At 65.4% G+C, this 113088-nt stretch carries 105 protein-coding genes, 1 pseudogene and 1 riboswitch (2 of these 107 cut by a window edge); of the genes and pseudogenes, 49 read left to right on the top strand and 57 right to left on the bottom strand.

Annotation, left to right across the window (positions count from 1 at the left end; all coding sequences use genetic code 11):
* Nucleotides 1–820, top strand: partial view of an enoyl-CoA hydratase/isomerase family protein gene (locus GV068_RS12805; protein ID WP_159704984.1) — the 3' portion only. The gene continues 260 nt to the left of window position 1, outside the view; 820 of the gene's 1080 nt are visible here — the last part of the coding sequence; its start codon lies beyond the left edge, outside the window; its stop codon occupies nucleotides 818–820.
* A gap of 140 nt (nucleotides 821–960) precedes the next feature.
* On the opposite strand, the gene rapZ is transcribed toward GV068_RS12805, so the two are convergent.
* From rapZ to ilvA, 5 genes are all read right to left on the bottom strand, one after another.
* Nucleotides 961–1839, bottom strand: coding sequence for an RNase adapter RapZ (gene rapZ / locus GV068_RS12800; protein ID WP_159698122.1), 879 nt, complete (start codon nucleotides 1837–1839; stop codon nucleotides 961–963).
* Between the two features lie 37 nt (nucleotides 1840–1876).
* Nucleotides 1877–2812, bottom strand: coding sequence for an HPr(Ser) kinase/phosphatase (gene hprK, locus GV068_RS12795; RefSeq protein ID WP_159698119.1), 936 nt, complete (start codon nucleotides 2810–2812; stop codon nucleotides 1877–1879).
* A 42-nt stretch (nucleotides 2813–2854) separates the two neighbouring features.
* Nucleotides 2855–3337, bottom strand: a complete 483-nt coding sequence (locus GV068_RS12790) for a PTS sugar transporter subunit IIA (RefSeq protein ID WP_159698116.1) — start codon at nucleotides 3335–3337, stop codon at nucleotides 2855–2857.
* Nucleotides 3338–3688: 351 nt separating this feature from the next.
* The gene (queF, locus tag GV068_RS12785) at nucleotides 3689–4522 is read right to left on the bottom strand and encodes an NADPH-dependent 7-cyano-7-deazaguanine reductase QueF (RefSeq protein WP_159698113.1); all 834 of its coding nucleotides are present in this window, start codon (nucleotides 4520–4522) and stop codon (nucleotides 3689–3691) included.
* Nucleotides 4523–4687: 165 nt separating this feature from the next.
* On the bottom strand, nucleotides 4688–6226 hold the full coding sequence (ilvA, locus tag GV068_RS12780) for a threonine ammonia-lyase, biosynthetic (protein ID WP_159698110.1): 1539 nt from the start codon (nucleotides 6224–6226) through the stop codon (nucleotides 4688–4690).
* Nucleotides 6227–6426: 200 nt separating this feature from the next.
* Between ilvA and GV068_RS12775 the strand changes: the two genes are divergently transcribed.
* Nucleotides 6427–6930, top strand: a complete 504-nt coding sequence (locus GV068_RS12775) for a YqaA family protein (RefSeq protein ID WP_159698107.1) — start codon at nucleotides 6427–6429, stop codon at nucleotides 6928–6930.
* 6 nt (nucleotides 6931–6936) lie between these two features.
* Here the strand turns inward: GV068_RS12775 and GV068_RS12770 are convergent, their stop codons facing one another.
* Nucleotides 6937–7479 carry a DUF5625 family protein gene (locus GV068_RS12770; RefSeq protein WP_159698104.1) on the bottom strand — a complete coding sequence of 181 codons (543 nt, stop codon included), beginning with the start codon at nucleotides 7477–7479 and terminating at the stop codon, nucleotides 6937–6939.
* Between the two features lie 138 nt (nucleotides 7480–7617).
* Between GV068_RS12770 and GV068_RS12765 the strand changes: the two genes are divergently transcribed.
* Both GV068_RS12765 and GV068_RS12760 read left to right on the top strand, forming a co-directional pair.
* The gene (locus tag GV068_RS12765; RefSeq protein WP_159698101.1) at nucleotides 7618–8226 is read left to right on the top strand and encodes a transglutaminase family protein; all 609 of its coding nucleotides are present in this window, start codon (nucleotides 7618–7620) and stop codon (nucleotides 8224–8226) included.
* Nucleotides 8223–8534 carry a hypothetical protein gene (locus tag GV068_RS12760; protein ID WP_159698098.1) on the top strand — a complete coding sequence of 104 codons (312 nt, stop codon included), beginning with the start codon at nucleotides 8223–8225 and terminating at the stop codon, nucleotides 8532–8534. Before GV068_RS12765 ends, GV068_RS12760 begins: the two co-directional genes overlap by 4 nt.
* Before the next feature lie 3 nt (nucleotides 8535–8537).
* Here the strand turns inward: GV068_RS12760 and GV068_RS12755 are convergent, their stop codons facing one another.
* Nucleotides 8538–9080 (bottom strand): DinB family protein, encoded by a 543-nt coding sequence (locus GV068_RS12755; protein ID WP_201303288.1) that lies wholly within the window; start codon nucleotides 9078–9080, stop codon nucleotides 8538–8540.
* Between the two features lie 252 nt (nucleotides 9081–9332).
* On the opposite strand from GV068_RS12755, the gene GV068_RS12750 reads away from it, so the two are divergent.
* From GV068_RS12750 to GV068_RS12740, 3 genes are read left to right on the top strand one after another with little or no spacing between them, the layout of a single operon-like run.
* Complete coding sequence (locus GV068_RS12750; protein ID WP_159698092.1) at nucleotides 9333–13340, top strand: FAD/FMN-binding oxidoreductase; 4008 nt, start codon at nucleotides 9333–9335, stop codon at nucleotides 13338–13340.
* Nucleotides 13337–13774, top strand: coding sequence for an HIT family protein (locus tag GV068_RS12745; RefSeq protein ID WP_159698089.1), 438 nt, complete (start codon nucleotides 13337–13339; stop codon nucleotides 13772–13774). The genes GV068_RS12750 and GV068_RS12745 overlap by 4 nt, the downstream gene beginning before the upstream one ends.
* Before the next feature lie 11 nt (nucleotides 13775–13785).
* Entirely contained in the window at nucleotides 13786–14202 is a 417-nt protein-coding gene (locus tag GV068_RS12740; protein WP_159698086.1) for a gamma-butyrobetaine hydroxylase-like domain-containing protein, read from the top strand.
* Nucleotides 14203–14309: 107 nt separating this feature from the next.
* Here GV068_RS12740 and GV068_RS12735 read toward each other — a convergent pair whose 3' ends face one another.
* A complete protein-coding gene (locus tag GV068_RS12735) occupies nucleotides 14310–15254 on the bottom strand; it encodes a YafY family protein (RefSeq protein WP_159698083.1) in 945 nt (314 codons plus the stop codon).
* Between the two features lie 85 nt (nucleotides 15255–15339).
* Here GV068_RS12735 and GV068_RS12730 point away from each other — a divergent pair, with 85 nt between their 5' ends.
* The 7 genes and pseudogenes from GV068_RS12730 to GV068_RS12700 all read left to right on the top strand — a co-directional run bounded on the left by GV068_RS12730 (nucleotide 15340) and on the right by GV068_RS12700 (nucleotide 28315).
* Nucleotides 15340–15969, top strand: a complete 630-nt coding sequence (locus tag GV068_RS12730; protein WP_159698080.1) for a LysE family translocator — start codon at nucleotides 15340–15342, stop codon at nucleotides 15967–15969.
* 182 nt (nucleotides 15970–16151) lie between these two features.
* A pseudogene (locus GV068_RS12725) lies at nucleotides 16152–17237 on the top strand (efflux RND transporter periplasmic adaptor subunit); the annotation flags it as partial.
* A gap of 31 nt (nucleotides 17238–17268) precedes the next feature.
* Nucleotides 17269–20367 carry an efflux RND transporter permease subunit gene (locus tag GV068_RS12720; protein WP_159698077.1) on the top strand — a complete coding sequence of 1033 codons (3099 nt, stop codon included), beginning with the start codon at nucleotides 17269–17271 and terminating at the stop codon, nucleotides 20365–20367.
* A complete protein-coding gene (locus GV068_RS12715; protein WP_159698074.1) occupies nucleotides 20364–23678 on the top strand; it encodes an efflux RND transporter permease subunit in 3315 nt (1104 codons plus the stop codon). Before GV068_RS12720 ends, GV068_RS12715 begins: the two co-directional genes overlap by 4 nt.
* On the top strand, nucleotides 23678–25093 hold the full coding sequence (locus GV068_RS12710) for an efflux transporter outer membrane subunit (protein WP_373888441.1): 1416 nt from the start codon (nucleotides 23678–23680) through the stop codon (nucleotides 25091–25093). The genes GV068_RS12715 and GV068_RS12710 overlap by 1 nt, the downstream gene beginning before the upstream one ends.
* A 135-nt stretch (nucleotides 25094–25228) precedes the next feature.
* On the top strand, nucleotides 25229–26056 hold the full coding sequence (locus GV068_RS12705) for a PEP-CTERM sorting domain-containing protein (RefSeq protein WP_201303287.1): 828 nt from the start codon (nucleotides 25229–25231) through the stop codon (nucleotides 26054–26056).
* A 117-nt stretch (nucleotides 26057–26173) separates the two neighbouring features.
* Nucleotides 26174–28315, top strand: coding sequence for a S46 family peptidase (locus tag GV068_RS12700; RefSeq protein WP_159698068.1), 2142 nt, complete (start codon nucleotides 26174–26176; stop codon nucleotides 28313–28315).
* A 49-nt stretch (nucleotides 28316–28364) separates the two neighbouring features.
* Here the strand turns inward: GV068_RS12700 and GV068_RS12695 are convergent, their stop codons facing one another.
* The 6 genes from GV068_RS12695 to GV068_RS12670 are packed head-to-tail and all read right to left on the bottom strand — an operon-like array spanning nucleotide 28365 to nucleotide 35569.
* Nucleotides 28365–29750 carry a PAS domain-containing sensor histidine kinase gene (locus GV068_RS12695; RefSeq protein ID WP_159698065.1) on the bottom strand — a complete coding sequence of 462 codons (1386 nt, stop codon included), beginning with the start codon at nucleotides 29748–29750 and terminating at the stop codon, nucleotides 28365–28367.
* Nucleotides 29747–31141 (bottom strand): sigma-54 dependent transcriptional regulator, encoded by a 1395-nt coding sequence (locus GV068_RS12690; RefSeq protein ID WP_159698062.1) that lies wholly within the window; start codon nucleotides 31139–31141, stop codon nucleotides 29747–29749. The genes GV068_RS12695 and GV068_RS12690 overlap by 4 nt, the downstream gene beginning before the upstream one ends.
* A gap of 19 nt (nucleotides 31142–31160) precedes the next feature.
* Nucleotides 31161–32321 (bottom strand): ABC transporter permease, encoded by a 1161-nt coding sequence (locus GV068_RS12685; protein ID WP_229464149.1) that lies wholly within the window; start codon nucleotides 32319–32321, stop codon nucleotides 31161–31163.
* Between the two features lie 50 nt (nucleotides 32322–32371).
* Nucleotides 32372–33619 carry an ABC transporter permease gene (locus GV068_RS12680; RefSeq protein ID WP_159698056.1) on the bottom strand — a complete coding sequence of 416 codons (1248 nt, stop codon included), beginning with the start codon at nucleotides 33617–33619 and terminating at the stop codon, nucleotides 32372–32374.
* Between the two features lie 10 nt (nucleotides 33620–33629).
* A complete protein-coding gene (locus GV068_RS12675; RefSeq protein ID WP_159698053.1) occupies nucleotides 33630–34292 on the bottom strand; it encodes an ABC transporter ATP-binding protein in 663 nt (220 codons plus the stop codon).
* A 29-nt stretch (nucleotides 34293–34321) separates the two neighbouring features.
* Nucleotides 34322–35569 (bottom strand): efflux RND transporter periplasmic adaptor subunit, encoded by a 1248-nt coding sequence (locus GV068_RS12670; protein WP_159698050.1) that lies wholly within the window; start codon nucleotides 35567–35569, stop codon nucleotides 34322–34324.
* Between the two features lie 189 nt (nucleotides 35570–35758).
* On the opposite strand from GV068_RS12670, the gene pnuC reads away from it, so the two are divergent.
* From pnuC to GV068_RS12655, 3 genes are all read left to right on the top strand, one after another.
* Nucleotides 35759–36352 carry a nicotinamide riboside transporter PnuC gene (pnuC, locus tag GV068_RS12665; protein ID WP_159698047.1) on the top strand — a complete coding sequence of 198 codons (594 nt, stop codon included), beginning with the start codon at nucleotides 35759–35761 and terminating at the stop codon, nucleotides 36350–36352.
* Complete coding sequence (locus tag GV068_RS12660) at nucleotides 36349–36876, top strand: AAA family ATPase (protein WP_159698044.1); 528 nt, start codon at nucleotides 36349–36351, stop codon at nucleotides 36874–36876. The genes pnuC and GV068_RS12660 overlap by 4 nt, the downstream gene beginning before the upstream one ends.
* A gap of 116 nt (nucleotides 36877–36992) precedes the next feature.
* Nucleotides 36993–37955: an HDOD domain-containing protein gene (locus tag GV068_RS12655; RefSeq protein ID WP_159698041.1), complete on the top strand. Its 963-nt coding sequence runs from the start codon at nucleotides 36993–36995 to the stop codon at nucleotides 37953–37955.
* 154 nt (nucleotides 37956–38109) lie between these two features.
* Here GV068_RS12655 and GV068_RS12650 read toward each other — a convergent pair whose 3' ends face one another.
* Nucleotides 38110–40239, bottom strand: a complete 2130-nt coding sequence (locus tag GV068_RS12650) for a TonB-dependent siderophore receptor (RefSeq protein WP_159698038.1) — start codon at nucleotides 40237–40239, stop codon at nucleotides 38110–38112.
* Nucleotides 40240–40331: 92 nt separating this feature from the next.
* A riboswitch (TPP riboswitch) is annotated at nucleotides 40332–40441 on the bottom strand.
* Nucleotides 40442–40524: 83 nt separating this feature from the next.
* Entirely contained in the window at nucleotides 40525–41484 is a 960-nt protein-coding gene (locus GV068_RS12645; protein ID WP_159698035.1) for a DUF535 family protein, read from the bottom strand.
* Nucleotides 41485–41876: 392 nt separating this feature from the next.
* On the opposite strand from GV068_RS12645, the gene GV068_RS12640 reads away from it, so the two are divergent.
* Nucleotides 41877–42299, top strand: coding sequence for a recombinase family protein (locus tag GV068_RS12640; RefSeq protein ID WP_159698032.1), 423 nt, complete (start codon nucleotides 41877–41879; stop codon nucleotides 42297–42299).
* Between the two features lie 253 nt (nucleotides 42300–42552).
* Here GV068_RS12640 and GV068_RS12635 read toward each other — a convergent pair whose 3' ends face one another.
* A complete protein-coding gene (locus tag GV068_RS12635) occupies nucleotides 42553–43299 on the bottom strand; it encodes a DUF4145 domain-containing protein (RefSeq protein WP_159698029.1) in 747 nt (248 codons plus the stop codon).
* Nucleotides 43300–43550: 251 nt separating this feature from the next.
* On the opposite strand from GV068_RS12635, the gene GV068_RS12630 reads away from it, so the two are divergent.
* The 9 genes from GV068_RS12630 (at nucleotide 43551) to GV068_RS12590 (ending at nucleotide 50761) form a co-directional block, all read left to right on the top strand.
* The gene (locus tag GV068_RS12630) at nucleotides 43551–44546 is read left to right on the top strand and encodes a nucleotidyltransferase (protein ID WP_159698026.1); all 996 of its coding nucleotides are present in this window, start codon (nucleotides 43551–43553) and stop codon (nucleotides 44544–44546) included.
* 8 nt (nucleotides 44547–44554) lie between these two features.
* Nucleotides 44555–45499, top strand: a complete 945-nt coding sequence (locus GV068_RS12625; protein ID WP_159698023.1) for an S-4TM family putative pore-forming effector — start codon at nucleotides 44555–44557, stop codon at nucleotides 45497–45499.
* Nucleotides 45500–45603: 104 nt separating this feature from the next.
* Nucleotides 45604–46269 (top strand): recombinase family protein, encoded by a 666-nt coding sequence (locus GV068_RS12620; RefSeq protein ID WP_159698019.1) that lies wholly within the window; start codon nucleotides 45604–45606, stop codon nucleotides 46267–46269.
* Between the two features lie 351 nt (nucleotides 46270–46620).
* Complete coding sequence (locus GV068_RS12615; protein ID WP_159698016.1) at nucleotides 46621–46893, top strand: CRISPR-associated protein Cas2; 273 nt, start codon at nucleotides 46621–46623, stop codon at nucleotides 46891–46893.
* A 75-nt stretch (nucleotides 46894–46968) separates the two neighbouring features.
* The gene (locus GV068_RS12610) at nucleotides 46969–47505 is read left to right on the top strand and encodes a hypothetical protein (RefSeq protein ID WP_159698013.1); all 537 of its coding nucleotides are present in this window, start codon (nucleotides 46969–46971) and stop codon (nucleotides 47503–47505) included.
* Nucleotides 47506–47573: 68 nt separating this feature from the next.
* A complete protein-coding gene (locus GV068_RS12605) occupies nucleotides 47574–48236 on the top strand; it encodes a DUF4145 domain-containing protein (RefSeq protein WP_229464147.1) in 663 nt (220 codons plus the stop codon).
* A gap of 361 nt (nucleotides 48237–48597) precedes the next feature.
* Nucleotides 48598–49092 carry a type VI secretion system tube protein Hcp gene (locus GV068_RS12600; RefSeq protein WP_159698010.1) on the top strand — a complete coding sequence of 165 codons (495 nt, stop codon included), beginning with the start codon at nucleotides 48598–48600 and terminating at the stop codon, nucleotides 49090–49092.
* Between the two features lie 12 nt (nucleotides 49093–49104).
* Nucleotides 49105–49563 carry a penicillin-insensitive murein endopeptidase gene (locus GV068_RS12595; protein WP_159698007.1) on the top strand — a complete coding sequence of 153 codons (459 nt, stop codon included), beginning with the start codon at nucleotides 49105–49107 and terminating at the stop codon, nucleotides 49561–49563.
* Between the two features lie 484 nt (nucleotides 49564–50047).
* On the top strand, nucleotides 50048–50761 hold the full coding sequence (locus GV068_RS12590; protein WP_159698004.1) for a glutathione S-transferase: 714 nt from the start codon (nucleotides 50048–50050) through the stop codon (nucleotides 50759–50761).
* Here the strand turns inward: GV068_RS12590 and dkgB are convergent, their stop codons facing one another.
* Nucleotides 50762–51562 (bottom strand): 2,5-didehydrogluconate reductase DkgB, encoded by an 801-nt coding sequence (dkgB, locus tag GV068_RS12585; RefSeq protein WP_159698001.1) that lies wholly within the window; start codon nucleotides 51560–51562, stop codon nucleotides 50762–50764. It lies immediately after the preceding gene.
* A 20-nt stretch (nucleotides 51563–51582) separates the two neighbouring features.
* Nucleotides 51583–52788 carry an MFS transporter gene (locus GV068_RS12580; protein ID WP_159697998.1) on the bottom strand — a complete coding sequence of 402 codons (1206 nt, stop codon included), beginning with the start codon at nucleotides 52786–52788 and terminating at the stop codon, nucleotides 51583–51585.
* Nucleotides 52789–52894: 106 nt separating this feature from the next.
* Here GV068_RS12580 and GV068_RS12575 point away from each other — a divergent pair, with 106 nt between their 5' ends.
* The 4 genes from GV068_RS12575 to GV068_RS12560 all read left to right on the top strand — a co-directional run bounded on the left by GV068_RS12575 (nucleotide 52895) and on the right by GV068_RS12560 (nucleotide 58799).
* On the top strand, nucleotides 52895–53791 hold the full coding sequence (locus GV068_RS12575; protein WP_159697995.1) for a LysR family transcriptional regulator: 897 nt from the start codon (nucleotides 52895–52897) through the stop codon (nucleotides 53789–53791).
* 84 nt (nucleotides 53792–53875) lie between these two features.
* Nucleotides 53876–54724 carry a PhzF family phenazine biosynthesis protein gene (locus GV068_RS12570; protein ID WP_159697992.1) on the top strand — a complete coding sequence of 283 codons (849 nt, stop codon included), beginning with the start codon at nucleotides 53876–53878 and terminating at the stop codon, nucleotides 54722–54724.
* A gap of 239 nt (nucleotides 54725–54963) precedes the next feature.
* Nucleotides 54964–55752: a hypothetical protein gene (locus GV068_RS12565; protein WP_159697989.1), complete on the top strand. Its 789-nt coding sequence runs from the start codon at nucleotides 54964–54966 to the stop codon at nucleotides 55750–55752.
* A gap of 164 nt (nucleotides 55753–55916) precedes the next feature.
* Entirely contained in the window at nucleotides 55917–58799 is a 2883-nt protein-coding gene (locus GV068_RS12560; RefSeq protein ID WP_229464553.1) for a bifunctional diguanylate cyclase/phosphodiesterase, read from the top strand.
* A gap of 13 nt (nucleotides 58800–58812) precedes the next feature.
* Here the strand turns inward: GV068_RS12560 and GV068_RS12555 are convergent, their stop codons facing one another.
* The 3 genes from GV068_RS12555 to GV068_RS12545 form a co-directional block, all read right to left on the bottom strand.
* Nucleotides 58813–59193, bottom strand: a complete 381-nt coding sequence (locus GV068_RS12555) for a DUF4124 domain-containing protein (RefSeq protein WP_159697983.1) — start codon at nucleotides 59191–59193, stop codon at nucleotides 58813–58815.
* 95 nt (nucleotides 59194–59288) lie between these two features.
* The gene (locus tag GV068_RS12550) at nucleotides 59289–59663 is read right to left on the bottom strand and encodes a RidA family protein (RefSeq protein ID WP_159697980.1); all 375 of its coding nucleotides are present in this window, start codon (nucleotides 59661–59663) and stop codon (nucleotides 59289–59291) included.
* Complete coding sequence (locus GV068_RS12545; protein ID WP_159697977.1) at nucleotides 59663–60640, bottom strand: threo-3-hydroxy-L-aspartate ammonia-lyase; 978 nt, start codon at nucleotides 60638–60640, stop codon at nucleotides 59663–59665. The genes GV068_RS12550 and GV068_RS12545 overlap by 1 nt, the downstream gene beginning before the upstream one ends.
* A gap of 147 nt (nucleotides 60641–60787) precedes the next feature.
* Here GV068_RS12545 and GV068_RS12540 point away from each other — a divergent pair, with 147 nt between their 5' ends.
* From GV068_RS12540 to GV068_RS12530, 4 genes are read left to right on the top strand one after another with little or no spacing between them, the layout of a single operon-like run.
* The gene (locus tag GV068_RS12540; protein ID WP_159697974.1) at nucleotides 60788–61327 is read left to right on the top strand and encodes a GbsR/MarR family transcriptional regulator; all 540 of its coding nucleotides are present in this window, start codon (nucleotides 60788–60790) and stop codon (nucleotides 61325–61327) included.
* Nucleotides 61324–61737, top strand: coding sequence for a thiol-disulfide oxidoreductase DCC family protein (locus GV068_RS25225; protein WP_229464145.1), 414 nt, complete (start codon nucleotides 61324–61326; stop codon nucleotides 61735–61737). The genes GV068_RS12540 and GV068_RS25225 overlap by 4 nt, the downstream gene beginning before the upstream one ends.
* Before the next feature lie 8 nt (nucleotides 61738–61745).
* A complete protein-coding gene (locus GV068_RS25220; protein WP_229464143.1) occupies nucleotides 61746–62198 on the top strand; it encodes a cell division protein in 453 nt (150 codons plus the stop codon).
* Nucleotides 62195–63658, top strand: coding sequence for a TIGR01777 family oxidoreductase (locus GV068_RS12530; RefSeq protein ID WP_159697971.1), 1464 nt, complete (start codon nucleotides 62195–62197; stop codon nucleotides 63656–63658). The genes GV068_RS25220 and GV068_RS12530 overlap by 4 nt, the downstream gene beginning before the upstream one ends.
* Here GV068_RS12530 and GV068_RS12525 read toward each other — a convergent pair.
* From GV068_RS12525 to ompR, 3 genes are read right to left on the bottom strand one after another with little or no spacing between them, the layout of a single operon-like run.
* The gene (locus tag GV068_RS12525) at nucleotides 63655–64260 is read right to left on the bottom strand and encodes a class I SAM-dependent methyltransferase (RefSeq protein WP_159697968.1); all 606 of its coding nucleotides are present in this window, start codon (nucleotides 64258–64260) and stop codon (nucleotides 63655–63657) included. The two genes, GV068_RS12530 and GV068_RS12525, sit on opposite strands and share 4 nt — an antisense overlap.
* A 10-nt stretch (nucleotides 64261–64270) precedes the next feature.
* Nucleotides 64271–65638, bottom strand: a complete 1368-nt coding sequence (locus tag GV068_RS12520; protein ID WP_159697965.1) for an ATP-binding protein — start codon at nucleotides 65636–65638, stop codon at nucleotides 64271–64273.
* Nucleotides 65638–66339 carry a two-component system response regulator OmpR gene (gene ompR, locus GV068_RS12515; protein WP_051306146.1) on the bottom strand — a complete coding sequence of 234 codons (702 nt, stop codon included), beginning with the start codon at nucleotides 66337–66339 and terminating at the stop codon, nucleotides 65638–65640. The genes GV068_RS12520 and ompR overlap by 1 nt, the downstream gene beginning before the upstream one ends.
* Before the next feature lie 274 nt (nucleotides 66340–66613).
* On the opposite strand from ompR, the gene GV068_RS12510 reads away from it, so the two are divergent.
* Both GV068_RS12510 and GV068_RS12505 read left to right on the top strand, forming a co-directional pair.
* Entirely contained in the window at nucleotides 66614–67006 is a 393-nt protein-coding gene (locus GV068_RS12510) for a hypothetical protein (RefSeq protein ID WP_159697959.1), read from the top strand.
* A gap of 162 nt (nucleotides 67007–67168) precedes the next feature.
* Nucleotides 67169–69073: a flagellar assembly protein A gene (locus GV068_RS12505; RefSeq protein WP_159697956.1), complete on the top strand. Its 1905-nt coding sequence runs from the start codon at nucleotides 67169–67171 to the stop codon at nucleotides 69071–69073.
* A gap of 7 nt (nucleotides 69074–69080) precedes the next feature.
* Here GV068_RS12505 and GV068_RS12500 read toward each other — a convergent pair whose 3' ends face one another.
* On the bottom strand, nucleotides 69081–69584 hold the full coding sequence (locus GV068_RS12500) for a nuclear transport factor 2 family protein (protein ID WP_159697953.1): 504 nt from the start codon (nucleotides 69582–69584) through the stop codon (nucleotides 69081–69083).
* A gap of 146 nt (nucleotides 69585–69730) precedes the next feature.
* Between GV068_RS12500 and GV068_RS12495 the strand changes: the two genes are divergently transcribed.
* Nucleotides 69731–71542, top strand: a complete 1812-nt coding sequence (locus GV068_RS12495) for a tetratricopeptide repeat-containing diguanylate cyclase (protein ID WP_159697950.1) — start codon at nucleotides 69731–69733, stop codon at nucleotides 71540–71542.
* Nucleotides 71543–71593: 51 nt separating this feature from the next.
* Here GV068_RS12495 and GV068_RS12490 read toward each other — a convergent pair whose 3' ends face one another.
* Nucleotides 71594–72403, bottom strand: coding sequence for a DUF817 domain-containing protein (locus tag GV068_RS12490; protein WP_201303380.1), 810 nt, complete (start codon nucleotides 72401–72403; stop codon nucleotides 71594–71596).
* Nucleotides 72404–72602: 199 nt separating this feature from the next.
* On the opposite strand from GV068_RS12490, the gene GV068_RS12485 reads away from it, so the two are divergent.
* The 3 genes from GV068_RS12485 (at nucleotide 72603) to GV068_RS12475 (ending at nucleotide 74334) form a co-directional block, all read left to right on the top strand.
* Nucleotides 72603–73229, top strand: coding sequence for an NUDIX hydrolase (locus GV068_RS12485; RefSeq protein ID WP_159697944.1), 627 nt, complete (start codon nucleotides 72603–72605; stop codon nucleotides 73227–73229).
* Between the two features lie 104 nt (nucleotides 73230–73333).
* The gene (locus GV068_RS12480; RefSeq protein WP_159697941.1) at nucleotides 73334–73801 is read left to right on the top strand and encodes a hypothetical protein; all 468 of its coding nucleotides are present in this window, start codon (nucleotides 73334–73336) and stop codon (nucleotides 73799–73801) included.
* A gap of 68 nt (nucleotides 73802–73869) precedes the next feature.
* The gene (locus tag GV068_RS12475) at nucleotides 73870–74334 is read left to right on the top strand and encodes a chemotaxis protein CheW (protein WP_159697938.1); all 465 of its coding nucleotides are present in this window, start codon (nucleotides 73870–73872) and stop codon (nucleotides 74332–74334) included.
* Here GV068_RS12475 and GV068_RS12470 read toward each other — a convergent pair.
* The 17 genes from GV068_RS12470 to GV068_RS12390 form a co-directional block, all read right to left on the bottom strand.
* Nucleotides 74331–76310 carry an ATP-binding cassette domain-containing protein gene (locus GV068_RS12470; protein ID WP_159697935.1) on the bottom strand — a complete coding sequence of 660 codons (1980 nt, stop codon included), beginning with the start codon at nucleotides 76308–76310 and terminating at the stop codon, nucleotides 74331–74333. The genes GV068_RS12475 and GV068_RS12470 overlap by 4 nt on opposite strands.
* 125 nt (nucleotides 76311–76435) lie before the next feature.
* Entirely contained in the window at nucleotides 76436–77323 is an 888-nt protein-coding gene (gene prmB, locus GV068_RS12465; protein ID WP_159697932.1) for a 50S ribosomal protein L3 N(5)-glutamine methyltransferase, read from the bottom strand.
* Between the two features lie 22 nt (nucleotides 77324–77345).
* Nucleotides 77346–78482, bottom strand: coding sequence for a succinyl-diaminopimelate desuccinylase (gene dapE, locus GV068_RS12460; RefSeq protein WP_159697929.1), 1137 nt, complete (start codon nucleotides 78480–78482; stop codon nucleotides 77346–77348).
* Nucleotides 78479–78838, bottom strand: coding sequence for an ArsC family reductase (locus GV068_RS12455; protein ID WP_159697926.1), 360 nt, complete (start codon nucleotides 78836–78838; stop codon nucleotides 78479–78481). Before GV068_RS12455 ends, dapE begins: the two co-directional genes overlap by 4 nt.
* A gap of 160 nt (nucleotides 78839–78998) precedes the next feature.
* Entirely contained in the window at nucleotides 78999–79925 is a 927-nt protein-coding gene (locus GV068_RS12450) for a tripartite tricarboxylate transporter substrate binding protein (protein WP_159704975.1), read from the bottom strand.
* 128 nt (nucleotides 79926–80053) lie between these two features.
* Nucleotides 80054–81394, bottom strand: coding sequence for a glucarate dehydratase (gudD, locus tag GV068_RS12445; RefSeq protein ID WP_159697923.1), 1341 nt, complete (start codon nucleotides 81392–81394; stop codon nucleotides 80054–80056).
* A 31-nt stretch (nucleotides 81395–81425) separates the two neighbouring features.
* A complete protein-coding gene (locus GV068_RS12440) occupies nucleotides 81426–82769 on the bottom strand; it encodes an MFS transporter (protein WP_159704972.1) in 1344 nt (447 codons plus the stop codon).
* A 46-nt stretch (nucleotides 82770–82815) separates the two neighbouring features.
* Nucleotides 82816–83886, bottom strand: a complete 1071-nt coding sequence (locus tag GV068_RS12435) for a porin (RefSeq protein ID WP_229464141.1) — start codon at nucleotides 83884–83886, stop codon at nucleotides 82816–82818.
* A 135-nt stretch (nucleotides 83887–84021) separates the two neighbouring features.
* Nucleotides 84022–84906 (bottom strand): LysR family transcriptional regulator, encoded by an 885-nt coding sequence (locus GV068_RS12430; protein ID WP_159697920.1) that lies wholly within the window; start codon nucleotides 84904–84906, stop codon nucleotides 84022–84024.
* A 22-nt stretch (nucleotides 84907–84928) separates the two neighbouring features.
* A complete protein-coding gene (locus GV068_RS12425) occupies nucleotides 84929–86074 on the bottom strand; it encodes a PilT/PilU family type 4a pilus ATPase (protein WP_159697917.1) in 1146 nt (381 codons plus the stop codon).
* A gap of 48 nt (nucleotides 86075–86122) precedes the next feature.
* Nucleotides 86123–87043: a MerR family transcriptional regulator gene (locus tag GV068_RS12420; protein ID WP_159697914.1), complete on the bottom strand. Its 921-nt coding sequence runs from the start codon at nucleotides 87041–87043 to the stop codon at nucleotides 86123–86125.
* On the bottom strand, nucleotides 87040–88281 hold the full coding sequence (locus GV068_RS12415; protein WP_159697911.1) for an AMP-binding protein: 1242 nt from the start codon (nucleotides 88279–88281) through the stop codon (nucleotides 87040–87042). Before GV068_RS12415 ends, GV068_RS12420 begins: the two co-directional genes overlap by 4 nt.
* Nucleotides 88282–88285: 4 nt before the next feature.
* Nucleotides 88286–88678 carry a photoactive yellow protein gene (pyp, locus tag GV068_RS12410; RefSeq protein WP_159697908.1) on the bottom strand — a complete coding sequence of 131 codons (393 nt, stop codon included), beginning with the start codon at nucleotides 88676–88678 and terminating at the stop codon, nucleotides 88286–88288.
* Nucleotides 88679–88913: 235 nt separating this feature from the next.
* Nucleotides 88914–89741 (bottom strand): 2,3,4,5-tetrahydropyridine-2,6-dicarboxylate N-succinyltransferase, encoded by an 828-nt coding sequence (gene dapD / locus GV068_RS12405; protein WP_159697905.1) that lies wholly within the window; start codon nucleotides 89739–89741, stop codon nucleotides 88914–88916.
* 40 nt (nucleotides 89742–89781) lie between these two features.
* On the bottom strand, nucleotides 89782–90993 hold the full coding sequence (gene dapC / locus GV068_RS12400; RefSeq protein ID WP_159697902.1) for a succinyldiaminopimelate transaminase: 1212 nt from the start codon (nucleotides 90991–90993) through the stop codon (nucleotides 89782–89784).
* A 96-nt stretch (nucleotides 90994–91089) separates the two neighbouring features.
* On the bottom strand, nucleotides 91090–91287 hold the full coding sequence (locus GV068_RS12395; protein WP_159697899.1) for a hypothetical protein: 198 nt from the start codon (nucleotides 91285–91287) through the stop codon (nucleotides 91090–91092).
* A gap of 19 nt (nucleotides 91288–91306) precedes the next feature.
* Nucleotides 91307–92353: an AraC family transcriptional regulator gene (locus GV068_RS12390; protein ID WP_159697896.1), complete on the bottom strand. Its 1047-nt coding sequence runs from the start codon at nucleotides 92351–92353 to the stop codon at nucleotides 91307–91309.
* An 85-nt stretch (nucleotides 92354–92438) separates the two neighbouring features.
* Between GV068_RS12390 and GV068_RS12385 the strand changes: the two genes are divergently transcribed.
* The 3 genes from GV068_RS12385 to GV068_RS12375 are packed head-to-tail and all read left to right on the top strand — an operon-like array spanning nucleotide 92439 to nucleotide 97148.
* A complete protein-coding gene (locus GV068_RS12385; protein WP_159697893.1) occupies nucleotides 92439–94034 on the top strand; it encodes an FAD-binding oxidoreductase in 1596 nt (531 codons plus the stop codon).
* Complete coding sequence (locus tag GV068_RS12380; RefSeq protein ID WP_159697890.1) at nucleotides 94031–95593, top strand: glycerol-3-phosphate dehydrogenase/oxidase; 1563 nt, start codon at nucleotides 94031–94033, stop codon at nucleotides 95591–95593. The genes GV068_RS12385 and GV068_RS12380 overlap by 4 nt, the downstream gene beginning before the upstream one ends.
* On the top strand, nucleotides 95586–97148 hold the full coding sequence (locus tag GV068_RS12375; RefSeq protein ID WP_159697887.1) for an FGGY-family carbohydrate kinase: 1563 nt from the start codon (nucleotides 95586–95588) through the stop codon (nucleotides 97146–97148). Before GV068_RS12380 ends, GV068_RS12375 begins: the two co-directional genes overlap by 8 nt.
* Before the next feature lie 6 nt (nucleotides 97149–97154).
* On the opposite strand, the gene GV068_RS12370 is transcribed toward GV068_RS12375, so the two are convergent.
* From GV068_RS12370 to GV068_RS12355, 4 genes are all read right to left on the bottom strand, one after another.
* Nucleotides 97155–98510, bottom strand: a complete 1356-nt coding sequence (locus GV068_RS12370; protein WP_159697884.1) for a diguanylate cyclase — start codon at nucleotides 98508–98510, stop codon at nucleotides 97155–97157.
* 160 nt (nucleotides 98511–98670) lie between these two features.
* Nucleotides 98671–99864 carry a PLP-dependent aminotransferase family protein gene (locus tag GV068_RS12365; protein WP_159697881.1) on the bottom strand — a complete coding sequence of 398 codons (1194 nt, stop codon included), beginning with the start codon at nucleotides 99862–99864 and terminating at the stop codon, nucleotides 98671–98673.
* Nucleotides 99865–99996: 132 nt separating this feature from the next.
* Nucleotides 99997–100458, bottom strand: coding sequence for a RidA family protein (locus tag GV068_RS12360; protein WP_159697878.1), 462 nt, complete (start codon nucleotides 100456–100458; stop codon nucleotides 99997–99999).
* A 64-nt stretch (nucleotides 100459–100522) separates the two neighbouring features.
* Nucleotides 100523–101428 carry a DMT family transporter gene (locus tag GV068_RS12355; RefSeq protein WP_229464132.1) on the bottom strand — a complete coding sequence of 302 codons (906 nt, stop codon included), beginning with the start codon at nucleotides 101426–101428 and terminating at the stop codon, nucleotides 100523–100525.
* 114 nt (nucleotides 101429–101542) lie between these two features.
* On the opposite strand from GV068_RS12355, the gene GV068_RS12350 reads away from it, so the two are divergent.
* Nucleotides 101543–102958 (top strand): PLP-dependent aminotransferase family protein, encoded by a 1416-nt coding sequence (locus tag GV068_RS12350; protein ID WP_159697872.1) that lies wholly within the window; start codon nucleotides 101543–101545, stop codon nucleotides 102956–102958.
* 1 nt (nucleotide 102959) lies between these two features.
* On the opposite strand, the gene GV068_RS12345 is transcribed toward GV068_RS12350, so the two are convergent.
* Nucleotides 102960–103448, bottom strand: coding sequence for a VOC family protein (locus GV068_RS12345; RefSeq protein ID WP_159697869.1), 489 nt, complete (start codon nucleotides 103446–103448; stop codon nucleotides 102960–102962).
* 92 nt (nucleotides 103449–103540) lie between these two features.
* Complete coding sequence (locus tag GV068_RS12340) at nucleotides 103541–103942, bottom strand: ester cyclase (RefSeq protein ID WP_159697866.1); 402 nt, start codon at nucleotides 103940–103942, stop codon at nucleotides 103541–103543.
* 135 nt (nucleotides 103943–104077) lie between these two features.
* Here GV068_RS12340 and htpG point away from each other — a divergent pair, with 135 nt between their 5' ends.
* Nucleotides 104078–105997 (top strand): molecular chaperone HtpG, encoded by a 1920-nt coding sequence (gene htpG / locus GV068_RS12335; RefSeq protein WP_159697863.1) that lies wholly within the window; start codon nucleotides 104078–104080, stop codon nucleotides 105995–105997.
* A gap of 34 nt (nucleotides 105998–106031) precedes the next feature.
* Here htpG and GV068_RS12330 read toward each other — a convergent pair whose 3' ends face one another.
* The 7 genes from GV068_RS12330 to kynB are packed head-to-tail and all read right to left on the bottom strand — an operon-like array spanning nucleotide 106032 to nucleotide 111485.
* Entirely contained in the window at nucleotides 106032–106430 is a 399-nt protein-coding gene (locus GV068_RS12330) for a GFA family protein (RefSeq protein ID WP_159697860.1), read from the bottom strand.
* Nucleotides 106427–106954, bottom strand: coding sequence for a GNAT family N-acetyltransferase (locus tag GV068_RS12325; protein WP_159697857.1), 528 nt, complete (start codon nucleotides 106952–106954; stop codon nucleotides 106427–106429). The genes GV068_RS12330 and GV068_RS12325 overlap by 4 nt, the downstream gene beginning before the upstream one ends.
* Nucleotides 106951–107502, bottom strand: a complete 552-nt coding sequence (locus tag GV068_RS12320; RefSeq protein WP_159697854.1) for an alpha/beta hydrolase — start codon at nucleotides 107500–107502, stop codon at nucleotides 106951–106953. Before GV068_RS12320 ends, GV068_RS12325 begins: the two co-directional genes overlap by 4 nt.
* Nucleotides 107503–107561: 59 nt before the next feature.
* The gene (locus GV068_RS12315; protein ID WP_159697851.1) at nucleotides 107562–108677 is read right to left on the bottom strand and encodes an acyltransferase; all 1116 of its coding nucleotides are present in this window, start codon (nucleotides 108675–108677) and stop codon (nucleotides 107562–107564) included.
* 57 nt (nucleotides 108678–108734) lie between these two features.
* Nucleotides 108735–109571: a tryptophan 2,3-dioxygenase gene (gene kynA, locus GV068_RS12310; protein WP_159697848.1), complete on the bottom strand. Its 837-nt coding sequence runs from the start codon at nucleotides 109569–109571 to the stop codon at nucleotides 108735–108737.
* Between the two features lie 11 nt (nucleotides 109572–109582).
* On the bottom strand, nucleotides 109583–110839 hold the full coding sequence (kynU, locus tag GV068_RS12305; protein ID WP_159697845.1) for a kynureninase: 1257 nt from the start codon (nucleotides 110837–110839) through the stop codon (nucleotides 109583–109585).
* 10 nt (nucleotides 110840–110849) lie between these two features.
* The gene (gene kynB / locus GV068_RS12300; protein WP_159697842.1) at nucleotides 110850–111485 is read right to left on the bottom strand and encodes an arylformamidase; all 636 of its coding nucleotides are present in this window, start codon (nucleotides 111483–111485) and stop codon (nucleotides 110850–110852) included.
* 589 nt (nucleotides 111486–112074) lie between these two features.
* Between kynB and flhD the strand changes: the two genes are divergently transcribed.
* From flhD to GV068_RS12285, 3 genes are all read left to right on the top strand, one after another.
* Nucleotides 112075–112392 carry a flagellar transcriptional regulator FlhD gene (gene flhD / locus GV068_RS12295; protein ID WP_159697839.1) on the top strand — a complete coding sequence of 106 codons (318 nt, stop codon included), beginning with the start codon at nucleotides 112075–112077 and terminating at the stop codon, nucleotides 112390–112392.
* A gap of 63 nt (nucleotides 112393–112455) precedes the next feature.
* The gene (gene flhC / locus GV068_RS12290) at nucleotides 112456–113028 is read left to right on the top strand and encodes a flagellar transcriptional regulator FlhC (RefSeq protein WP_159697836.1); all 573 of its coding nucleotides are present in this window, start codon (nucleotides 112456–112458) and stop codon (nucleotides 113026–113028) included.
* Nucleotides 113025–113088: the beginning of a class I SAM-dependent methyltransferase gene (locus tag GV068_RS12285; RefSeq protein ID WP_229464130.1), read on the top strand. It continues 674 nt past the right edge of the window; the window shows 64 of its 738 coding nt (coding positions 1–64); the start codon lies at nucleotides 113025–113027; its stop codon lies off the right edge, out of view. Before flhC ends, GV068_RS12285 begins: the two co-directional genes overlap by 4 nt.

Raw genomic sequence — 113088 nt, 5'->3', positions numbered from 1 at the left:
CTTCTTCACCGAAGAATACGCACTCAACCACCTGATCCACTTCTACCCGAAGCCCTACATCGCCATCATGGACGGGGTGGTGATGGGCGGCGGCATGGGCATCGCCCAGGGTGGACCAAGCTGCGGCCTGCGCATCGTGACCGAGCGTACCAAGATGGCCATGCCCGAGGTGAACATCGGCCTGTTCCCGGACGTCGGCGGCAGCCACTTCCTGTCGCACGCGCCGGGTCAGCTGGGCCAGTACCTGGGCCTGAGCGGCCTGACCATCGGCGCGGCCGACGCGCTCTACGTGGGACTGGCGGACGTGTTCGTGCCGGGCGAGCATCTAGGCGAATTGAATGCGCTGGTCGAGTCGACGCCGGGCGCCGAACTGCCGGCGGCGATCCGCGCTTTCGCAGCGCAGTTCGATGCCGGGCCGAGCGAGCTGCAGGCGCAGCGCGGCGTGATCGATGCCCATTTCGGCGCCGCTTCGGTGAGCGCGATCATGGAATCGCTGGCGCGTGACGAGAATCCGTTTGCGCAAAAGGCCCTGAAGGCGATGCGCCAGCGTTCGCCCCTGATGATGTGCGTGACGCGCGAACTCCTGCAGCGCGGCGCCGCGCTGGACGTGGCCGACTGCCTGCGCATGGAGCGCAACCTGGTGCGCCGCAATTTCGAACACGGCGAAGTACTGGAAGGCGTGCGCGCGCTGGTGATCGACAAGGACAACCAGCCGAAGTGGAATCCGGCGACGCTGGAAGAGGTGACGCCGGAGATGGTGGCGAGGTTCTTTGAGCCGGTGTGGCCAGAGTATGCGCACCCGCTGCGGCACCTCACTTAACCACTAGCTGCAAAACCGTCGTCCCGGCGTAGGCCGGGACCCAAGTTCGTAGCGTAGCGCTGTCTTCAAGCGTAGCGACAGTGCACGCAAAATTGGGTTCCGGCCTTCGCCGGAACGACGGGCTTTAAGCTAACGATTCTTTAAACCGTCGCGTGCTTCGGCTGTTCGCGGTGCCGCACGATCACGCGCTCGGTCTGCCCGAAGTAAGCCCCCAGCCTTTCCGCCATGTACACCGAGCGGTGCTGTCCGCCGGTACAGCCCACCGCCACCGTCAGGTAGGAGCGGTTGTCCGTCTTGAACGAGGGCAGCCACTTGGCCACGAAGGCGCGGATATCTTCCAGCATCTCGGTGGCGCTCGGTTGCGCGTCGAGGAAGGCGATCACCGGCGCATCCTTGCCCGTGAGCGGGCGCAGCGCCAGGTCGTAATAGGGATTCGGGATCGCACGCACGTCGAACACGAAGTCGGCGTCCAGCGGCACGCCCACCTTGAAGGCGAAGGATTCGAAGAACAGGGTCAGCGGGGCCTGCTCGATGTCGGCCAGTTCCTTGACCCAGGCGCGCAGCTTGTTGGCCGACAGTTCCGAGGTGTCGATCACGTGGCCCAGGTTCTCGATCGCCGACAGGCGCTCGCGTTCTTCGGCGATGCATTCGATCAGGGTGCGGCGCGAAGCCGGATTCTCGCCCGGGCGCAGCTCGTGCGAGAGCGGATGGCTGCGGCGGGTTTCCGAGAAGCGCGCCACCAGCGAATGCGTGCTCGAGGTCAGGAACATCACCTTGACGTTGTGGCCTTCCTCTTTCAGGTGGCGCACGCTCACCGGCAGTTCCACCAGCGACTCGGCGCTGCGCGCATCGACGGCGACCGCGATCTTCTCGGTGCCTTTTTCGCTGACCGCATAGACCAGGGCCGGCAGCAGGGCCGGCGGCAGGTTGTCGACGCAGTAGTAGCCTGCGTCTTCGAGAACATTAAGGGCAACCGACTTGCCCGAGCCGGAAATACCGGTAATGAGGACGATGTGCATGGGCCGAATGATACCCCAAATGGGGAGTGTCTCGTCGCTAGTCGCCGCTCATGGCCTGGCGTTGGCGCTCCATGAATTCCTGCAGCGTATCGATGCCGCGCAGCTGCAGGATGGTGTTGCGTACGGCGGCCTCGAGCAGCACCGCGATGTTGCGGCCGGCCGCGACCGGGATCACCACCTTGCGGATCGGCAGGCCGAGCACGTCTTCGGTCGGGAAGTGGAAGGGCAGGCGCTCGACCTCTTCGTCCAGCGCGCCGCGCTTGACCAGGTGGACGATCAGCTTCAGGCGCATCTTGCGGCGCACCGCGGTCTCGCCGAAGATCGCCTTGATGTCCAGCAGGCCCAGGCCGCGCACTTCCAGCAGGTTCTGCAGCAGCGGCGGGCAGCGGCCCTCGATCATGTTGGGCGCGATGCGCGAGAACTCCACCGCGTCGTCGGCCACCAGGCCGTGCGAACGCGAGATCAGTTCCAGGCCCAGCTCGCTCTTGCCCAGGCCGGAATCGCCGGTAATCAGCACGCCCACGCCCAGCACGTCCATGAACACGCCGTGCATGATGACGCGCTGCGCCAGCTTCTTGGACAGGTACACGCGCAGGAAGTCGATCACCTGCGCTGCCGGCAGCGGCGTCGAGAACAGCGGGATGTTCTGCTCGTCGCAGATGGCCAGGATGTCGGGCGGCGTCTCCAGGCCCTGCGCGATGATCAGGGCCGGCGGGCCACCGCCGATCAGCTCGCCGATCACGTGGGTGCGCGAGCTCGATTTGAGGCGGTGGTAGTAGTTCAGTTCCTGGTGCCCGAAGACCTGGATGCGGCCCGGGTGGATCAGGTTGAGGTGGCCGACCTGGTCGGCGGCCGAAGCCGCGTCGCCCGCGATCTGCCGCTCGCCGCCGGGGAAGCCCGCGAACCAGCCCAGCTGGAGGCTGTCGCGGTTGTCATCGTACAGGCGCTGGATGGTCAGCGGGGTTTGCAGCATGGGCATGTCGTTGGGTACGCGGTGGATTGCCGCGTAGACAGTTTAGCCCAAAGCCTGCAGGCTAGGTTGCCAGTTGATGATGCGCTCGTGCACGGATTTCGGATCCGGATCGCTAGCCAGCGCACTGCGCACGGCTTCATCCGAGAACAGCTCGGCGATTTCCGACAGGATCTCCAGGTGTTGCTGGGTCACGTGGTCCGGAATTAGGAGGAAGAACAGCAGGCTGACCGGCTGGCCGTCCGGCGACTCGAAGGGAATCGGCTCCTTCAGGCGCACAAAAGCCGCGAGGGGCGACTTCAGGCTCTTCGAGCCCTTGATCCGTCCGTGCGGCACGGCGACACCATGGCCGAGGCCGGTCGAGCCGAGGCGCTCGCGTGCGAACAGGTTGTCTGACACGGTCGAACGTGCGATGCCGCAGTTGTTCTCGAAAATCAGGCCGGCCTGCTCGAATGCGCGTTTTTTGCTGGAGACTTCGAGGTCCAGCTGCACGTTTTCGAGCGAGAGGATTTTGCTAAGGTTCGTCATGACTAATGTGCGTGGCACAGGGTAGCTGCTTGCGAGGCGGAATTATAGGCCTGTTTCAGGGCGGTGACATTCGATTTCGCGTCTGTACAAGCATACAGTGGGTCAGACACGCCGCATGTGGCAAAAGCGTGTGGTTTTGTTACGAAATGTACGTATCTTTCATGCGCAATTTCCTAAACGAAATCACGGCAAAAAGGCTGCAATCGCGTGTGTAAACGCTCTTGGGCCATCTTTTGAACGCATACTGCCCATTTTTTGAGCAATGCGTTTCAATGCCCGATTTGCATGAAAACCCGTGGCCGACTGTGGCCGAAAACGCACAGCCGGCTTGCAACCGTGCGTCGTTTCGGCTTATTGGCGCGCGGTGCGCAGGTTGCCCGGCTTGCCGGTGCTGAAGTTGGCGCGCCAGGGATTGATGTCGAGGCCGCCGCGGCGGGTATAGCGGGCATAGACCGCCAGCTTGGTCGGCTTGCACTGGCGCAGCACGTCCATGAAGATACGCTCGACGCATTGCTCGTGGAATTCGTTGTGCTCGCGGAAGCCAATCAGGTACTTGAGCAGGCCTTCCTGGTCGATCTGCGGACCGACGTAGCGGATCTGCACGGTGCCCCAGTCCGGCTGGCCGGTGACCAGGCAGTTCGATTTCAATAAGTGCGAGACCAGGGTCTCGTCGACCGGGGCCTCGTCCGTGTTTGCCTTCAGCAGTTCCGGCGAGGGCAGGTACTGGTCGATCTCGACGTCGAGACGGTCCAGCAGGGTGCCGTCGAGCTCGCCCATCTTGAGGCTGCCGAAGGCATCCGGCGTGGTGATGCTGACGTGCACCGGGGCGCCGAAGGCCGCGGACAGGTCCTGGCGCAGCAATTCAACCAGGGCGTCGGTCCCGGCCAGGCGGGTCTGGTTGAAGGAATTCAGGTAGAGCTTGAAGGACTTCGATTCGACAATATTCGGCGAATCGGCGGGCGCCGTGATGGTGGCGATCGCCACCTGCGGCTTGCCGCGCATGTTCAGCCAGGACAGCTCGTAGGCGTTCCAGATATCGACGCCGAAGAAGGGCAGGCGGGTGCCAACGCCTAGGCCGATCTCTTCGCGTTTTTGCAGGCGCGGGATCGGGAACAGGAGTTCGGGAGCGTACTGGCTCTGGTAGGCGGAGGATTTGCCGAGTGGCGATTGATCAGGAGTATTCATAGTAAAACTGAACGCTTGTGACGTTCGTAGGGTGGGCGGCTACGCCGCCCACGCGTTCAACGGAAAGTTGCGGACTCGCAGTGGGGATAACACTGCGGTACGAAAATTGGGCACCGGCCTTCGCCTGTGCGACGTGCTAAGGCTAGTGCCCAGATCAGGCGGATCCTATGCACCCAGGAACAGCTTATAAACCGGATTGGCGCTCTCGTCCCAATAGCGGTAGCCAAGGGTGGCGAGGAATTGCCGGAACTCATCCATCTCCGCCGCCGGCACCTGGATGCCGACCAGGATGCGCCCGACGTCGCCGCCCTGGTTCCGATAGTGGAACAGCGAGATGTTCCAGTTCGGCGCCATGCTGTCGAGGAAGCGCATCAGCGCGCCCGGCCGTTCGGGAAACTCGAAACGATACAGCAATTCGTCCTGCGCCAGCGCGCTTTTTCCGCCGACCAGGTGGCGGATGTGCAGCTTGGCCATCTCGTCGTGCGTCAGGTCGAGGGTGCGGAAGTCGTGTTCCTCGAAGGTGCGCGCCAGCAGGCTCGATTCATTACGGCTGCCCACCTGCACGCCGACGAAGATGTGCGCCTCGCGCGCATCGCTGATGCGGTAGTTGAACTCGGTGACGCTGCGCGGGCCGACCAGCGCGCAGAAGCGGCGGAAGCTCCCGCGCTGCTCGGGGATGGTCACCGCGAACACGGCTTCGCGCGATTCGCCCAGCTCGGCGCGCTCGGCAACAAAGCGCAGGCGGTCAAAGTTCATGTTGGCGCCGCAGGCCACCGCCACCAGGGTCTCGGCCTTCACCGGATTGCGCGCCATCTGCGAGCGTTCCACGTAAGCCTTGGCGCCGGCCACCGCCAGCGCGCCGGCCGGTTCCAGGATGCTGCGGGTGTCCTGGAACACGTCCTGGATCGCGGCGCAGATCGCATCGGTGTCGACGATGATGATCTCGTCCACCACCTGTTGCGCCACGCGGAAGGTCTCTTCGCCCACCAGGCGCACCGCGGTGCCGTCCGAGAACAGGCCGACGTCGGTGAGCGTGACGCGCTGGCCGGCCTTCAGGCTCCGTGCCATCGCATCCGAATCGATGGTCTGCACGCCGATCACCTTGATGTCCGGCCGCACGGCCTTGACGTAGGCGCCCACGCCCGCAATCAGGCCGCCGCCGCCGATCGCGACAAAGATCGCGTGGATCGGGCCGGAGTGCTGGCGCAGGATCTCCATGCCGATGGTGCCCTGGCCGGCGATCACGTCCGGATCGTCGAAGGGGTGGACAAAAGTCAGGCGCTGCTCCTTCTCCAGCAGCAGCGCGTGGTTGTAGGCGTCGGTATAGGAGTCGCCGTGCAGCACCACTTCGACGCTGGCGCCGCCGCGCGCCTTGACGGCGTCGATCTTCACCTGTGGCGTCGTGGTGGGCATCACGATCAGTGCGCGGCAGCCCAGGCGCGCCGCCGACAGGGCCACGCCCTGGGCGTGGTTGCCGGCCGAGGCGCAGATCACGCCGCGCTTCAGCTGCTCGGGCGTGAGGTTAGCCATCTTGTTGTAGGCGCCGCGCAGCTTGAAGCTGAACACGCTCTGCATGTCTTCGCGCTTGAAGTAGATGCGGTTGTTCATACGCGTTGATAAGGTGGGCGCGTATTCGAGCGGGGTTTCTTCGGCCACGTCGTAGACGCGGGCGGTCAGGATTCTCTTGAGGTAGTCGGTAGTCATGGTCGGCAATCGGGATAGCAATACCGGCGGGAGTGGGCCGGCGGTTCCGGACGACGTCTACTATCTGGCTCGGAGGGTGACCGGGGCGCGTAGTGGCGATACGGCGCGCTGGTTGGCAGGCCCGGCGTATCGTGTCGTTACGAGGTGTGATCCTCATTATAATGGACACCTATCACCATTGCTCACCATCTCCCCATCCGATGATCGAATCCGCCGTTCTCTGGCTGCTGAAAGTCCTTGCCGCGCCGAGCGTCGGTCTGACCTCCATCTTCATCATCAGCTTCATCTCGGCCACCCTGCTGCCGCTCGGCTCGGAGCCGGCCGTGTTCGCGGTGGTCAAGGCCAATCCGGGCATGTTCTGGCCGGCCATCCTGGTCGGCACCGTGGGCAATACCCTGGGCGGGGCGGTGGATTACTTCGTCGGCTACCGCGCCAAGATCGCCTTTGCCAAGGAGCGCCAGAGCCGCTGGTTCGGCTGGCTGAAGAAGTACGGCGCCAAGACCATGCTGCTGTCCTGGGTGCCGGGCGTGGGCGACCCCCTGTGCACGCTGGCGGGCTGGCTGCACCTGCCGTTCTGGCCGAGCGTGATGTACATGGCGATCGGGAAGTTCGCGCGCTACGTGACCATGACGGCGATCCTGCTGTACATCCCGGACGGCTTCTGGAAGACCGTCGGCGACTTCTTCGAACGGCTGATCGGCTAGGCCGGCCTACTTCCCGTCGCCGGATACCAGCGACACCGTCGTCGTCACACCTGCCAGCCCAGGCTGGTCTTCCAGGCTGCGCACTTCCAGCGTGTACTTCCCGGCGCCGAGCGCGACGCGCGCCGCGGTCCTGGTCTTGGCGTAGCCGGAACCGCCCTGCGAGGTGATGCACAGCGTCTGGAACACCTGGTCCAGCACGACCGCCCCGGTCCGCCGTTCGCGCACCAGCACATGGATGGGAATCGGACGGCCCAGGTCCTGTCTCGGCACGGGAGGAATGTCGGCGTAGTCGCGTCCGCAGTAGGCGTTGTAGCTTGACCCGACCAGCTCGTCGGCGCGGATGGCGGCGGCCGACCGGAAGCGGAAATTCAGGTTCAGCGAATAGGTCTTGCCGACCGGCGCCTCGACGTCCTGCACCAGGCGGGCGCCAGCCTGTTGCAGCGCGAAGGGCGCTTCATCGAGCAGCGGCGGAAAAGCGCAGGCGCTGGCGACGAACAGCAGCATGCCGATGACCGGCTTGTGGCAGAGGGAGTAGGTGAGCGGATCCATGGCTGCATTCTGTCGCCGGTCTTCCGGCAGCGCCGGATTGGCGGCGAGGTTGCGCGTGCAGCGACCTGCCGTATCGGAAGGCGATACCCGCACGCCGCGCCGGGTAGAATGCCCGGCATCGCACACGGGAGAATCACCATGGAAGCAGGCCTGCAGCCTTACCTCGCCGCCAGCCGGTACATCGACGCCGCCGACCCGCAGGTAGCCGCCACCGCGCGCCGGCTGGCGCAGGGCGCGCAATCAAGGGAGGACGTGGTGCGCGCCTGCTTCGAGTACGTGCGCGACGAGATCGCGCACAGCGCCGATTTCCGCCGCAATCCGGTCACCTGCAGCGCCTCGAACGTGCTGCAGCACGGGACCGGCTTCTGCTACGCCAAGAGCCACCTGCTCGCGGCCCTGCTCAGGGCCAACGGGATCCCGGCCGGGCTGTGCTACCAGCGTCTCGCCACCGGCGATCAGGGAGCGCCGTACTGTCTGCATGGGCTGAACGCGGTCTGGCTGGAAGGACAGGGCTGGTACCGGCTCGACCCGCGCGGGAACAAGCCCGGCGTGGAAAGCCGCTTCGATCCGCCGCGCGAAGCGCTGCCCTTCACACCGGATGGCGCAGGGGAGGGCGACCTGCCGGGCGTCTGGGCCGAGCCGCTGCCGGTGGTGGTGGCCAGCCTGGAAGCCTGCAGCACCTATGAGGAAGTGCTGGCGGCGCTGCCCGACACCGCCATCGACGGCGCGGTATCATGGCGCCCATGAACAAAGCACCCAGCCCTCTCTGGCTCATCCTCATCCTTGCGCTGCTGGCCGTGTTCGGCTTCGTCGGCGCGCGCTACATGCTCAGCGCCCATTCGCAGTCCACGCAGGACCAGCTGGGCCTCGTCTGGCCGAACATCGCCACCATGCCGGAACAGGAACGCGGCTTCCTGGTCGAACTGGCCCACACCTGCAATCTCACCACCCGCGAGCCGGTGCGTGCGGAAGTCGTCGACTGCCTGCGCTCGGTGCCCATGAATGCGGACGCGAGTGCGCGCCTGGATCGCCTGCTGCGGCAGGCGCCGCACTGAGCTTCACGCCGCGGCGGGGTCGGGCAGCAGCACGAACAGGTCGGTGACGCCGATGTCGACGCCGGCCTGGCTCAGGAGGGTGCTGGCCTGCCCGCGGTGATGGGTCTGGTGGTTGAAGAAGTGCAGCAGCAGGCTGCCGAAGTGGCGCTGGAATTCCTTCCCGCTCAGGTTGCGGTAGACCAGGACCTGCTCCAGGTCGGCGTCGCGCATCTCGGCGGCCATCGCCGTGATCACGCCGTCCAGGCGCAGGCGGTGTTCGCGCAATTCCTCCTGGCTGGAACCGAAGGAGTGGGTCAGGCCGCTCGGCGTGGGCACGCTGCGCATCGGCTCCAGCGCAGGGAAGGCGGACGGGTGCAGCGCAAAGCGCGTGAGCCAGATCGTGTCGCCCGCGAGCAGGTGGTTCATGGTCCCCAGCAGCGAGCCGAAGAAGGCGCCGCGGTCCGCACTCACTTCGTCTGCGGGCAGCGTGGCGGCGGCCTCGTAGAGCTGGCGGTTCATGGTCGCGTTGTACTGTGCGAGCAGGACAATGTCTTCGCGCTTCGGCACGGGATTTCCTTTCAAATGGTTGCGGGGCATGATTACATCACATACGCCTTACGCAATATGCCATTCTTTCGGCGGATGCAAACGAAAAATGCATGAGGAGCCTTTCTTGCAAAGGAAATTTGCATAATGAGTCCAGGCTTGGCATTTCCTTGCGCCAATCCCTACCGTGTTTCGTCCGCTCCCCAGCGTGGTGCAGCGCAATAAGCTAGAATGAACGTCCTTCGGACTCGTCCGACCGACGCTACGCAATCCATGAACGCGCCCGCACACATCCATACCCTGCTCGCCGACAATGCCCCCGCGCGCCTGCGCGAGATCCCGTACAACTACACCTCGTTCTCCGATCGCGAAATCGTGATCCGCCTGCTGGGTGAGTCGTCGTGGCGCCTGCTCGACGAGCTGCGCGGCGCGCGCCAGACCGGCCGTTCGGCGCGCATGCTGTACGAAGTGCTGGGCGACATCTGGGTCGTACGCCGCAATCCCTACCTGCAGGACGACCTGCTGGACAACCCGAAGCGCCGCCAGAAGCTGATCGACGCGCTGCACCACCGCCTGGCCGAAGTCGACAAGCGCCGCCTGAGCGTCGATGCGAGCGAAGGCGACGCCGAGGTCTCGGCCTCGCGCAGCGCCGCCGTCGAACAGCTCCTTGGCGCGGCGCGCAAGGCGGTCGACGATTTTGCGCGCGAGTTCCGCGAGACCTATGACCTGCGCAAGCGCGCAAGGCAGGTGCTCGGCGCCTACACCGACAAGCGCAACATCCGCTTCGACGGCATGCACCGCGTCTCGCACGTCACCGACGCCACCGACTGGCGCGTCGAATATCCCTTCCTGGTGCTGCTGCCGGACAGCGAAGAGGAGATGGCGGGCCTGGTGAAGGGCTGCATCGAACTGGGCCTGACCATCATTCCGCGCGGCGGCGGCACCGGCTACACCGGCGGCGCCATTCCGCTCACGCCGATGTCGGCGGTGATCAATACCGAAAAGCTGATCGGCATCGGCGAAGTCGAAGCGACGCGCCTGCCGGGCGTGGACCGCGAATACGCCACCATCCACACTTATGCCGGCGTGGTGACCCAGCGCGTGTCGCAGGCCGCCGAAAAGGCAGGCTTCGTGTTCGCGGTGGACCCGACCTCGGCCCACGCCTCCTGCATCGGCGGCAACATCGCGATGAACGCGGGCGGCAAGAAGGCCGTCCTGTGGGGCACCGCGCTCGACAACCTGGCTTCCTGGCGCATGGTCGATCCGAACGGCGACTGGCTGGAAGTCACGCGCATGGACCACAACCTGTCCAAGATCCACGACGCGCCGGTGGCCACCTTCAAGCTGGAATGGTCGCATCCGACGCCGCGTGGCGCCGCGAAAGCGGAACCGTTCCGCGTCGAGACGCTCACGATCGAAGGCCGGCGCTTCCGCAAGGAAGGCCTGGGCAAGGACGTCACGGATAAATTCCTGGCCGGCCTGCCGGGCATCCAGAAAGAAGGCACCGACGGCTTGATCACCTCGGCGCGCTGGATCCTGCACAAGATGCCGAAGTTCACCCGCACCGTGGCGCTGGAATTCTTCGGCCAGGCACGTGATGCGATTCCCTCGATCGTCGAGATCAAGGACTACCTCGACAGCCTGCCGAAGAACGGCGACCCGGCCTTCGCCACCCTGCGCCTGGCCGGCCTGGAACACCTGGACGAGCGCTACCTGCGCGCGGTCGGCTATGCCACCAAATCGAAACGCGGCGTGCTGCCGAAGATGGCGCTGTTCGGCGACATCGTCGGCGACGACGAGAACGCGGTCGCGATCGCGGCCTCGGAAGTGGTGCGCCTGGCGAACACCCGCGTCGGCGAAGGCTTCGTTGCCGTCAGTCCGGAAGCGCGCAAGAAGTTCTGGCTCGACCGCGCCCGCACCGCGGCGATCGCGCGCCACACCAACGCCTTCAAGATCAATGAAGACGTGGTGATTCCGCTGAACCGCATGGGCGAGTACACCGACGGCATCGAGCGCATCAACGTCGAGCTGTCGATCAAGAACAAGCTGCAGCTTGCCGAGGCCCTGCACGCCTACCTGGGCAACGAACACCTGCCGATCGAGAAGAGCGACGACGCCACCGGCGACACCGTCGACCGCGCCGAGATCCTGGGCGACCGCCCGCAGCAGGCGCTGGCGCTGGTGGACCAGGTAGCCGCGCGCTGGAGCTTCATCCTGACCAACCTGGACCAGCCATTGCGCGACGTTCGCAGCAAACTCGATGAACTCGGTCTCGACCAGCTCAGCGCCACGCTCGACCAGCGCATCGGCGCCCAGCCGGACGCCCTGCTGTTCGACGTGGTGCAGGACCATACCATCCGCGCCTCCTGGAAGCAGGAACTGCGCGCGCCGCTGCGCCAGATCTTCAACGGCGCAGCGTACAAATGCATCCTCGACGAATGCACCGCGATCCACAAGCGCATTCTGCGCTCGCGCGTGTTCGTGGCCCTGCACATGCACGCCGGCGACGGCAACGTGCACACCAACCTGCCGGTCAATTCGGACGACTACGCGATGCTGCAGGACGCGCACAAGGCGGTCGAGCGCATCATGAAGCTGGCCCGTTCGCTGGACGGCGTGATCTCGGGTGAACACGGCATCGGCATCACCAAGCTCGAGTTCCTGACCGACGAAGAGATCCGCGAATTCCGCGACTACAAGACCCGTGTCGACCCGGAAGGGCGCTTCAACAAGGGCAAGCTGCTGAACACCACCGCGGTGTCGGCCGACCTGCGCAATGCCTACACGCCGTCCTTCGGCCTGATGGGCCACGAGTCGCTGATCATGCAGCAGAGCGACATCGGCGAGATCGCCAACAGCATCAAGGACTGCCTGCGCTGCGGTAAGTGCAAGCCGGTCTGCACGACCCACGTGCCGCAGGCTAACCTGCTGTACTCGCCGCGCGACAAGATCCTCGCGACCTCGGCCCTGATCGAAGCCTTCCTCTACGAAGAACAGACCAGGCGCGGTGTCTCGATCCGCCACTGGGAAGAATTCGAGGACGTGTCCGACCACTGCACCGTGTGCCACAAGTGCGTGACGCCGTGCCCGGTCAACATCGACTTCGGCGACGTCTCGATGAACATGCGTAACCTGCTGCGCAAGATGGACAAGCGCAGCTTCAAGCCGGCCCAGCGCGCCGGCATGTTCTTCCTGAACGCGACCGACCCGACCACCATCAACGCCACCCGCAAGGTGATGATTGACTGGGGCTACAAGGCCCAGCGCCTGGGCAACCAGCTGCTGCGCGGCCTGGCCAAGCCGCAGGTGGAAGCGCCGCCCCCGACCACCGGCAAGGCGCCGGTGCGCGAGCAGGTGATCCACTTCATCAACAAGAAAATGCCGGGCAACCTGCCGAAGAAGACGGCGCGTGCGCTGCTCGACATCGAGGACGACAAGGTCATCCCGATCATCCGCAACCCGAAGGCCACCAACGCCGACACCGAAGCCGTGTTCTACTTCCCGGGATGCGGCTCGGAGCGCCTGTTCTCGCAGGTGGGCCTGGCGACCCAGGCGATGCTGTGGGAAGTCGGTGTGCAGACCGTGCTGCCGCCGGGCTACCTGTGTTGCGGCTATCCCCAGCGCGGCGCCGGCCAGTACGACAAGGCCGACAAGATGGTTACGGACAACCGCGTGCTGTTCCACCGCATGGCCAACACGCTGAACTACCTCGACATCAAGACGGTCGTGGTGTCGTGCGGCACCTGTTACGACTCGCTGGCGAACTACGAGTTCGACAAGATCTTCCCGGGCTGCCGCCTCATCGACATCCACGAATACCTGATGGAGAAGGGCGTGAAGCTGGAAGGCGTCACCGGTACCCGCTACATGTACCACGATCCCTGCCACACGCCGATGAAGATGCAGGATTCGCTCAAGACCGTCAATGCCCTGGTCTCGACCGTCGACAACGTGAAGATCGAGAAGAACGACCGCTGCTGCGGCGAGTCGGGCACCTTCGCCGTGAGCCGTCCGGACATCGCGACCCAGGTCCGCTCGCGCAAGCAGGACGAGATGGAGAAGGGCGCCGGCAAGCTGCGCGACGACGGCTTCAAGGGCGACGTCAAGATCCTGACCAGCTGCCCGTCTTGCCTGCAGGGCCTGTCGCGCTACAACCACGATTCCGGCACCACCGCCGACTACATCGTGGTCGAGATGGCGCGCCACCTGCTGGGCGAGAACTGGATGCCGGACTACGTGGCCCGCGCCAACAACGGCGGCATCGAAAGGGTGCTGGTATGAAGGAAGTGCTGCGCCAGCCGGGTTGCGAACTGTGCGACCTGGCGGTCCCCGTCGTCTGGCAGGACGAGAAGCTGTCGGTCATCATCGTCGACGACGCCGCCTACCCGGGCTTTTGCCGCGTCATCTGGCGCGAGCACGTGCGCGAGATGAGCGACCTGCCGCGTGAAGACCGCCTGTTGCTGAACGAAGCGGTATATCTGGTCGAAGAAGCGGTGCGCGAAACCATGCAGCCGCTGAAGGTCAACGTGGCCAGCCTCGGCAACGTGGTGCCGCACCTGCACTGGCATATCATTCCACGCTACGCGGACGATGCGCACTTCCCGGCGCCGGTGTGGGCGCAGGCCGCGCGCCAGCTTGATGAAGCCAGCCTGGCCGCGCGCCGCGCGCTGCTGCCCGACCTGGCGGCCGCGATCGCCAAACGTTTCAACGAATAAGAGGAGTAGTCATGCCCAACCCACTTGATATTGCAGTCCGCCAGAAATCGCGCGTGCTGGAAATCGCCTACGACGACGGCAGCAGTTTTGCCATCCCGTTCGAACTGATGCGCGTGTATTCGCCCTCCGCCGAGGTGAAGGGCCACGGCCCGGGCCAGGAAGTGCTCCAGCTGGGCAAGCGCGAAGTCGGCATCACCGGCGTGGAGCCGGTCGGGAACTACGCCATCAAGCCCCTGTTCGACGATGGCCACGGCAGCGGCATCTTCACCTGGGACTACCTCTACAAACTGGGCAGCGAGGGGGCCTCGCTATGGCAGCAGTACCTCGACCGCCTGCACGCCGCCGGTTTCGCTGGCGACAGCGGCCGCGAGCCGGGCACCGAGCTGCCTGGCGCCGCGCCGAAATCGGGCTGCGGGCATCACCACTGACCGGTAGGGTGGGCGGCTTTGCCGCCCACGCGTTCAACCAGATCCAGATCTGCTGATGCGGCTGATCTTCTGCTGACTATCACCGCGTGGGCGGAAACCCGCCTACCCTACAACTGCGAAAGCAGGTTCTCCGCACACTTACGCACTTCCTCACGCAGTTCTGGCGGCCGCCGTATCTCGAACTCGAAGGACAGGCTCGCCAGCTGGCGCGCAAACCAGGCGATATCGTCCGACTGGTTGTGCATCAAGACACCGTCGGCCGTCTGCTCGAACACCCCCATCGTGTCGAAGAACTGCGCCTGAGCGCGCTCCAGGCTCGTCTTGAGCAGCACCTCGACCGTCCAGGCGCGCGACAGGGTGGCCACCGAGCGCACCAGGTAGCCCAGCGCATCGAACTCCGCGGGCCGTTCGAAACCTTCTTCCAGCGATTCCATCGCCTGGATGCGGTCGAGCCGGAACGAGCGCACGTCGCACCGCAGGTGGCACCAGCCCACCGCATACCAGCAGCCGTCGTGGAAGGCCAGGCCATAGGTATCGACCGCGCGTTCCGACGGCGTACCCGCCGCATCCACATAGCTCAGGCGCACGCGCCGGCCCGCGCGCGCCGCCACCGACAGCACGGCGAGCGCCGCGTGGCCCGTCGCGGTATTCGCGCGGCGCAGGCCGAGCTGCACGGTCTCGTCGATCGCACGCACGCGCTGGCGCAGCCTGGCCGGCATGGTGCGTTCCAGCTTGGACTGGGCCCCGGCAATGGCCGGCGCCGCCCGGTCCAGCCCCAGGCTGCGCGCGGCCAGCAAGCCGACCGACAGCGCCAGCGCCTCGTCGTCGCTGAACATCATCGGCGGCAGCTTGAAGCCGGCCACCAGCGCATAGCCGCCGGCGCGCCCGCGTTCCGCGGTGACCGGAATGCCCATCTCTTCCAGCGTGGCGACGTAGCGCCGCACGGTGCGCGTGTCGACCTCGAGCCGGGCAGCGATTTCCGCGCCGCTGACCTGGCCGTGCGCCTGCAGCAGTTCGAGCACGGCCAGCACCCGCGTCATCGGTTTGGTCATGTCAGTCCCTCGAAATAATCAGGGCCGATTATGTCCTGATTCGGCCGTATCGTGCACTCCTGTCATCGATACGAAAGGAAAAACAATGGCTGACTTTGCCAACCTGGGGCTGTTCTTCTTGGTGGTGTTCGGCGTGATCGCGCTGCCGGGCCTGGACATGGCCTTCGTCATGGCCAGCTCACTGCGCGGTGGGAACGGCGCGGGCCTGGCCGCCGTGAGCGGCATCATGCTGGGCGGCGTCTTCCATACCGTCATGGGCGTGCTCGGGGTGGCGGCGATCCTGGCCGTCTGGCCGCCGCTATTCAATGCACTGCTGCTGGCCGGAGCCGTGTACATCGCCTGGATCGGCTGGAACCTGTTGTGCACGCGCGAAGGCGTCTCCCTGCCGGCGGCGGGCGCGGCGCGGCGTGGACGCTCGGTGTTCTTGCAGGGGATGCTGACCTGCCTGCTGAACCCCAAGGCCTACGTATTCATGCTCGCGATCTTCCCGCAGTTCCTGCGTCCCGAGCGCGGCGGGCTGTGGGCGCAGGCGGCGGCGCTCGGTCTGATCATCGCCTTCACCCAGGCGGCCGTGTACGGCGCGGTGGCTCTTGGCGCGCTGGGTGCGCAGCGCTGGATGACCGGGAATCCGCAAGCCGGACTGGCGGCGGCGCGCGCGGTCGGCGCGCTGCTGGTGGGCGCGGCCCTGCTGACGGTGCTGCAGGGCTGGGCATAAAGGAAAGGCGCTGTCACCACTACGTGTAGAAATTGAACTGTTGAGCTGAGTGGATGTCCAACCTGGGTCAAACGACCAGGAGGGACGATGAAGTCCGAAGGCTTTCGCCGCTTGCTGCGCCAGGTCGCTTCGATACGAGATGAGCGCTAGTCTCGTGGGCTCGGATGTGTGTATAAGAGACAGCGACCACGGTCGGCGTCGCCACCGCCGAACAGATGAATATCCCGGTCAACATCGACGCCCTCGGCACGGTCACGGCGGCGGCGACCGCCACCGTGCGGCCCCAGGTCTCGGGCGTGCTGCAGAAGATCCTGTTCACCGAGGGCCAGCTGGTCAAGCAGGGCCAGGTGCTGGCAACCGTCGATGCGCGCCCCTTCGAGATGGCGCTGCTGCAGGCGCAGGGCCAGCGCCAGCGCGACCAGGCCCAGCTCGAGAACGCGCGCCTGCTGCTCGGCCGCTACCGTACCCTGCTGGAGCAGGAATCGATCGCGCGCCAGGACGTCGACACCCAGGCGGCGCTGGTCAAGCAGCTGGAGGGCACGGTGATGACCGACCGCGCCGCCGAGGGCATCGCCCGGCTGAACGTGGGATACGCCCAGGTGCGCGCGCCGATCTCCGGCCGCGTCGGCCTGCGCACGGTCGATATCGGCAACCTGGTGAGTACCGGCGACGCCAACGGTGTGGCGGTGATCACCCAGCTGTCGCCGATCGACGTCGAATTCACGGTACCGCAGGACCAGGTGCCGGCGCTGCAGCAGCGCATCGCGCAAGGCGCCAAGCTGCCGGCGACGGCGCTGGACCGCACCCGCACCGACACCCTCGCGCAAGGCAGCTTCATCGCGCTCGACAACCAGGTCGACGTCCAGACCGGCACCGTGCGCGCCAAGGCGCGCTTCACCAACCAGGACAACAAGCTGTTCCCGAGCCAGTTCGTCAACCTGCGCCTGGTGCTCAATACGATCGAGAACGCGGTGGTGGTGCCGGTGACGGCGCTGCGCCACGGCGCCAACGGCGACTTCGTGTACGTGCTCAATGCCAAGGACAAGACGGTGTCGCAGCGCGCCGTGACGCGCGGCCAGTCGACCGTGGACAAGGTGCAGATCGCCACCGGCCTGAAGGTGGGCGAACAGGTGATCACCGAAGGCGCGGACCGCCTTCGCGACGGCGCCAAGGTGACCTTGCCGGGCGACCGTCCGCAAGGCGCCGGCGGACAGCGCGGCGCAGGGCAGGGCGAAGGCCGCCGCCAGCGCCAGGGAGCGCAGCAATGAGTAGCGGTACCCACGCTCGCGGAGCCGGCTAATGAGTCCATCGGCGCCATTTATCAAGCGTCCGGTCGCCACGGCGCTGCTGATGCTGGCCATCGTGCTGGCCGGCCTGGTCGGCTACCGCTTTCTGCCGCTGTCGGCGCTGCCGCAGGTGGACTTCCCGACCATCCAGGTGCAGACCCTGTACCCGGGCGCCAGTCCGGAAGTCATGGCGCGCACCGTCACCGCACCGCTGGAGCGCCAGTTCGGCCAGATGTCGGGCCTGACCCGCATGAGTTCCACCAGTGCGGCCGGGGTCTCGGTGGTCACGCTGCAGTTCGGCCTCGGCCAAACGCTCGACGTCGCCGAGCAGGAAGTGCAGGCCGCGATCAACGCGGGCGGCTCGCTGCTGCCGACCGACCTGCCGGCGCCGCCGGTCTACGCCAAGGTGAACCCGGCCGACGCGCCGGTGCTGACCCTGGCGATCACCTCCGACACCTTGCCGCTCACCGAGGTGCAGAACCTGGTCAATACCCGCCTGGCGCTGAAGATCAGCCAGGTCTCGGGTGTGGGCCTGGTGAGCCTGTCCGGCGGCCAGCGCCCCGCGGTGCGCATCCAGGCCGATACCGAGGCACTGGCCTCCTACGGCCTGGGCCTGGACACCCTGCGCAGCGCGATCACCGCGGCCAACGCCAACAGCGCCAAGGGTAACTTCGACGGCCCGACCCGTTCGTACGCGATCAACGCCAACGACCAGCTGGTGACGGTCCCCGATTACAAGAACCTGATCGTCTCCTACCGCAATGGGGCGCCGGTGCGCCTCTCCGAGGTAGCCAAGGTGGTGGACAGCGCCGAGAACGTGCGCATCGGCGCCTGGGCCAACCTGAAACCGGCCATCATCCTGAATGTGCAGCGCCAGCCCGGCGCCAACGTGATCGCCACCGTGGACGCCATCAAGGAGCGCCTGCCCGAGCTGCAGGCCGGTTTGCCCAGCTCGGTGCGCATGGACGTGCTGAGCGACCGCACCGCCGGCATCCGCGCCTCGGTCCACCACGTGCAGATGGAACTGGTGCTGGCCGTGGTGCTGGTGGTGCTGGTGATCTTCGCCTTCCTGCACAGCCTGCGCGCCACCGTGATTGCCAGCCTGGCGGTGCCGATCTCGCTGATCGGCACCTTCGGCATCATGTACCTGATGGGCTACAGCCTGAACAACCTCTCGCTGATGGCCTTGACCATCGCCACCGGTTTCGTGGTGGACGATGCGATCGTTATGATCGAAAACATCGCGCGCTACATCGAAGAGGGCGAAAAGCCCATGGCGGCGGCGCTCAAGGGCGCGACCCAGATCGGCTTCACCATCATTTCGCTGACCGTCTCCCTGATCGCGGTCCTGATCCCGCTGCTGTTCATGGGCGACGTGGTGGGACGCCTGTTCCGCGAATTCGCGGTGACCCTCGCCGTGACCATCCTGATCTCGGGCGTGGTGTCCCTGACCCTGGTGCCGATGATGTCGGCGCGCTGGCTCAAGAGCCATGAAGAAGAACGTCCCAGCCGTTTCGCCCAAAAGACCCAGGCCTTTTTCGACCGCGTGATCCAGCGCTACGACGTGGCGCTGGGCTGGGTGCTGGCGCGCCAGGGCCTGACCCTGCTGGTGGCGCTCGGCACCCTCGTGCTGACGGCGCTGCTGTGGGTGATCATCCCGAAAGGCCTGTTCCCGACCCAGGACACCGGCCAGCTGCAGGCACGCCTGCAGACGCGCCAGTCGATCTCCTACGCCGACATGTCGCGGCTCCAGCAGGCTGCCGCCGCCGAAATCCTGAAAGACCCTGCTGTGGCCTCCTTGAGTTCCTACGTCGGCGTGGATGCGGCCAACAACACCATGCTCCATGCCGGCACCATGCTGATCAACCTGAAGCGGGAAGGGCGCGAGGACCAGGACGAGATCATGGCGCGCCTGCGCAACCGCGTGGCGAACGTGGCGGGCGTGACCATGTTCCTGCAGCCGACTCAGGATCTCACCATCGACGCCGAAAGCGGCCCGACCCAGTACCGGGTGTCGATCGAGGGCGCTGACAGCGCCACGGTGAACGAGTGGGCCAGGAAGCTGGTCGCCCAGATGGGCACCAAGAAAGAGCTGCGCACCGTCACCACGGATGCCGGCGCGGTCGGGGCCGCGGCCTACATCGACATCGACCGCGACACGGCTTCGCGCCTGAACATCACGGCCGCCTCGATCGACGACGCGCTCTACAGCGCCTTCGGCCAGCGCATCGTCTCGACCATCTTCACCGAGACCAACCAGTACCGCGTGATCCTGGAGGCCCAGCAGGACGAAGCGATGTCGCCGGCGACCCTGAACCGCCTGCAGCTGCGCACCGGTTCCGGCCAGCCGACGCCGCTGTCGGCGGTGGCCACCATCCGCGAAGCCGAGGCGCCGCTGCAGATCACCCACGTGGCCCAGTACCCGGCCACTACCATCGGCTTCGACACCGCCGACGGCGTCAAGCTCGGCACCGCGGTCGATGCGATCCGCGAGGCGGCCGAGGAAATCAAGCTGCCGAACGCGGTGACCATGACCTTCATCGGCGCTTCCGGCGCCTACCAGGCCTCGCTGTCGAACCAGCTGTGGCTGATCCTGGCGGCCGTGGTCTGCGTGTATATCGTGCTGGGCGTGCTGTACGAGAGCTACGTACATCCCTTGACCATCCTGTCTACGCTGCCTTCGGCCGGCGTCGGCGCGCTGCTGGCGCTGTGGGTGACCGGGCAAGGCCTGGGGGTGATCGGCATCATCGGCATCATCCTCCTGATCGGCATCGTCAAGAAGAACGCGATCATGATGATCGACTTCGCCATCGAGGCCGAGCGCGACGGGGGCAAGGAGCCGCTGGAGGCGATCCGCCAGGCAGCGCTGCTGCGCTTCCGCCCGATCCTGATGACGACGCTCGCCGCGCTGTTTGCCGCCGTTCCGCTGATGCTGGGCTGGGGCGAGGGCGCCGAACTGCGCCGCCCGCTGGGCCTGGCCATCTTCGGCGGCCTGATCGTCAGCCAGCTGCTGACCCTGTTCACCACGCCGGTGATCTACCTCGCCTTCGATCGCCTGGCGCGCCGCAGGACCGGTAAAGCGCCGAACAAGCCGGAGCGGGTGGGCGCATGAACCTGTCGCGTCCCTTCGTCGAACGCCCGATCGCGACCGTCCTCCTGACGCTGGGCCTGGCGCTGGCCGGCATCGCGGCCTTCTTCGTGCTGCCGGTGTCGCCGCTGCCGCAGGTGGACTATCCGACCATTTCGGTGTCGGCCTCGCTCCCCGGCGCCAGCCCGGAGACCATGGCTTCCAGCGTCGCCACGCCCTTGGAGCGGCGCCTGGGCGTGATCGCGGGCGTCAACGAGATGACGTCAAACAGCAGCAACGGCTCGACCCGGGTCAGCCTGCAGTTCGACCTGAACCGCAAGATCGACTCCGCCGCGCGCGAAGTGCAGGCGGCGATCAATGCCGCGCGCGCCGACCTGCCGGCCACCTTGCGCAGCAACCCGACCTACCGCAAGGCCAACCCGTCGGATGCGCCGGTGATCATCCTGGCGCTCACCTCCAGGACCCGCTCGCCCGGCCAGATCTACGAGTCGGTCTCGAACCTGGTCCAGCAGCGCCTGGCGCAGGTGAAGGGCGTGGGCGAGGTCGAGATCGGCGGCGGTTCGCTGCCGGCGGTGCGGGTCGAGCTGCTGCCCTATGCGCTGAACAAATACGGCCTGTCGAGCGAGGACGTGCGCGCCGCGATCCAGGCCACCAATGCGAACCGCCCGAAAGGCGCGATCGAAGGCGCCGGCAACCGCTTCCAGATCTACTCGCAGCCGACCACCGCCAAGGGCGAGGGCCGGCCGCAGGCCAGCGAATACCGCGACCTGGTGGTGGCCTGGCGCGACGGCGGGGCGATCCGCCTGCGCGACGTGGCCGACGTGATCGACGGCGTCGAGAACGTCAATACCCTGGGCTTGTTCAACGGCCAGCCGGCAGTGATCGTGCTGGTGACGCGCCAGCCGGACGCCAACGTCATCGAAACCGTGGATGGCGTGCGCGCGCTGCTGCCGTCGCTGCAGGCCCAGCTGCCGGGCGACGTTACCCTGCAGGTAGCGTCCGACCGCACCACCTCGATCCGCAGCTCGCTGCACGAGATCGAGTTCACCCTGGTGCTGTCGATCCTGCTGGTCGTGCTGGTGGTGAGCGTGTTCCTGCGCAGCCTGCGCGCGACCATCATCCCCGCGGCCGCAACGGTGGTGTCGCTGCTGGGTACTTTCGGCGTCATGTACCTGCTGGGCTTCAGCCTGAACAACCTGTCGCTGATGGCGCTCACGGTGGCCACCGGCTTCGTGGTGGACGACGCCATCGTGGTCCTGGAAAACACGGCGCGCCACATCGAATCGGGCATGGACCGCATGAAGGCGGCCCTGCTGGGCGCGCGCGAAGTCGGCTTCACCGTCCTGTCGATCTCGCTGTCGCTGGTGGCGGTGTTCATTCCGCTGCTGTTCATGGGCGGGCAGGTGGGCCGCCTGTTCCGCGAGTTCGCGGTGACGCTGTCGGCGGCCGTCATGATTTCGCTGGTGATCTCGCTCACCACCACGCCGATGATGTGCGCCTGGCTGCTGCGCCGGGAGGACAAGGAGAAGAAGCCGGGGCGCCTCGCACGCTGGTCCGAAAAGGGCTTCGGCAAGGTGCTGCGCGGCTACGAGCACTCGCTCGACTGGGCGCTCGACAGCAAGCTCTTGGTGATGCTCATCCTGGCGTTTGTCGTCGGCCTGAACGTCTACCTGTTCGCGGCCGCGCCGAAAGGCTTCTTCCCGCAGCAGGACACCGGCCAGCTCAATGGCGGCATCCGCGCCGACCAGAGCATCTCCTTCCAGGCCATGCAGGGCAAACTGCGCCAGCTGGTGAACATCATCAAGCGCGACCCGGCGGTCGACACGGTAGTCGCATTTACCGGCGGCGGACGGGCCGGCGGCGGCTTCATGTTCATCAACCTGAAACCGGTCAGCGAACGTGCCGAGGGCGATACCGGCCAGGCCGTGATCGCGCGCCTGCGTCCGCGGCTGGCGCGCGTGACCGGGGTGTCGATCTTCCTGAACCCGGTGCAGGACCTGCGCATGGGCGGACGCTCCAGCAACTCCACTTACCAGTACACCCTCAAGAGCGACAACGCGACCGACCTGAAGCAGTGGGCCACGCGCCTGTCGGAAGCCATGAAGCGCCAGCCGGCCCTGGTGGACGTCGATACCGACCAGGCCGAGAACGGCGTCGAAACCTTCGTCACCATCGACAAGGACACCGCCTCGCGCCTGGGCATCAGCACGCGCGACGTCGACAATGCCCTGTACAACAACTTCGGCCAGCGCCAGGTGGCGAACATCTACGATGAGCTGAACCAGTACCACGTGATCATGGGCGTGGCCCAGCGCTACGCACAGTCGCCGGAAGCCCTGCGCGACGTCTACGTGCCGGCGCGCGGGGGTGGCGGATCGGGCGCGTCGAGCAGCACGGGGACGGGCACGACGAGCGCCGGCGCTGGCGCTGGCACCACCACGCAGTCCGGTTCCACTACCCAGTCTGCGACCGGCACGCCATCCACGCCATCCAACCTGACGGCCGCGCGCGACCCGTCCAGCGGTTCGGCCCTGTCGTCCAGCGCCACCACGATGGTGCCGCTGATGGCCATCGCCAGCTTCGCGGAAAGCGCGACGCCGACCTCGGTCAACCACCAGGACGGCGAACTGGCGACCACGGTGTCCTTCAACCTGGCCGAGGGCTACAACCTGGAAGACGGCCAGAACGCGGTGAAGCAGGCCGAGGCCGAGATCGGCATGCCGACCAATGTGCGCGGCAGCTTCCAGGGCACGGCGCGCGCGGCGCAGGAGTCGAACAAGGAACAGCCGATGCTGATCCTTGCCGCCATCATCGTCATCTACATCGTGCTCGGCATCCTGTACGAAAGCCTGGTCCATCCGGTGACGGTATTGTCCACGCTGCCTTCGGCCGGCGTCGGCGCGGTGCTGGCGCTGCTGCTGTTCCGGATGGAGTTTTCCATCATTGCGCTGATCGGGGTCTTCCTGCTCATCGGTATCGTGAAGAAGAACGCGATCCTGATCATCGACTTCGCCCTCGAGGCCGAGCGCGCGCGCGGCCTGTCTGCGGTGGAAGCGGTACGCGAAGCCTGCATCCTGCGCTTCCGCCCGATCCTGATGACCACCCTGGCCGCCGCCCTCGGCGCGCTGCCGCTCGCGATCGGCTTCGGCGAAGGCTCGGAGCTGCGCCGTCCGCTCGGCATCGCCATCATCGGCGGCCTGATCGCCAGCCAGCTCCTGACCCTGCTCACCACGCCGGTGGTCTACGTCCTGCTCGACAAGCTGCGCACCAAGAAGGCCGACGAGCACGAGCTGACCCGCCACGCCGACCACGACGAACCGATTCCCGCAAAATGATGAAGCCCATGCGTACCCTGACCATCCATCGCCTGACCACCATCGCCCTTGCCGCCAGCCTGCTTGCGGGTTGCGCCGTCGGTCCCGCCTACCAGCGCCCGTCGACGCCCGAGCCCTTGGCCTTCAAGGAGGCGCAGGGCTGGGTGCCGGCGGCGCCCGCCGATGCCCTCGAGCGCGGGCCCTGGTGGCAGCTGTTCCAGGATCCGGTGCTGAACGATCTGGCGGCCAGTGTCGAGGTCTCGAACCAGAACGTGGCGGTGGCGGTCGCCAACTACGCGCAGGCGCGCGCCCTGGTCCAGCAGCAGCGCGCCGCGCTGTTCCCGACCGTGAACCTGAACCTGAGCGGCGACCGTTCCGGCGTGCGCGGCCAGGGCGCCGACAATGCCTACCGCCTCAACCTGGGCGGCAGCTGGGAGCCGGACGTGTGGGGCCGCCTGCGCGCCGGCGTCACCAGTGCCCAGGCCGGCCTTGAAGCCACCGCCGCCGACCTGGCCAGCGCGCGTCTGTCGGCCCAGGGCGAGCTCGCGGCCAACTACTTCACCATCCGCGCCCTCGACGCCCAGCGCGCGCTGCTGGATCGCACCATCACCGGCTACGAGCGCGAGCTGCAGATCACCCAGAACCGCTTCAACGTCGGCATCATCGCGCGCACCGACGTGCTGCAGTCCGAGACACAGCTGGCCAACGCCCGCAACGATGCCTTGTCCCTGGCGCGCCAGCGCGCCCAGTTCGAGCACGCCATCGCGGTCCTGGTCGGCAAGGCGCCGGCCGAATTCACGCTGGCGCCGCTATCCGACTGGCGCATGACGGTGCCGGCGGTGCCAGTGGGCGTGCCGTCCACGTTGCTGCAGCGCCGTCCGGACATCGCCGCGGCGGAACGCGACGTCGCCGCCGCCAACGCGGAAATCGGCATCGCACGCGCGGCCTACTTCCCGAACATCGGCCTCTCGGCCTCGCTGGGCACCGGCGGCAGCCGGGTAGGGGACCTGTTCTCGGCCTCGAACGCGACCTGGTCCTTCGGCCTGTCGGCGGCGCAGGCGATCTTCAATGCCGGCGCCACCCGCGCCAGCGTGGCCGGCGCCGAGGCCCGTCACCAGGCGGCGGTCGCGCGCTACCGCCAGACGGTACTGAGCGCTTTTGCCGACGTCGAAGACCAGCTGACCGCCGTGCGCGTGCTGGAGCAGCAACAGGAACTGCGCCGCGTGGCCTCCGAGGCCGCCGACCGGGTGGAACAGCAGATCCTGAACCGCTACCGCGCCGGCCAGGTCAGCTATTCGGAGGTGGTGCAGGCCCAGGCCACGGCGCTGAGCGCGCGCCGTTCGCTGGTGCAGGTGCAGGCGGATCGCCAGGCCGCGGCGGTGGCGCTGATCCAGTCGCTGGGCGGCGGCTGGCATGTCGGCCAGGAACAAGGATGAGCTGTCGGGAAATTTGACAGTCGGTCACTCGGATGTGACAACGAAGCAGCTAACTTATTGATTTTCCTCAATGCGCTTTTCCTGGCATCCATTTTGCATAGCCCATGGCGTTACAACTAAAACTAGGGGAATGCCATGAAATCGCTGCTTCGTTCCGCCGTCGTTCTCGCCCTGCTCGGCGCAGGCGCCGCCCAGGCTGCCACCGTCACCGTCACCAGCGTGTCGAACGCGCCGACCCTCAACAGTTGGTACCTGACCAACTATCGCGACGTCTCGACCGGCTACACCTCGACAACCTTCGCCGGCATCACCAGCGCCAACCCGCGCAGCGGCAATGGTTCGGTCGAAATGTCCTCCACCGACGCCAGCGGCAAGGCCGACTACGCCTACACCTGGGGTTTCGTGAACAACCGCACGCTGGGCAACGTCAATTCCATCGGCTTCGACTGGTTCCGCGCACCCGGCACCTCGGCTGAACACCTGGCGCCGGCCATGCGCCTGCTCTATGACGCCGACGGCAATGCCGCGACCACGGAAGACCGGGGCTACCTGATCTGGGAACAGGTCTACAACGGTACGACCCTGCAGAACCAGTGGGTGTCGAGCAGCCTGGAAAACCAGTACTTCTGGCAGCGCCAGTTCTCGCCGGGCTACACGGTCGAGGACTACGACATGACGCTGGCAAACTGGGCGTCGGGCATGGCGCCGAATGCGCAGAACGTGGCATCCTACGACCAGCTGAGCGCCTCCACCGCGATCCTGGGCATCGAGTTCGGCATCGGTTCCGGCTGGGCCGGCACCTTCCGTGGCTTCATCGACAACGCCCGCATCGGCTTCGCCGGCGAAGAAGCGACCACCTTCAACTTCGAGACCGCAGCAAGCCAGGTGCCGGAACCGGCCAGCCTGGCCCTGCTGGGCCTCGGCGCGCTCGGTTTCGCCGCGCGCCGCCGCAAGCAGAAGTAAGCGTCAAGGGCTGCCGTTCCGCAGGGCGCGGCAGCCCGTCATTACGCCAAAAAACGACCCCGACATACATATAACAATTTATACTCCCGGCTGCATTTTATTCACCTGGGGTCTACTTTGTTCAAATCGTTTGTTCTGCCTGTCGCCCTGATGGGCGTCGCGACATTCGCTGTCGCCGACGAAGGCCAATGGCAACCGCACCAGCTGCCGCAACTCAAATCCGAACTCAAACGCATCGGCATCACCATCCCGGCCGAGAAGCTGGCCGACCTGACCAAGCACCCGATGAGCGCGATCGTCTCGCTGGGCGGCTGCTCGGCGTCCTTCGTGTCCCCGAACGGCCTGATCGTCACCAACCACCACTGCGCCTACGGCGCGGTCCAGCGTAACGCGACCCCGGAAAAGAACTACATCGTCAACGGCTTCCTGGCCAAGACCCGCGCCGAGGAACTGCCGGGCGGTCCGAACACCCTGGTGTACGTGACCGAGAAGGTCGAGAACGTGACCGACCGCGTGCTCAAGGGCCTGAGCCCGAGCATGTCGGGCCGCGAACGCCACGAGCTGGTCGAGTCGCGCATCAAGGCCCTCGTGGCCGAATGCGAGCTTGATAAGTCCACGCGCTGCTCGGTGCCGGCCTTCCATCGCGGCCTCGAGTACTACCGCATCAAGCAGCTGATGATCCGCGACGTGCGCCTGGTGTACGCGCCGTCCGACCGTATCGGCAACTTCGGCGGCGACATCGACAACTACGAGTGGCCGCGCCAGACCGGCGACTTCTCCTTCCTGCGCGCCTACGTCGGTCCCGACGGCCGGCCGGCGGATCCGTCGCCGAACAACGTGCCGTACAAGTCGAAGGACTTCCTGGTGGTCTCCGCCGAAGGCCTGAAGAACGGCGATCCGATCCTGCTGGCCGGCTACCCGGGCCGCACCAGCCGCTACAAGCTGCCGTCGGAGATCCGCTTCGCGCGCGACGTCGACTTCCCGGCCAAGGTGGCGAGCATCACCGCCGACTTGTCGGTGATTTCGGCCGCCACCATGGGCAACCCGGCCTGGGACGTGCGCTACGCCAGCGTCGCCAAGAGCCTGAACAACGTGCTCAAGAAAACCCAGGGCCTGCTGGACGGCTTCGCGCGCAAGGACATCGCGGCGATCAAGGACGTGCAGGACGCCGAATTCCGCACCTGGCACAAGCAGCATGGCGGCAGCGGATCGAAGAACCTGCTGGCGGACCTGGACGGCGTGATCGCACAGGACATGGCCGCTTCGCGCCAGGAAGCCGCCTGGCTGGAAGCCACCCATAGCGACCTGCTGAAAAGCGCGCGCACCCTGTACCGCCTGGCGCTCGAGCGCCAGAAGCCGGACGCCCAGCGCGAAGCCGGCTACCAGGAACGCGACCTGTCCTTTATCAAGGCGCGCCTGACCCGCCTCGAACAGTCCTTCGTGCCGAACGTCGACGAAGCCCGCTGGGGCGCCGCACTGGCGCGCTACAGCCGCATCGACGCCAGGCTGCATCCGCAGGGCCTGGACGCGCTGCTGCCGGGGCCGAACGCGCTCAACGCCATGTACAAGTCGACCGAACTGGCCGACACCGCCAAGCGCCTGGCCTGGATCGGCAAGGATGTCGACGCCTTCCGCAAGTCGAACGACCCCTTCATCCAGCTGGCCGTGCGCCTGCACGAGACCGGGCTGGCGCTGGAGAACCGCCGCAACGAGATCGATGGCAACCTGGAACGCGTGATCCCGCAGTACATGTCCGCCGTCATCGCCTGGAAGAGGTCGCAGGGCAAGCCGGTCTACCCGGACGCCAACTCGACCCTGCGCGTGACCTACGGCACCGTGGCGCCGTATACGCCGCGCGACGGCCTGGTCAAGGGTCCGTTCACGACCGTGGAGGGCATCGTCGAGAAGGCCACCAGCAAGGATCCGTTCATCGCCCCGGCGCCGCTGCTCGAAGCGATCAAGGGCAAACGCTACGGCGTGTTCAAGGATCCGGTGCTGGGTACCGTGCCGGTGAACTTCCTGTCGAGCGCCGACACCACCGGTGGCAATTCGGGTTCGGCCGTCATGAACAAACGCGGCGAACTGGTGGGCCTGAACTTCGATTCGACCTATGAATCGATCACCAAGGACTGGTACTTCGACAGCGCCATCACGCGCGCGATCCACGTCGACATCCGCTACATGCTGTGGGTGATGAAGGAAGTCGACCGTGCCGACAACCTGCTCAAGGAAATGACGATCAAGTATCCTAAGAAGTAATCGAATGCTTGATCAAGAAGCCGCCGCCGGAGTGATCCCGCGGCGGTTTTTATTGGGCGGTTGGGAAGCGGATCTCGAAGCGCGTCTCGCCGTGGCCCGTGGAGCCGAGCGAATAACTGAAGCCGTGCCGCATCAGGACTTCGCGCACGAACATCAGGCCGATGCCCTGGCCGCCCTGCTTGGTGGTGAAGAAGGGCGTAAACAGCTGGCGCGGCGCGATTTCACCGAGCAGGTCGGCCGAATCGAGGACCGCCAGCACGGTTTCGCCATCTTGCCGTTCCAGCGTGAGCTCGACGTGGCCGCCCGCGACCCCCAGGGCCTGGCGGGCCAGCACCGCCTCGATCGCGTTCTTGACGATGTTCAGCAGCGCCGCCTCCATCAAGCCGGTGTCCAGCGGCTGCGCGGGGACCTCGTCGCAGCGGCGCCAACCGAGCCGGATGCCGGCGCGCGCGCACTGTTCGCGGTTAAGCCACAGGATGTCGTCGACGATGGCGCGCAAGTTGGCCGGGCGCAGTTCCGGCGCCGGCATCTTGACCACCCGCGTGAAGCGGTCGATGAATTCGCCCAGGCTGACGTTGCGGCGCTTGACCGCTTCGATGGCGGTGGTGAAGTCCTGGGCGTCGGCGTCCCGCAGCTGGCTGCGGTAATAGAGCAGGGAATCGAGCACCGAGCGCGTGGCTGCGACCGTGTTGTTGACCTCGTGCGCCAGCACCCGCACCAGCCGGGCGTAGGTGGCGCGCTCGGAATCCTCGAGTTCCGCCGTCAGCTCTTCCAGCATCAGGAAGTGGCGCGCGAAGCCGCGATCGAAGAACTGGCCGCGCTGGGCGCGGAAGCGCCGGCCATCGAGATCGGTCAGCATGCGGATGTCGCCGGGCGGCAGGGCGTCGAGCTGCGCGATCAGGTCGAGGCTGCGTTCGCGGCTGCGCGTGTCGAGTCCGGCGGCGAGGGGCGCGCTGCCTTCGAGCCAGGCCGCCAGCGGCTTGCCCTCGGGCTCGGCGAGGCCCAGCTGCGCCACCGCGCTGGCGTTGACCAGGCTGATGGCGCCGTCGAAATCGAAGACCAGCACCGCGTTCGGCGTCGCTTCGAGCAGGCGGTCGAGGAAGCCCTGCTGCTCGCCCACGGCCAGGCGCTCGCGGTGGAGGGCCGCCAGCATGGTGTTGAACATGCCGACCAGCTCTTCCAGTTCGGGCGAGCCGGGAGCGGCCAGGCGGTTGGCGTAGTTCTGGTCTTGCAGCAGGTCGTGGAAACGGCGCGTGTAGCCGAGCGGTTCCAGCGCGCGCCGCACCAGTGCGAAGCCGAGGACGAGGCTGGCCAGCAGCAGGGCTTCGGCGCCGACGAACAGCAGTGGCTGTTCGATCAGCAGGAAACCGGCGGCCACGAACAGCAGCAGGTGCAGGGCGAAGAGGTAGGCGCCTAGCCGCTGGCGTAGCGTCATTCCTCGGCCCCGGCGTCCGATTCCGCCAGGCCGTGCCGCTCCAGGCGGCGGTACAGCGCGGTGCGCGACAGACCGAGCGCCTTGGCCACGCGCGTGATGTTGCCGCCATGCTGGTCGAGCGCCTGTTCGATCATGCGCCGTTCGACCTGCTCCAGCGTCATCCCGTCCAGGCCGAGCTTCGGTGCGCCGCCGGCGTCGTCCAGGCTGCCGGCGGCGGCAAAGTCGTGCTGGGTGAGTTGGGACTTGCCGGCCAGGAGCAGGGTGCGTTCGAGGGTCTGCTTGAGCTGGCGGATGTTGCCCGGCCAGGGCTGCGCGCCCAGCCAGTCGAGCGCACCAGGGCTGAGCGTGACCTCGCCCAGGCCGTAGCTGTCGGCCACGCCGGCCGCGATATGGCGTGCCAGCAGGGGGATGTCGCTGCGCCGCTCGCGCAGCGGCGGCAGGCGGATCGTGATCAGGTTCAGGCGGTAGAACAGGTCTTCGCGGAAGTCGCCGCTGGCCACCAGTTCGGCCAGCTCGCGGTTGGTGGCGGACACCACGCGGATGTCGGCCTGCTCGCTGCGGCTGGCGCCGACCGGCTGGTAGCGCTGGTCCTGCAGCACGCGCAGCAGCTTGACCTGGTCGCCGCGATTGAGTTCGCCGATCTCGTCGAGGAACAGGGTGCCGCCGTCGGCGCAGGCGATGTGGCCCTTGCGGTCGCTGCGCGCGTCGGTGAAGGCGCCGCGCACGTGGCCGAACATCTCGCTCTCGAACAGGGTCGGCGTGACCGCGCCCATGTTGATCTTGACGATGGCCTGGTCCACGCGTGGGCTGTTGTGGTGGATGGCGTCGGCCACCAGCTCCTTGCCGGTGCCGCTCTCGCCCAGGATCAGCACGGGCGCCCGGGTGCGCGCCACCTGGCCGATGGTGGCCAGCACCCGCAGCAGCCTGGGATGTTCGCCGACGATTCCATGAAAGTCGAATTGACTATCGAGCGCTTTGCGGCCCGGGCCCGCGGCGTCAAGCGTGCCCAGCTCCAGCGTGGCCTGGATCAGGTCCACCAGCTGGGCGTTGTCCCAGGGCTTGGTGAAGAAGTTGGCGGCGCCGGCCTTGATGCCGGCGACCGCCAGCGCGATCGAACCCCAAGCCGTCATCAGGAGCACCGGCACGGTGGGGTACTGCTTGCGAATCTCGGCCAGCAGCGCCAGGCCTTCGGCGCCGCTGGTCTGCAGCGAGAAGTTCATGTCCTGCAGGACCAGGTCGACCGGCTCGCGGGCGAGCAGGTCGAGGGCGGCGGCGGGTCCGTCGCAGCACAGCGCGTCGAAACCGGATTGCTTGAGCAGCAGGGCCAACGAGACCTGGACCGCGCCGTCGTCGTCGACGACCAGGATGCGCGGAGGGCGGGATGCTTCCATTGTCGGTGTGTTCCTCGATCTATTCGTAATGCAGTGCGTCGCTCGGGCTCAGGCGGCTGGCGCGCCAGCCCGGATACAGGGCGCACAGCAAGGATAGCAGATAGATCGCCGCCATCGACAGGCCGGCGGCCGCCAGGAACACCATCCAGTTCAGGCTCTCTCCCAGCACCCCCGTGAGCGGCAGCTGCACCAGTAGGGCCAAGCCAAGGGCGATCGCGACGGAGCTGAGCAGGAACTGTTCTAGCACGATCTGGCGGTAGATCTGGGTCGCGCTGGCGCCGATCGCGCGGCGCAGGCCGATCTCGGGGATGCGCTGGGTGGTGTTCTGCCACAATGCGCCGAACAGGCCGAAGGCGACCATCACCAGCATGAAGGCGGCGATGATGCCAACCACCACCAGCGGCGTCACATAGCTCTTGAGCATGGTGCCGCGTTCGGCCGACAAGGGACTGATCCCGTAGGTCCAGTCGTTGTGGATCAGTTTCAGGCGGGCGTTCAGGCGCTTTTCGAAAGCGCGCTCCGTGCCGGGCGCCACCCGCAGTACGATGGTGCGGGCGTCGCGGTCGTTCTTGCCGGCCTCGAAACGGGTGAAGGCGAAGTTCACCGGCGACGACAGTTCACCCTTCGGCCGGTAGGCATCGACCACACCCACCACGCGGTAGCCGCGGGTGACGCCGGGGCCTTCGTTGGCCTCGATGCGCTGGCCGACCGCGCGCTCGCCGGGAAACATGGCCTCGGCCAGGCGGCGGTTGATGACGGCCGTGCGGTCCGCGTTGCCGTTGTCCAGCGCCGAGAACCAGCGCCCCTCGACCAACTTCAGTCCCAGCACGCGGGCGGCATCGTCGTCGGTGTCGAGCATCTCTGTTTTCACCGACTTGCCCTTGCTGCCGTCCTTGGCGGGGCGCCTCAGGTCGGTCGAGATGGTCGAGCTGGAATAGGGTCCAAAGCTGACGAAGGCCACGTCGCGCACTTCCGGCAGTTCGGCCAGGCCGCGGCGCAGGTTGTCGTACACGGCCTGCTCGAGACGGGTCTGCTGCTCGTCGCCCACGTTCAGCGTCACCGACCACAAGTCCGCGCTAGCGAAGCCGAGCGGCATCCGGTACAGCTGCGCATAGCGGATGCCAAAGGCCGCGACGCCGAACACGATCGCAAAGGCGATCAGGATCTCGAGGCTCAGCATCAGGTTCCTGGACTTGCGTCTCCAGGTCAATTTCAACAAATGGCGGAACATCAGGCAGCTCCCTTCAGGGCGTGGACGGGGTCGAGGCGCGACATCTTCCAGGCGGGCAGCACGCCGGAGACCAGGCCGAAGACGGCGGCGATCAGCATGCCCCAGCCGAATACGGCCAGGTTGATGTCGACCTCGAGGTAGGGGATCAGCTGGCTCTGTTCGAGCCAAGCCAGTACCAGGGCGGTGGCCCCCAGGGCCAGCAGGCCGCCGGCAAGGCACAGCAGCACGTTCTCGACCACCAGCTGCAGCGCCAGCTGGGCACTGGTGGCCCCGAACGCCTTGCGCACGCCGATCTCGGCGCGCCGCTCGAGGATGCGGCCGGTGTTCAGGTTGACCAGGTTCAGGGCCGGCAGCAGCATGAAGACCAGCATGGCGCTGCCGATGATGGCCAGCAGGACGCTGGCGCTCGAATCGGCGTGCTCGGTGCTGCCGATCGTCATGCGGGCGAACAGGTCCAGTTTGCTGTCGGCCCAGAAGCGGATCGTTTTCCACTGGGTCGGATCGTCGTGCACCACGCCGTTCGCGATCGTCTCGACCTGGCGCTGGATGCGCGGCAGGTCGCCTGCGCGATGGGCCAGGATCAGTGCGACAAAGGGCCCGGTCAGCTGATTGCGGTAATCCGACGAGGCCCAGGTGGTGATCGGCGCCCAGATGTCGGCGAAGGCGTTCAGGTGCATGGCGTCGCCCACCACGCCGACGATTTCGAAGGACTGGCCGCGCACGTCCAGGCGCTGGCCGATGGCAACCTGCGGCGTGCCCGGGAACAGGCGGCGCGCACTGCTCTCGTTCAGGACCGCGATGTGGCGCCCGGCCGCGTCGTCGGCGGCGGTCGGCAGGCGTCCCGCCAGGAGGCGGAAGTCGAGGATCTTCCAGTAGTCGGCGTCGGCGTGGCGCATTTGCAGCTCGCTCACGCTGTCGCCCTGGTAGACCGAAACCGCCTGCGGCATCGTGACCGCCGAAACGCGCTCGACGCCGGGCATGGGCTTGAGGTACTTGTCGATCAGCTTGTAGCCGAGCGGCGAGGTGCTGGTGCTGTCGCGCTTCGGGCTTTCCATGCGCATGGCAAAGACTTGCAGGAAGCGTTCGCTCTTGCCCTCGACGCCGGAGGGACGGAAGGCCGTCTCGAGCAGGGAGGCGACGACCATCAGCACCACCAGTGTCAGCACGATGCACAGCAGGTTAATCAGGGTGAACAGCTTGCGCCGCATGAAGACCTTCCATGCGGTCAGGAGGTAGTTACGTAGCATGGGACCCTCCTTATGCGACCAGCTGGCCGTCGAACACGCGCACGATGCGGTTGGTGCGGCGCGCTTCGCGTTCGTCGTGGGTGACCATCACCACCGTCGTGCCCTCAAGGTTCAACTTGAGCAGGATGTCCATCACTTCCTCGCCCATCTTGCTGTCCAGGTTACCGGTCGGTTCGTCGGCCAGCAGCACCTGCGGGCGGCCGACGATGGCGCGCGCAATCGCGACGCGCTGCTGCTGGCCGCCGGACAGCTGGTTGGGGTAGTGGTCCATGCGCGCGCCCAGGCCGACCTTTTCCAGCGCCTCGCGCGCCAGGCGCCGGCGCTCGCCCGCCCCCATGCTGCGGTACAGGAGCGGCAGCTCGACGTTGTCGATCACGCGCAGGTCGGGGATCAGGTGAAAGCTCTGGAAGATGAAGCCGAAGGTCTGGTTGCGCAGGCTTGCTACCTGCTTGTCGCGGTAGCGCGTGACGGGCACCCCTTCGACCTCGACGCTGCCCTGGCCGGGCCGGTCGAGCAGGCCGATGAGGTTCAGCAGGGTGCTCTTGCCGCAGCCGCTGGGCCCCATCATGGCGACGAATTCCCCCTTCTTGACGTGCAGGTCGACATCCTTCAGCGCCAGCGTCTCCACCTTGTCGGTGCGGTAGGTCTTGCTGACCTTGTTCAGTTTGATCATGACATTCCCCTTGGTTGTTCTTTCGTTCGTTAGTTCGTGATGCGGATGGTGTCCAGATTGGCGAAGGCCTTGGTGTCGGACACGATGAAGCGTTCGCCCGCACGCGCGCCCGACACGACTTCGACCAGCTTGCCATCGCTGCTGCCCAGCTGCAGGGTGGTGCGGCGCGCCACGCCGTCGGCCACCACGAAGGCGTCCTGGCGCCCGCTGCCGTTGAAGGCGGCGCCGCTGTCGAGCACCAGCGTGCCGCTCTTGTTCGCGGTGACGATGTTGACGTCGACCCGCATCTTGTTGCGCAGCAGCGGGTGGTGCGGCTCTTTCAGGTCTACCAGCAGCTTGACGGTGCCGTTCTGGATCTCGGGCAGGATGGTGTGTACGCGTCCCTCCAGGGTTTCGCCGTTCTGCTCGACCCGCACCGCCTGTCCCGGGCTAAGGGCGCGCGCGTGGAAGTCCGACAGCGTGGCTTCGACCCGGTAGTTGTTCATCTCCGAGACCCGCGCCAGCAGCTGGCCAGCGGCGACGCTGGCGCCTTCGTCCTGCACCAGCGATGTCAGCATGCCGGCGAAGGGGGCGCTCACGCGGGCCTGGGCCAGCATGCGTTCCTGCTGGGCGATCTGCTTTTGCAGGATGTCCTTCTGCAGGGTGGCCGCGGCAATGCTGGTGGCGGTCGTGCTGCGACTGTCGGCGATCAGTTCGCGCTGCTGGCGCAGCTGGATCTCGGCGCGCTTGACGGCCAGTTCTCCCGCCAGCAGGTTCTCGCCCGAGACCAGGCCACTCTGGCGCAGTTTCTGGTTACGCTCATTGAGGGCGCGGCTCGACAGCAGGTCGAGTTCCAGCAGCTCGATGCCGGCCAGGAGCTGCTTGTGCTTCTGAGCCAGTTCCAGCTTGAGGCTGACGATGCGGTTCTCCTGCTGCGCGAGCTGCTCGCGCAGCGCGTCGAGGGCGAGGCGGATGTCGCGGTCGTCCAGCTCCAGCAGAAGCTCGCCGGCCTTGACCTGCTGGCCCGGCTTCGCATGGACGCGGGCGACCCGGCTGACCACCGGGCTGGCGACGACTTCCTCGTGCACCGGGATCACCACGCCGCTGGCATTGATCGTGTTGGCGACGTCGCCGCGGCGCACCGCCGACACCACGATGTCGGACGCCGCCACGCTGGGACGCAGCGCGCGGTTGAGAAACCACGTGGCCAGCACGATCCCGGCCAGGAGCAGTACGCCGAAGAGGATGCGGGTGCGCTGGCGGCGCTGGGTGAATGCGGGGTCGAGAGCGCGGTCCATGATGCCTTGTGATGGTTGTTTCTCTTGCTATTGCAAGGGCCGTGCCAGCCCCGCTTGCCCCTGCAGTAGGGCATGGGAAGCGGGGGCGCCGCCCGGCTGCGGGCAATGGTGTCCGGATCCGGACGGTCCGGCTTGCGCATTCCGCCGCCAGTGGCCATAATCGCCTGCTGACCTTCCATCCCACCCCGCATGAACGAACCGCTCGCCGTCCTCGGTTTCAGCACCACGCCGCTCGAACTCATCTCCTTCCTGCTGGCGGTGACCACCGTGGCCTTGAACATCCGCCAGAAGCACTGGGCCTGGCTGTTCTCGATCGCTTCCTCGGCAACCTATGCCGCCGTGTTCTTCGAGGCCAGGCTGTACGGCGACATGGGCCTGCAGTTCGTGTTCATCGCGGCCTCGGTGTGGGGCTGGTACCAGTGGCTGCACGGCGCCGGCGAACAGGAGCTGGTCGTGACGCGCCTGAAGCGCGCGGCCTGGGGCTGGGCCATCGCCGGCTGGCTGCTGGGTTTCGTGCTGCTCTCGAGCTTCCTGGACCACCTCACCGACACCGACGTGCCGCACGCGGACGGCTTCCTGACCGCGGGCAGCCTGGTGGGCCAGCTTCTGCTGGGGCGAAAGAAGGTCGAGAACTGGCTGGTGTGGATCGTGGTGGACGTGCTGTACGTCGGCCTGTACGTCTACAAGGGCTTGACCCTGACCGCGATCCTGTATGCGGTGTTCGTGGTGCTGGCCTGGACCGGCTGGCGCGCCTGGTCGAACATCGCGCGGAGGGATGCATGAGCGCAGCTGTGCTGCGCGTCGCGATCCTCGGCGCCGAATCCTCCGGCAAGTCGACCCTGGCCGAAAGCCTGGCGGCGCATTACGGCACTGTGTGGGTGCCGGAATACCTGCGCGAATTCGTCGACACGCATGCCCGCGTGCCCTTCGAGAGCGACCAGTATCCAATCGCGCGCACCCAGCGCCAACGCGAGGACGCCGCCGCGGGGCGCGCGACGCGCTTCCTGTTCTGCGACACCACGCCCCTGATGACGGCGCTGTACAGCCGCCAGTATTGGGGGCGCGTGGACCCGCAGCTGGCGCGCCTGGATAGCAGCCACGACTACGCCTGGACCTTCGTCACCGCGCCCGACAGCCCCTGGGAACCGGACGGCCTGCAGCGCGAATCGGAAGAAGTGCGTCAGAAGGTGCACCGGATGCTGCTCGAGACCCTGGAGCAGCGTGCGATCCCCTATGTGCTGCTGGCGGGCCCGCTCGGGCAGCGGATGGCGCAGGTGGAAGCGCTGCTGGGCACCCCGGCGGCATAGCGGCATTAAGCCTCGCTATTGATCTAGATACAGGAAATACTTTTCTCAATTTACTATTTGTTGCCTATTAGTATTAAAATAGTTTTCTGTGTTTACAATAAAAATGGCGGTGCCCTGTGAAAAAATGGATTGGCCGCTTGCTCGGCGGAGCCGACAAGGAGACTGACGCTGTCATCGCTGCCGACCTGGCGGCGGTCAGCGAAGAAGACATGGCGGCGGACGTCGACTCCGCCTTTTACCGTTGGCTGGTCGCCTCGAGCGGCACCAACGCCAGCCCCGAAATGGAAGCCGAGATCCTTGCGGAAGTGCGCGCACTGGCGGACGATCCGGAGAGCGCGTCGGGACTGGTGCCGCGCGTGCCGGAACTGGTGACCCAGCTGCTGGGCGCACTCTCGGACGAGAACATCTCCACGGCGGCGCTGTCGGCCGAGGTGGGGCGCGACCTGGTGCTGGTGGCGGAAGTGATCCGCGAAGCGAACAGCGCCTACTATCGCCCGGCCACGCCGATCGAGACGCTGGACGGCGCAGTGACCATGCTGGGCCTGAACGGCCTGCGCATGCTGCTGGCGCGGATCGCGATCCGTCCGCTGATCCGGGTGAAGGTGCAGGGCGTGGCGCGCCAGGTGGCGCCGAACGTCTGGCGCCACTCCGAGCGCTGCGCGTTTGCGGCCAGCGTGATGGCGCCGGGGCTGTCCGCCGGCGTTTTCGAATCCTACCTGGCGGGCCTGATGCAGAACGTCGGCCTGCAGGTCGCATTCCAGGTGGCCGACCGCAAGTGCGAAGGCAAGGTACCGGGCTCCGGCACCTTCGGGCTCGAACTGTTCGCCGCCAGCCGCCATTTGTCCGCGGTGATCGCCAAGCACTGGGAGTTCCCGCCCGAGGTGGTCGAGGCGATCGCGCAGGCGGGCGAACGGGACGGGTCGAACACGGCGCAGGCGATGGCCCAGGGCGACCGCATTGCCAAGCTGCGCCTGCTGCTCGATGCCGCTGTGATCGAGCCCGAGGACAGCTTCGTCATGACGGGCCTGAACGGCTTCCAGCGGCGTTGCCTGGGCAAGCTGGCCGATCTGGCTGACTAAACACGGCGGGATTAGCGCTTCCCGTAGGGTGGGCGGGTCTCCCGCCCACGCGGTCAAATCCTGCCAGATCAGTCCGCGCGCGTATTCTCCTGGTAACGATCACAGCATGGGCGGAAACCCGCCCACCCTACGAAACCTAGGAACGCGGGATCGCTTAGAAGTCGAACTGCGCCGACAGGCGGAAGGTCCGCGGCGCGCCCGGCAGCAGGTAGCCGCCCAGCGACTGCGTCACGTCGCGCCAGTAGAACTTGTCGAACACGTTGTCGACGCGGGCGCGCAGAATGGTGCTCATGCCGCCCACGCGCAGCGCGTACGAGGCGCCCAGGCCGGCCACGTGATAGCTCGGAACGACCGCACGGTTGGCCGGATCGAAGGCCTTGCTGCCCGAGTACTGCCACAGCGCGTCCACCTTCAGGCCGGAGAGCGCCGGCACCGCATATTCCACCCAGGCCGTCGAACGGAATTCCGGCACGTTGGTCACGCGCTTGCCTTCGACGCCGGCGTCGCCGGTGCCGGTCTGCTTGGCATCGAGCGCCATCAGCGACAGGCTGTAGTTCAGGTCCGCATTCACCTTGCCCTGGGCCGTGAACTCGGCGCCCCGATGGCGCTGCTCGCCGGCGCGCACGAAGACGTTGGCGCCGTTGACGTACTCCAGTCCCTGCTTGATGTCGAACAGCGCGGCCGACAGCATCAGCGCATTGTTGACCACACCCTTGACGCCCACCTCCACCTGCTTCGAACGGCTCGGCGGCAGCACGCTGTCTTCATTGGCGGTGCCCATCTCGGCGATGCCGCCATGCTGCAGGCCGTGGCTCAGCGAGCCGTAGACGCTCCAGTCGCGCGCCGGCTTGTAGACCAGCGCCACGCTCGGCAGCACGAAGGAATCGTTCGCGTGCACCCAGCCCTGGTCGATCTCGGCCAGCTCGTCGCGCTTGAGCTTGACCCAGCGCAGGCCGGTGTGCAGCGTGAACTGCTCGGACAGCGTGGCCACGTCCTGCACGAACAGGGCGCTTTCGCGGTCGTTGCGGCGCTCCATCACCGGGCCGGTGCGCGGATTGCCCGGCGCCGGATCGACGATCTGATTCTTGTAGATGTTGCTGGAGCCGGCGTAGTCGTAGACGTATTCGCCGAAGCTGTCGTGGCGCTCCGACACGGCACCGCCGACGCTCAAGGTGTGGCGTACGGCACCTAGGGCAAAGCGGCCCTGCAGCAGCGCCTGCGCGCCCCACGGGCTCTTGCGCTCGCCGACGCTCTGGTAGTCGTAGACGTCGTAGTCGCCGTTCGAGCAGTAGCCCGGATAGAAGCCGTCGCCTTCATTGCTGCAGCCGTAGGGGAAGGCCGTGTAGTCGTCGCGCTTGAACCAGTGCTTGTTGGCGGTAAATCGCGCGGTCCAGTCAGGGCTGAGGCGGTATTCGAAGCGCAGGCCCAGGTTGCTGCTGTCGGTGTCCACCGGCTTGGTCCAGGGCTGGTCGTTCAGCAGGGTCTTGGCCGAGATCCCGGTGGGCAGCACCTCGTTGCGCAGCAGCTGGTAGCCGGGCGCGGTGATCTGCGACTTGTGCTGGTGGTCGAAGTCCAGCTGCAGCAGCGCGTCGGGGCTGATCTGCCAGTCGAAAGCGCCGGACACGAACTGGCGCTCGCCGTCGGCGCCGCGCACATAGGACTTCAGGTCTTCGGCAGCGGCATTGATGCGGTAGCCGAAGCGGCGGTCCTCGAAGCGGCCGCCCAGGTCGATCGATCCGTGCAGGGTGCCGCGCTCGCTCACTTCCACCAGGGCCGAGCGGAGCAGCGCGTTCGTCGGGCGCTTGGTGACGAAGTTGACCATGCCGCCCGGCGCGGCCACGCCCGCCTGCAGGCCGGCCAGGCCGCGCAGGACTTCGATGCGCTCCTTGTTCTCGAGCGGGATCTGGGTGTCCGCGGGAATAGCGATGCCGTCCTTGCGGTAGCTCGTGGCGTTGTCGAGGGCGAAGCCGCGGATCGAGAACTGCTCGGCGTAGCCGACCGCGTTGTAGGCGTCGCCGATGGAGGCGTCGAAGCGCGAGGCGTCAGTCACGTTACGGATCGACAGGTCCAGCATCTGGGTGCGGTTGATGGCAGTGATCGAGGCCGGGGTGTCGAGCAAGGGCGACTCTGAGAAGCCGCCGATGCTGGCGCGGTCGCTGGCGACCCAGCGGCTGCCGGTGACGACCACCGAGGTGACCTGGTCCGCCTGCTGGGCGGAGGCGGTGCTGGAGAAAGCCTGCAGGATGGCGCAGGCGAGGACGGAATACTTCAGGTTGAATGTCATGGTTTGCTCTCTTGGCGCGCCACGCATACGGCATGGCGCGCTGCTTTTCAATAAAAAGCCGGAGCCAACGTGGGGGAAGGGCAAACAAGAATGGGCACTGCGTTGCGCTTTCCTTCGCTGGCATTATCCAGATCAGGTACGAAGGGTATCTCTCACCCGGCAACGCGCTTTGACGCGCGCACCAGGACCCCTAGCGAGGCGGCAGTGTACCACGGACCCGGGCGGGCGTGGTGAATGTGTCAAGAATGCCTGGACTGCGGCAGCGCGCCGCTGACGGCGCCCGGATCAGGCTTCGGCCGTGGCCGGCGCCGACGTCGTGCGCGCCTGCATGCTCGCTGCCGGCACCAGGTGGCGCAGCATCGTGGTGCGGGTGGAGTCGCCGATCGCGCGCCAGAACTCGCGGCGCTGCGCGGCGCGCTTGCGGTGCTTGGACGGCATGTCGGCCAGTGGCTTGAGGTAGAAGGGCAGGCGGATCAGGTAGCTGCGGCCCGGCATCTCGACCCCGCCGAGGATGCGCCAGAAGCCGTCGTAGGCGTTCTCGAAGTGCTTCACGTCGCGCGGGTCGTAGGCGATGTGCGAGGTGCACTTGATGGCCACCACCTGGTCGATGCCCAGGGCCTGGGCCACGCCCTGCATCGCGGCGAAGCAGAAGAAGCTTGGCGAGTTGTTGGGGAAGGCTTCCTCGAAGGCGTCGAAGGCGGCGCCGGAATCGGTCCAGCGGCCCTGGTTGCGGGTGACGAAAGGCACGGTCGGTAGCTCGCTACCTGCCAGCTGGCCGTCCACCCAGGTATAGGACAGGCGGTGCAAATATTTACCGTCGGCGACCAGCGAGATGGTGAGGTCGCCCTCGGCATCGTGGCGTGGCGCCATCTCGAGGCGCAGGACGAAATGATGCTCGCCGTTGTCGTGCTGCCACAATGTGAGCCCACCGCCGCCGTAAACCGCCTGGTGGTAGGCGTTGCTGAAGGCGCTGTCCTCGAAGCGGTAATGCGACAGTACGCACTGCACCCGCTGGCGCGCGCTCAGGTCGGTCGACAGGTAGCTGCGGTGGCTCAGGTGGTGGAACAGGTCGTCATTGGGGGCGGCCGCGACGAAGCGCCGCACCAGGTCGAGGCGGCACAGGGCCTGGTGCTCGCGCCAGTAGCGCAGCACGCGCAGGCTGCGCACGATGCTGAGCATCCACGAAGCAGGCGTGTACTGGCTGCGCCGTGCGAGCCAGTGCTTGGTCAGGTGAGCGAAGATCATGTGAGCGCTCCAGTCGGCGTAAAGTTGCGGGCGCCGGGATGGCGCCACCTTCTTTATCTTCGATGCCCGCCGTTGTTGCGGGCTTGCACAGCAGAAATCACATTCTGCCATGCAATTGGGCCGGGAGGCTAACTACTGCCTGTGGAAAGCGGAAGGAGGGTGAATAGGTGAATGAAACCGCTGGGAAGGGTTGCGTTCATGTTGTCTCTCTCTCTTCGGTATCGGCTTTTCGCGATTTTGCGACTTTTTGTTTTCGCCAGGCAGGCAAACAAGATTACCATGTTTATGGGGCGACACGCTTCTGATTCATCATCGATAATTGCGCCAAACCGAAGCAGACCGGAGGTGCGAGATGGCGTATGAACTTTTTTACTGGTGTAAAATGTTGCACCATGAAACCAATCGCATACTCCTACAAGCGCTGGTCGTCAGCAATCCAGGGTAAGGGCCACACTGAAGCGCGCCAGACTGAGTTGGCAGAAGAGTATGCCGTCCGCGAAGGGCTCATCCTTGACACGAATCGAAAGATGAGTGACAGCGGCGTATCTGGATACTCGGGCAAGAACGTGAAGGATGGTGCGCTTGGGGCCTTCCTTAAAACCATCGACGAGGGCCAGATCGCTCCCGGTTCCTTTCTGTTGGTCGAAGACGTTGACCGCCTGTCTCGTCTTCCTATCATGGAAGCACTTGCAATCTTCCAACGGATCATTGGTGTAGGCATCACCATCGTCACACTTCGGGATGGTCAGAAATACAGCACGGAACAAATCAAAGGCGTGCGAAGCGAGGCTGTAGCATTCTGGGTTGTAAGTTAGCTCTTATCGCTGGGAACGGCTGTGCGAAAGCGAGGCCAGCATAGTGAAGGAGTAGTGAAAAATTAAGATCGGAAGAAGATATTTTCGACATCTTTAATTCTTTGAATCTTCTCAGTTAAGAGATATTCACTACCGATCTGGCTGTTGTCGAAAGCCTACTTCTGCCGTAGTTATCATAATACATGGCAAGGCCATGTTATGTGCCATCGGTTGCGCGGGGTTAAACCATCAGGAATACTTGCATAGGACCATGCTATTTCGGTCGGAATCCCTTCTGTTTGTTCACCTTTTCGACAAATTCCAAAACCGCAGTGTGGTCTGGAATCTTAGGGTAAAGCTGTTCAAGGCAGTAATTGACTACCGCGAACGCGGCTAGAAGTTCCCGGCGTTCGATGCCTATTGACCCGTGACTGCCATCATTGCCCATGTGCCGGATACTGGTCATTGCAGCCTTCACCTGGTCAAATTTTGGATCGGTTAACTTGCTGATGCGGCTACTAAGGTCTAACCGATCCCCTTTGCCGTTCTCGCGCACGACTCCCAAGTCGTCTAAGATGTACTCTAGTACGGTGCGCAGTCGATTTACGCTCGCATCAGCGTCGCACCAGAAGACCTGAAACGCCTTTTCCAAGAAAGCCATTACTTCATCGGGAACTTTCTCGTTGGTGTTTGGTGTGATGATCTTCAGGGTCGGATAGAAGAATTTCGGCGTGAGTACCGTATAGTATTTTCGTCCTTCCTCGTCATAATCCTCTTCGACGAAGCCATCCCCGCAGACTACAACATGTTCGCTACAGTTTGCACATTGAAGCAGCCCATTGAAGACATAGTGTGCATGCTCTGGCTCAAACCATTCTTCGCCCCAACTGCGCGCTGTGGCAGCGTCGTCCTTCACCACAAAATTCCCGACGAGCTTCAGCCGCCCATCGCAGCAATTAGGGCACTGCCAAGGTGGTACGTTGTCTGCTACGAAGCTCTGTGCTAGGTATTTTGGTTCCACGTTGATCCTCTAGGTTACGGTCTTGGGTAGTTTAAGGCTGTCATGAAAACTGTGGAATAGCAACTTTACAACTTGTGTCAAAAGCAGTCGGTTCCGGTGCTTCTGAAGAGAATTCTGGTGCAAGGTGCCAAGAGTGCCGACGACCTCTACCGCTAACAAACTTCGTTGTTGTTGAGAAAAAGGTAATGACTTCGTGTAACATACCCCTTTCAATCAATGGTTAAGAACAATCTTAGGAAGGGTGTGAGGTTATGGCAGTCACCGTGATCGAAGCGTTCGAAGAATTCTTGTCTCAGGCAGTTAACCTTGATTCAGAAGTCAGCAAGTCAGCGAAGCGTAGCCGCGATTGGCTAGTTGATCGTATCCACAGCTTTCCAGAAAACGATGAGTCATTTCCGCGCTTGTATAACGGGATGGACATTTTCTTCGGATCATTTGAGCGAAAGACGAAGAAGCGCGAACTCGATGACATTGATCTTATGATTTGCCTTAGCGCACAAGGCGTTACTTACTCCGAATGGGGCAAAAAAGTATATATCGGAAATACCAACGAAGGCTCGCCTTTGCACGAGCTAAGATTCGATGACGGTGTATTTTTAAATTCAAAACGTGTTATCAACAAGTTTGTGTCGGCTTTAGGGGGGATTCCACAATACGACAAGGCTGAGATGCATCGTCGCGGCGAAGCGGCTACTTTGAGTTTAAAATCTTACCAGTGGGTGTTCGATATTGTCCCATGTTTTATGACGACAGAAGAGTCGAACGGCAAGACGTATTATCTGATCCCGGATGGTGATGGACACTGGCAAAAGACTGATCCTCGAATCGACAGAGGTAGGGTAGAGCGCCTAGCTGCGCTTCGGGGTGCAAAAATGCTTGATGTAATTCGTCTGGTTAAATATTGGAACTGTCGCCCCACAATGCCAACAATGGGATCATATCTACTCGAAAACATGGTGCTGGACTACTATGAAACCAATGATTGCAGTCGTTTTCCAGACATTGAATTTATTAAGGTGGTAAAACATATCGAATATGCCATCCTTAAATCTGTGGATGATCCTAAGGGAATCCAAGGCGATTTGAATACAGTAGGTTGGTTCGACCGTTTCAAGATTTCGAGTAGATGCGATTCGGACTACAATAAATGTATGGAAGCGCGTGATTTGGAAAAACAAGGAGAGCAACGTAAGTCCATCGCAAAGTGGTGTGAAGTATTTGGCGACAGTTTCCCGACTTTCAGCTGAGCAGGCTAATGAACAATATTGTTGAACTCGAAAACAAACCAGCTGCCATCAAGCAGTTGGCCGCGCAAGCCGCGCTTTACTCTACTGCCAAAACTTTATTCTCTCTACAGCTTATTTTAAGCGTGCCTGTAGTTATTGGTGTCGCATTCCTGGCGCTAGCTCTAGATAAAGAATGGTTTTGCTTGCAAAAGCGTGACATATCTGCCTATGTCGGTGCTTTTGGTATGTGCCTCGCGCTGCTGGATACGCTCCTTTTGAACCCGCTAATCAGTTATCTCCGGGGAAAGGGGGCTACTATTCAACAATCCTTTGATTCGGCTGTCCTTGCATTAGCCTGGAATGACATCTCTTACGGTAAGCGGCCAGACCAGGAAGATATTGAATTTTGGGCAAAGCGGAATGAGAAATTAGTAGCTGCCGGAAAGTTTAGTAACTGGTATCGACCCGAAGTACGTGATCTGCCGGCTGACGCAGCACGCCTTGTGTGCCAGCGTGCGAACTGCTGGTGGGATATGCAGTTACGTCGCCGTTACAACATTTGTATCGGTATCGTTGGGGTTTTATTGTTTGCGTCCTTAATTGGTATATCACTCGCGCTGGATGTTACGACTACTACTTTCTTTAGCTTGGTAATTGCGCCATTTCTACCGTTTGTTGCCACTGCACCGAAACTCGTTCTAGACAACCGTGAGGCTATTTCACGGTTAGAAGCGATGAAAGCGGCTGTCGAAGATAGTTGGAGTCAAGCACTGCAGCACCCATACGACCCTGCTGTATTTGCTCCATCCTCGCAGTCGATTCAAGGCGGCATCTTCAACAACCGCAGCCAGAGCCCACTAATCTTCGACTGGCTGGCAGATTGGCTCAGGCCGCAAAATGAAGAGTTGCAGCGCCAGTCAACCGAACAGTACGTTGCGGATTTCAAGACGGCGCATCCACACCTATACCCTTGATGTATTGCCGTGAAAGGGGCAGTTAACTCCAAATTGATTTCTTGTTGCGACCACTAAACGGTCGTATAATGGTCTCAACGACAACTCGTTAGCATAAGATGACCATGAAGCAAGCCATCGGACTCACCCGCGTATCGACTTCGGAGCAAGGCAAATCCGGTCTCGGCCTGGCAGCACAAGAAGCCGCAATCCGCAGCTTTGCTCATGCCGACGGCTTCGATATCGTGGAAGTGGTTGAGGAAGTGGCAAGCGGTAAGCTTGGCTTGGCTGATCGTGAAGGGCTGCGCAACGCACTGGCGAAGGCAAAGAAGCTGCGATGCCCAGTTATCGTGTCCAAGCTCGACAGGCTTAGCCGCGACGTAGCGTTTATCTCAGGCTTTATGTCGAAGGGTGTGCCATTCATCGTGGCAGAGTTAGGGTCGGACGTTGATCCCTTCGTGCTGCACCTGTTCGCCGCCCTGAGCGAGAAAGAACGCAAGATGATCGGTTCCCGCACTAAAGCTGCATTGGCGTCGAAAGTGGGAACTGGCGTCTTGGGCAACAAAACTAATCTAAGCGAAGCCCAAGCCAAAGGGCAGGCTACGAACGCCGCAAAAGCTGCGGCCTTCGCCGCGAAGATGCTTCCGGAACTCAAGCGGTTGAAAGACCAGTGCATGACCCTTGATAAGATTGCCGCTGACCTGAACTCCCGTTTTGTCCCCACCTTCAATGGCAAGGAATGGCATAAGTCTACCGTATCTCGGTTGTTGAAAGCCGCTCAGGCCACGTAGGAAACTCGCCGCAGGTTCTTAAGCTTCATATTCCGCTAGCAGAGCAGGCCCGGCGCTCTCCTGGCAATCCTGTGTCGAATCGGGCGGCCGATCCGCTCATATTTTGGAACACGCAGCACGGCTTCGGTCTCTTCCCAATTCTGGGCTCAATAGCTTCCTCGCTCGCCAGCCATTTCAAGGCTTTCCTTCAGATAGTTTTGCAGATTCTGCGCCTGATACACGTAGGGTCAAGCTTGCAATGTTTTTAAATTTTTCGGTTGCCAAAGTGAGTTGACAGGATGTTATACTGTACATTCGCACAGTGTTTCGCTGTCTTTTTTCTGATCCTTAACCGGTAATGGAGGATGCATCTTGACGACTTACACCGTGAGTTACGACCTGAACAGAGAGAAAGACTACGCTCTGTTGCTGGACGAATTGCGCCGCCTGGACGGCGTTCGCACGCAAGCGTCATTTTGGCTGGTTGCTGTCAACAACACTGCTAAGGAACTTCACGACCACCTGAAAGGGTTTGTCGATAGCGACGACGCTCTCTGGGTATCGGAGGTGACAAGTAATAAGCATTACTCTAACGCGAAGAAGGGAACAAATAACTTCCTCGCGACGTATCCACCCCAACGTTAAGCACTGGGCCGTGGTTAAAGCGTCTGCTACCATCGACGGCGGACACGTTCTTGAACGCTTTCTCGACACCATCTGATGCCTACCAATCGGAACAATAGCACTGCCGAAGACCATGCGCGGATGCAGGTCGTCGTTCAAGAACTTAAAAACCAGTCAGATCGAGGCGTTGCCATCGTTGGAGGCGCATGGGTTGAGGAAGGTCTGCTCGGGATGTTGGAAGCTGCTTTTCAGCCTGATCCTACCGTATGGAAGCGCGCAATTGGGAACTACGGTCCGTTGTCTACGTTCGCCGCCAAGATCGACATGGCGCATCTCCTCCGCATGGTCAGTCCTCAGATTTACAGTGACCTAAACGCGATCCGAAGCATACGAAACGCCTTCGCTCATGACGTAGCCCATAAAAAGACGCAGGAGCAGCTTAGCTTTTCAGCGAACGATATAAAGGACAAGTGCTTGGCATTGCGCTGTGTTTCACACGAGAAGTGGCCGAACCCTCGACATGCGTTTATTCGTGCGTGCGCGATGCTGTGCGCTGATTTTGAAGCCATGCAAACCTTCGTCCAGATACCCCACCTCGGCACCGTGAACGCGTATGGCGAAGAGTGTGATTAGTAGTAGCTTCTTAAGAGATACAGCAAGATGCGTGTAGTATTGTGTTCCAGATCGCAAGGAGTGTTTAAGTGAAGTGCCCCCACTGCCACATCGAAATACATGAAGATTTCGACGAAAAGAATATTGCTCGCTTCAACAGCATTTTCATTGCAAAGGGAGCGGTCGGACCAGCCTCTTGGCGCTACTTTACAATGACGTGTCCAGCGTGCTCTAAAGGCATCATCAAGTTCGCGGAAAGAAATGCGTCGACCGATGCCATCGGTCCGGAAACGTACATTGTCCCACGGCACCCTAATAAGCCTTCTGCGCCGCCAGAGGTTCCGGCACATCTTGCTGAGGACTTCAATGAAGCTGCTGCGGTAATGGGTGACAGTCCAAAAGCGTCAGCGGCACTCAGCAGGCGTTGCTTGCAAGGGCTGTTGCGCGAACAAGGCTTTAACAACAAGGACTTGGCTCCTGCAATCGATGCCATCCTTGATGCGCGTGTTTTGCCTCCGGCGCTGGCGGAAAATCTTGACGCTATCCGGAACATTGGCAACTTCGCAGCGCACCCTATGAAGAATACCAATACAGGCGAAATCATCGCTGTCGAGCCTCATGAGGCCGATTGGAATTTGGAAGTGCTGGAAGGTCTGTTCAACTTTTTCTACGTGGCCCCAGCTATTGCGAAGCGAAAGCGTGACGCCCTGAACGCGAAATTAGGCGGCGTAAATAAGCCTCCGATGAAGTAATGCTTTCGTCGTAGGCTTACGGATAAGTAACGCGGCATGATTGCATGTCATGCCGCTTCCGTAGCATCCAGCCCAAGGGTTCGACTCAGCAAATCATTTACCGCCGCCAGATCACGCCTGTCCGTATCCTGCTCCTTGAACTTCTCACGCTGGTCTTCGGTTAGCGGGATGATGGTCGTCTCATCCTTGTTGTCGATCAGTTGAGGAAGGGGCTTCTCAGCGGTTCTAATCCAATATCTTGTCTTATCGCCAACAACATTCCCGTTGATCCTCGTCGCCCGTCTTCCTGTTTCAAGCCAAGTTCCGCCCGGTACGCCCAAGCAAGAATCACCACTTCCTTTAATTCACAACGGGGTGCGTGATGGCGATAGATGTCTACCTTCAGATCGACGGCGTAAAAGGAGAGAGTACGGACGCAGCCTACCCCGGATGGGTTGAAATTACGTCAGCACAGTGGGGCGTCGTACAACCAAGGAGTGCCACAGCTTCTACGGCAGGGGGACATACAGCCGAACGGTGCGAGCACAAGAGTATTGCGCTAACGAAGATTGCTGATCTAGCCTCGCCCATACTCATGCAGAACTGTTCGTCAGGGAAGACATTTCCGAAAGCGAAGTTGGTATTCATGCGTGCCGACGGTGATGGCAGCAGAATCAAGTATTACGAAGTCGAGCTTTCCAATGTCCTGATCGGTAGCATGGATCAGGTAGCCTATGAAGGTAGCGGCTTGCACGACTCGTTCACGCTGAAGTTTAGCAAAGTAAAGTGGACTTACACGCAACAGAAGATATCTGGCGGTTCAGGCGGGAACACATATGGCGGCTGGGACCTGTCCAACAACCGGATTTCTTGCTGATCGGGGGTCACGATGTCAGATGTCCCACCGCAAGATTCACGCGGCCTGTTCATGCTGCCGCAGGCCCCAGAGCAAGCAGGCTATTACGTCTATGGTACCCCGACACGCGGCAAGGCTCAATACGCGCATCCAAGCATGTTGACGTTGCTCCTTGCAGTAGAACGCGAATGGGCACTCACAGAAACCCGCAAATTCGGCGTAGGTAACATCAGCGTTGATGGGGGCGTATACTTCGGTCACAAGTCGCACCGCAAGGGGTTGGAAGTTGATTGCCGCCCTGTGCGAAAGGATGGACGGCATGTGCCAGTTGTCTACGACAGTCCCGACTACGATCTAGCCGCCACAACCAAATTGATCGGGCTGTTTCGTGCTTGTGCAGCCGCCCCACTGGTCATCTTCTTCAATGACGTACGAATCCCCGGCACTCGTCGGCTGGACAAACACGACGATCATTTTCATGTTCAATTCTGACAATTAACTATGAAGACAAGGAAACTGGCAATCGTCGCAGCAACGACTCTAGCCTCTTTGGCCGCTGTTGCTGCCCAGCAAGCCTGGGACGGCACCTACTCACCCTACACGGTGCATTACCTTATGTATTCCGGCACTCTTAGCGAGAAACAGGCTCCTACACGGACTGACAAGCGGCTTTCGTTTGCTGTTCAGGGACAGCTTGCAAAGGAAATGTTCGATGCTATCGGACCTGACTTAAAGCTAGGCTGTGGAACAACGCTGGGCATGCGTCAACGAGAACGGGGGGACGTGGCCTGTTCTTTTGATAAAGATGATGTGAAGTCCCCATACACCTGTCACTTCGGCATAGACCTCCGCAAGGGAAAGAGCATCGAGGGCGCTACTTGCTGACACCTTAACACTTGGCCCACAACCTTTCGTGCTTCTTGGATCGCCTGCAAGGTCTACTATGACAGCCTCATAAAGTTTACAGAGGACGATCATGGTGCATCCCTATGAACTATATTACTGGCCGAGTATCCAGGGACGCGGGGAATTCATCCGTCTTGCCCTAGAAGAAGCCGGGGCCGAGTATGTGGACGTGGCGCGCCGCGAAGGCGGCATGGACCTCCTGCTGTCGGCCCTGGAAACGGAAGCACGCCCCTCGTTCGCGCCGCCCTTCCTGCGCGCGGGTGAGCTGACGATCGGCCAGGTCGCCAACATCCTCCTGTACCTTGGCGAGCAGCACGCGCTGGCGCCGCGCACCGATCCGGGCCGCCTGTGGACCCACCAGCTGCAGTTGACCATCTCCGACCTGGTCGCCGAGATCCACGATACCCACCACCCGATCGCGACCTCGCTCTACTACGAAGACCAGAAGCCCGAAGCGCAGCGGCGCGCCGCCGACTTCATCGACACGCGCCTGCCCAAGTTCTTCGCCTACTTCTCGCGCCTGCTCACCAATCCCGAGCAGCGCGACTGGCTGGTGGGCGACAAGCCGACCTATGCCGACCTGTCGCTGTTCCAGGTGATCGAGGGCCTGCGCTACGCCTTCCCCAACGCGATGAAGCGGCTCGAGGGCGACTACCCGGCGCTCACCGCCTTGCGCGACCGCGTGGCGGCGCGGCCCAACATCGCGGCCTACCTGGCGTCGCCGCGGCGCATCCCGTTCAACCAGAACGGGATCTTCCGCTACTACCCGGAACTCGACGAATGATCAGTCCCACTCGGGCGCGAATTCGGGGCTGACCAGGCGCTCGCCACGGTCCAATGCATCGATGGCCGCCAGGTCTTGCGGCGCCAGCACGAGCGCGGTCGCATCCAGGTTGCTGGCCAGGTTGGCGCGCTTGGTCGACGATGGAATCACGGCATAGCCTTTGGCGAGCAGCCAGGCCAGCGTCATCTGCGCCGGCGTCGCCTGCAGGCGCGCGGCGATCGCGCCGATCACCTTGTCGTCCATGACTTTGCCGTAAGCGAGCGGCATGTAGGCGGTGACGTGGATGCCGGCATCGCGCGCGAACGCGGCCACGGTGCGGTTCTGCAGATAGGGATGCAGCTCGACCTGGTTGGTCGCGATGTTGTGCGCACCGACCGCGTCGATCGCTTCGCGCATGAGCGCCACCGGGAAGTTCGAGATGCCGATCGCCTTGGTGTGCCCGGCCTCGCGCGCCGCGAGCAGGGCCTGCATCGATTCCGCCACCGGCACCGCCTTGCCTGGCGAGGGCCAGTGGATCAGAGTCAGGTCGACCTGCTCGAGGCGCAGCTTGCGCAGGCTCTCCTTGAGGCTCGCAGCCAGGCGCTCGCTATCCAGGTTCTCGGTCCAGATCTTGGTGGTGACGAAGACCTCGCCGCGCGCCACTTTGGCGTTGGCCAGCGCGCGGCCGACTTCTTCTTCGTTGCCGTAGATCTGGGCGGTGTCAATGTGGCGGTAGCCCAGTTCCAGTCCGTTGCGGACCGAGTCGATGGCTTGCTGGCCCTGCAGGCGGAAAGTGCCAAGGCCGAGTTGTGGCATGTGCATGGTGATTCCTTTCATTGATATCAGTGGGTGGCGACGGCGGACTTCAGGACGGCTTTTGCCGGCAGGCCGTCGCGCCGGTCCAGGTAGCGGGCGAGGGTAGTGAGCGCCAGGGCACCGAGCACGATCAGTGCGCCGATCCAGGGTGTGGCCATCAGGCCGAAGTGCGCGACGATCAGGCCGCCGCCCCAGGCGCCCAGTGCGATGCCGACGTTAAAGGCGGCAATGTTCAGCCCGGAGGCCACGTCCACCGCATGCGGCGCGTCGCGCTCGGCGCGCTGCACCACGTAGACCTGCAGGCCCGGCACGTTGCCGAAGGCGACCGCGCCCCAGGCCAGTACGGTGGCCAGCACCAGCCATTTGTTCGGCGCGGTGAAGCTGAGCACGAGCAGCACCAGCGCCAGCAGCGCGAACACGATCTGCAGCGCCGGCAGCGGTCCCTTGCGGTCGGCCAGCTTGCCGCCCCAGATGTTCCCGGCCGCGACCGAGACGCCGTACACGAGCATCACCAGGCTCACGCTGGATGCTGCGAAGCCCGAGACTTCCTGCAGGATCGGCGCCAGGTAGGTAAAGGCGATGAAGGAGCCGCCGTAGCCCAGCGTGGTCATGGCGTAGACCAAGAGCAGGCGTGGTTTCCTGAGCACCGCGAGCTGGGTCAGCAGGCTCGATGGCTTGCTGCCGGCGATGTTCGACGGCACCAGGATCCAGCTGCCGATCATCGCCACCACGCCCAGCAGCGAGACCGCCAGGAAGGTCGCCTGCCAGCCGAAGTGCTGGCCGATGAAGGTCCCGAGCGGCACGCCGGTGACCAGGGCCACCGTCAGGCCGGTGAACATCAGCGCGATCGCGCTGGCGGCCTTTTCCTTCGACACCAGGCTGGTGGCGATGGTCGAGCCGATCGAGAAGAAGACGCCGTGCGCGAGGCCGGTCAGCACGCGCGCGGCCATCAGGGCCGTATAGCCGGGCGCCATCCAGGCCACCAGGTTACCGAGGGTGAACAGCGCCATCAGGCCGAGCAGCAGCTGCTTGCGCGGCACCCGGCCGGTGAGGGCGGTCAGCACCGGCGCGCCGACCGCGACGCCGAGCGCGTACAGGCTCACCAGCAGGCCGGCGGACGGCACCGACACGCCGAGGCTGGCGGCGATGGTGGGAATGAGGCCGACGATCACGAATTCGGTCGTGCCGATGGCGAAGGCGGACAGTGTCAGTGCCCAGAGTGCGAGTGGCATGGTGTTCTCCTTGGTATGCCGGATTGATCCAGGCCCGCAGTGTGCGGCTTTCGCGCGCATAGAAAAATGCCCTGGCGTACAATTAACTTTTGAAGTGGAGTCACAAATGATCGATGTGGATGCGTTGATTGCATTCGTCGCAGTCATAGATACGGGATCGTTCTCGAATGCGGCCGAGCGCCTGGGCCAGACGCCTTCGGGCGTGTCACGCACCATCTCGCGCCTCGAGGATCACCTGGGCATGACGCTGATGCACCGCACGACACGGCGCCTACAGCTGACGGAAGAGGGCAGCTGGCTGTTGAACCGTGCGCGCAGCCTGCTGGCCGACCTGGCGAATACGGAAGCCGAGGCCGCGTCGCGGCGCTCGCAGCCGTCTGGTCTGGTGCGGGTGAACGCGGCCACGCCCGCGCTCGATCATTTACTGGCTCCGCTAGTGCCGGACTTCCTCGATGCCTATCCGCTGGTGCAGCTGGAGCTGGTCAGCGGCGAAACCTATGTCGACCTGATCGAGGAGCGCGCCGACCTGGCGATCCGCATCGGCGCGCTGCCCGATTCGACCCTGAACGCGCGCCGCCTCGGTACGACGCGGCTGCGCGTGCTGGCCGCGCCCGCCTATCTCGACAAGCACGGCATCCCTGCCAGCGTGGAAGCGCTGAAGGCGCACCGCACCTTGGGCTTCACTGCGCCGGCGCTATTGAATACCTGGCCGCTGCGCCACGCGGGCGGCGAAGGCTGGACCGTGATGCCCTCGGTGGTCGCGTCGAGCGGCGAGACGGTGCGCCACCTGGCCCTGGCCGGCGCGGGCGTGGCCTCGCTCTCGCACTTCCTCACACGAGGCGACGTGGAGGCGGGGCGGCTGGTGCCGGTGCTGGAGGAAGCGAGCCTGCCCTGGACCCAGCCAGTATGGGCCGTGTTCTACAAGCAGGGCTCACTGGCGCCACGCGTCGCCGCGCTGGTGGACTTCCTGGCGCACCGCCTGCAGGAGGTGCTGGACCACTGAACGCGAGGCCGGCGTGGCCTAGCGCAGCAGAGGGCGCGCGGCCGGATTATGATGGCGGTCCTACAAGCAAATCGACGAACTGCCATGAACCCATCCGACATCTTGCGCATCGCCGCTTTCTCCGACGGCGACCAGGGCGGTAACCCGGCCGGCGTCTGGATCGGCGAGGCGCTGCCGCCCGCGGCCGAGATGCAGGCGCTGGCCCATGCCATCGGCTTTTCCGAGACCGCGTTCGCCGCGCCGCAGGGCGATGGCGACGGCCATGCCTGGCGCGTGCGCTACTTCTCGCCCGAATCCGAAGTGCCCTTCTGCGGCCACGCCACCATCGCATTGGGCGCGGCGCTGGCACGCCGCTTCGGCGACGGCCGCTACGCGCTGGCGCTAAACGCGGCCAGGATCTCGGTCGAGGGCAGGGTGGAGGGCGCGCGCGTGGCCGCCAGCCTGCAGTCGCCGCCGACCCGCAGCCAGCCGGCGCCTGCCGCCCTGGTGGATGCGGCCCTGGCGCTGTTCGGCTACACCCGCGCCGACCTCGACGAGCGCATCCCGCCGGCGCTGGCCCATGGTGGCGCCGACCACCTGGTGCTGGCCCTGAACAGCCGCGCGGCCCTTGCCGGCATGTCCTACGAGCTCGACGCCGGACGGCGCCTGATGAACGGACACGGCATCGTCACCGTCGTCCTGGCCTGGGCCGAGCAGCCGCAGCTGTTCCATACCCGTAATCCGTTTGCTTCCGGCGGCGTGCTGGAAGACCCGGCCACCGGCGCCGGCACCGCCGCACTGGCCGGCTACCTGCGCGATCTCGGCTGGCCGCACGGCGGACGGATCGAGGTCGTGCAGGGCGAGGACATGGGCATGCGTTCGCGCCTGAGCGCGGAGATCGGGCCGGAAGCAGGCGGTTCGATCCAGGTCTCCGGCACCGCCCGCATGATGTGAAAGCTGGTTACTGGTCCAGCCGGATCTTCTGGTTGGTATGACAGCTCGGTGACAGCGCTCGACCAGAATGTAAACAGATTGTTAAGCACGACCGTGCGGTGATGTAGGAATATTCTGGCAGGCGTTGTAGGAAAAAGAGAAGGGGAAAAGTACTTCAGCTCAGCAGTTAGATTATTGATGAGTGGATTGATAATTTGATTCAGGCAAGTTCTGTTTCATAATCCAATCCGGAGTTCATCATGTCGCTCTTCGACCCAGTCGTTTCCAGCCTCGCCAGCGATTCGGCCCGCGCCGAGCGCGAAGCGCGCGCCGCCGCCCGCGCCATCGAGCGCCTGCCTTTCACCATTCGCCGGGTGGAAACCGAGGCGGACCTGATGAAAGCAATCAAGATTCGCCACGCGGCCTATGCCCGCCATGTGCCGGAATTCGCCCGCTCGCTGGCCTTGCCCGAAGCGGCCGACTACGAGGACGACACCATCGTGCTGCTCGCCGAGTCCAAGCTCGACGGCACGCCGATCGGCAGCACCCGCATCCGCACCAACCTCTACCGTCCGCTGGGCGTCGAAGAGTCGGTCGTCCTGCCGGACTGGCTGCAGGGCCGCCGCCTGGTGGAAGCGACCCGTCTCGGCATCGACGAAGGCCGCGTCGGCCGCGTGGTCAAGCTGGCCTTGATCAAGGCCTGCTTCATGTACTGCGAAGACAATGCCATCGATTACTCGGTGGCCACGGGCCGGCCGCCGGTCGACCGCCAGTACGAGCAGCTGCTGTTTTCCGACGTGTTCCCGGAGCAGGGCGCGGTGCCGCTGCGCCACGTCGGCAACATCCCGCACCGCGTGATGGCCTTCGAGATCGCCAGCTTCGAGCAGCGCTACCGCGACGCGCGCCATCCGCTATTCAATTTCTTTTTCAATACGCAGCATCCGGACATCGACGTGGGCCCGGCCCGCCCGCCATTGCTGGCCAAACCGCTGCATGTCAAGCCACTGACGAATCTGACGTTGCAGGCACGCGAATTCGCCGCCGCCTGACTAGATATTGCATGACGGCATCACTTTAAAGCTGTATCCTTGCGCTTTGATGCCATTGCCGGCTTCGGCAATGGCTTTCGACCGCATCGATCCAGCTTATGCCCATCCCGACACCACAAAGCCGTTCTTCGCTTCCGGCCACCGCGCATGCGGTGGTGGAGCGGGTGTTGAAGTTGTTCTCGTATTACCTGATCCCGCTCGGGATCGGCCTGGTTTCCCTGATCGCATTGATTTTCTGGCACGACCAGTACCGCACGGTCGGCGACGTCCCGCTCTCGATGCACGTCACGGTCCAGCAGGAAGCCGACTTGAGCCCCGGCGCCGCGCTGGCGCGTGCGCGCGGCGCCAGCCTGGTCACCAGCCACGACACCCACCTGTCCGAAGCCCCGGTCTGGTTCGCCTTCGAACCGATGCCGCGCGCCGGCAGCCAGGTAGTCGAATTCCCCTCGCGCCACGCGATCGACCTCGCCTGCTGGGACGCCGGCAGCCTGGCGCCGCTGGGCTCCGCCACGCGTGGCGCCGGTACCGGCTCCATCGAAGGTTCGAAAGCCGGCTTCGCCCTGAAGATGGGGCCGCTCCCCTCGGAACTGCTGTGCCGCGCGCGCTTCGCCGGTCCGGCCCGCCTGTCTGTGCTGCAATGGCCGGCCGACCAGTACGCCCTGTCGGTCGAGCAGTACCACCGCAAGTCGGGCCTGCTCGACGGCGGCATGGTGGTGCTGGCCCTGTTCATCCTGATCACCGCCGCGATCAACCGCCAGCCGCGCTATGTGCTGTTCGCCGGCTGGCTGGTGCTGAACCTGCGCGTGGCCGCGCTGTCGGCCGGCTGGGACATCCAGTGGCTGGGCCAGACCATCCCGTCCGACTGGCTGCTGCTGAGCCGCTCGGTAGGCATCACCCTGTACGGCATCGCGACGCTCACCCTGTACCAGTCGCTGCTGAAGGAAAATATCGCGGCGCTGCGCTACGTCCTGCCTTTCCGCATCATGCAGTGGCTGTGCATGCCGATGCTGGCTGCCGCCATCCTGCTGCCTTATGGCGTCTACCTGCCGCTGCTGTGGGGCATTACCGTGTGCTGCTTCTCGGTGATGACGGTGGGCCTGTTCAAGATTATTGCGGAGTCACGCAACCGGGTCGCGTCCTGGTTCGCGGCTTCGTTCGCGGTCAGCTTCCTGGCCACCATTGCCGAAGTCGCCTCGGCCGCGCTGGGCATGCGCGAACTGCTGGGCGTGATCAACAGCGTCACCGCCGCGCTCGCATCGAGCCTGCTGGCGGCGCTGGCCGTGGCCGAGCAGATGCGGGTCGAGACCGTGCAGCGCGAGGAAGCCCAGCAGCAGCTGGAGCACGCTTACCAGGCGATGCCGGTGGGGCTGTTCACGCTCGACATGTACGGCCACTTCCTGAGCGTCAACCCGGCGCTGCAGAAGATGCTGGGCATCGTCAGCTTCGTGCCGGGCCGTACCGCCTGGCGCCAGTTCTTCACCGAGAGCACCTGGACCGCGCTGCACGAGCAGGTGCACGCCAAGGCCGAGGCCGAGATGGAACTCACCAGCCGCGACGGCACCCAGCGCTTCCTGGTCAGCGCCACGCTGGCGCGTTCGCGCATCGAAGGCGTGCTGCAGGACACCACCGAAAAGCACAAGGCCACCGAGCAGCTGCAGTTCATGGCCAACAACGACCCGCTGACCAAGGTCTTCAACCGCCGCGGCATCGAGCACGAGTTCGCGTTGGCCGCCGCCGGCCTGGCTGCGGGCAAGCCAATGGCGCTGGCTTACGTGGACCTCGACCGCTTCAAGCTGATCAACGACCTGTTCGGCCACGCCGCCGGCGACGAAGTGCTCAAGCAGGTGTGCGAACGGATGGCGACCATGCTGGCCGGCGGCCAGCAGATCGGCCGCGTGGGCGGCGATGAATTCGTGGTCCTGATGCCGGAGACGGCGATCCCGCTGGCCTCCATCATCTGCCGCGGCATCGTCGACCGCCTCGGCAACACGCCGTACCGGGTGGGCGACAAGGCCTTCCACGTGCGCGGCTCGGTCGGCCTGATCGAAGTGGCGCCGGGCATCGCCATGAAGGATGCGGTCTCGACCGCCGACCGCGCCTGCCGCGAAGCCAAGACGGGGCAGGGCGAAGGCCTGGTGGTGTACGAGCGCGGCGCCGAGGCCTTCCGCCAGCGCGCGGCCGAGCTGGACATGGTGGCGCGCCTGTCCAGTCCGAACGCCACCGAGTGCCTGCTGCTCGAGATGCAGCCGATCATGTCCCTGAGCAGCCCGCGCGAATCGCTGAACTTCGAAGTGCTGTTGCGCATGCGCGAGCCGGATGGCCGCATCGTGCCGGCCGGCGCCGTGATCGCCGCCGCCGAGAAAAGCGGCCGCGCGAGCGTGATCGACCGCTGGGTGATGAACACGACCCTGGCCTGGATCGCCGAGCACACTGAGCAGCTGTGCAATACCCGCTTCGTCTGCATGAACCTGTCAGGCGCCTCGCTCAACGACGAGCGCTTCGTGCAGGACACCTTCGACATCCTGGGCCGCTACGTGCACGTGGCGAGCCGCCTGTGCCTGGAGATCACCGAGAGCGTGGCCCTGCACGACCTCGACAACACACGCCGCTTCATCGACCAGGTGCGCAGCTTCGGTGTGAAGGTGGCGCTGGACGATTTCGGCGCGGGCTATACCTCGTTCTCCTACCTGAAGGAACTGCCGGCTGACGTGCTGAAGATCGACGGCAACTTCATCGTCAACATCAACGCGCACCCGGCCAACGTGGCCATCGTGGAAGCCATCGTCAGCCTGGCGGGCAACCTGGGCATGAAGACCATTGCGGAATGGGCGGAAGACGCCGCCACGGTGCAGACGCTGGCGGAGATCGGCGTGGATTACGTGCAGGGATGGGCGGTGGCGCGCTCGCAGCCGCCGGAGCGCCTGCTGCAGGCGCGCTCGGCAGCGGACTTCATCACGCACCCGGACGTGCTGGAAGTACTGCGCGAGCTGGAGTCGCCATCAAAGCGGCATCTGGCAAGCGTGACCAGGATGCACGACTTGCATTGAGCGCGGCAGGGTTTTAATCCAGCGTCGCCAGGGTAGTCTGTTTCGATCCGGCATCCAGCAACAGGAATTGCGCGCGCGCCGCCTTGAGCGTGGCGACGTCGCGCATCATCGGCTTGGCCTTGACGCGCGGCAGCAGGTGACGACGCTGTGCGGGAGCAGGCGGCAGCACGGCATGTTCGACGGCGAGCGGATACGGCTCGGCGCGGGTGATGCCTTCGTCCGCCGGGCTGCTCGCCAGGCGCACCGTGGCCGCGCCGCCGTCGCAGGGCTGGTCGGTCAGGGTGACACGGCCGGCGCCGTCGATGCATTTGACGATGTCCGAACCAGCGAAGGCAGAGGCGCTCGCTGCGGCCAATGCCGCCACAAGAATGCTGAGAGAGAGGTGACGCTTCATGGTCGACTCCTTTTCTGGAGCCTCCATTGTCCGTGTCGGTCTTACACGCTTCTGTTCGCTGCCTCACCTGTGCGCGGCCTGCGCACAGGAATCTCTCAGCTGTTAGGACGTTCCGCCACCAGCTGCACTTCCAGCAGGAAACCGTAGTGCAGGGCAGGCACCGGCACCACGGCGCGCGCCGGCCGGTGATCGCCGAACACGCCGGCGTAGAAGGTATTGAACCCAGGCCACAACTCAACGTTGGCAAGGTAGGCCGTGCATTGCACCACGTCATTCAAGCCGCAACCGGCCGCGCGCAGGATCTTCTCGCATTGCTCGAACACCGATGCGCACTGCGCGTCGAACGAGGCATCAGGCAGGTTGCGCGCCGGCAGCACGCCCGATACATAGACCAGGCCGCCGCGCGTGACGACGGCTTGCGAATAGTGCCCAGCGGGCGCCGGGAGTTCCGGTGACTGGATGAACTCCATCAAGCGTCCAGCGTCTGCATCAGTTCGGCGAAGCGCGACAGGTCGACGTTGCCGCCGCTGATCAGGATGCCCACGCGCTTAGCCCTAACGTCGACCACGCCGTGCAGCGCGGCCGCAGCGGCCAGGCAGCCGGTCGGCTCGACGATCATCTTCATGCGCTCGGCAAAGAAGGCCATGGTCTGCACCAGCTGGGCGTCGCTCACGGTAACGATGTCGTCGACGCTGCGGCGGATCACCTCGAAATTGTGCTCCCCGATGTGGGTCACCATGGCGCCGTCGGCGATGGTTTTCGGCACGGCGATGTGCACGATCTCGCCCTTGCGCAGCGACTGCTGGCCATCGTTGCCCGCTTCCGGCTCGACGCCGATCACCTTGCAATTCGGCGCCAGCGCACGCGCCGCCAGCGCGCAGCCGGCCAGCAGGCCGCCGCCGCCCAGGCACACCATCAGGATGTCGAGTTCGCCGACTTCCTCGAACAATTCCTTGGCCGAGGTGCCCTGGCCGGCGATCACGTCCGGGTGGTCATAGGGCGGAATCAGGGTCATGCCGCGCTCTTCCGACAGGCGGCGGGCGATCTCTTCGCGGTTTTCGGTGTAGCGGTCGTAGGTGATGACTTCGCCGCCGTATTCCTTGGTCGCCTTGACCTTCAGGGCCGGCGCATCCTGCGGCATGATGATGACCGACTTGATGCCGGCCAGCTTGGCTGACAGCGCGATCGCCTGCGCGTGGTTGCCCGACGAGAAGGTGAGTACACCGGCTGCGCGCTGGGCGTTGTCGAACTTTGCGATCGCGTTATAGGCGCCGCGGAACTTGAAGGCGCCCATGCGCTGGTAGTTCTCGCACTTGAAGAACAGCGTGCCGCCGGACAGTTTGTTGGCCGTGGTCGAGGTCAGCACCGGGGTGCGGTGCGCGGCCCCAAGCAGGCGCTCGGCGGCCAGTTCGACGTCACGGTAGGAGAGGGCGGCGGTGTCTGGCATGTCGGTCTCGTCTAAGTCGAAAATCAACAGTATAGCGAAGGCCGGGGCAGCGGGAGCAGCCACCCTCCGTGCATGGATACAAACGCGCGCTTGCTCTTTTCTTCATTTTGTTCTTTAATTTCTGTAATCACAGAAATAAAGGAATCCATGAGCCTCAGCCCGACCGCACAGAAATTCGTCCTCCATTGGGGCGAGATGGGAACCCGCTGGGGCGTCAACCGGACGGTGGCGCAGATCCATGCGCTGCTCTACCTGTCCGAGCGTCCCCTGACCGCCGACGACATCGTCGAGACCCTGGGCGTGGCGCGCTCGAACGTCAGCAACAGTCTCAAGGAGCTGCAGAGCTGGAAGCTGGTGCGCGTGACCCACGTACTGGGCGACCGGCGCGACCATTTCCAGGCCCTGCAGGATGTGTGGGAGATCTTCCGGGTCATCCTGGAAGAGCGCAAGCGCCGCGAGATCGACCCGACCCTGAGCGTGCTGCGCGAGTGCGCCATCGAAGGCGAAGAGGATACGGAGCTCGACGCCGCGACCCTGGCGCGCATGCAGACCGTGCTGGAGTTCCTCGAGATGCTGAGCACCACCTTCCAGGACTACCAGCACCTGCCGCCGCAGACCCTGCAGCGCATGCTCGCGATGGGCGGCAAGGTGGCGCGCTTCCTCCCGGCGGGCAAGGAGAAACCATGAGCGCACTGACCCTCCATTACGACGGGCGTTGCCCGTTCTGCGTCGCCAGCATGCGCCGTTTGCACGACTGGGATACGGCCAGGCAGCTGGCGTTCGTCGACATGCGGCAGCCCGGCTTCGATCCGGCGCCGCTGGGCGCCGACCTGGAGGCCCTCAACCGCGAGCTGCACGGCCTCACGGCAGAGGGCGAGGTCCTGGTCGGCATCGACTGCATGCTGCGCGCCTACACCCTGGCCAGACGCGGATGGATGGTGTGGCCGCTGCGGGTGCGTGCGCTGCGCCCGGCGCTCTCGCACGCCTACCGCTGGTTCGCGCGCCACCGCTACGCCATCTCGCGCCGCCTCGGCCTGCGCCTGCCGCTGCGCTGCGAGGACGGTGTCTGCAGCGTCGGCAATCCCTTCATGAAATAGGAGGCACTATGAGGAACGATGCGGCAAGAATCTGGACGATCCGCTGGCTGTACGCGGTCGCGGCGGGACACGTGCTGGTGGGGGCGCTGCTGCCCTGGTTCGCCGGCGATCCGGTCTTCGGCGCCTACCACGGCGGCATCGAGAGCGCCTTCTGGCAGGCGGGTGCCCCTTTACAAGCGCGCGGCCTGCAGGTCTGGTGGATTTCGCTGTTCGGACCCACCGTCCAGCTGATGGCGCTCTTCATGATCGCCCTGATCCACCTGGCGGACCGCCTGCGCCAGCCGCAGGTCTGGCTCTGGCTGGCGGCAGGGCTGCTGGTCTGGGGGCCGCAGGACATCCTGGTTTCGCTGCGCGCCCAGGTGTGGCCGCACGTGTGGATCGACCTGTTCGCGCTCTTGGTGCTGGTGCCGCCGTTCGTGTACCTCTGGCGCCGCGACAAGGCCGCCATGGAGGCGGCATGAACACGCACCTGGTGGCCTTGCAACTGATGGCGGCGCAGGGCTGCCTCGGCGCCTTCGACACCCTTTACCACCACGAGCTCACCGAAGCGCTGCCGCAGCGCGCCACCGCCCGCCGCGAACTGGCAATCCATGCGACTCGCGCCTCGATCTACGCGCTGCTGTTCATCGGGCTCGCGTGCTGGGAGTGGCACGGCGTGTTTGCGATTCTCCTGCTGGCCATCTTCGCGGTCGAGATCGTGCTGACCTTGTGGGACTTCGTCATCGAAGACCGCACCCGCCTGTTGCCGGCCACCGAGCGCGTCATCCATACGGTCCTGGCCATCAACGGCGGCGCCTTCATCATGCTGCTGGTGCTGCAGTTCCCCGACTGGTTTGCCCGGGCGACGAACATGGTGTGGAATCCGCAAGGCTGGCTCAGCGTGTTCCTGGTCGCGTGCGGTCTAGGGGTCGGGCTTTCCGGGCTGCGCGATGCGCTCGCCGCGCTGCGCCTCGGCCGCCACAAGAACGGCGATAGCGCACCGCCCCTGTCCTTCGACACCTGCAAACGCACCGTCCTCGTCACGGGCGCCACCGGCTTCATCGGCCAGAACCTGGTGCGCGCGCTGCTGCGCGACGGCCACGGGGTGATCGCCCTGAGCCGGCAGCCGAAGCAGGCCGCCTGGACCTTCGACGGCCAGGTGCGCTGCATCGACTCGATGGAGGCGCTGTCACCGGATACCCGGGTCGACGTGGTGGTCAACCTGGCGGGCGCGCGCATCCTCGGTCCGCGCTGGAGCGCGGCGCGCAAGGAAGCGCTGCGCCGTAGCCGCATCGGCCTGACGCGCCAGCTCACTAGCTGGATCGCGCAGGCGCGGCACAAGCCCTTCCTGCTGTTGAACGCCTCCGCGATCGGCTACTACGGCATCCAGCGCATCGGCGACGGGACGGCGCTCGACGAAGCCTCGCCGCCGCAGCCGATCTTCATGTCCGACCTGTGCCGCGAATGGGAAGAGACGGCGCGCGAGGCCGCGCAGTACGGCGTGCAGGTCGAATGCATGCGTTTCGGACTGGTGCTCGGGATGGGCGGCGCCTTGCCGATGATGCTGCTGCCGATCCTGCTGGGCGTGGGCGGTAGGCTGGGAAGCGGCAGGCAGTGGCTGTCCTGGATCCACGTCGACGACGTCGTGCGCGGCATGGCGCACCGCTGGCAGCAGGCGCTGGGCAGCGGCGCGCCGGGCACGGGCGCCACCAACTTCACGGCGCCCGAATGCGTGACGCAGTCCGAATTCAGCCGGGTCGCCGCGCGCACCTGGCGCCGCCCCAGCTTCATGCCGACACCTGGCTGGCCGATGCGCATCGCGCTGGGCGAGCAGGCCGACCTGCTGCTGGAGGGCCAGCGCGTGGCGCCACGGCGCCTGCAGCGGGAAGGTTTCGTGTTCCGCTACCCCACGCTGGCGCAGGCCCTGCAGAGCCTGCGCTAGCCTTCAGCGCGCTGGACGATGAGATATACGTGCTTCTGCGGGTACTGGTCGAATTCGAGGTGCCTGCACACGCAGCCGCCCTCGGCGACCAGCGCCAGCAGGGCGGGGATGCCCAGGGTGCTGTAATGGACCAGCGGGCCCATGGTGGCGTCGTCGTGCTCGTGCGGGGCATCCAGGCCGCCGGCGCTGAACACCATGACGCCGCCGGCATCCAGCATTCCCATGAGCTTGAGCATCAAGGGGCGCTGCTCTTCCAGGCGCACGTGCCACATGCTGTCCCAGGCCGTGATGAAGCGATAGCTGCGCGGCGGCTGCCAGGCGCAGATGTCGGCGTGGTGCAGAGTGACGCCAGGGTCGGCCGCCTGCGCCAGGGCCAGCATGCGGCTTGAAACGTCGATGCCTTCGATCTCCAGGCCATGTGCGCGCAGCAGCGGGTTGAAGCGCGTATTGCAGCCGCAGCCGACGTTCAGGGCCCAGCCACGCGCGCCGTCGCCAAGAAAGGCGAGGGCGCGTTCGTGCTGCTTGATGCCGTTGAGCGGGTCGAAGTCCGCATCCAGCCAGCGCTCGGCCAGCTGGTCGTAGGCGGCGGCCGTGTCGGTCATGGGAGCGGGATCAGCCGGCCAGCGGCAGCGCCAGCTGCAGCAGCAGGCCGCCGCCTTCGCGGTTGCTGACGGTGAGCTCGGCGTTGTGGCGGGTCAGCACGCGCTCGACGATCGCCAGGCCCAGGCCGGCGCCGTTGGCCTGGCCACGGGCGCTGTCCAGGCGCGTGAAGGGTTTGAGCAGCTGGTTGATCTGGTCTTCCGGCACGCCCACGCCGTGGTCGCAGATCTCGATGACGGCGCGGCGGCCGTGGCCGGTCGCTTTCACGCGCAGGACGATCGCAATCTCGGTGTAATCCTGGCCCGGCGTCTTGCCGTACTTGCGGGCGTTCTCGATGATGTTGTTGACCACGCGCCGCAGGTCGGTTGCGTTGCCCATCACGTGCACGCCCGGCATCAGGTCGACCTGCACGCGCAGGTCGCGGATGCGGCCCGCTTCGCGTCCGACCTCGGACAGCATCTCGGAAAGGTTCACCGCGATAAAGGTGGCGGCATCGGTCGGCTTGGCGTAGTCGAGGAACTGGCCGATGATCGCGTCCATCTGGTGGATGTCCGACTGCATGCCTTCGCGCGCGTCCTGCGCCAGGTTGGCCATCTCGATTTCGAGCTGCATGCGCGCCAGCGGCGTGCGCAGGTCGTGCGAGATGCCGGCCAGGAGCACGGCGCGGTCCTTCTCGACCTGGGCCAGGTCCTCGACCATCTGGTTGAAGCTGCGGTTCGCTTCAATTATCTCCTGCGAGCCCTTTTCCGGCAGAGGGGCCGGCCTCTCGCCCTTGGCGATGGCGCGCGCGGCGGCCGTCAGGCGCGCCAGCGGGCGGTTGACCAGCGAGGAAACGAAGGCCGCGCCGATCAGCGACAGCAGACCGACCAGCGTGGCCCAGCCAAGCCACTGCACCCCCGACGGCGACAAGCGCTCGCGCTCGAGCATCAGCCAGTATTCGTCTTCGTCGATGTTGAAGCTGATGTAAAAGCCCGGCACCCCGTTCACGCCGCTGGAGAAGCGGGTCTGCTTGCCGAGGCGCTCGCGCACGATCGCCGAGATTTCCGGCATCAGGGGATTGGTGGGCGGCTCGACCAGGTCGTCGTCGTTCTTCGTCAGGACCCGGATGCCTTCGTTGAGCACCAGTTCGAGCAGCAGTTCGCGCCGCTGCGCGGGCGCCGAGTGGATCAGGGCCGCCCGGGTAATGGTGACCGCCGATATCGCCAGCTGGGCGGTTTGCTCCACCTGCGGGCCGCGCTGGAAAGCGCTGATGATGCCGATCCACGAACCCATCGAGGCTGCCGTGAGCAGCGACATCAGCATGAAGGTGCGCCAGAACAGACCGCTGCGGTACCAGGCGAAACGGGCGGCGCGGCGCGCCGCCGAGAGCGGGGCGAACACTAGCGCGGCTGCCCTTCAGGGATGAACACGTAGCCGAGACCCCAGACGGTCTGGATGTACAGCGGGCTGGAAGGATCGGGCTCGATCAGCTTGCGCAGGCGCGAGATCTGCACGTCGAGCGAGCGGTCGAAGACTTCGTATTCGCGGCCGCGCGCGAGTTCCATCAGCTTCTCGCGCGACAGCGGCTGGCGCGCGTGGCGTGCGAATACCTTGAGCACCGAGAATTCGCCGGTGGTCAGGGGCACGGTCTCGCCGTTCTTCTTGAGGGTGCGGGTGCCGAGATCGAGCACGAAGTCGCCGAACTCGAAGGTCTGCGGGGTTTCGCTCGGCGCGCCCGGGATCTCGTCCGGGCCCTTGCGGCGCAGGACCGCGCCGATGCGGGCCACCAGTTCGCGCGGATTGAAGGGCTTGGGCAGGTAGTCGTCGGCGCCCATCTCGAGGCCGACGATGCGGTCCACGTCCTCGCCCTTGGCGGTCAGCATGATGATCGGGGTCTGGTCGCCGGCGCCGCGCAGGCGGCGGCAGATCGACAGGCCGTCCTCGCCCGGCAGCATCAGGTCCAGCACCAAGAGGTCGTAGCGCTCGCGCAGCCACAGCTTGTTCATGGCCGGCGCGCTTTCCGCGGTCACCACCTGGAAGCCCTGTTCGGTGAGATAGCGGCGCAGCAGGTCGCGCAGGCGCACGTCGTCATCCACCACCATGATCTTGGCGGTGTGGCCGCCCTGGGTACCCGGAGCGCCGTTGGTGGCAGTGGCTGTAGTGTTGGTCGCGTTCATATCGAATCCAGAATTGTCAGAATCATGTCGCTATGGTAACGTCTTATCGCTTGGTCATCGCGTTCGGATGGCTCAGCCATTACATTGTGTTACAAACTTTACCCAATCGGTCTTACTCCCCTCACGGTATGCACATACACTGGCTGCAAGTGGAAATCACAGCTTATCTGTTTATAGGGCATCACGGAAGAGGGACACCATGAACAACGTGCACACCAAAACCCAGGCAGTCAACGAACGGCTGGCGCGCTTCGTCAAGCATGGCGTCGTGGCTTGCATGCTGGCCTGCAGCGCCGCCGGCGCCATGGCGGCCGGACAGGATCGTGGCCCGCGCCGTGAAGACATGCAGCAGCAACAGCAGTCGATGCGCGAGCGTTTCGACACCCGGTCGCAAGACCAGCGCAACGACCGCGGCTACGAAATGCAGATGCGCGAAGAAGCCATGCGGCGCGAAGCCGAGCAGCAGGCCCGCGTCCAGCAACGCGACGATGCGCGCCGCGGCCGCACCATGACGCCCGACGAGCGCCGCGACCTGCGCCGCCAGATCAACGAAGCAGGCGTAGACTTGTATCCGAACGCACGCCGCCGCTGAGCCGGCCGGCATCCCATCGACGGCGCCTGCGGGCGCCGTCGTCGTTTTAGCGGATACTTCCCCCACAAATGGGGTTTCTTTTAAGAAATCTTGTTGCCATATGTTTATTTGCGTGACGCAACATGCTAGAGTGATGCGCAATGATTCAGTGGGGAGAGTGTCGTGTCCAACTCCGTAGTACCCAGTCCTGCGCCGGCCCGGCCTGCAGCTGCCGCGTCCGTTCCCCCGGGCCCGGAGTCCTGCATCGCGCGCGAAGCCGACGGCGTCTATTGCGACGTGGCCGCCCTCGGCCCCACGCTGCTGGCGGCGGTCGAGAGCATCCTGCTCAGGAACCAGTATTTCGTCGGCCTGGATTATCCGGTGCTGATCAAGGCCCTGTTCGGCCATGGCCCGGACCTGCCGCGCAGCAGCCGCGGCGAGACCCTGGTACGCCTGGCTGACGACATCCAGGCTTTCGAGCCAAAGCGCCGCGCTCTGTACCGCGCGGTCAAGATCGCCGACGGCCAGGCCGAGTATTACTTCGAACCCGTGTTCATGATCGATGCCGAGGGCGTCGAGCAGCCGACCCGGCTCGACATCGACGAGTTCATCGCCGACATGTGGATGAAGGGCATCCGCTTCGGCGTCGACGTCGCAGCCGTGACGGACGCCATCAGTTCCGGCGCCACCGGCCGCATCGTGGTGGCGCGTCGCCTGGCGCCGAAACCCGGCCAGGATGCCAGCGTGGTCGAGGTCTCGAACGAACTGCATCGCAGCGACGCCCCGCGCCAGCTCGCCAACGGCAAGCTCGACCTGATGAGCTTCCAGAACCGTTTCCCGCAGGTGCAGCGCGGCGTGCGCCTGCTGCGCAAGCTCCCGCGCGTGCAGGGCGAGCCCGGTTTCGACCTGTCCGGCATCGCGCTGGCGCCGGAGATCCCGGCCGACCTTGAACTGAACGAATGGAGCGGCCCGGGGACGGTTGTCGACCGCATCGCCGAGGGCGAGTTCGTGGTGGCGATCCAGGACGGCTTCCTGAACGTCGAGGGCAACCGCCTCTCGGTGGGCGACAAGATCGTCAGCCACGACGGCGTCAGCGCGAAAACCACCGGCAACCTGCACCTGGAAGGCGACTACGAGGAGTTCGGCGAAGTCCAGGAAAACCGCGTGGTCGAAGGCGAGAGCATCACGGTGCACGCCGACGTGTTCGGCAACGTCGTCTCGCGCGGCGGCGTGGTACGCCTGAACCGCAACCTGATGGGCGGCAGCGCGCGCAACGCCGACGGGCCGATCATCGTGGCGGGCGTTGCCTCGGGCGCCACCATCCAGAGCGCGAACGGCGAAGTGAACCTGCAGCGCGCCGAGAACTGCACCATCTCCGGGACCCGGGTCACGGTGGTGGAAGCGCTCAACTGCGACATCATCGCCGACGTGGTCGAGGTCACCCAGGCCGAGGGCTGCGCCATCGCCGCCAAGCGAATCGCCATCGAGTGCGCCGCACCGCGCGGACACAGCGAGATGCGGGTCTTCGTACTGCGTCCCGACTGCACCCGCGTCGATGCGGCGATCGGCATGATCGGCGAGCGCATCGCCCAGTTCGGCCAGCTGATCGAGCAGCGCCGCGGCGCGATGGCGGCGGTCGCCGCCCAGCCGGAAGTGGCCAGCTACGTCAAGCTGGCCGGGCGCGTGCGCAAGGGCGAGCTGGTACTCACGCCGGAACAGCAGACCGCCTTCAAGAAGCTGTCAGCCGGCGCCGCGCCGGCGCTCAAGCAGATGTCCACCTTGTCGCAGGAAATCAAGAATATCGAGGCCGAGCAGCAGTCCGGCACGGCGCTGCTGGCGCGCCTGCAGGCGCAGCGCGCCGAGCACAGCGGCGCGGTCAGCGTGGCAATCGGCCAGGTCAGCGGCGACGTCACGGTACGCGCGCTGAACGTCGAGCCGGATACCGCCGCGGCCGAGCGCAGCAGCGTACACAACCTGGCGCCGCGCGAGATCAAGGCGCGCCTGCGCGACGCCAGCGGCGCCGAGCTGCTGTTCGCCGGCAGCAGCGGCACCTTCAACTGGAGCACGGCCGAAGCCGAGGCCTCGTGAATCGCGCCTAGTCGCAGGGACAGTCGTCCTGCGCCGGCCTGATGGCGGTGGTCTGGTGGAAGGTATTCTTCCAGCCTTCCGACTGGCGTACCCACACGTGCACGTAACGCCCGCGGAAGGGCTTGGCGGAGGCGCCCGCCTGGAGCGAGCGGAACACGCCGGTCGACAGGGCGGTGCTGCCGCCGCTCAATATCTGCACCTCGTTCGACTCGATTTCATACACGCGGAAGCGGAAATCATCGCGATCGAGCGCGCTCAGGATTTCGGTCTTGCTGCGCACCCGGCCACGGCTGTCGATATGGTAGTACTGGCGGTCCATCAGGTGGCGCAGCGCGGCGATATCGCGTTTCAGGACGGCCTGGGCGCGCTGGCGCTCCAGCCCGGCAAGCATTGCCTCGAGATCGACTTCGCCGGCGGCAATGGCGCGCTCGCTCTGGAAGCCGGTTGCAAGGATCGGAGCCGGCAGCATCAGGGCCGCGAACAGGGCGGCAAGGCGGAGCGGCGCTGACATACGAATTCCTCCAGAACGGACACAGGCGTGCAGCCACATCATACTCCCGGGGGCGCTGAACAGGAAAACCACAGGCGGGCACGGCAGTCGTGAATATTGCTTTATGTTCATGTATATTGCATATGCTCAGCTTATTTTGTAAGTACATGCCTACTCTCCGACGCCTCTTCGCGGCAGCCTGCCTCATGGCCAGTTGTCACGCCCAAGCCGACATCCGGTCCCGCATCGCCGAGGCCGAGCGCGTCGCCAATACCGATTCGCAGCGCGGCCTGTCGCTGCTGGACGCTCTGGCGCGGGACGTCGCGCAGGGGCCCCTGGCCGAGCGCCAGGCGGTGCGCGAAAGCACTTGCTGGCTGCTTGGCCAGAGTGCGCCGGCGCAGGCGCTCGAGCTGGTGCGCAAGGCGGAGGGCGAAGCGACCGCCATGCTGCGCCTGTGCGGCGGCTACGCCCTGGAGCAGCTCGACCGGCGCGAGGAAGCCCTGGCCGAGTACGAGGCCGGCGTGCTGGCCGGGCGCCGCGCAGGCAACGACAGCGTGCTGGCGCGCGCATTGGCGCTGCGCGGCGAGCAGCGCTACGTGCGCGGCCTGTATGCCGGCGCCATCGAAGACCTGAAGGCCGCGCACGCGCTCCAGGCGCGCCTGGACGAACCAGGCCAGCGCCGCTATGTGCTCAATGCACTCGCCAATCTGTACGCCGACCGCAACGTGGGGGACTACGACGCCGCCCTCGCCAGCTACCGCGACTTGCTGGTCGAGCATGAAAAATCGGGCAACCGGCAAAACATCGCCACCGCGCACTTCAACATTGCCAGCACGTACGAGAAAAAAGGGAACCTGGGCGCCGCCCGTCCGCATTTCGAGCAAGCCCTGGCGATCGATCGCGCGCGCGGCGCCGCCGCCGATATCGCCACCGACCAGCGCGCCTATGCCGTCCTGTTGTCGAAGCTGGGCGAGGACGCGCAAGCGCTGCGGCTGCTTGACCAGGCGCTGGCGCTGGCGGCCGGCGACGAGACGCTCGTCTCCGCTATCCGCCTGTCGCGCGGGGCCGCATTCCGGCGCGCCCGAATGCCGGTCCAGGCGCTGGCGGAGTTCAGCGCGGTGCGCCGCTTTTATGAAGCGCCGCGCAACGAACGCTTCCTGCAAAAGCTGTTCGAAGAGGAGAGCCTGGCGCGCGCCGCGATGGGCGACTGGAAGGGGGCTTATGCCGCCCAGGGACGGATGATGGCGGCGCAGGAGGTCCTGAACCAACAGATGCTGGACGAGCGCACCACGCGCTTGCGGGTACAGTTCCAGTCGGAGCAGGCGCGCGCGCGGAACACCGAACTGCAGTACCAGAACAGCGTCCAGCGGCTGGAACTGGACAAGGGACGCGATGTTCGCCGCTGGCAGCTGGCGGCGCTCGCCGCGAGCGCCGGCGTGATCCTGCTGCTGGCGGCATTTGCCATGCACCAGCGCCGCCTCGGCTCGCGCATGCGCGACCTCGCGCTGACCGACGAACTCACGCGCCTGCCGAACCGGCGCCACCTGATGGCGCTGGGCTTGCGCGTGTTTTCGGACGCGGCGCCGCTATCGGTGGCAGCGCTCGACATCGATCACTTCAAGCGCATCAACGACCGCTTCGGCCACGCTATCGGCGACCTGGTCCTGCAGCGCGTCGCCCATGCCTTGCAGGCGGCGCTGCGCGAGGGCGACGTGGCGGGACGGACAGGCGGCGAGGAATTCGTCGCGCTGCTGCACGGCGCCGGCGAGCTCGATGCCATGCGCGCCGCCGAGCGCCTGCGCAGCGCTGTCGAACGCATGGATTGCAGCGGCCTGCCGGCGGGACTGGCGCCGAGCATCAGCATCGGCGTGGCGCAGCGCACGCCTGGCGAATCGCTGGACGCACTGCTGCAGCGCGCCGACCAGGCGCTTTATGCAGCCAAGGAAGCAGGGCGCAACCGCGTGTCCATGGCCGCCTGACCCGGGGGCGCGGATCGCCCCGGAGTCCTCAGCCCTGTCGACAAGCGGGCGCTAGGCGCGTGCGACGTGGATCTTCTGTTTGATGTGCTTGAGGTTGGCGACGATGGTGAAGGTCATGATCACCAGCAGCGACCATGAGCTCCACTTGCTCACGTGGACCACCGACCAGGCGCCCAGCTGGTTCGGGTAGCGCCACACGCCCCAGAAGGTACCGATGTTCTCGGCCAGCCAGATGAAGAAACCGATCAGCACGAAGGAGAGCAGCAGCGGCATCTTGCGGTCGCGGTCGAGCGGACGGAACACCACGGTGGTGCGCGAATACAGGCCGAGCGCGCATGCGGCCAAATACCAGCGGTAGTCGCCGATGTAGTGGTGGGTGAAGAAGTTCAGGTAGATCAGGATCGCAATGGTCCACGCCATCCAGTGCGGCGGATGGTGGCGGATGCGCAGGTCGAACAGGCGCCAGGCCTGCACGATGTAGCTGCCGATGGCCGCGTACATGAAGCCCGAGAACAGCGGCACGTCCAGCAGCTTGGTGTACGCAAAATCGGGGTAGGCCCAGGACTGGATCGCGCCCGACACCTTGAAGGCCTCGAGCGCGAAGCCGATCGCGTGGAACAGGCAGATCGCCTTCAGCTCGTCCATCGTCTCGAGGCCGGAGCGAACCATCCACAGCTGGATCGCCAGCGCCACCAGCAGCAGCACGTCGTAGCGCGGCACCCCGAACACGCCGGCGCGCGGGGTCAGCATCATGGCCGCGAAGAACAGGCCGACGAACAGGCAGGCACGCGCATTCTTGAAACCGAACCAGAGGAACTCGACGCCGCCGCGGCGCCAGCCCAGAAGCTGGCGCGGCCGCATGTCGAGCAGGACGTTGTCGAGGGCGAGGGTGATGGGAGCGGAGCCGGGCGTCTTGTTCATTGTTGTCGGTCGCGGTGGCGGGTCGAATCGGGTCAGCCGATGTTGGCACAGATGGGATGCCGAGGCAATGCTTCGGTGCGCCGGTGTTGCAGCACGTTTGCGGCATTAGAATGGTGCATCACCGACTTCAGCGCCACGTATGCATACGATCCACCCGAAAGCCGACGAATGGGGAAAGCCGGTCGCGATCACCGCACCGACCTCGCCGAGCTCCCTGGACGCGTGGCGCGACCCGCAGCAGATTGCCACCGTCATCCCCGGCGGCGCGCTGCCGCCGCAGCTGAACGGCATCGGCTTCACGCCCTGGCGCGACGCCCCGCACGACGATGCCGGCTGGACCGCGCTGGCGGGTCTGGACGAGGATTTCGAAGAGCCGCTTTTCGAAGCTGCGCCCGGCAAGCGGGTGGCGGCGGGCGTGGTCGTCCTGGAAGACGACGGGCGGGTCTGGGTGGTGCATCCGTCCAACGCCTTCGGCGGCTATCCGGCCACCTTCCCGAAAGGAACCGTGGATACCGGCGTGGGGCTGCGCGCCGCGGCGATCCGCGAAGCCTGGGAGGAGAGCGGCCTGCGCGTCGCCTTGAGCGGCTTCCTGCTGGACGTGACGCGCAGCCGCAGCCGCACGCGCTACTACCTGGGCCGGCGCCTGGGCGGCTGCCCGTCCGACATGGGTTGGGAGAGCCAGGCGGTGTCGCTGGTGCCGCGCGCGCTTCTGGCCAAAGTGCTGGTCAATCCGAATGATGCGCCGCTGGTGGCGCTGCTGGGATGAAGTGCAATACTTCGAATCCTTTGGAAGGATGCTCCCAAAAAACGGAAACATCGGCGTTGCGACCTGGCGTACAGTCGAGCCGTGTTCATCCCTGAGAGAAGCCCATGCACATCGAGCGGATACGGTTTGACGAGGTGTTCGACGTCCAGGCGGCGCGTGGCGACTTCAGTTTCCGCTCGCGTGGCCGGCCGCACTATGGCGTCAATCTCGGCAATCGCGTGATCCCTGGCGCAGGAACGACCTATGCGGTGGCATTCGACAAGCCGGGCGACTGGAGCACCGTACTGGCTTGCCGTGACCTGGCATCGTCGATCGTCACCCTGCGTCAGCCGGCCTGGCCCGCGCTGCTGGCCCAGACCGGCGACTTCCTGATCTTCGGCCCGCTGTTCATCGTCGGCGGCCTGCTGCTGGGCGGCGCCTGGCCCGGACTGGTGGTGGCCGCGCTTCTGCTGCTGGCCATGGGCTACGCCTTCTGGCGCGCCGTGCGCGAGAACCGTGCCGTCACACGGGCGCTGCGCGCAGTCGACGGGCGGGACAATGATGGTGCAGCGCGCCCGCAGGCGGTGCAATAGTTGACCACAGTCAACAATTCAGGAGGGGCTCGCCCTTAGGATAGATGGTGCCGATGAAAGGAACCACCATGTCCAAGCAGATCCTCTCCGCACCCCAGCAGTTCCTGTGCTTCACCCTGGGCGGGCTTGAATACGGGCTCGATTACGCCGCGGTGAAAGAGCTCAAGGTTTTCCGTGCGCTCGAGCGCTTCTCCAGCGATGACGGCGAGATCATCGGCGGGGTGGCGCTCTCGCGCGGGGTGATCATGCCGGTGATGGATTTGCGGGCGGCCTTCGCGCCCGGCTTCTCGTCGCCTGAGCCGGACACCGACGTGATCATCGTGCGGGCGTCAAGCGGGGTGGTGGGGGTGGTGGTGGAGCGCGTCACCGGCGTGCTGCGCCTGCACCCGGAACAGGTGGCGCCGCTGCCGGGCGCTGCTACCCAAGCCGACTACCTGATCGGCCTCGGCATGGCGAAAGGAAGGCGCCTGATCCTGCTCGACATCGAACGCCTGATGTCGATGGCGCCGGCCCAGCCACGACAAGTCGCTTAAGCTGCGAGCCCTTCGAGCTGCTCCTGCAGCTCGAGCCATTCCGCCTCCAGCTGTTCCAGGTCGCGCGCGGCAAAGGCCTGGTCGGCCACCAGGGTCTTGAGCTTGTCCTTGTTCTCCGCCTCGTAGATGCTCGGCTCCAGCAGCTGGGCGTCGATCTCGGCCTTCTTCGCATTCAGCTTGGCCATCTGCTCTTCCAGGCGCTTGACGCGGTTCTCGAGCGGCTTGCGCTGCGCGGCCAGGCGCTGGCGCGCTTCCGCTTCCTGCTTCTTCTGCTCCTTGCGGTCGACCGGTGCGGCGAGCGGCGCCTCGGCTTTGCTCTCCTTTGCAGGCGCCGGCGCCGGCAGGGTGGCGGTGCCTTTGCCGAGCTTGGTCTGGAACAGCCATTCCTTGTAGTCGTCCAGGTCGCCGTCGAAGGGCTGCAGCTTGCCGTCGGCGACGATGATGAATTCATCGGTGGTGGCGCGCAGCAGGTGGCGGTCGTGGGATACCAGCACCACGGTGCCTTCGAACTGCGCCAGCGCCATGGTCAGCGCTTCGCGCGTCTCGAGGTCCAGGTGGTTGGTCGGTTCGTCCAGCAGCAGCAGGTTCGGGCGCTGCCACACGATCAGGGCCAGCGCCAGGCGTGCTTTTTCGCCGCCCGAGAAGGGCGCGATCGGGCTGGTCACCATATCGCCCGGGAAGTTGAAGCCGCCGAGGAAGTTGCGCAGCTCCTGCTCGCGCACGTTCGGCGCGATCTTCAACAGGTGCCACAGCGGCGACTCGTCGTGGCGCAGCATCTCGACCTGGTGCTGGGCAAAGTAGCCGATCGACAGGCCCTTGCCCAGGGTCGCCGTGCCCTCCAGCGGCATCAGTTCGCCGGCGACGGTCTTGATCAGGGTGGATTTACCGGCGCCGTTCACACCCAGCAGGCCGATACGCTGGCCGATCTGCAGCGAAAAGTTGACGCGTTTGACGATGGTCTTGCCGCCGACCTTGTCGCCATGCGCGTCCAGCAGCGGGTAGCCGGCGTCGACGTCTTCCAGGACCAGCAGCGGGTTAGGGGCGGACAGCGGCTCGCGGAACTCGAAGGAAAATTCGGCGGCCGCGCGCAGCGGCGCCAGTTCTTCCATCTTGGCCAGCGCCTTCATGCGGCTCTGCGCCTGGCGCGCCTTGGTGGCCTTGGCCTTGAAGCGGTCGACAAACGACTGCAGGTGGGCGCGGGTACGCTGCTGCTTCTCGAAAGCGGCGGCGGCCAGCACCAAGTGCGCGGCGCGCTGGCGCTCGAAGGCGCTGTAGTTGCCCGAGTAGCGCTTCAGCTTGCGTTCGTCGATGTGCACGACGACGTTGACGATCTCGTCGAGGAAATCGCGGTCGTGCGAAATGATGATCAGGGTGCCAGGATAGCGTTTCAGCCAGTCTTCCAGCCAGATGATCGCGTCCAGGTCCAGGTGGTTGGTCGGTTCGTCCAGCAGCAGCAGGTCGGAAGGGCACATCAGTGCCTGCGCCAGGTTCAGGCGCATGCGCCAGCCGCCCGAGAAGCTGGCCACCGGCTGCTGCATCTGCTCCAGCGAGAAGCCCAGGCCCAGCAGCAGCTGCTCGCCGCGCGACTGCACCGTGTAGGCATCCGCGTCGGCCAGCAGGCTGTGAAGTTCGCCCAGGCGCATGCCGTGGTCGTCCGCATCCGGATGCGCTTCCAGTTCGTCCAGCTCGGCCTGCAGGCGGCGCAGATTGACGTCGCCGTCGATCGCGTAGTCCAGCGCCGGTCGGTCCAGGGCCGGCGTCTCCTGCGCCACGTAAGCCATGCGCCACTTGGCGGGGAAGTCGATCGCGCCCTGGTCCGGGTGCAGTTCGTTCCGCAGCATGGCGAACAGGCTCGATTTGCCGGCGCCGTTGGCGCCGATCAAGCCGATCTTGTCGCCCGGGTTGAGGGTCAGGTCAGCGTCTTCGAGCAGCGGCTTGGTGCCGCGCATCAGGCTGACGTTCTGGAAACGGATCATTGCAGGTTCTGGTGTTAGGTAGGGTGGGCGGGTTTCCCGCCCACGCGGTGGTAGTTAGCAGCGAGATCATTCGGCGCGATAACGGAGTCGTTCCGTATCACCGCGTGGGCGGCAAGCCGCCCACCCTACGCTTGCAGTTGTTCCGCGGTGAGCAGGAACACGGCGTCGTCGCCGGCGCTGGTGCTGAGCCAGGTCAGGCCGAGGTGGCCGAAGGCCGCTTCGGCGAAATCGCGCTCGTTGCCGATCTCGACCACCAGGATGCCTTCCGGGCTCAATCGTTCGGCGGCGCCGGCCACGATCTTGCGCACCAGGTCCATGCCGTCCTCGCCGCCGGCCAGCGCGATCTGCGGCTCGCGCAGGTATTCCGGCGGCAGCTTGCCCATCGAGGTGCTGTTCACGTAGGGCGGGTTGGTGACGATCAGGTCATATTTCTTGAACGGCACGTTGGTGTAGAGGTCGGACTCGATCGGGTTGACGCGGCCTTCCAGCTTGTACTCGCGGATGTTGTGCTCGGCCACGGCCAGCGCATCCTTCGAGATGTCGACCGCATCGATCACGGCGTTCGGGAAGGCGTCGGCCATCATGATCGCCAGGCAGCCGCTGCCCGTGCACAGTTCCAGCACGTTTTCCACGCCCTCCGGATCCTGCACCCACGGCGAGAAGGTCTGCGGCACCAGTTCGGCGATGAAGGAACGCGGCACCAGCACGCGCTCGTCGACGTAGAAGCGGTAGTCGCCCAGCCAGGCTTCTTTCGTGATGTAGGCCGCCGGCACGCGCTCGCTGACGCGGCGCTCGATCACTTCCATCACCTGGATCACTTCGTCGGGCAGCAGGCGCGCGTCGAGGAAGGGCTCGAGCCGGTCCAGCGGCAGCTTGAGGGTGTGCAGGATCAGGTAGGCCGCTTCGTCGAAGGCCTCGGCGCTTCCGTGGCCGAAGAACAGGCGGGCAGAGTTGAAGCGGGTGATCGCATAGCGCAGCAGGTCGCGCGGCGTGCTGAAAGTGGTGTTGGTCATGGCCTTCTCCCGGTATGTCTTGTTACGCCGCCAGCAGCTGTTCCAGCGTGCGGCGGTAGATGTTCTTGAGGGGATCGATGTAGCGCAGCTCGATGTGTTCGTCGATTTTGTGGATGCTGGCGTTCGGAGGCCCGAATTCTATCACCTGCGGGCAGATGCGGGCGATGAAGCGGCCGTCCGAGGTGCCGCCCGTGGTCGACAGCTCGGTCTGCACGCCCAGTTCATCGAAGATCGCGCTGCACAGCGCGTCCGAGAGCGTGCCTTTCGGCGTCAGGAAGGGCTGGCCGGACAAGGTCCATTGCAGATCGTAGTCGAGCCCATGGCGGTCGAGGATGGCGTGCACGCGTGCTTCCAGGCCGTCGGCCGTGCTGGCGGTCGAGAAGCGGAAGTTGAAGTCCAGGCTCATGCTGCCCGGGATCACGTTGTTGGCGCCGGTGCCGGCCTGGATGTTCGAAACCTGCCAGCTGGTCGGTGCGTAGTATTCGTTGCCTTCGTCCCAGACTTCTGCCGCCAGCTCGGCCAGCGCCGGCGCGGCCTGGTGGATCGGGTTGCGCGCCAGGTGCGGGTAGGCGATGTGGCCCTGGATGCCCTTGATTACCAGGTGGCCCGAGAGCGAGCCGCGGCGGCCGTTTTTGATCATGTCGCCCAGCACGTGGCTGGAAGTCGGCTCGCCGACGACGCAGTAGTCGAGGGTCTCGCCGCGCTCCTCCAGGCGTTCGCACACGACGACCGTGCCGTCCACCGCCGGGCCTTCCTCGTCGCTGGTGATGAGGAAAGCGATCGAGCCTTTGTGCTCGGGATGCGCCGCGATGAACTCCTCGCAGGCGACCACCATGGCCGCGATCGAGGTCTTCATGTCGGAGGCGCCGCGGCCATACAGCTTGCCGTCGCGCCGGGTCGGGGTGAAGGGCGCGGATTGCCACTGCTGCTCGGGGCCGGAGGGCACCACGTCGGTGTGGCCGGCGAACACGAACACCGGAGAGGTGGTCCCCTTGCGCGCCCACAGGTTGGTGACGCCCTTCGATTCGATGGTCTCGCAGGAAAAGCCGAGCGGCGCGAGCAGCTCGATCAGGCGCTGCTGGCAGCCCTTGTCGTGCGGGGTGACGGAATCGAGGGCGATCAGCTCTTCGGTCAGCAAGAGGGTGCGCGAGGGTTTCATGCAGCGTCCTTGAATTTCGCGGCAAAGGCGTCCGGCGAGAAGCCGACCGAGACCGGGCCCACGCCTTGCAGCACCGGGCGCTTGATGACGGACGGGTTTTCCAGCATCAGCTCCAGTGCGCTAGTCTTGTCGACTACCTGCGCCTTGCGCTCGTCGCTCAGATTGCGCCAGGTTGTGCCTTTGCGATTGACCAGGGTCTCCCAGTCGAGCTGTTCGAGCCAGTCGGCGACCATTTCCCGGGTCAGGCCCTGCTTCTTAACATCGTGGAACGTGAAGTCGTGACCGTTGTCGGCCAGCCAGGTGCGGGCTTTCTTGACGGTGTCGCAGTTGGGGATGCCGTAGAGGGTCGTAGTCATGGAACGTAAGTCATTGCGTCCACGCCGGAGTGGACGACTATTGATTTAAAGAAACGCGCGAGGATAGCACAAGCCTGGCTAGCCAAGATTGTACCTAGAAGAGAAAAAGCGGGCCGCGTGGGCGGCCCGCTCGGTGAGCAGAAGAGAGCGTGGGGAATGTTCAGTCTGCGGTGATCTTGCCGACTTCGATGACATTTTTCCAGCGGGCCTGTTCGGCAAGCTGGAACTGTTGGAACTGCTCCGGCGTATTGCCCACGACCTCGAAGCCCTGGGCCGTCAGCCCGGTCTTGATTTGCGGATCGTTTAGTGCGGCGACAATGGCGCCGTGGAGCTTCGCCTTCACCTCCTTCGGCAAGCCCTTCGGTGCGGCAAACGCCTGCCACGAATAGATGTCGACACCCGGGACGCCCGCCTCGGTGAGGGTCGGTACCGCGGGCAGGACCGCCGCGCGCCGCTCGCCGGTCACGGCCAGCACCTTCAGCTTGCCGGCTTTGATGTAAGGCAGCGCGGTGTTGATGTTGACGAAGGAAACGTCGGTCTGTCCGCCCAGCAGATCCGTCATGGCCGGCGCGCCGCCCTTGTAGGGCACGTGCAGGCCGCTGGTGCCGCTCTTCTGCCAGAACAGCTCGGCCGTCAGATGGTCCGAGCTGCCGTTGCCTGACGATGCGAACGTGAGTTTGCCCGGTTGTTTCTTCAGGTACGCGATCAGTTCAGGCACCGTATTGACCGGCACATTCGGGTTAGCGACCAGCACGTTCGGTGCGCGCACCGCGACGGTCAGGAGGTCGAAATCCTTGGCCGGGTCGTAGCTGATCTTCTTGATGAGCCATTGGTTCATGGCGTAGACCGCGATCGAGGCCGCCATCACGGTATAGCCATCGGGGGCCGCGCGTTTGACCATCGAGGCCCCGATCGCGCCGGTGGCGCCGGGACGGTTGTCGATGATCCAGGGCTGGCCCAGGCGCGCGGTGATCTTGGGGCCGAGCGCACGTGCGATCGCATCGGTCGAGCCGCCCGGCGGGAAGGGCACGACGACGGTGACCGCCTTTTCCGGATAGGCGGCGTGTGCGCTGAGCAGCACCGACATGCCAAGGGACATACCCAACAATAATTTAGTAGCTTTCAACTTGGTCTCCTGTGTTTTAGTATCGATCGTCAAGTGAATCGCATTGCATGTCGCCAGGGCTTTGCCGGGCCCTGGCCGGTACTTCCGGCTCAGCGCACCAGGCAGGGACGCTTGCTGTCGAACTTCCAGCCCGGCACCAGGTATTGCATCGCCACCGCGTCGTCGCGCGCGCCCAGGCCCATGTTCTTGTAGGCCTGGTGGGCTTTCTCCAACTGGTCGAGATCGATCTCGATGCCCAGGCCCGGTTTCTCGGGCACGTGCACCATGCCGCCCTCGATCTTGAGCGGTTCCCTGGTGATGCGCTGGCCGTCCTGCCAGATCCAGTGGGTATCGATCGCGGTCACCTTGCCCGGGGCGGCGGCGCCGACGTGGGTGAACATGGCCAGCGAAATGTCGAAGTGGTTGTTCGAGTGCGAGCCCCAGGTCAGGCCGAACATCTGGCACAGCTGGGCCACGCGCACCGAGCCCTGCATGGTCCAGAAATGCGGGTCGGCCAGCGGGATGTCGACCGACTGCAGCTGGATCGAGTGCGCCATCTGGCGGAAATCGGTGGCGATCATGTTGGTGGCCGTCGGCAGGCCGGTGGCGCGGCGGAACTCGGCCATCACTTCGCGGCCCGAGAAGCCATCCTCCGGGCCGCAAGGGTCTTCGGCATAGGCCAGGATACCGTGCTTGTCGCGGCAGACGCGGATCGCATCCTTGAGCAGCCAGCCGCCGTTCGGGTCGAGCGTGCAGCGCGCTTCGGGGAAGCGTTCGTGCAGGGCGACGATGGCTTCCATCTCTTCGTCGGCGCTCAGCACGCCGCCCTTGAGCTTGAAGTCGTTGAAGCCATAGCGCTCGCGCGCCGCTTCGGCCAGGCGCACCACGGCTTCCGGCGTGAGGGCTTCCTCATTGCGCAGGCGGAACCAGGCATCGCCCGCATCCGGCTCCGAACGGTAGGCGAGGTCGGTCTTCTTGCGGTCGCCCACGTAGAACAGGTAGCCCAGCATCTCGACCGCGTCGCGCTGCTGGCCTTCGCCCAGCAGGGCGGCAACGGGCACGTTCATGAACTGGCCCAGCAGGTCGAGCAGGGCGGATTCGACCGCCGTGACCGCGTGGATGGTGGTGCGCAAGTCAAAAGTCTGCTGGCCGCGGCCCCCTAGATCGCGGTCGGCGAAGGCCTTGCGCATCGCATTGAGCACATTGTTGTACTCGCCCAAAGTCTTGCCGACGACGAGCGGGCGTGCGTCCTCGATGGTTTGGCGGATCTTCTCGCCGCCGGGCACTTCACCGAGGCCGGTATTACCCGCGCTGTCGGTGAGGATGACGATGTTGCGGGTGAACCAGGGACCGTGGGCGCCGCTCAGGTTGAGCAGCATGCTGTCCTGGCCGGCGACGGGCACGACACGCAGGTCGGTGATGACGGGAGCTCCGGATACGTTGGTCTTCATGGTCTGTCTTCTAGTAGGTGGAGATGAAAGCTTATTTGGCGCAGAGCGACTTGACCAGCTTGACGCGCTGGATGTCGCCGACGATGAACAGGTAGCAGGCGATCGCCACGGCGGCATTGGCGCCGACGAACACCAGGGCGCCCGAGAAGGAGCCGGTGTTCTGGACGATATAGCCGATCACGATCGGGGTGGTGATGCCGGCGGTGTTGCCGAAGGTGTTGAACAGGGCGCCGCTCAGGCCACCGGCCTCTTTCGGCGACGTGTCCGACACCACCGCCCAGCCGAGCGCGCCGATGCCCTTGCCGAAGAAGGCCAGCGACATGATGGCGACCACCAGCATGTCGGTCTCGATGTAGTTACAGGCGATCATGCTCATCGACAGCAGCATGCCCAGCACGATCGGCGCCTTGCGCGATACCGACAGCGAGTACCCGGCCTTGCTCAGGCGGTCCGACATCCAGCCGCCGGTAATCCCGCCGAGGAAGCCGGCGATGGCGGGGAGCGAAGCCACGAAGCCGGCCTTCAGGATGGTCATGCCGCGCTCCTGCACCAGGTAGACCGGAAACCAGGTGAGGAAGAAGTAGGTCAGCGTGGTGATGCAGTACTGGCCCAGGTAAATCCCGAACAGCATGCGGTTCGACAGCAGCTCCTTGATACAGGAAAGCGAATTCACCTGGCTGGGCTGGGCCACGCGCTTGTCGCTCTCCAGGTCGACCAGGGCGCCGCCTTGCTGGATGTACTGCAGCTCGGCGGGGTTGATGCCCGGGTGCTGCTTCGGCCCGTAGATGGTCTTGAGCCACACGAAGGACACCAGCACGCCGAGCGCGCCCATCACATAGAACACGCTGTGCCAGCCGTGGGCGTGCACCAGCCAGCCCATGAGGGGGGCGAACAGCACGGTGGCGAAGTACTGGGCCGAGTTGAAGATCGCGGCCGCGCGGCCCCGTTCGTGGGTCGGGAACCAGCTCGAGGCGATGCGGCTATTGCCGGGGAAGGAGGGCGCTTCCGCCGCCCCGACCAGCAGGCGTAGTGCGAACAGCAGGATCACCGCGGTGCCGCCGGCAAAGAAGCCGACCGCACCCGTGAAAAAGGTGAACAGCGACCACAGGAAGATGCTGAAGAAGTAGGTGATCTTCGATCCGAAGCGGTCCAGCAGCCAGCCGCCGGGCAGCTGGGCGACGACATAGGACCAGGCGAAGGCCGAGAATACGTAGCCCATCTGGACTGCGCTCAGGCCCAGTTCCTTCTTGATTTCGGGTCCGGCGATCGAGATCGTGGCGCGGTCGGCGTAGTTGACCGTGGTGACCGCGAACAGCATGGCGAGGATGAGCCAGCGTGTGCGTGTCTTGTTGTCGGCTGCGGCAGCCGTGATCATGGTTTGGGCTCGTTCCAAGCTTGTCTCCTGTTGTCGCTGATATGGTTCAGAAGCTGTGGCGCAGTCCGAGGTTATATCCAGTGTTGCCACTGCCGGCCTCGGTATTATTGTTCACGGTGTAGCCGGCGCCGTTGCGGTTGCTGACGTGCGCATACGCCGCATACACGCCGGTACGCTTCGACAGCGAGTACAGGTAGCCGATGCCCCAGCCGCTTGCGTCCTGGTTGAAGGCGCTGCGATCGTCCTTGTGCATGACGGACGCCATCAGCTTGCCCTGGCCCAGCGCTGCGCTCAGGCCGAGCAGCAGCTCGCGCCCGTCGGTCGAGGGGGTCGCGGGCACGCCGCCGTAGGGATTGTTCGGGTTGGCCAGCGGGGACGCTTCCGGGCCGCGATCGATGCCAAAGCCGGCGTGCAGGGTCAGCTTGCCGAGCTTGTACTGTGCGCCCAGCAGGGTGTTGCGGCTGCGGGCGAAGCGTGTCGCGGCGTCGCCGTTCTTGCTGTTGTAGGCCACGCGCAGGGTCAAGGGTCCGCTGGCGTAGCCGATGGCGCCGCCGAACTGGCGCCGGGCGGCCGAATCGCTTTGTTCACCGGCGCTGTAGGCCAGCTCCATGTCGACACCATGCATGTTCGGCGAGGCCCAGGTGATCGTATTGCTGGTGCGGATGTTGCTGCCGGAGTGGGGGAACAGGTTCTTGGCCGTACCCGCGTAGCCGGTGTTAAAAGGATCGACGACCTGCACCAGCATGTTGTGGTAGGGCGTGTACTGGCGCCCCAGCGCGACCGCGCCGAAACCGCCCTTCAGGCCGACCAGGGCCTGGCGGTTGAAGATGCTGCCGGCGACATCGGTTGCGCCGGTATCGAGCCGGATGCCGGTTTCGAGGGTGAAGAAGGCCGACAGGCCGCCGCCGAGGTCTTCGCTGCCCTTGAAGCCGATGCGGGAGGTGGCGCCGGCGCCGCCGGTCATCTTGGTGAGGGAGCCTTCCGCGCCGCCGCGTTCGCCGACGATGGCGGCATCGACGATGCCGTAGATCGTGATGTTGGTCTGGGCCTGTGCCAGGGTCGGAACCAGTCCTGCGCTGCCCGCCAGGACCAGCACCATGCGTGCCGTCTTGTTCATGCTGTCTCCATTGATCTTGTCATCCCGCTGTCGCGCAGCGTGGTCTTGTTTGAAACGATCATATGCCTTGATCGATTCATGACCAAATCAAAGAGTATTGTGATCAATTCACAGATTGAATTGATCGGTGGCGGCTCAGGAGCGGTCGAAACCGGGCAGGATCCGCTCCCGGAACAGGGACAGGACTGGGTTCTCGTTGTCGCGGCGGTAGGCGCACACCATGTCCACCGGCTCGGTATCGACCCTGCGCATCACAATGCCGTCGAACTTCAGGCGCGAGGCTCCTTCGGCGATCATTGCGGCGCCGACGCCGGCCCTGACCAGGGCCAGCATGGTATGCACCTGGCCGATGTGCTCGACCACGTCCGGCACCACGCCGGCGCGGGCAAAGCGCTCGGTCAGCATCAGGTAGAAGGGGCGGGCCTCGTAGGGCGAGTACATGACGAAGGGGCGGCCGTGCAGGCTGCCGAGGTTCGGTACCAGCGGCCACTGGTCGGCTTCGCTCTCGGGAATCGCCAGCATCAGCGATTCGCGCGCGATCAGCCGGCTTTCCAGCTCGCCGTTCATGGGGTGGGGACGCAGCAGGCCGAGGTCGAGCTCACCGGCGTTGAGGGCTTCCACCTGGGCCGTGCTGACCAGCTCCTTGAGCGTCAGCGACACTCCGGGCGCGTGTTCGCGCAGGCGGCGCACCACTTCGGGCAGCAGGCTGTAGCCCGAGGCCGAGGTAAAGCCAATCGCCAGGTTGCCCTGTTCGCCCTTGGCGGCGCGGCGTGCGCTGAAGGTCGCTTCTTCGGCGATGCGCAGGATGCGGGCGGCTTCGGGGAAGAAGGCTTTGCCGGCAGCGGTGAGGTGGACGCTGCGGCTGTTCCGTTCGAGCAGCCGGACGCCGACGTGGTGTTCGAGCAGCCGGATCTGGCGGCTCAGCGGCGGCTGGGTCATGTTCAGGCGCTCGGCGGCGCGGCCGAAGTGCAGTTCCTCGGCGACCGCCACGAAGCAGCGCAACTGGCTCAGTTCGAACATCGCCGCGCCTGTTCGCCCAGCGTCAGGAATTCAGGGTGAATTCGGTAAAGGAAGTGCCCGGCTGGTCCTTGGGCTTGTCCTGCTCTTCCGGCTGCTGCACCTGGCTGTCCGGCCCGTTGTTGAGCAGCCAGAGCAGGTTGGTGGCCGAGTCGGCGTTGGCCAGGGCTTCTTCCTGCGTCACCAGGCCGTCCTTGACCAGCTTGAGCAGCGCGGTCTCGAAGGACTGCGAACCCGGCGACAGGCTCTTGTCCATCGCGTCCTTGATCTGGCCGATCTCGCCCTTTTCGATCAGGTCGGCGATGTAGCGGGTGTTCAGCATCACCTCGACCGCGGCCTGGCGCTGGCCGCCGGCGCTGGATTTGATCAGGCGCTGCGAGACGATCGCCTTCACCGCCGACGAGAGATCCTGCAGCAGGGCGGCGCGGTTTTCGATCGGGTAGAAGCTGATGATGCGGTTCAGCGCGTTGTAGCTGTTGTTGGCGTGCAGGGTGGCCAGCACCAGGTGGCCCGATTGCGCATACGCGAGCGCGGCCGCCATGGTTTCCTTGTCGCGGATCTCGCCGATCAGGATGCAGTCCGGCGCCTGGCGCATCGAGTTGCGCAGCGCCGTGGCGAAGTTGGTGGCGTCGCTGCCGATCTCGCGCTGGTTGACGATCGACTTCTTGTTCTTGAAGAGGTATTCGATCGGGTCTTCCAGCGTCAGGATATGGCCGCTGCGCTGGTCGTTGCGATGGTCCAGCATCGAGGCGATGGTGGTCGACTTGCCGGAGCCGGTCGCGCCCACGATCAGCAGCAGGCCGCGCTTTTCCATGATCAGTTCGGACAGCACGGGCGGCAGGCCCAGTTCGCCGATCGGCGGGATGTTCGCCGGCACGAAGCGGAACACGGCCGAGATCGAGCCGCGCTGGCGGAAGGCCGACAGGCGGAAGCGTCCCAGGTTCGGCACCGACACGCCCATGTTGAGCTCGTTGTCCCGTTCCAGCTCGAGCATCTGCTCGGGCGACGCGATCTCGGACAGCAGCACGCGAATGTTCTCCGGCTCGAGCTTGTTCTGGTTGATCGGGATGAGGTTGCCGTTGATCTTGATGTGAACAGGCGAGTTCGCCGCGAAGAACATGTCGGAGGCGTTCTTTTCCTTCATTAATTGGAACAGCCGTTCCATCATCATGGTTCAGATCCTTTGCTTCGCGTAAATTCGTCGTGCAATGATTCTAACTCACGAAGGAAGCTTGGGGAAACGCCCGGCCGCCAGTGCGCGCCGGCCGTCGTCCAGCGTCGGCAGCAGGACGACGCCCTCGATGGCGGCGACGTCCGCCGCGCTGGCTCCGCCGGCCCAGAGGGCGACTGCGGGCGGCAGGAGCTGGCGCAGCTGCTGCAGGGCGGGGCCGATCTGGCGGCGCGGGTAGGCCGCCGAAAACGATAGCGCCACCACGTCCGCCGCGTGGATGCGTGCCGCGCGCACGATGCTCGATGGCGGCGTCTGCGTACCCAGCGCGATGCAGGTGGCGCCGTCCAGCGCCAGCAGTGCTTCCGCCATGACGAGGCCGAGTCCATGGGATTCGCCGGGCAAGGTGGTGAGCAGGACGCGCGCCTGCGCGCCAGGGGGCAGGGCGCCGATCGCCTGGCGCAGGATGCGCAGCGTGGTTTCGGTATAGAAGTGTTCGTCGAAGATGTCGAGCGTGCCGTCTTCCCAGCCGGCGCCGACGCGCGCCGTCAGTGGGGCCACGAGCTGCGTCACGAAGCGCTCCAGGCCGGCCCTCGCCAGCTGGTGCTGCATGGCGCCCTGCAAGCCCGCCGGGTCGCGCTTGAGCGTGTCCAGCAAGGCGGCGAGCGTTTCCTCTTCAAGCCCGGCGTGCAGCGCCGCGTGCGTGGCGGGGCGTTGCGCGAGCCTGGTCAGTTCGGCCAGCGACAGGCGCGCCAGCCGGCCCGGCCGTAGTCCCTGGTCCAGCAGGCGCCGCATCAGGTGCAGGCGCTCGACCTGCTCGACCGGGTAGCAGCGCTCGCCGTTGGCGTCCCGCTCCGGCGTGGGAAAGCCGTAGCGCTTTTCCCACGCACGCAGGGTGTCTTTCGACAGACGGGTTTCGCGTTCGACCGCGGCGATGGACAGGTTGGCAAGGCGGTCTGCTTCGTGCTTCATTCGATCGTCCAGTCGGCGGCTTTGCCCATGGCGGTGCTTGGCAGTGCGGCGCCGGTGCTCAGCGCCTTCGGACGCTCCGGCGCCGCCAGGCGGGCGTCGATCCAGGCGCGCAAGCGCGCAAGGAATGCAGCGTCGGCGACGCTTGCGGGATGCGGGACGACGAAGGCTTTCAAACGATTGCCTTCGTCCGGACGCATCAGGCGTACCGCGGCGTCCGCGACGTCGGGATGCGCCAGCAGGACGTCGCGCACCCGCGCGGGGAAGACGTTCACGCCACCGACCTGCACGGCGCCGTCGTGGCGCGCACCGACCACGAAGCTGCGCTCGTCCTGCCATTCCAGATGGTCCTGGGCGCGCAGGCGTTCGGTGCGCCCGTCGGGCAGGCTACGCTGCACGAGCGAGGATTCGCCGCTGTCCGCGCCGGTACGCGCGAGGTAGGGCAGCAGGCGATAAGGGTCGAGGTGCGAAGTGCGCCAGCCCAGTCCACCGGTCTCGGAAGAACCGTAGACCTGGATCAGCGCCGCCAGCCCGGCGTCGGCGCTTGCCGCGGCCACCGGATCGGGGCAGGGGGCGGTCGAGGTGACGCCCATGACGTCCTCTGCGAAGCCTGGCGCTGCCTGGACAGCGGCCTGCCAGAACTGCGGGTAGCCGACCACCAGGTCACCCGGCTGGGCCAGCTGGGCGAGCTGCGAAGGCAGGCGGGCGCGGATGCCGCATACCTGGTCCGGCGCCAGGCCCAGGTGGCGCGGCAGCAGCTGGGAAAACAGGAAGCCGTAGATGTGGTGGCTGGGAACCGCCACCAGCAGCCGGCGCCGTCCGGGGAACAGGGCGGCAAGCGTCGCCGCCTCCTGTTCGAGACGGTCGAGGGCATGCAGGCAGTGTTTCGGCTGGCCGGTGCTGCCCGAGGTACTGAAGCGCAGTTCGCTGTCGCGGTGCTGCAGGGCCGCAGCCGCGATGTCGACCCAGTCTCCCAGCGTGCGCCGGGCCAGCAGGTAGTCCTCGATGCCGCTGTGCTGCATTTGCAGCGCTCCGCTCAGGGCGCCGGCGATGTGCAGGAATTCGAGCGAGTCGAGCCCGAGTTCTTCCTCGAGCGACATCGTCTCCATCCAGGTCCCCGGCTGGACCAGGGGAGCGTGGCGCAATGCCGCCAGCTCGCCGGCAACCAGGTCGGCGACAAAGCGCAGCAGTGCGGCGCGTGCGGTCCACCATGGGTTCAGGCGCGGGGGCGTAATGTGCATGGGCTTACAGGCGCTTGACGAAGATCCAGTAGGTACCGTCGCTGATCGCCTTCTTCATGTGGATCTTGACCTTGGTCGGGTTCATTTTGTAGTCGAACACGTACTCGAACATGGTGTTGAGCGTGTTGGTGCGCACGCCGGCGTCGAAGATGCCCTTGAAGCGCGGCGTGTTGGTGCAGGGCGCGACGTCGCGGAAGAAATTGCTGCCGATAACGGCGCTGGCCTGGCGCCCCGTGATCTGGGCTTCCGCTTCGTTATAGCGCAGGATCTTTCCCTGCTCGTCGAGCTGGATGGCGCCGAAGGCCAGTTCATCGATCTGTTTCGCCGACATCGTGGTGAGTTTGTTCTCGATGTCATCCTTGCCGAAGGCAATCACGTTCAGGCTTCCAATGGTCATGTTCTTCCTTTGAGTTAGTCATTTTGTCTAGGACAAAACGGACTATACATTACCTTGTGGAAATAAACGGCGGGAATTGGCAATGTTTTGTCCAGGACGAAGCGATGAGCGGGTCAATACCGCGCCGTGGGGGCGAACAGAGGAACCTGGGGAAAGCGGAACCGGAAGTGGAACGGCAGGAAGGTGGGCCGGGCCACCGTGGGGGCCCGGCCGGGTGGCGCGCAGGCGCCTGGGATCAGTGGCCGCGCAGCAGCTCGTTGATGCCGGTCTTCGAACGCGTCTGCGCATCGACGCGCTTGACGATGACGGCGCAGTACAGGCTGTACTTGCCGTCGGCGGACGGCAGGCTGCCCGAGACCACCACCGAGCCGGAAGGAATGCGGCCGTAGCTGACCTCGCCGGTTTCGCGGTTGTAGATCTTGGTCGACTGGCCGATGTACACGCCCATCGAGATCACCGAGTTCTCTTCGACGATCACGCCTTCGACGATCTCCGAGCGGGCGCCGATGAAGCAGTTGTCTTCGATGATGGTCGGGTTGGCCTGCATCGGTTCCAGCACGCCGCCGATGCCGACGCCGCCCGACAGGTGCACGTTCTTGCCGATCTGGGCGCAGGAGCCGACGGTGGCCCAGGTGTCGACCATCGCGCCTTCATCGACATAGGCGCCGATGTTGACGTAGGACGGCATCAGGACCACGTTCTTGCCGATGAAGCTGCCGCGGCGCGCGACTGCCGGCGGCACCACGCGGAAGCCGCCCTTGGCGAAGTCTTCCGGGGTGTAGTCGGCGAACTTGGTCGGGACCTTGTCGTAGAACTGCATCCCGCCGCCGCCCGCGACCGGGACGTTGTTCTCGAGGCGGAAGGACAGCAGGACGGCCTTCTTGATCCACTGGTTCACGACCCAGCTGCCGCTGTCTTTCTGCGCCACGCGCAGGGTGCCGGCATCCAGGCCTGCGAGCACGTGGGCGACCGCGTCGCGCACCTCAGGGCTGGCGCTGGACGGGCTGATCTCCGCGCGCTGTTCCCACGCGGTGTCGATGATGTTCTGGAGTTGTTGGGTCATGATTGCTTCTATGGTTGAGTTGATTCGGTGGTGCTGCCGGTCACAGCGATTTGCAGAACTCGACGATACGGTTGGCCGCTTCGAGTCCTTCGTCGACGCTGGCAACCAGCGCCATGCGGATGCGGTCGCGGCCCGGATTGATGCCGTGCGCTTCGCGTGCAAGATAACTTCCCGGCAAAACCGTCACATTATATTCGGCGTAGAGGCGGCGTGCGAACTCGGTGTCGGCCAGGCCGGTGCGGCGCACGTCGGCCCACAGGTAGAAGCCGGCGTCGGGCAGCTCGACATCCATCACCTGCCTCAAGAGCGGGGTGATCAGCTGGAATTTCTCGCGGTAGAGCGCGCGGTTGTCCTGAACGTGGTGTTCGTCGTTCCAGGCCGCCACGGATGCTGCCTGGATCGGCGGCGACATCGCGCCGCCGCAGTAGGTACGGTAGAGCAGGAATTTCTTCAGCAGCTGCGGATCGCCCGCCACGAAGCCCGAGCGCATGCCCGGCACGTTGGAACGCTTCGACAGGCTGGAGAACACGACCAGCTTGGCGTAGGGACGCTCGCCGCTGCTCCGGCCCAGCTGGTGCGCCGCTTCGAGCGCACCCAGCGGCGGCGTGGCGCCGAAATAGATCTCGGAATAGCACTCATCGGAGGCGATCACGAAGCCGTGGCGGTCCGACAGTTCGAACAGCTGCCGCCAGTCTTCCTGGGTGAGCACGGCGCCGGTCGGGTTGCCTGGCGAGCAGACGAACAGCAGCTGCACGCGCGCCCACACTTCATCCGGCACGCTACCGAAGTCGGGCGCGAAGTTGCGGCCCGGTTCGGAGTTGACGTAATAGGGCGTCGCGCCGCTGAGGTAGGCCGCGCCTTCGTAGATCTGGTAGAAGGGGTTGGGGCTCATCACCAGCGCATCGCCGCTGCGCGCGTCGACCACGCACTGGGCAAAGGCGAACAGGGCCTCGCGCGAACCGTTCACCGGCAGCACCATGGTGGCCGGGTCGACTGCCGGGATGCCGTAGCGGCGCTCGAGCCAGCCGGCGATCGCCGTGCGCAGCGGCTCGCCGCCATGGGTGCTCGGGTAGACCGCCAGCCCGGTCATCGCATGCATCAGCGCTTTTTCGATGAAGGAGGGCGTGGGGTGCTTCGGTTCGCCGATGCCCAGGCTGATCGGGCTATGGGCCGGGTTCGGGGTGACGCCGCTGAACAGCTGGCGCAGTTGTTCGAAGGGGTAGGGGTGGAGCTGGTCGAGATGTGGGTTCACGTCGGTAGCCGGTATTGTCGCTTTCGAGATTCCGACAATTATAGCCCTTGCAGGCAAGAGCGATGGACGGCTGCCCAGCCCGGGTCGGGCGCCTGCTCAGGCCAGGGCTTCCTTCGCGGCTTCCTCGGGCGTGAGGCCGTCGTAGAACTGGTCGGTGAACCATTCGACCTGCTCTTCGATGTGGTCCTGCGCCTGCTTCACGGTGGCGCCACCTGCAACCAGGAAACCTTCTACCTCGATGCACCACTGGATGAACGCCAGGGTTTCCTCGTCGAGCTCTTCTTTCTTTGCCATGTCGTGTCACTTTCTTGATTCAGGATCCCGATTCTACAGCAGCGGCTTCGCGCCATGCACCGGGATTGATGCCCGCCCACTCGCGGAAGGCGTGCGTGAAGGCGCTCTGTTCCTGGTAACCCAGCAGGAAGGCGATATCGACCAGGCTCAGGTCGCGCTGGACCAGATATCCGCGCGCCAGCTCATAGCGGGCGCCGTCGAGCAGGTCCTGGAAGCTGGTGCCGGCATCGGCGAGCTTACGCTGCAGGGTGCGCGGTGACATGCCGAGATGCTCTGCGATGAGCGGCAGCCGCGCTCCGCCATGCGGGAGCTTCTGGATGAGCATGGCGCGCACCTGCGCCAGGATGCCGTCGCCGGCGGCGCTGCGTTCGCTCAGCAGGCGCTCGGCATGCTGGCGCAGCACCGGATACAGACTCGGGTCGGCGTTCGGCACCGGCATTCCCAGGAGCGCGGCGTCGAAGCGCGCGATGTGGGCGTTCGCGCCGAATTGCGGGACGATGCCGAGCACGCGCTCGTATTCGCTCAGTGGGGCGTCATTGGCGTGCGAGAAGCAGAGCTGGCGCGGGCCGAGCGGCCGTCCCGCCAACCAGCTGCCGAACACGCGGATGCCGGCGAAGACGCTCTCTACCAGGTGGCGCGAGGCGGCGGGGTAATGGCTGGTCCAGCCGTACAGCGCATCCGCTCCCTCCAGCGCCAGATGCGAGCGGCCCAGATCATGGGCAAGCTGTTCGTAGCGCAGCGTCTGTTCCAGGGCCTGGCCAAAGTCGCGGCAGGACATCAAGACCAGGCCGTAGACCGAATAGGTGCCGGGGCGCACCCGTTCGCCCACGTGCAGGCCGAAGTGCGGGTCGCCACTGAGGCGCGCGCCGGCTTCCAGCAGCGCGATGTAGTGGCGCGCGGCCAGCGAGTCGGCCCGCAGGATGCCGGCAGATAGGCCGGCGGCCTGCGCCAGCCGGGCGCCATCGACGCCGCGCGCGGCGGCCGTCTCGAGCACCGGCTGCAGGTAGGCGCCGGTCACGCGGCCGCCATCCGGACTGGATGACGCAATGGAGCAAGGCTCTGTCATGAAAGCGCAAGACGGGTTGGAAGAAGCTGCTTACTCTGCTTGAATAGACAAGCCAGTATATAAGCAAACCAAGAGGAAAAAGAAGATGCGGCGGTGGAATGGCTGGGGGGACGATTCGATCAACATGGAGTTGGGGCCGGAGGCGCGCGCCTTCCTCGGGCAGCAGCTGGGACAGGGCGTGCTGCCCAGCGACGCCAGCTTCGAGGCCGCGTGCGCGCAGCTTGCGCCGGGTCGCCTGCCGCCGCACCCGCTGGTCGACGCCAGCCCCGAGGCCAGGCTGCGCCACGCGCTGGGCCAGAGCCTGCCGGACTGGCTGAGGCTGCGCCACGGCCGCATCGGCGCCGCGCCCGACGCCGTAGCGTACCCGGAATGCTCGGAGCAGGTGCGTGAGCTGCTCGCCTATGCCGCGGCGCACGGCGCCGACGTGATTCCCTACGGCGGCGGCACCAGCGTCGCCGGCCACCTGGGTGTGCATGACGCTTCCCGCCCGGTCCTCACCATCGACATGGTCCGCATGCGGGCATTGGTTTCGCTCGACCGCGAGGCCCAGCTGGCCACCTTCTGCGCCGGCGTGGCGGGGCCCGACCTGGAAGCGCAGTTGCGCGCGCATGGCTACACGCTCGGCCACTTTCCGCAGTCCTTCGAGTATTCGACGCTGGGCGGCTGGGTGGTCACGCGCTCGTCCGGCCAGCAGTCGCTGCGCTACGGGCGCATCGAACAGCTGTTCGCCGGCGGCAGGGTCGAGACGCCGCAGGGCACGCTCGACATCCCGACCTTTCCAGCGTCCGCCGCCGGTGTCGACCTGCGCGAAATGGTGCTGGGCTCCGAAGGGCGGCTGGGCATCCTGACCCACGCCACGGTGCGCATCAGCCGCCTGCCGCAGCACGAAGCCTTCCACGCGGTGTTCTTCCCGGGTTGGGAACAGGCTATCCAGGCGGTGCGCGAACTGGCGCAGGCCAGGCTGCCGCTGTCGATGCTGCGCCTGTCGAACGCGGTCGAGACCACCACCATGCTGACGCTGGCCGGCCACGCCAGGCTGGTGCGCCTGTTGGAGGGCTGGCTATCCTTGCGCGGCTGCCGGGACGGCAAGTGCATGCTGATGATCGGCGTCAGCGGGGCGAAAGCGCAGGCCGTGCCGGCGCTGCGCGCTGCACTCCGGCTGGTGCGCCGGTATGGCGGCGTCCATGCCGGGCGCGGCCTGGGCGAACGCTGGCGCCGCAACCGCTTCCGCAGCGTCTATCTGCGCAATGCGGCCTGGGCGCACGGCTATGCGATCGACACCGTGGAAACGGCGGTCGACTGGCCGCGCGTGACGCAGGCGATGGAGGGCATCGAGCGCGCCGCCGCCGGCGCGCTGCAGGCCTGGGGCGAGCGGGTGCATGCCTACACCCATTTGTCGCACCTGTATCCGCAGGGCGCCAGCGTGTATTCGACCTTCGTGTTCCGCCTTGCCGGCGAATTCGAGGCCGACCTGGCGCGCTGGCGCCACTTGAAGGACCGGGTGTCCGAAGCGATCGTGGCGGCGGGCGGCACCATCAGTCACCAGCATGGCGTCGGCCTTGACCACGCGCCCTGGCTGGCGGCGGAGAAGGGCGAGCTGGGACTGGGCGCGATGGCGGCGCTGTTCCGCCACTTCGACCCGGACGGCCGCATGAACCCCGGCAAACTGCTCGCGCCATGAAGCACCAGGAACTGGACCTGCTGGTGATCGGCGGCGGCATCACCGGCGCCGGCATCCTGCTGGAAGCGGCGCGGCGCGGCCTCAAGGCCTTGCTGGTCGAGCAGCGCGACTTCGCCTGGGGCACCTCGAGCCGTTCGTCCAAGCTGGTGCATGGCGGCCTGCGCTACCTGGCCGAGGGACGCCTGCGCCTGACGCGCGAATCGGTGCGCGAGCGCGAGGCGCTGCTGCGCGACGCGCCCGGCCTGGTCGAGCCGCAAGGCTTCGCCTTTGCCGACTACGGCGGCAGCGCGCGCAAGCGGCGCAGCTTCCTGGCCGGTCTTGCTGTATATGACTTGATGGCCGGGCGGCGCGAACCACATTGGTTTGAGGCCGACGCCTTCCACATGCTGGCGCCGAACATCCGGCGCGAAGGCCTGGCGGGCGGCGTGCGCTATACGGATGCCAAGACCGACGACGCACGCCTGGTGCTGCGCGTGCTCGACGAGGCGCGCGGCCATGGCGCCGAGGCGCGCAACTATGTGGCGGTCGAGTCCTTGCTGCGCGAGGGCGAGCGCGTCACCGGCGCCTTGCTGCGCGACGCCCGCACCGGCGCCGTGGAAGAGGTGGCGGCGCGGGTCGTGGTGAACGCCACCGGCGCCTGGGCCTGCGGCATCGCCGGGCAGGGCGGCGCGCCGCGCCTGCGTCCGCTGCGCGGCAGCCACCTGGTGCTGCCGGCGTGGCGGCTGCCGCTGGCGCAGGCGGTCAGCCTGATGCATCCCGTCGACGGCCGGCCGGTATTCGCCTTTCCCTGGGAGGGTGTGACCCTGGTCGGCACCACCGACGTCGACCACGCGGATGGCCTGGCGCAGGAAGCGAAAGTGACACGCGTCGAATTCGATTACCTGATGGCGGCGCTGCGGGCGCAATTCCCGCAGCTGGGCCTGGAGGATGGCGACGTGCTCGCAACCTATGCCGGCGTGCGCCCGGTGCTCGACAGCGGCACCCGTGGCGCGCCGTCGAAGGAGACGCGCGAGCACCTGGTGTGGGACGAGCCGGGCCTGGTCGCCGTCACCGGCGGCAAGCTGACCACCTTCCGCGCCATCGCCCTCGACGCCCTGCGCCACGTCGCCAGGCAGATGCCCGACTGGCGCGCCGACCTGGCGCCACGGCCGGTGTTTGCGCTGCGCGCCCTCCCGCAGGGCCCGCGCGGCCTGCCGCCTGCCGTCCTGTGGCGCCTCGGCGGGCGCCACGGTCGCCATGCACAGGCCGTCGTCGATTGCGCGCGCGACGGTGAGCTGGACCTCATCCCCGGCACGCTGACGCCCTGGGCCGAGCTGCGCTGGGCCGCGCGCAGCGAAAGCGTCCACCGGCTGGAAGACCTGCTGCTGCGCCGCACGCGGCTGGGACTCCAGCTGCGCGAGGGCGGCCGCGCGCTGTTGCCGCGCATCCGCGCCATCTGCCAGCCGGAGCTCGGCTGGAGCGACGCGCACTGGGACGCCGAGCAGGCCGCCTACCTGGCGCTGTGGCAGGCGCATTACGGCCTGCCGGCCCTTGACAAGCACGAGTCCACCCATGAATGAGCCTCTGATCCTCGCCATCGACAACGGCACCCAGAGCGTGCGCGCCCTGCTGTTCGACCTGAAGGGCGACATCGTCGCCAAGTCGCAGGTGCCGCTGCTGGACTACACCAGTCTTCACCCCGGGTGGGCCGAGCACGACCCGGAGGGCTTCTGGCAGGCGCTGTGCCGCGCCTGCCGGCTGCTCTGGACGCAGCCCGGCGTGGACCGTTCGCGCACTGCCGGCGTGGCAGTGACCACCCAGCGCGGCACCGTCATCAATGTCGATCGCGAGGGCAGGGCGCTGCGCCCGGCCATCACCTGGCTCGACCAGCGCCGCACCGAGGTGGTGCCGCCGATCGGCCCCTTGTGGCGCACGGCCTTCAAGCTGGCGCGGGTCGACGGCACCATCGACTACTTCCGCGGCGAAGCCGAGATCAACTGGATCCGCGCGCACCAGCCTGAGGTCTGGCAGGCCACCCACAAGTTCCTGCTGCTGTCCGGCTACCTGAACTGGCGCCTGTGCGGGCGCTTCGCCGATTCCTCCGGCTCGCAGGTGGCCTACCTGCCCTTCGACTACCGGCGCCGCCGCTGGGCGGGCACGCGCGACTGGAAGTGGCAGGCGCTGGCGGTGGAGCCGCACATGCTGCCCGAGCTGCAGGAGCCGGGCACGCAGCTGGGCGCGATCAGCGAACAGGCGGCGCTTGATACCGGCATTCCGCAGGGCCTGCCGCTGCTGGCCGCGGCCGCCGACAAGGCCTGCGAGGTGATCGGCGCCGGCTGCAGCGCGCCGCACGTCGGCTGCCTGAGCTACGGCACCACGGCCACCATCAACACCACCAGCACGCGCTACCTCGAGGTGACGCCCTTCGTCCCGCCCTATCCGGCGGCTATTCCGGGCGCCTACAGCAACGAGGTGCAGGTATTCCGCGGCTACTGGATGGTCAACTGGTTCAAGGAGCAGTTCGGCCACCACGAACAGTCGCGCGCCCTGCTGGAAGACGTGGCGCCCGAGCGCTTGTTCGACGAGCTGGCGAACGCCGTGCCGCCTGGCTCGATGGGCCTGATGCTGCAGCCCTACTGGACGCCAGGCATCCGGGTGCCGGGGCGCGAGGCCAAGGGCGCCATCATCGGCTTCGGCGACGTCCACACCCGCGCCCACGTCTACCGCGCCATCCTGGAAGGCCTGGCGTATGCCCTGCGCGAGGGGAAAGAAAGGATCGAGCGGCGCGGCGGCGCGCGCATCACGGAACTGCGGGTCTCGGGCGGCGGCTCGCAGAGCGACGCGGCGATGCAGCTCACCGCCGACATCTTCGGCCTGCCGACCTCGCGCCCGCACGTGTACGAAACCTCGGGCCTGGGCGCGGCGATCGATGCCGCCGTCGGGCTGGGCCTGCACCCGGACTTCGATGCGGCGATCCGGACCATGACGCGGGTGGGCAGGGTGTTCGAACCGATCGCGGCGAACCAGGCCGTGTACGAGCGCCTGTACCGCGAGGTCTACCTCAAGATGTACCGCCAGCTGCAGCCGATGTACCGCGACATCGCGCGTATCACCGGGTATCCGCAGAAGGTATAAATGGCCTCAGCGTGCCAGCGCGCGGTGCATCGCGTCCCAGGCATAGCCGCCTTCCACCGCCAGCACCTGGTTGCGTCCGGCCGCCTTGGCGTCGTACATGGCGCGGTCGGCGGCCAGGAACAGCGAGCGGATGTCGTCGAACTGGGTCGGCACGAAGGTCGCCGCGCCCACGCTGACGGTGACGAAGTCGGAGGTGGTCGAGCGCGGGTTCGGCACGCGCAGGCGTTCGACGTCGGCGCGGATCGATTCGGCCAGCTTGGCGGCGCCGGCCTGCGGCGTGTCCGGCAGCAGCAGCACGAATTCCTCGCCGCCGTAGCGCGCCGCCAGGTCGGTGGCGCGCAGCGCATGCGCCTGCAGCGTGCCGGCCACCGCCTGCAGGCACTGGTCGCCGGCGGCGTGGCCGAGCAGGTCGTTGTACAGCTTGAAGTGGTCGACGTCGAGCACCAGCAGCGACAGCGGACGGGCGGTGCGGATCGCGCGCTGCCATTCGCGTTCGAGGCAGGTGTCGAACAGGCGGCGGTTGGCGATGCCGGTCAGCGGATCGGCCAGCGCGGCCCGCTGCAGCGCATTCTCGGACTGCTTGTGGTGGCTGATGTCGTGCAGCAGGGCGACGTAAAGCTGCTCGCCCGGGGCCATCGGCGACAGGTTCAGGTCCATCGGACGCAGGCTGCCGTCAGCCTGCTGCAGCAGTACTTCGCGCGTGCCCTGGCAACGTACCAGCACCGCATCGTCGCGGCGGTCGAAATAGGCCGCGTAGTCGTTCGCCGCCGGCTCGGCCAGCAGCGCCGCCAGCGGGCGTCCGGCCAGTTCGGATTCGCTATAGCCCAGGCAGCGCTCGCTGGCCGGGTTGGCGTACTGGATGCGGCCGTCCGCGCCGACCAGCATCAGGCCCTCGTCCATGCCTTCGACGATCATGCGCAGGCGCCGCGCCTGGCGTTTCTGGTGCTCGCTGCTGGACTGCATCTGCAACTGGGTGCGCACGCGCGCCCGCACTTCCGGCAGGCGCACCGGCTTGGAGATGTAGTCGACCGCGCCGTGGTCGAAGCCGAGCACCACGTCGTCGGTGCCCGTGCAGGCGCTGACGAAAATGACCGGGATTCCGGTGGTCTCCGGATGCCCCTTGAGGCGGCGGCAGGTCTCGAAGCCGTCCATGCCCGGCATCATGACGTCGAGCAGGATCAGGTCCGGCTGCACCCGCTGGGCCAGGTCGATGGCGCGCGGGCCGGAATTGGCGACGAAGGTCTGGTAACCCTCGCAGCGCAGCATTTCGTCGAGCAATTCAAGGCTGTCCGGTGCATCGTCGACGATGAGGATCGTCGCCTGGCGGCCAGGCGAATAGACTGCGGAAGAGGGGGAATTCATTCTGTCGCTTTTGTTGCCGAGAAGTAAGGCTGCGACGATGATACCCCATTTGGGAGAGTTGGGGACATTGTGTTGCCGAATATCCACCATTCGTGACAATGCTTCAACAAAAACAAAAACGCCGGACGAGCCGGCGTTTTCAAGAGGAAGCAGGGACGGCTTACAGCATGTCCTTGATCAGCTTGCCCAGGATGGCAATGCCTTCGCGGATGCGTTCCGGCGGCACGGTCACGAAGGACAGGCGCAGGGTGTTGGTGGCCAGTTCGTTGGCGTAGAACGGCGCGCCCGGCACGAAGGCCACGCGTGCGGCCAGCGACTGGTCCAGCAGTTTCATGGCGTCGATGCTCTTCGGCAGGGTGACCCAGATGAACATGCCGCCTTCCGGTTTGGTCCAGGTAACGCCTGCCGGGAAGTGCTCGGCCATCGCGTCGAGCATCACCTGGCACTGGTCGCCGTAGAGCTTGCGGATGGTCGGGATGTGCTGGTCGAGGAAGCCGTCCTTGACCACTTCGTGCACCACCATCTGGGTCAGCTGGGCGGTGTGCAGGTCGGCGGCTTGCTTGGCCAGCTCGAGGCGGCGCACCAGCGGCAGCGGGGCGCAGACGTAGCCGAGACGGATGCCCGGGGTCAGCACCTTCGAGAAGGAACCCATGTAGATAACGCCGTCCGGGTTCATCGCCACCATCTTCGGCATCGGCTCGCCCTTGTACGACAGGGTGCCGTAGGGATCGTCCTCGATCAGCGGCAGGCCGAGGCGGGCGCAGGTTTCCACCAACTCCTGGCGGCGCTCCACCGACAGCGAACGGCCAGTCGGGTTCTGGAAGTTCGGCAGCGCGTACAGCAGGCGCGCGCCCTGGGCGATGGCGTCGATCGAGGACGGCACCAGGCCGTGTTCGTCGGTATCGACGGACTTGAATTCGGGGCGGTAGACCGAGAAGGCCTGCAGGGCGCCGAGGTAGCTCGGGGTTTCGACCAGCACGCGGCTGCCTTCGTCGATCAGGACCTTGCCCAGCAGGTCGAGCGCCTGCTGCGAGCCCGAAGTCATGAGGATCTGTTCCGGCAGGATGCGGCTGCCTTCCGTCGAGAGCGAGTTCGCGATCCATTCCCGCAGCGGGCCGTAGCCGTCGGTCGGGCCGTACTGCAGCGCGACTTTACCGGTTTCGGAGAGCACCTTGTCGTAGGCCGCTTTCATGACCTCGACCGGGAAGGTGGCTGGCGAAGGCAGGCCGCCGGCGAAGGAGATGATCTCCGGACGCTGGGTGATCTTCAGGATTTCGCGAATGAACGAGCTTTGCAGCTGCTGCGCGCGCTCCGAAAACTGCCACTGGATGGGGTTTGGATTCTCGATTTTCATGATGTTCGTACACACTCACAGGAAGGGACCGCACGGGTGGTGCCGGGCCATTATAAAGCACGCCGGGTAGGCGGCCTTGGAAAGGCCGGGCCGGGTAGGCCCGGCCCGCAACGGTTACAACGCTAATATTCGTTACGCGACTTCGACGATCATTTCGATTTCGACGCAGGCGCCACGCGGCAGCGAAGCCACGCCGAAAGCCGAGCGGGCGTGCTTGCCGGCGTCGCCGAACACTTCGCCGATCAGTTCCGAGCAGCCGTTGGTGACCAGGTGCTGCTCGTTGTATTCCGGGGTCGAGGCCACCAGGCTCATCACCTTGACGATGCGCTTGACGCGGCTCAGGTCGCCGCCCACGGCTTCCTGCAGGGTGCCGATCAGGTCGATGGCCACGGCGCGTGCGGCGGCCTGGCCGTCCGCGGTGGTCTTGTCCTTGCCGAGGGTGCCGGTGTTCGGCGAGCCGTCGGCGTTCTTGGCGATGTGGCCCGAGATGAACACGAGGTTGCCGGTCTGCACGTACATGACATAGGCGGCGGCCGGGGTGGCCGGCGCGGCCAGGGTGATGTTCAGTTCTTTGAGTTTGTCGTAGACGGACATGATGTATGCAATGACGGTGAAAGAAGCCGGTATTGTAAGCCCAACCGGACGCTTTTCAGGTGTTTTACTGCTGGCGTACGGCCATCCGGCGCCCCGCGAACACGACGGCGGCCACCGCCAGCGCGAACACGCAGTTAACCAGGGTCAGCGCCTCGCCCAGCAGCAGCGCCGCCCCAATCAGGCTCAGGAAGGGTTGCAGCAGCTGCACCTGGCCCACCCGCGCCACGCCGCCCAGCGCCAGCCCGCGGTACCAGAAGAAGAAACCGACGAACATCGAGATCGCCGTAACGTAGGCAAACGACAACCAGGCGCCGACGCCAACCTGGCCGGCTGCCGGCCAGCCTTGCCAGAGCACGATGGGCAGGACCAGTGGCGCCGCCAGCAGCAGCGCCCAGCAGATGACTTCCGGCCCGCCCAGGCTGCGCGACAGGCGCCCGCCCTCGGCATAGCCGACCGCCGCCGAGCCTACGGCGGCGAAGATCAGGAGGTCGGCCAGGTGCAGGCTGCCGCCGCCCTGGACCAGCGCGAAGGCAATCACCAGGCTGGAGCCGAGCAGGGCCATGCCCCAGAAACCGGTCGACGGCCGTTCGAAGCCGCGCACGGCCGAATACAGGGCGGTCACCAGCGGCAGCACGCCGACCAGCAGGGCGCCATGCGACGCCGGCAGGGTGCGCAGGGCGATCGAGGTAAACAGCGGGAAACCGACGATGCAGCCTGCCGCCACCAGGCCGAGGGGGAGCAGGGACGTGCGCGGCGGCAGGGCGGCGCGCTTCCAGGCCAGCCAGGCCGCGGCCAGCAGGGCGGCGCCGAGCGCCCGCCCGAAGGTGACGAACAGGGGATCGAGTTCGGCGACCGCGATGCGGGTCAGCGGCATCGTCAGGCTGAACATCGCCACGCCAATCAGGCCGAGCAGCATGGCGCGCCCCGTGTGGCTGGGAGCGGCAGGGCGGGAGCAGAAAGCGGTACTCATGGACATCCTTCGACAGAGCGATTGCATTGGCGGTTCGACAGTTCTATGCTATCGATACTGACCAGTACAGTCCCAGTACACTTGCGCACTTAATTCATTCACTGTGATGGCGAAATGACCAATACACCTGCCTCGACGAGCCTGAGCCTCGTGCGCGATTCGAGCGAGCCCCTGGCCGACCAGATCGTGCGTGGCGTCGCCGGCCGCATCGAGGAGCGCCTGCTGCGTCCCGGTGCGCGCATGCCCTCGATCCGCCAGTTTGCGCAGGCACATGGCGTTTCGCCCTTCACCGTGGTGGCCAGCTACGACCGCCTGGTGGCCCAGGGCTACCTCGACTCGCGCCGCGGCGCCGGCTTTTTCGTGCGCGAACGCCCGCAGCCGGCCCGGAACTTGGCCGCTCCGAGCCCGAGCAGCGCGGCGACCCTGGATGTCGCCTGGCTGGTGCGCAACCTGTTTCGCCAGGCGCCGCTGCAGTTTTCGCCCGGCGCCGGCGTGCTCCCGGCCGACTGGCTCGACGGGGCGGCCGTTGCCAAGGCCTTGGCCAGTCTGAGCCGGCAGAACAGCGCCGGCCTGCTCGGCTACGGCGCGCCGCAGGGATTTCTGCCGCTACGCCAGCAGCTTCAGCGCAAGCTGCTCGAGGTCGAGATCGAAGCGGCGCCCGAGCACATCGTGACGACCCTGGGCGTGACCCAGGCGCTCGACCTGGTGGCGCGCGAGTTCTGCCGACCGGGCGACACCATCCTGGTCGACGATCCGGCCTGGTTCCTGATGTTCGGGTCGTTTGCCGCCCTGGGGCTGAACGTGGTGGGGGTGCGGCGCCTGGCCGACGGCCCGGACCTGGAGCAGCTGGCCGAGCTGGCCGCACGCCACCGGCCCAGCCTCTTCATCATCAACTCGGTGCTGCACAACCCGACTTCCAGCTCGCTGTCGGCTGCCAAGGCCTATGGCCTGCTGCGCCTGGCGGAACAGTTCGATTTCACCGTGGTCGAGGACGATATCTACGCCGACCTGCATCCGGGCGGGGCGACCCGGCTGGCCGCGCTGGACGGCCTCAAGCGCGTGATCTACTTGGGCGGCTTTTCCAAATCGATGGCGCCGAACCTGCGCGTCGGCTTCATCGCGACTTCGCATGAGCGGGCGCAGCGCCTGGCCGACCGCAAGATGCTGTCCACGCTCTCCACCTCGGACCTCGGCGAGCGCGTGGTGTACAAGATTTTGTCCGAAGGCCTGTACCGCAAGCACCTGGACCGGGTGCGCGCCCGCCTGGATGCGGCGCGCCCGCAGGCGCTGCGCCAGTTGGAAAGCCTGGGCCTGCGCCTGGATCCGGCTCCCAGCGCCGGGATGTTCGTCTGGGTCGATGCCGCGCGCGACACCAATGCGGTGGCCGCGCGCGCCATGCAGGATGAGCTGCTGCTGGCGCCCGGCAGCCTGTTCTCGCCCAAGCAGCTGGCCTCGACCCATATGCGCCTGAACGTGGCGGCGCTGCAGGATGCGGGCACGCTCCGTCTGCTGGAACGTGCCCTGGGCTAGATCAGCCTTGTTCGCCGCCGCAGCTGGGCGGCATCTCCTTGGCCATGGCGTCCTGGATCTCTTGCGGCGTCATGTCGCGCACGTGGGTGGCGACGGCCCAGCGGTGGCCGAAGGGGTCCATGAACTGGCCGTAGCGGTCGCCCCAGAAGGCGTCGCCCAGCGGCATCAGGGGCTTGGCGCCCGCGGCCATGGCGCGTTCCCAGACCGCGTCGGCATCGCGCACGTACAGGTGGATCACCACCGGCGAGCCCTTCAGCGCCAGCGGCCCCGGGCTGCCGTAGTCGGGAAAGTCGTCGCACAGCATGACGATGGAATCGCCGATGCGCATCTCGGCGTGCATCAGCCTGCCGTCCGGCCCGGGCATGCGCGACACCTCGACGGCGCCGAAGCACTCGCGGTAAAAGTCGAGCGCCTTGGCTGCGCCTTCGCAGACCAGGTGTGGGGTGATGCTGTGGAAGCCTTCGGGGATGGCGCGGGTTGCCGGTTTCATGCTGGTTCTCCTATTCGGTTGTAGGGGTGTTACTGCAAGCACGACGAAGGCGGCAAGCAGGAATCGACACGGCACGAAAAAAAACACCTGATTCAGGCAATGCCGAGCTGGCGCGCCTGCGACGCCGCGTCACGGGCGCCCCAGCGCCGCTTGATCCGGCCGTCCTCGATCTCGAACCATTCCATGGCCACCAGTTCGTAGGACTTGCCGGTCGGCTCCTTGCCGAAGGCAGGGTGGAGGAAGGTGCCGGTTTCGACGAAACGCGCGGCCACCGTATTGCCCTCGGCGATCAGGCCCACGACGCGCAGCTGCATGCCGTAGCCCTCGATCAGCTGGCGCCAGACCGGTGCGATCCGGTCGAACAGGCCCTGGCCCATGACGCCCTGGATTTCGGCGTCGTCGGCGAGCAGGACGCGCAGGCCATCCGGGTCGCCGCGGTTGAACGCGTCCACATAGCGGCGCACCACGTCCTTGGCCAGTTCTTCGTTCGACATAGTATCTCCTTGGCAATATTCACGCGATTGTAGTGCATGTCAGAAAGACCCCTTGAAATTGTTATTCGGATCCCAATATGGCTGCAATCCGCCTTTGGGCGGTCCCCATTCACTGAACCAAACACGAGGAACAAGATGGCAGTCGCCGAAAAAGAAACCCTTGGCTTCCAGGCAGAAGTAAAACAGCTGTTGCAACTCATGATTCACTCCTTGTATTCGAACAAGGAGATCTTCCTGCGCGAACTGATCTCGAACGCGTCCGATGCAGCCGACAAGCTGCGCTTCGAAGCGATCAATAACGACGCCCTGTACGGCAACGACCACGAGCTCAAAATCAAGGTCAGCTTCGACAAGGATGCGCGCACCATCACGATTTCGGACAACGGCATCGGCATGAGCCGCGACGAAGTCATCTCGCACCTGGGCACCATCGCCAAGTCGGGCACCAAGGAATTCTTCAGCAAGCTGTCGGGCGACCAGCAGCAGGACGCGGCCCTGATCGGTCAGTTCGGCGTCGGCTTCTACTCGGCCTTCATCGTGGCCGAGAAAGTCATCGTCAACACCCGCCGCGCCGGCGCCTTCGCTTCGGACGGCGTGCGCTGGGAATCGACCGGCGAGGGCGACTACAGCGTCGAGCAGATCGAGAAGCAGGGCCGCGGCACGGACGTGATCCTGCACCTGCGCGCCGGCGAGGAAGAGCTGCTGTCGTCGTGGAAGCTGAAGTCGATCATCCGCAAGTACTCGGACCACATCTCGCTGCCGATCGTGATGCAGAAGGAAGAGTGGATTGAGGAGAAGAAGCAGACCGTCCTGAAGGACGAATTCGAGACCGTCAACCAGGCCAGCGCGCTGTGGGCGCGCTCGAAGAGCGACATCACCGAAGAACAGTACAACGAGTTCTACAAGCACGTCTCGCACGACTTCCAGGACCCGCTGGCCTACACCCACAACCGCGTCGAAGGCCGCAGCGAATACACCCAGCTGCTGTACGTGCCGGCGCATGCGCCCTTCGACCTGTGGGACCGCAACAAGCGCGCCGGCATCAAGCTGTACGTGAAACGCGTCTTCATCATGGACGACGCCGAGCAGCTGATGCCGACCTACCTGCGCTTCATCAAGGGCGTGATCGACTCCAGCGACCTGCCGCTGAACGTCTCGCGCGAGATCCTGCAGGAGTCGCGCGACGTGCGCGTGATCCGCGAAGGCTCGACCAAGCGCGTGCTGGGCATGCTGGAAGAGATGGCCAACTCGGAAGAGCAGGCTGGCAAGGACAAGTACGTGACCTTCTGGAAGGAGTTCGGCCAGGTCCTGAAAGAGGGCATCGGCGAGGACGCCACCAACAAGGACCGCATCGCCAAGCTGCTGCGCTTCGCCTCGACCAGCACCGATTCCGACGAGCAGACCGTGTCCTTCGCCGACTACCTCGGCCGCATGAAGGAAGGCCAGGACAAGATCTATTACGTCACGGCCGACAGCTACACCGCCGCGAAGAACAGCCCGCACCTGGAGATCTTCCGCAAGAAGGGTGTCGAAGTGCTCCTGATGACGGACCGCGTCGACGAATGGATGCTGTCCTTCCTGAACGAATTCGACGGCAAGGAGCTGGTGTCGGTGGCCAAGGGCGGCCTGGACCTGGGCGCGCTGGAAGACGAGGCCGAGAAGAAGGAACACCAGGAAGTCGAAGCCGGCTACAAGGAGCTGGTCGAGAAGATGAAGGGCGCCCTGGGCGACAAGGCCAAGGACGTGCGCGTCACCTTCCGCCTGACCGATTCGCCGGCATGCCTGGTCGCGGACGAGAACGAGCTGTCGGGTAACCTGCTGCGCATGCTGAAGGCGGCCGGCCAGGATGCGCCGGAATCGAAGCCTATCCTCGAGATCAACCCGAACCATCCCTTGGTGACGCGCCTGAAGTACGAAGACGCCGAAGGTGCGCGCTTTGGCGACTGGTCGCACATCCTGTTCGATCAGGCGATGCTGGCCGAAGGCGGCAGCCTGAGCGATCCGGCTTCCTTCGTGAAGCGCCTGAACGAGATGCTGCTGGCGACTGCCAAGTAAGAACAGACCGGGGCCACGTGCCCCGGTTTTTCGTTTACAGGTGCCGGGTTTCGTGCGGCGGCGTGACCCAGTTGTCGTTGCGCCCGTCCAGGTAACGCACCGGCGCCGCCAGCAGTTCTTCCACCGGCAGGTCGTCCAGGCTGGCCAGCACCACCGCATGGAAGGGGCCGAGGGCCGGCGACTGGCCGGTCGAGAAGGTGTTGATGCCGCAGTCGCCGCAGAAGTAGTGGGCGTCGCGCCGCGTGAGGTAACGGTATTCGCGCAGGCGGTCCGCACCGCTGATCAAGCGGAAGGCGTTCGAGGGCACCTGGGCGGCCCAGAAGCGCATCTTGCTGCAGATGCTGCAATTGCACTTGATGGTGCCGGCGCTCAGGTCGATGTCGGCTTCGTACTGGACGCTGCCGCAGTGGCAGCTGCCGTGGTAGGTCTTCATCGCGAAACGGAAGCGAAGGCCGCCGCCCCGATGTCGTAGACCGCCACCGTCTGTCCGTGCCACACCTCGTCGCCGCGGTAGCGCATGCCCAGGCGCTGCATCACTTTCGCCGAATTGGCATTCTCAGGATGGCAGATCGCCGCCAGCGAAGGCGTCTTCAAGTCGTCGAAGGCGAAGGACGCCATGCGGCGCGCGGCCTCGCTCGCGTAGCCACGGCCCCAGCGGTCCGGACGCAGGCGCCAGCCGATCTCGTGTTCGTTGGCCGGGTCGTGGCCGAGGTGCTGGATGCAGCCGGCGCCGACCAGCTCTCCCGTGTCCTCCTCGATGAAGCTCCACCACGAGTAGCCGAACTGCTTCCAGCGTCCCTGCACGCGTTCGATCATGGCGCTCGTTTCCTCCGGCGTTTCGGGGCGGCCGCTGATGTAGCGCTGCACCACCGGGTCGGCGTTCAGCAGGCGCAGGCCGGCATAGTGATCGAGGCAGATCGGTTCCAGGCGCAGGCGCGCGGTATGCAGGATCGTCATGTCGTGTGTCCGAGCTGGTCGCAGAATTCCTGCAGCAGTTGTTCGCCTTCCGCCCAGGGGCCGTGGCCCGATGCGCCGTTGATATGCCCGGCGTCGCCGATCTTCACGACCCGGCTGCCCCAGGCCTGGGCAAAGGCGGCGGCGCGCTCGTTCGACACATACGGGTCGTCCGTGCTGGCGACCACCACGCTGGGGAAGGGCAGCGGTGCGAGCGGGATCGGGGCGAAGCCGTTGACCGGCGCCGGATAGCTGGACGCTTCGACGTCGCTCGGCGCCACCAGGAAGGCGCCGCTGACCTTCAGCGGCGAGCGGCTGGCCGCCCAGTGCGCCACCAGCATGCAGCCGAGGCTATGCGCGACCAGGATCGGCGCGCCCTTGCAAGCGGCGATGGCGGCGTCCAGTTCGGCCACCCATTCCTCGCGCTCCGGGCAATTCCAGTCGCGGTGTTCGGCCTTGGTCCATGCGGGATAGCGCGCCTGCCACTGGGTCTGCCAGTGTTCGGGGCCGGAATTCCACAAGCCTGCCAGGATCAGTACGTCGCACTTCATCGCGCCTCCACCGTTGGGAAAAGATCAAGGGCGATTGTACGTCGAAAGCGCAGGCGGCATCAGGCCGGGGTCTGGTCGCTCGCGACGGTGCGCGGCGCCAGTAGGCGCGCGAAGAAGGCGCGCCAGGCGGGACGGCGCTGTTCGGTCACGGCGCCGAGCAGCACCGTGGTGACGGCGATCGCGCCGCCCAGGGCGAGGATGTCGGTCATCGAATGCCGGTCATGCGGGTAGAACGCCATCCACAGCCCGATCACGACCGCATGCGACAGGTAGAGCGTGAAGGTGGTGGACGCCAGGGACCGCAGCAGCGGCGCGATGCGCAGCAGGCCCGTGAAGCCGGCGTCGCGCGCACAGGCGAAGTTGAGCAGCACGATGAGGCACAGCAGCCAGTCGCCGAGGAAGCGGTCGGCGCTGCCCAGGGGCAGTGAGCGGAAGGGCCACCAGGCATGGGCCAGCGCGCGCAGGTTTTCCTCGAGGTGCAGGCCGACCCAGGCGCCGAACAGCAGCATGCTGGCCAGCCAGCCGATGCGCGCCGCGCGCTGGCCCAGCCAGGGCGCGCGGTAGCTGCGGCACAGCCAGGCGCCGGCTAGCCAGACCGGCAGCAGCAGCCACAGTTTGTAGCCCATGAAGGCCAGCGCCAGCGCCAGCATCAGGACCCGTCGCCGGCCGCGCAGGTAGCAGGCGAGCCCGAACAGCAGGTAGTACCAGGCTTCGTAGCCGAGCGACCAGTAGGGCACCATATAGGGCGGGACTTCGGCCAGGGTCCAGTGCTCGCCCAGGAACAGCAGGTGGAGTGGTACGTACACGTACAGTTTGTCGAGCACGTAGGCGTTGGGCGGGACCGCGTCGGTGAAAGCGCGCACGGCCAGCGCAGCGGCCAGCGCCAGCAGCAGGCAGGGGAGCGCCACCGAATACACGCGCGACAGGCGCGCCACCGCGTACTCGCGCGCGGAAGGACGGCGCTGAGCCGTGGAGGAGGCGATCACGTAGCCCGACAGCACGAAGAACACCATCACCGCCTCGCGCCCCATGCCGGGCAGCGCGCCCCAGGCGCCCTCCGGGATGACGCCGAAGTAGCCGAAATGGGCGAACACGACCATGACCGCGGCGGCGAAGCGGGTCAGGTCGAGGTAGAGCGAGAAGGGTTGCCCCAGGGCGGGCGGTGCGGCTTGCATTGTTTCTTGAAGTCACAAAAGACAATGCGATCATACACTGTGCCCGCCGGCAATGGATCAGAGCGCGGTCCGGAGGGCAAACAATTCCGGGAACAGCACCACATCGAGCATCTTGCGCAGGTAGCTGGCGCCCGAGGTGCCGCCGGTGCCCTGCTTGAAGCCGATGATGCGCTCGACGGTGCTCACGTGGCGGAAGCGCCAGAAGCGGAAGGCGGTTTCCAGGTCGACCAGCTTCTCGGCCAGTTCGTACAGCGCCCAGTGGTGCTCGGTATCCTGGTAGACGCCCAGCCAGGCCGCCTTCACGCTCTCGTCCAGCTGGGTCGGGCGGGTCCAGTCGGCGGCCAGGCGTTCGGGCGCGATCGCGAAGCCGCTGCGCGCCAGCAGCATCACCGCCTCGTCGTAGACGGAAGGCGCGTGCAGCTCGCGGTCCAGGATGGCGTGCGCCTCCGGCGACTTCTCGTGCACGGCCAACAGGTTCGGGTTCTTGTTCCCCAGGATGAATTCGAGCTGGCGGTACTGGAAGGACTGGAAGCCGGAGGAAGCGCCCAGGTAGGGGCGGATCGCGGTGTACTCGGGCGGCGTCATGGTGGCCAGCACGTCCCAGGCGTGCACCAGCTGGTCCATGATGCGCGCCACCCGCGCCAGCATCTTGAAGGCCGGCGCCAGGTTACCTTCACGGAGGTTCTGGCGCACCGCCTGCATCTCGTGCAGCATCAGCTTGATCCACAGTTCGCTGGTCTGGTGCTGGATGATGAACAGCATCTCGTTGTGGTTCGGCGACAGCGGGTGCTGGGCCGACAGGATCTGGTCCAGGCCCAGGTAGTCGCCATAGCTCATCGACTCCTTGAAATCGAGCTGGGCGCCGTGCCACTCGGCCTTGGTTTGGTCGTTCATGCCGCTTCCTCTCAAGTCACTGCGCTGCGCTCGAGCGCCACGTCGTAGGCCTCGTTGTCGAGGATGTCCTTCAGGATCGCCACCGCGTCCCACACGTCGGCGAAGCTGGTGTAGAGCGGGGTGAAGCCGAAGCGCATGATTTCCGGCTCGCGGTAGTCGCCGATTACGCCGCGCGCGATCAGGGCCGCCATCACCGCATAGCCGTGTGGATGGGTGAAGCTGGCCTGGCTGCCGCGGCGCGCATGTTCGCGCGGGGTCACCAGGGCGAGCGGATGCCCGGCGCAGGTGGCTTCGACCAGTTCGATGAACAGGTCGGTGAGCGCCAGCGACTTTTCCCGGATCGCCGCCATCGAGGTCTCCTCGAACACCTCCAGTCCGCACTCGACCAGGGCCAGCGAGACCACCGGCTGGGTCCCGCACAGGGCGCGGCCGATGCCCTCGCAGGGCGCGAAGCCGTGCGCCATCGCGAACGGTTTGGCGTGGCTCCACCAGCCGGTGAGCGGATGGGCAAAAGCGGCCTGGTGGCGCTGCGGCACCCAGATGAAGGCCGGGGCGCCAGGGCCGCCATTCAGGTATTTATAGGTGCAGCCGACCGCGAAGTCGGCTTCCGCGGCATGCAGGTCGACCGGCACCGCGCCGGCCGAGTGGGCCAGGTCCCAGACCGCCAGCGCACCGTTCGCGTGCGCGTGGCGGGTCAGATGGGCCATGTCGTGCTGGTAGCCGCTGCGGTAGTTGACGTGGGTGAGCATCAGCACCGCGCAGTCGGCATCGACCGCGGCCGGGATTTCTTCCACCGAATCCACCAGGCGCACGCGGTAGCCGCGCTCCAGCCACTGGGCCAGGCCCTCCGCCATATAGATATCGGTCGGGAAGTTGCTGCGTTCGGTGACGATGGTGCGGCGAGCGGCGTTCGGGCCGGTCGCCTGGATCTGCAGCGCGGCGGCCAGCGCCTTGAACAGGTTGAGCGAGGTGGTGTCGGTGACGACCACTTCGCCTTCCTTCGCGCCGATCAGGGGCGCGAGGCGGTCGCCCAGGCGCTTGGGCAGGTCGAACCAGCCGGCCGTGTTCCAGCTCTTGATCAGGTCCTGGCCCCATTCGCGCGCCACCACGTCCTGGGCGCGCGCCAGGGCGGCCTTGGGGCGGGCGCCGAGCGAATTGCCGTCTAAATAGATGACGCCGGCGGGCAGCTCGAAGCGCTCGCGCAGCTGGCGCAGGGGATCCTGCTGGTCGCGCGCGACGCAATCGGCGCGGGTAATGGTGGTGCTCATCAAGCTTCCTTTATTGGGGCAGCGCGCGCAGGATGGCCCGGACCGGGCTGGCATCCATGCCGGCGAATTTCAGGGGCAGGGCGACCAGTTCGTAGTCGCCCTCGGGTATGTCGTCGAGCACGATGCCCTCCAGGATGGCCATGCCGCTGGCGCGCACGGCGTGGTGGGCGTCCAGGGTCTTGGAATCCTGCGGGTCGAGCGACGGGGCATCGGTGCCGACCAGGACCGCGCCGTGGCTGGCCAGGAGTTCGATGGCGGCCGGGCTGACGGCGGGGAAGGCCGGATCCCAGCGGTCTTGGGGCGCGTGGGCGTAAGTACGCAGCAGCACGCGCGGCGGGGCGCCTTCCAGCTTGCCCGCGAGGTGGTGCGGCTCGACAGCCGACACGCCGACGCAGTGGATCACGCGGCAGGGTCCTATATAAGGGAGCAGATCGACCTGGTCGATCGACTTGCCGGCCGGGTCGTAGTGGCTGGGCGCATCGGTGTGGGCGCCAAGGTGGGTCGTCATGCTCATGCGGCTGACGTGGACCGGGCAGCCGTCCTTGATTTCCCAGGTCGGGGCGGCCGCGAAGGGCGTGTCGCCCGGCCAGACCGGGATGCCGCTCGAGATCGTGGGACTGATGTCCCAGATGCGTAAAGATTCCATGCTTGGCTTGGATAGTTGAGGCTTGAAGCTTTTGTCAGTCTCGCAGTGTAACAAGTTCGGAGCCCTGCCGTCCTGTTTTGTTGGCTTGACGATAACATTCAGCGGCGCTCGAAAAATTTTTAAAATTTTTTCTCCAGAACCCTAAAGTTCCCTGAACCCCTGCCGTTACCCATTCCAGAAGCGCGGTAAAGGGTTTTGAAAAATATTTTCAAAAAACCCTCAAGTTCTTCCCAGGCGCTCCGTTAAAGGAGTGGAGAGGGCGGCAAAAGATTGAAAAATATTTTGCGAAAACCCTAAAGTTCTCCAAAAGCTTGACGTAAATCGTAGCAAGCGCACGACAGAGGCAGCGTCGAGCGTCCACAATTCGGCTGCGAATCTCAAGTTTGCAGCACCTCCCCCAGCCCCATTTTCATAGGGGCGCCAGAGTGATCCAACAGGGTTTGTCAGACAAACTCCTACGGGTCATGTCCGTCATTCGCGGACGAAAAATACAGACTTCGTCCAATTCCTCAAAAGTTGCCCCACAGTCAGAATCTATCTCATCGGCAACACGCAAGTCGCCGAACCCACGGAAAACCGGAGATAGAAAATGACGATGAACGACATGATGGCTGAAATCCGCGACGCGAACCTGAGCTACCTGATGCTGGCCCAGCAAATGATCCGCTCCGACAAAGTCACCGCTATCTTCCGTCTCGGCATCTCCACCGACATCGCCGACCTGATCGAAGGCATGAGCAACGCCCAGATCCTGAAGCTGGCAAGCGGCAACATGATGCTGGCCCGCTTCCGCTTCGACGACACCGCCATCCTGTCGATGCTGACCAGCCACACCAAGGAGCGTAGCCTGGCCCAGTCGCACGCCGCCATCCTGATGGCCGGCCAGCCTGTTGAAGAGATCGTATAAAATCCTGCCAGACGCGGTCCCGTCGGGATCGCACATCGTAAGCAATACAGGCGGGAGCAGCACATGAGCAAGAAAAGCGTCGTTTCGGAAGCCCAGGAAATCCAGCTTGCGATCGAACTGATCAACCTGGGGGCGCGCCTCCAGCTGCTCGAAACCGAAGTCTCGCTGTCGCGCGAGCGCCTGCTCAAGCTGTATAAAGAACTCAAGGGCGTCTCGCCGCCCAAAGGGATGTTGCCGTTCTCGACCGACTGGTTCCTGACCTGGCAGCCGAACATCCATTCCTCGCTCTTCATCAATATCCATAACTTCCTGGTCGAACATGCCGGCGCTACCGGCATCCAGGCGGTGATGAAGGCCTACAAGCTCTACCTCGAACAGATGCCGCCCGAGCCGGGCGAAGAGCCGCTGCTCTCGCTGACCCGCGCCTGGACCCTGGTGCGCTTCTTCCAGAGCAACATGCTGGTGCTGGCCCCGTGCCAGAAATGCCAGGGCAAGTTCATCGTCAACGCCCTCGACCTGAATGCGGATTACCTGTGCGGCCTGTGCCACATGCCTTCGCGCGCCGGCAAGACCCGCAAGGCCAAGGACGCCAAGGAAGCGGCGGCCAGCCAGAACGCCCAGCAGTCCGCCGAGTGAAACCCGCAGTCGCGGCCCTGCTGCTGCAGGCCGCCGCTTTTCCCCTGACCCTGGCTGCGA

This window comes from Massilia sp. 9I (assembly GCF_902506415.1).
In the GTDB taxonomy this organism is placed as follows: domain Bacteria; phylum Pseudomonadota; class Gammaproteobacteria; order Burkholderiales; family Burkholderiaceae_D; genus Telluria.
The sequence above is the reverse complement of the archived record's forward strand: the minus strand, read 5'-3'. Positions and strand labels throughout refer to the sequence as shown.

Coding starts and splice junctions, on each gene's coding strand:
- GV068_RS12315 (WP_159697851.1), bottom strand. CDS start 108,677: ATGCAAGCCGCACCGCCCGCCCTGGGGCAACCCTTCTCGCTCTACCTC.
- GV068_RS12390 (WP_159697896.1), bottom strand. CDS start 92,353: ATGACAGAGCCTTGCTCCATTGCGTCATCCAGTCCGGATGGCGGCCGC.
- rapZ (WP_159698122.1), bottom strand. CDS start 1,839: ATGCACATCGTCCTCATTACCGGTATTTCCGGCTCGGGCAAGTCGGTT.
- GV068_RS12570 (WP_159697992.1), top strand. CDS start 53,876: ATGAACCCATCCGACATCTTGCGCATCGCCGCTTTCTCCGACGGCGAC.
- GV068_RS12730 (WP_159698080.1), top strand. CDS start 15,340: ATGGCTGACTTTGCCAACCTGGGGCTGTTCTTCTTGGTGGTGTTCGGC.
- GV068_RS12495 (WP_159697950.1), top strand. CDS start 69,731: ATGCCTACTCTCCGACGCCTCTTCGCGGCAGCCTGCCTCATGGCCAGT.
- GV068_RS12455 (WP_159697926.1), bottom strand. CDS start 78,838: ATGACTACGACCCTCTACGGCATCCCCAACTGCGACACCGTCAAGAAA.
- GV068_RS25220 (WP_229464143.1), top strand. CDS start 61,746: ATGAGGAACGATGCGGCAAGAATCTGGACGATCCGCTGGCTGTACGCG.
- ilvA (WP_159698110.1), bottom strand. CDS start 6,226: ATGACTACCGACTACCTCAAGAGAATCCTGACCGCCCGCGTCTACGAC.
- GV068_RS12670 (WP_159698050.1), bottom strand. CDS start 35,569: ATGGACCGCGCTCTCGACCCCGCATTCACCCAGCGCCGCCAGCGCACC.
- GV068_RS12660 (WP_159698044.1), top strand. CDS start 36,349: ATGAGCGCAGCTGTGCTGCGCGTCGCGATCCTCGGCGCCGAATCCTCC.
- GV068_RS12530 (WP_159697971.1), top strand. CDS start 62,195: ATGAACACGCACCTGGTGGCCTTGCAACTGATGGCGGCGCAGGGCTGC.
- GV068_RS12750 (WP_159698092.1), top strand. CDS start 9,333: ATGAACGCGCCCGCACACATCCATACCCTGCTCGCCGACAATGCCCCC.
- GV068_RS12770 (WP_159698104.1), bottom strand. CDS start 7,479: ATGGATCCGCTCACCTACTCCCTCTGCCACAAGCCGGTCATCGGCATG.
- kynA (WP_159697848.1), bottom strand. CDS start 109,571: ATGAACGACCAAACCAAGGCCGAGTGGCACGGCGCCCAGCTCGATTTC.
- GV068_RS12440 (WP_159704972.1), bottom strand. CDS start 82,769: ATGATCACGGCTGCCGCAGCCGACAACAAGACACGCACACGCTGGCTC.
- GV068_RS12775 (WP_159698107.1), top strand. CDS start 6,427: ATGATCGAATCCGCCGTTCTCTGGCTGCTGAAAGTCCTTGCCGCGCCG.
- GV068_RS12690 (WP_159698062.1), bottom strand. CDS start 31,141: ATGGAAGCATCCCGCCCTCCGCGCATCCTGGTCGTCGACGACGACGGC.
- prmB (WP_159697932.1), bottom strand. CDS start 77,323: ATGACCAACACCACTTTCAGCACGCCGCGCGACCTGCTGCGCTATGCG.
- kynU (WP_159697845.1), bottom strand. CDS start 110,839: ATGAGCACCACCATTACCCGCGCCGATTGCGTCGCGCGCGACCAGCAG.
- GV068_RS12365 (WP_159697881.1), bottom strand. CDS start 99,864: ATGAAAATCGAGAATCCAAACCCCATCCAGTGGCAGTTTTCGGAGCGC.
- GV068_RS12625 (WP_159698023.1), top strand. CDS start 44,555: ATGAACAATATTGTTGAACTCGAAAACAAACCAGCTGCCATCAAGCAG.
- GV068_RS12370 (WP_159697884.1), bottom strand. CDS start 98,510: ATGAATTCCCCCTCTTCCGCAGTCTATTCGCCTGGCCGCCAGGCGACG.
- GV068_RS12745 (WP_159698089.1), top strand. CDS start 13,337: ATGAAGGAAGTGCTGCGCCAGCCGGGTTGCGAACTGTGCGACCTGGCG.
- GV068_RS12595 (WP_159698007.1), top strand. CDS start 49,105: ATGTCAGATGTCCCACCGCAAGATTCACGCGGCCTGTTCATGCTGCCG.
- GV068_RS12735 (WP_159698083.1), bottom strand. CDS start 15,254: ATGACCAAACCGATGACGCGGGTGCTGGCCGTGCTCGAACTGCTGCAG.
- GV068_RS12620 (WP_159698019.1), top strand. CDS start 45,604: ATGAAGCAAGCCATCGGACTCACCCGCGTATCGACTTCGGAGCAAGGC.
- GV068_RS12790 (WP_159698116.1), bottom strand. CDS start 3,337: ATGACGAACCTTAGCAAAATCCTCTCGCTCGAAAACGTGCAGCTGGAC.
- GV068_RS12470 (WP_159697935.1), bottom strand. CDS start 76,310: ATGATCCGTTTCCAGAACGTCAGCCTGATGCGCGGCACCAAGCCGCTG.
- GV068_RS12600 (WP_159698010.1), top strand. CDS start 48,598: ATGGCGATAGATGTCTACCTTCAGATCGACGGCGTAAAAGGAGAGAGT.
- GV068_RS12710 (WP_373888441.1), top strand. CDS start 23,678: ATGAAGCCCATGCGTACCCTGACCATCCATCGCCTGACCACCATCGCC.
- GV068_RS12385 (WP_159697893.1), top strand. CDS start 92,439: ATGCGGCGGTGGAATGGCTGGGGGGACGATTCGATCAACATGGAGTTG.
- GV068_RS12645 (WP_159698035.1), bottom strand. CDS start 41,484: ATGATCTTCGCTCACCTGACCAAGCACTGGCTCGCACGGCGCAGCCAG.
- GV068_RS12630 (WP_159698026.1), top strand. CDS start 43,551: ATGGCAGTCACCGTGATCGAAGCGTTCGAAGAATTCTTGTCTCAGGCA.
- GV068_RS12760 (WP_159698098.1), top strand. CDS start 8,223: ATGAACAAAGCACCCAGCCCTCTCTGGCTCATCCTCATCCTTGCGCTG.
- GV068_RS12360 (WP_159697878.1), bottom strand. CDS start 100,458: ATGTCCGTCTACGACAAACTCAAAGAACTGAACATCACCCTGGCCGCG.
- hprK (WP_159698119.1), bottom strand. CDS start 2,812: ATGCTGCAAACCCCGCTGACCATCCAGCGCCTGTACGATGACAACCGC.
- GV068_RS12510 (WP_159697959.1), top strand. CDS start 66,614: ATGAACAACGTGCACACCAAAACCCAGGCAGTCAACGAACGGCTGGCG.
- GV068_RS12425 (WP_159697917.1), bottom strand. CDS start 86,074: ATGATGATGGAACGGCTGTTCCAATTAATGAAGGAAAAGAACGCCTCC.
- ompR (WP_051306146.1), bottom strand. CDS start 66,339: ATGGTGGTGGATGACGACGTGCGCCTGCGCGACCTGCTGCGCCGCTAT.
- GV068_RS12610 (WP_159698013.1), top strand. CDS start 46,969: ATGCCTACCAATCGGAACAATAGCACTGCCGAAGACCATGCGCGGATG.
- GV068_RS12490 (WP_201303380.1), bottom strand. CDS start 72,403: ATGCGGCCGCGCCAGCTTCTGGGCTGGCGCCGCGGCGGCGTCGAGTTC.
- flhC (WP_159697836.1), top strand. CDS start 112,456: ATGAGCAAGAAAAGCGTCGTTTCGGAAGCCCAGGAAATCCAGCTTGCG.
- GV068_RS12525 (WP_159697968.1), bottom strand. CDS start 64,260: ATGACCGACACGGCCGCCGCCTACGACCAGCTGGCCGAGCGCTGGCTG.
- GV068_RS12395 (WP_159697899.1), bottom strand. CDS start 91,287: ATGGCAAAGAAAGAAGAGCTCGACGAGGAAACCCTGGCGTTCATCCAG.
- GV068_RS12740 (WP_159698086.1), top strand. CDS start 13,786: ATGCCCAACCCACTTGATATTGCAGTCCGCCAGAAATCGCGCGTGCTG.
- GV068_RS12330 (WP_159697860.1), bottom strand. CDS start 106,430: ATGAAGACCTACCACGGCAGCTGCCACTGCGGCAGCGTCCAGTACGAA.
- GV068_RS12685 (WP_229464149.1), bottom strand. CDS start 32,321: ATGCTGAGCCTCGAGATCCTGATCGCCTTTGCGATCGTGTTCGGCGTC.
- GV068_RS12555 (WP_159697983.1), bottom strand. CDS start 59,193: ATGAAGCGTCACCTCTCTCTCAGCATTCTTGTGGCGGCATTGGCCGCA.
- GV068_RS25225 (WP_229464145.1), top strand. CDS start 61,324: ATGAGCGCACTGACCCTCCATTACGACGGGCGTTGCCCGTTCTGCGTC.
- GV068_RS12355 (WP_229464132.1), bottom strand. CDS start 101,428: ATGAGTACCGCTTTCTGCTCCCGCCCTGCCGCTCCCAGCCACACGGGG.
- GV068_RS12475 (WP_159697938.1), top strand. CDS start 73,870: ATGTCCAAGCAGATCCTCTCCGCACCCCAGCAGTTCCTGTGCTTCACC.
- GV068_RS12705 (WP_201303287.1), top strand. CDS start 25,229: ATGAAATCGCTGCTTCGTTCCGCCGTCGTTCTCGCCCTGCTCGGCGCA.
- GV068_RS12565 (WP_159697989.1), top strand. CDS start 54,964: ATGTCGCTCTTCGACCCAGTCGTTTCCAGCCTCGCCAGCGATTCGGCC.
- GV068_RS12715 (WP_159698074.1), top strand. CDS start 20,364: ATGAACCTGTCGCGTCCCTTCGTCGAACGCCCGATCGCGACCGTCCTC.
- GV068_RS12540 (WP_159697974.1), top strand. CDS start 60,788: ATGAGCCTCAGCCCGACCGCACAGAAATTCGTCCTCCATTGGGGCGAG.
- GV068_RS12650 (WP_159698038.1), bottom strand. CDS start 40,239: ATGACATTCAACCTGAAGTATTCCGTCCTCGCCTGCGCCATCCTGCAG.
- dapD (WP_159697905.1), bottom strand. CDS start 89,741: ATGACCCAACAACTCCAGAACATCATCGACACCGCGTGGGAACAGCGC.
- GV068_RS12420 (WP_159697914.1), bottom strand. CDS start 87,043: ATGAAGCACGAAGCAGACCGCCTTGCCAACCTGTCCATCGCCGCGGTC.
- GV068_RS12340 (WP_159697866.1), bottom strand. CDS start 103,942: ATGTCGAACGAAGAACTGGCCAAGGACGTGGTGCGCCGCTATGTGGAC.
- GV068_RS12375 (WP_159697887.1), top strand. CDS start 95,586: ATGAATGAGCCTCTGATCCTCGCCATCGACAACGGCACCCAGAGCGTG.
- GV068_RS12640 (WP_159698032.1), top strand. CDS start 41,877: ATGAAACCAATCGCATACTCCTACAAGCGCTGGTCGTCAGCAATCCAG.
- gudD (WP_159697923.1), bottom strand. CDS start 81,394: ATGAAGACCAACGTATCCGGAGCTCCCGTCATCACCGACCTGCGTGTC.
- flhD (WP_159697839.1), top strand. CDS start 112,075: ATGACGATGAACGACATGATGGCTGAAATCCGCGACGCGAACCTGAGC.
- GV068_RS12580 (WP_159697998.1), bottom strand. CDS start 52,788: ATGCCACTCGCACTCTGGGCACTGACACTGTCCGCCTTCGCCATCGGC.
- dkgB (WP_159698001.1), bottom strand. CDS start 51,562: ATGCACATGCCACAACTCGGCCTTGGCACTTTCCGCCTGCAGGGCCAG.
- GV068_RS12695 (WP_159698065.1), bottom strand. CDS start 29,750: ATGACGCTACGCCAGCGGCTAGGCGCCTACCTCTTCGCCCTGCACCTG.
- GV068_RS12435 (WP_229464141.1), bottom strand. CDS start 83,886: ATGAACAAGACGGCACGCATGGTGCTGGTCCTGGCGGGCAGCGCAGGA.
- htpG (WP_159697863.1), top strand. CDS start 104,078: ATGGCAGTCGCCGAAAAAGAAACCCTTGGCTTCCAGGCAGAAGTAAAA.
- GV068_RS12350 (WP_159697872.1), top strand. CDS start 101,543: ATGACCAATACACCTGCCTCGACGAGCCTGAGCCTCGTGCGCGATTCG.
- kynB (WP_159697842.1), bottom strand. CDS start 111,485: ATGGAATCTTTACGCATCTGGGACATCAGTCCCACGATCTCGAGCGGC.
- GV068_RS12480 (WP_159697941.1), top strand. CDS start 73,334: ATGCACATCGAGCGGATACGGTTTGACGAGGTGTTCGACGTCCAGGCG.
- queF (WP_159698113.1), bottom strand. CDS start 4,522: ATGAATACTCCTGATCAATCGCCACTCGGCAAATCCTCCGCCTACCAG.
- GV068_RS12485 (WP_159697944.1), top strand. CDS start 72,603: ATGCATACGATCCACCCGAAAGCCGACGAATGGGGAAAGCCGGTCGCG.
- GV068_RS12720 (WP_159698077.1), top strand. CDS start 17,269: ATGAGTCCATCGGCGCCATTTATCAAGCGTCCGGTCGCCACGGCGCTG.
- GV068_RS12450 (WP_159704975.1), bottom strand. CDS start 79,925: ATGTCGGTGCTGCTCAGCGCACACGCCGCCTATCCGGAAAAGGCGGTC.
- GV068_RS12430 (WP_159697920.1), bottom strand. CDS start 84,906: ATGTTCGAACTGAGCCAGTTGCGCTGCTTCGTGGCGGTCGCCGAGGAA.
- GV068_RS12575 (WP_159697995.1), top strand. CDS start 52,895: ATGATCGATGTGGATGCGTTGATTGCATTCGTCGCAGTCATAGATACG.
- GV068_RS12675 (WP_159698053.1), bottom strand. CDS start 34,292: ATGATCAAACTGAACAAGGTCAGCAAGACCTACCGCACCGACAAGGTG.
- pnuC (WP_159698047.1), top strand. CDS start 35,759: ATGAACGAACCGCTCGCCGTCCTCGGTTTCAGCACCACGCCGCTCGAA.
- GV068_RS12380 (WP_159697890.1), top strand. CDS start 94,031: ATGAAGCACCAGGAACTGGACCTGCTGGTGATCGGCGGCGGCATCACC.
- dapE (WP_159697929.1), bottom strand. CDS start 78,482: ATGAAACCCTCGCGCACCCTCTTGCTGACCGAAGAGCTGATCGCCCTC.
- pyp (WP_159697908.1), bottom strand. CDS start 88,678: ATGACCATTGGAAGCCTGAACGTGATTGCCTTCGGCAAGGATGACATC.
- GV068_RS12325 (WP_159697857.1), bottom strand. CDS start 106,954: ATGACGATCCTGCATACCGCGCGCCTGCGCCTGGAACCGATCTGCCTC.
- GV068_RS12680 (WP_159698056.1), bottom strand. CDS start 33,619: ATGCTACGTAACTACCTCCTGACCGCATGGAAGGTCTTCATGCGGCGC.
- GV068_RS12545 (WP_159697977.1), bottom strand. CDS start 60,640: ATGCCAGACACCGCCGCCCTCTCCTACCGTGACGTCGAACTGGCCGCC.
- GV068_RS12320 (WP_159697854.1), bottom strand. CDS start 107,502: ATGAAGTGCGACGTACTGATCCTGGCAGGCTTGTGGAATTCCGGCCCC.
- GV068_RS12550 (WP_159697980.1), bottom strand. CDS start 59,663: ATGGAGTTCATCCAGTCACCGGAACTCCCGGCGCCCGCTGGGCACTAT.
- GV068_RS12765 (WP_159698101.1), top strand. CDS start 7,618: ATGGAAGCAGGCCTGCAGCCTTACCTCGCCGCCAGCCGGTACATCGAC.
- GV068_RS12590 (WP_159698004.1), top strand. CDS start 50,048: ATGGTGCATCCCTATGAACTATATTACTGGCCGAGTATCCAGGGACGC.
- GV068_RS12500 (WP_159697953.1), bottom strand. CDS start 69,584: ATGTCAGCGCCGCTCCGCCTTGCCGCCCTGTTCGCGGCCCTGATGCTG.
- GV068_RS12345 (WP_159697869.1), bottom strand. CDS start 103,448: ATGAAACCGGCAACCCGCGCCATCCCCGAAGGCTTCCACAGCATCACC.
- GV068_RS12415 (WP_159697911.1), bottom strand. CDS start 88,281: ATGCACATTACGCCCCCGCGCCTGAACCCATGGTGGACCGCACGCGCC.